We start from the raw sequence: 115,343 nt of genomic DNA, 5'->3' as shown, positions 1-115,343 counted from the left end.
TCACGGCCTGACCCATCGCGTAGGCGCTCCACGCGCCGCTTTCGCCATAGACCCATGGGCGCAGGTCGAGGCCGACGCCGTTAACGTCGCCGCCACCGGCGGTGCCCAGGTCACTGTCGTCTTCGGACTGGCCGGTAACTTTGACTTCGAGACCGAAGTTCTTGTCTTCGGTCAGGGCCGCCAGGGTCGGGCACGACCACAGCAGGGCGAATGTCAGGCCAATACCGGCCTGCACGAATGGATTGAGCTTCATAGGGATTCCTCGCCGTCTTCTTCTTGCAGGGCGTGCAGTTCCAGCGTGTCCGGACTCACGGTGCTACGAATGGCTTGCTCTTGTTTGAGCAGGCGTTGGGCCTCGGCCAGCCGCTCAGGCGGCAGTTGCGCTTCGAGTGTTTGCGCAAGCTCAGTGGCTTGCGGGGTGTCTTGAGCCTTGGCCAATTGGCTGAAGACGTAAGCGTTGACCGGGTCGGGCCGGGTGCCCTTGCCTTGGGAGAACAGTTGGGCGATGGCGAAATCGGCGCTGTTCTGGCCGTTGCGTGCAGCGGTCAGCAGGTGATCCAGGGCTTTCTGCGGATAGACCTTGCCCAGGTAACCGCGACGGTAAATCTGGCCGAGGTAGTAATCGGCGGCGACTTCCCGGCCGACGGCTTTCTTGAAGTGCTCTTCGGCGACCTTGGCGTCGGCGGGCACCATCTTGCCTTCGTAGTAGAGCTTGCCCAGCAATAGTTCGGCGCGCGGCTGGTCGGCGGCGCGGCCGTTGTCCAGGTACTTCATCATCGTGTCGACGTCGCCCAGTTCAGGGAAGTCGTAGAGCAATTGCGCCAGGCTGACCCAGGACGCCGGGTAGCCAGGGGCGATGCCTTCGAGCAGCGACTGAGCGGTTTTTTCGTCGGTCTTGCCCAGGCTCGCATCGCCCAGCACGCGGGCCACGCTGTCGATACGTTGCGCAGAGACGGCGCCACGGCTATGAGCGGCCTGCATCTGCTTGATCAACTCGGCCTGTTGTTCGGGCTGGCCGCGTTTCTGATAGACCGTGGCCAGTTCGACGTAGCAGATGTCGGTGGTGTTCAACGCCGCTTTGCAGATTTTTTCCACGTCATCCAGGTGCTGGTCGTAAGTGCCTTGGGTGCGATAGAGCAGCACCTGGGCCAGACCTGCTTCCGGTTTGCCTTCGGCGCGCCATTGGCTGATCTGCTGCTGTGCGTTGACGTTGGGGAAACTGTGCGGGAATTGCAGGTACAGCATCGCCAGCGGGATCAGGGTGTTGCCTTCGCCATTGGTCGCGGCTTTCTTCAACAGTGCTTCGGCTTCGTGGTGTTCGGCTTCAGTGGCGCCAGGTTTGGCCACCAGCAGGCGACCCAGGCGAGCCTGAGCCCGCGGCGAGACGCTGGCCGCGGCGCGGTAAGTCGCCTCGGCTTTTTTGATCTGCGCCGGGTCGCGGCTGTCGACCTGAATGTCGGCCAGCCCAACCTGGGCTTCGCTGTAACCCAGGTCGGCCAGTTGCTGATAGTTCTGCGCCGCCAGCGTGGTATCACCGCGCTTGAGGGCTTCATTGGCCAGGCGCTGGTCGGGCAGGCCGGCGCAACCGGCCAGGCTTACGGCCAGTGCAACTGCACACAGTGATCCTATGTGGGTGCGCGGTGTTCTGAGGATTTGTGGAGTCGTCACGGGCATGTCCTCTTTTTAAAGACCGGCGGCCATGGCTTTGTTGATCAGCCAGTTCAGGTTCGGGCCACGGGTGCTGTTCACTTCCACCGGGCGACCGGCGAGTGCGCTGTCCAGCGGCTCGTCAGGTTTGATCTGCACGCGGATATCGGATGACAGGTCTTCGCTTTTCAGGCTGGTGCTGCTGACGATCTTGCCGGTACGAGTCTGGTCTTCGCCGGCGATCTGGAAGCTGACCGAGGTACCTGGGCGCACGTCGCCGAACTGGCGATAGGAGAAGCGTGCTTCAACGTTGGCTTCGGTATTACGCGGCACCAGTTGGAAGATCACGTCACCTTTGTTGGCGTATTGACCGTTAGCCACCAGTTGCTGGGCCACGGTGCAATCGCACGGGGAGGTCAGGGTGCCGGTCATTTGCTTGCCGAACAGTTCTTCAACCTTGGACGGTTGCAGTTGGTTTTCGTCCAGATGGCCCTTGAGCACGTCGAGCATGCTGGTGCTGAAGGTCGCCAGCGGTGCGCCTTTGGCGGCAACGCCGTCGGCCTTGATCAGGCTCTGCACGGTACCGTCGCGCGGCATGGTGATGTTCATGCCTTGCACGCTGACCAGACCGGCCTGGGCGTGGCTGACGAAGTACATGCCGTACACCGATTTGAAAATGAAACCGAACGCCACCAGGCCGACCACGAAGATACCGGCGCTGAAGGTCACCGCTTTCAGGCGGCCGAAAGGCGTCATGCCGTGGCCGCCGTCCTTGACCTTGCGCGCCTTGGTGAAGTTGTCGCGCTGCAGGGTTGCCAACACTTCACCGATGCTGACGATGTCGCCGGCCAGGTGCGAGGTGATCAGGTGGCGCAGGGTGGAAATGTCCCGCGGTTCCAGGTTCTGGAACTGGCAACCGGTGCGACCGGTCTGGCGGTCGACGGAGCGGATCTGCAATTCCACGTCCATGGCCAGGCCAAGGTTATCGATGACGAATTGCAGACGGGCCTTGTGCACATCGCCGACCTTCAGCGGCAGCTGACCGGCGTTGAACGCCAGGCCGCCTGCGGAAAGGTCGATGACCCGGGCTTCGACCGGGGTCCGGTCAGGGCCGAAGAAACGCAGCTTGGCCGGAATTTTCACACGGGCGTGTTGGCGCTGGGCTTCGGATTCGTGCACTACGTTGCTGTTGACGGCGGTATTCATATGGGCGATTTCCTAGTTAATTCAGGCGAGTTCGGTCAGACCATCATCAGCAGCACGGCGACAAAGATGCTGCCGGCGGAGAAGGTCATGGTCCGAGACGACCAGGTGTTGAACCAACGTTGAAAGCTGGCGAGATCACGGGTCAGAGAAGTGGGCTGGCGAGTCCAGGATTGTTTGTCGAGGCGGAAGAACACGTAGATCTTCACCAGCGCGCCGACGATCTGGTTGTAATAGAGAATGGCCGGGTACGCCGGGCCGATCCGGTGACCGGAACAGGACAGCAGCAGGGTCAGGATCAGGCGCGTGATGCCGATCCACAGCAGGTAAACCAGGATGAACGCGGTGCCGTACTTGAAGGTGGCGATGAGCGCCACGGTCAGGCCCAGCAAGGACGTCCACATCGACACACGCTGATCGAACAGCACCACCGAAGTGAACAGACCGAGGCGTTTCATCCCCAGGCCCAGGGCGCGGGAGTTCTGCCGCAGGTTGTTGCCGTACCAGCGGAACATCAGTTTGCGACTGGCCTTGATGAAGCTCTTTTCCGGCGGGTGTTCCACGGTATGGATCGCGGCGTCGGGCACGTAGAACGTGTCGTAACCCAGGCGCATCAGGCTGAACCAGCTCGACTTGTCGTCACCGGTCAGGAACTTGAAGCGGCCCAGGCGCCAGTGTTGCAGCGAGTCGCTTTCCACATCGGCGATGAAGTCCGGGTTGGTGACCACGGTGGCGCGGAACACCGACATCCGGCCGGTCATGGTCAACACGCGCTTGGACAGGGCCATGGAGCACATGTTGATGTGACGCTGGGCGAATCGCAGTTTGTGCCATTCGCTCATGATGTAGCCGCCGCGCACTTCGCAGAACTCGTTGGTGGTCAGGCCGCCGACATTGCCGAACAGCTGGAACCACGGCACGGTCTTGAGCACGACGCCTTCGGCCAGCACGGTGTCGCCATCGATCACGGCAACCACGGCGCGGTCGTCCGGCAGGTGGCGGGAGATGGCGCGGAAACCGTAGGCCAGGCCATCGCGCTTGCCGGTGCCGGGAATGCGCACGAAGTCGAGCTTGACGCTCGCGGGTGGGTTCATGCGTTTCCAGAGGCTCTTGACCAGCAGCTCATCGGACATTTCGACGATGGAGCACACCACGGTGGTCGGCAGGCCGCAGTCGATGGCCTCGCGGATTACCGAGCTGTAGACCTGCGCGGTGGTCAGCGCGTCGATACGGAAGCTGGTGACCATCAGGAACACATGGGAGGGGTCTGCCGCTTTGCCCAGCTTGCGCACTTTGCGCCGCAGGTACGGGTAGACCACGTACAGAAACAGCATGCCGCGCAGAAAGTGCGTGGCACCCATCGAGTAGCGCCAGATACCGACGATACCGATCAGGAAAATGAAGTCCTTCGACTCGGAGTCGAACGTGGACACAGGCAACGCAATGGCGATGCCCATCAATAAACTTAGGTAAAACAGCCAACCGGCGGCCTGAAGTAGGCCGTGCTTTAGCCTGTGCATAATCTGCATCCGTCTCGATCTCGGGCGGAGCCCGATTGGGTTAAGGCAGGCGTAAAAGCCAAGGCGATCTCATCGGACCTGTAGGAGCGAGGCTTGCCCGCGAAGGTTGCGTACCTGACACACCGCGTTGTCAGGTTCGCCGGCAAGCCTGGCTCCTACAGGGGGTGGTGTGTTACCAGCAGATGCCTTCAGTCCGGCCACTCACGCTGGTGGCTTTGGACATGAAGCCGACCAGGTCGACCACTTGCTTGCCGTGCGGTGCTTCCAGCGCCAGGGCGCGGAATTTCTCGTCACGGTTACCGAGGATGATCACGTCGGAGTTGTTGATCACGTCGTCGAAGTTCGAGTTGAGCAAGGACGAGACGTGAGGGATCTTCGACTCGATGTAATCCTTGTTCGCACCGTGGACACGGGCGTACTCGACGTTGCTGTCGTAGATGCTCAGGTCGTAACCCTTGCCGATCAGCATTTCCGCCAGGTCGACCAGCGGGCTTTCGCGCAGGTCGTCGGTGCCGGCCTTGAAGCTCAGACCCAGCAGGGCGACTTTGCGTTTGTCGTGGCTGGAGACGATGTCGAAAGCGTTCTGCACCTGGGACTCGTTACTGCGCATCAGCGAGTTGAGCAGCGGAGCTTCCACGTCCAGGGAGCCGGCGCGGTAGGTCAGGGCGCGGACGTCTTTCGGCAGGCAGGAGCCGCCGAACGCGAAACCAGGACGCATGTAGTACTGGGACAGGTTCAGCGTCTTGTCCTGGCAGACCACTTCCATCACTTCACGACCATCGACGCCGACAGCCTTGGCAATGTTGCCGATCTCGTTGGCGAAAGTCACCTTGGTGGCGTGCCACACGTTGCAGGTGTACTTGATCATCTCGGCGACGGCGATGTCCTTGCGGATGATCGGTGCGTCGAGTTCTTCGTACAGCGATTGCAGAACGTCGCCCGAAGCCTTGTCGAATTCGCCGATGACGGTCATTGGCGGCTGGTCGTAGTCGGCGATCGCGGTGCTTTCACGCAGGAACTCAGGGTTCACGGCAACACCGAAGTCGACACCGGCTTTCTTGCCGGAGCAGTCTTCGAGAATCGGGATTACCACGTTTGCCACGGTGCCCGGCAACACGGTGCTGCGCACGACGATGGTGTGGCGGGTGGTTTTGTCACGCAGAACAAAACCGATCTCGCGGCACACGGCCTCGATGTAGTTCAGTTCCAGGTCGCCGTTCTTCTTGCTCGGCGTGCCGACGCAGATCATCGACAGGTCGGTGTCGCGAATCGCCTCGGCGAAGTTGGTCGTGCCGCGCAGACGGCCAGTCTCGATGCCCTGTTTCAGAAGTTCGCCCAGACCGGGTTCAACGATCGGCGAACGACCGGCGTTGATCATATCGATCTTGTCTTTGGCAACATCGACGCCAACGACGTCATGGCCCCGTGCAGACAGGCAACCGGCACAGACTGCACCGACGTAACCCAAACCAAATATGCTGATGCGCATCGCATTTACCTCTCAGTTAATCAAGACTGTGTTCAACAAGCCATTACATGGCCGGAGTTAATGGTGTTCAGCGGTCATAGTGCACTCGCAAGTGCGGCCTTAAAGGCGTCACAATGCCGGGTGCAGGCATACTAAGTTCCGAGTGTCTAAATAAGTGCACTCAAGATGTGCGCAACCAGGCCTTATTGTTATGACGTGCCCTGTTATGCAGCCGACCCTCTAATCAGAGGACGTTCGTGCAAAGGTCTTGCGCGCTCAATGCCAGGCCAGAAGCCCGTAAATCAAGCGGTTGGGTGCTCGGGTGAGCACGTTTATAGGGGCGCTGCCGTGGCCTTGTAGGGGATATTAATGGTGCGTTATCTCCTGTCCTTCATGTGTTGCCCAAATAAGTGATCCATAAGTTCAAGTTGATGTGACAACTTCGCTATCGGGACCGCTTGTCTGTGTAAGTTATCTCGTACGTTCGCCGAGAGAATCGTTACGGGTGGTATGAGCGGCGCATTTGGACATAGTTCCTGTCCGCCCATCGCGATTTCTGAAATTTCTTGAAATATTGAAAAAGATGGCACTGCTCTCATATTGATAGCACTTGCCGTTTCGCCCTTTATATATAGGGTGATTATTGCCTTGGATATTTTTTTGCCACTACCCACAAAAATTTTCAGTGCCACTACTGAAAAAAATCAGCAAAGTCGAGTGAAACAAAAGTTAGAAAATGGAGTGCTTGTTTTTTGGCGCCAATAAGCCGGCGAAAAGGTGGGGGATTGTTCGAGGATCGAAGGGATGGCGCACGACAAAGTTGTCCATGTCGTGCGCTGATTGAGTGCGGGTCTGGTTACTCCGGTGCGTGATCGCGCAGGAACACCAGATTGTCCGGTTTAGACTGTTCGCTGCTGTAGCGATAACCCTGAACATCGAACTGCTTGAGGGCGGCCGGGTCATTGATGCGTTCTTCGATGACGAAGCGGCTCATCATCCCGCGGGCCTTTTTCGCGTAGAAACTGATGATTTTGTACTGGCCGTTCTTCAAGTCCTTGAACTCGGTATTGATGATGCGCGCGTTCAAGGCGCTGCGTTTGACCGCCGAGAAGTATTCGTTGGAGGCCAGGTTCAGCAGCACATCGTCGCCTTGATCGGCCAGCGCTTCGTTCAGCCATTCGCTGATCCGCGTGCCCCAGAAGGCATACAGGTCCTTGCCGCGGGCATTGGCCAGCTTGGTGCCCATCTCCAGCCGATAGGGCTGCATCAGGTCCAGAGGGCGCAGCAAGCCGTACAGGCCGGAGAGCATGCGCAAGTGCTGCTGGGCGTAATCGAAGTCGGCTTCGCTGAAGGTTTGTGCATTCAGGCCGGTGTACACGTCGCCCTTGAACGCCAGCAGGGCCTGCTTGGCGTTTGCAGGGGTGAAGGCCGGGGTCCAGCTACCGAATCGCGCGGCATTGAGGCCGCCAATCTTGTCGGAGACGTGCATCAGCTCGCTGATCTGCGCCGGCGTAAGGTCGCGCAGTTGCAGGATCAGTTCCTGGGAGTGGTCGAGGTATTGCGGCTGAGTGAAGCGCTGGGTCGCCGGCGGTGTTTCGTAATCGAGGGTCTTGGCGGGGGAAATCACCATCAGCATGAAGTCGGCTCCTTTAATCGTGGGGGCGATTCTAGGGGGTTGTCTGTGTTGACTCCAGCTATGGGTGTCATAGGTGATCGGTGGTGTAGCCAGGTTTTGTGGCAGAAGGAGATCCTGTGGCGAGGGAGCTTGCTCCCGCTCGAGCGCGAAGCGGTCGCAATACAGGCGCATGGTTTTATCCGCAGAATATATTTGTCGGTTTGGGGGCTGCTTCGCAGCCCAACGGGAGCAAGCTCCCTCGCCACAATGAGTTCGGCGCAGCTGCGGGAATTTGAACGTGATCGGCTATAGTGCCGCGCGGGTTTTGTTATGGAGACATCCCATTGCGTATCGTTTTTCTATTCTTCGCCTCGCTGTTGAGCTTCGGCGCCCAGGCGGCGCCGGGCGATGTGGCGACGCTGGATCGCAGCACCTGGCCTGAGCAGCTCGGCAACCCGACCCTGTTCGACGTTGCCTCCCGGGCCGAAATCCTCATGTTCGCCCGCGTCCTGTTGGCCAGCGAATCGCTGGATGAGGCGAGCCTGGCTCAACGCCTGGGCCTGCGCACCGTCAATCTGGAATCGGTCAACCACCTGCGCCAGCGCATGTGGCAGCGGTTGCTGAGCAACTATAACTTCGCCCAGCAGAGTTGCGATCAGGATGCCTCTTTCTGTTTCCTGGTCGAGGACATGGATACCCTGCGTGAGCAAGCAGCCAAGTTTCAGATCAGCGACGACAGCTACTACATCAAGTGGGCCGAGCCGAGCCGGCTGTTCCACGCCCAGTACCTGGACGAGCAATTGCGCAAGGCCGCGCTGTTCCCGCAGACCAGCAGCGAAGTCGATCGTTTTGGCGACTATGAGCGCAATGGCGATGCCATGCATGACCGCCTGTTCCTGCTGACTTTCGACAGCGCCGCCAATGCCGCGCCGGATAACACTGCCTGGATCACCGAGTACCTGCGCAAATCGAACATGAGCGCTACGTTCTTCGTCCTCGGCAAGGACATCCAGGCCCGTCTGGCTGAACGTTCGGTGACCAGCCTGCAAGGGACCTATTCGCAGCAATGCGTTGGAGTGCAGGGTTGGGAGTTCCGTTCCCACAGCTACTGGCAAGACTGGCAGGACTCGGTACGGCGCAGCGCCGAGCTGGTCAAGGGCAAGCTGCCGGAGAATTACGTGCCGCTGTTTCGCCCGCCCGATGGCCAGCGTCGGTCCGATGCTGAAGGCTTCTTCAGGTCTCAGGGTTTGCAGGTGGCATTGTGGGACATCGATGCCCAGGACGGCGCCGGCAAGCTCAAGGGCAACCAGAGTGCGCAACGGGTGCTGACCCTGATGCTGCTGTGGCGGCACGGGGTGATCAACTTCAATGTGAAGCAGGATTCGCTGAAAACCGCGATGCCGTGGCTCATCACGCAAACGGCGCGAAGCGGGATCGGTTGGGAAAACTGTCAGGACGCGTTTCGCTGAAACGGGGAAAGCCCGTAAACATTGGGGCAGGGACGTTTTTGGAGGAGATTTCGATGCAGGCGGACTTCCGACTTTAGCGGGGTGCTGGCAGTCCGCCAAGTGCTATTGGTCATTCTGAAAAATAAACTTCAAAAAAACGTCAAAGTGCTTTTTTCTGTCATGTGTTTTGGAGTATTACGAAGACAGACCGCCGAAACCTGCAACACAGGTGGCGTCTTCCAAGACTCCGTTTGGGTTGCAATCACTTGAGTCTGAGCAGGTGATTTCGGTGGCCACTTCGAGGCGCAGCACTGTCATGGTATTGCGTCGACTGGCTCCCACAAAGGTGACCGAGTATGGATGATCACGGACGTAGCCCTTCCAACCAGCCAATCCTTTATGTACTCGATACCAACGTATTGATTCACGATCCAAACGCCCTGCTTAACTTCGAAGAACACCACGTCGCGATCCCGATGACCGTGCTTGAAGAGCTGGACAAGCTCAAGAGCGGGCCTCACAGCGTTGCAGCGGAATGCCGTCAGGCCATTCGGCTGATCGACAAGACCCTGGGCGATGCCAGCCCCGAAGACGTCGAACTCGGCGTTCCGATCCAGCGCGGCAAGAGTGGGCCCAAGGGCTTGCTGTCAATTCTGATGAGCAAGCGTGCCGAGCCGAACATCATTCTGCCCGAGCACCTGAACGACAACATCATCATCAACCAGCTGATTGACCTGCGCGCGCGTGATGCAAAACTGCCCGTGGTGCTGGTCACAAAAGACATCAACATGCGCCTCAAGGCCCGGGCTTGTGGGATCGCGGCCGAGGACTACAGCACCGACCAACTGGTCGACGACGTTTCGTTGCTGCCCAACGGTTATCACAACATGACCGGCTCCTTCTGGGACCGGGTGAGCAAGGTCGAAACCCGGCAGGATCATGGTCGCACCTGGCATCAGGTGCAGCTGATCGACAACCTGCCTGCCGTGCACGTCAACGAGTTCATCATCGACGAACAGGGCTTTGTCGGCTGGATCAAGGAAATCCAGGTCGACAAGCTGTTGATCCTCGACCTGCATCAGGAGCCTCTGTTGCACCAGGAAGCCTGGGGCCTGAAACCGCGTGACATCTATCAAAGCCTGGCGCTGTACGCCTTGCTCGATCCGGACATTCACCTGGTCAACCTGTCCGGCGCGGCTGGTTCCGGTAAAACCATCCTGGCCCTGGCGGCGGCCATCGAGCAGACCATGGTCAGCAAACGCTACCGGCGCATCATTGCCACCCGCAGCGTGCAGGGGCTCGACCAGGAAATCGGTTTCCTGCCCGGCACCGAAGCGGAAAAGATGGAGCCTTGGCTGGGCGCCATCACCGACAACCTCGAAGCCTTGCACATGGATGACGAAAACACCCATGGCAGCGTCGACTACATCCTCAGCAAAGTGCCGTTGCAGTTCAAATCCCTCAACTACATTCGAGGCCGTAGCTTCCAGCAGAGTCTGATCCTGATCGATGAATGCCAGAACCTCACGCCGCACCAGATGAAAACCATCATCACCCGTGCTGGCGCCGGTTCCAAAGTGGTGTGCCTGGGCAACCTGGCGCAGATCGACACCCCTTACCTGTCCGCGACCAGCTCCGGGCTGACGTACCTGACCGAACGCTTCAAAGACTTCCCCAACGGTGTACATATCACCCTGCAAGGGGTGCCACGTTCGATTCTGGCCGAATACGCCGAATCGCATCTGTAACCCTCACCACAGAACCGGGCGACCTCAAAGTCGCCCGGTTTTTTTATGGGCAACACTTTCCCCTGTGGTGATCGGATAATCGTGCGTGCGGAAAATTGACCCGCAGGTTTACAATCGATGCTCCTGATCAGGAGTAACGCTGTGCTGACTCATCTCGATTCTCAAGGTCGCGCCAATATGGTCGACGTCACCGAAAAAGCCGTGACGTTCCGCGAAGCGACGGCCCAAGCGCTGGTGCGCATGCTGCCCGAAACCCTGCAGTTGATCGTCAGCGGCGGTCATCCCAAGGGTGATGTGTTCGCCGTGGCGCGGATCGCCGGCATCCAGGCGGCGAAGAAAACCAGCGATCTGATTCCTCTGTGCCATCCGTTGATGCTCACCGGCGTCAAGGTCGAGCTCAGTGCCGAAGGTGACGACACCGTGCGCATCGTGGCGCGCTGCAAGTTGTCCGGGCAAACCGGCGTCGAGATGGAAGCGCTGACCGCCGCCAGCGTTGCGGCACTGACTATTTATGACATGTGCAAAGCCGTGGACCGTGGCATGACCATCGAGAGCGTGCGGCTGCTGGAAAAGCTCGGCGGCAAGAGCGGCCATTTTCAGGCGGATCAACCATGAACGTGACCGTGAAGTTTTTTGCCCGTTACCGTGAGGCGCTCGGCGTGGATTCGGTAAAGGTAGAAGGTGATTTCGCCACGGTCGACGATGTGCGTGCGCTGCTGGCCCAACGTGAAGGCGCCGAGGTGTTGAGCGAGCAGAACCTGATGTGCGCCCGCAACGAAGACCTCTGCCAGCTCGATGAACCGGTCTGCGATGGCGATGAAGTGGCTTTCTTTCCAACCGTGACCGGGGGCTGAGCCATGGCGATTCGTGTGCAGCCCACGCCGTTCGACCCGGGCGTTGAAGTCAACGCCATGCACGCGGCCGATGTGGGCGTCGGTGCGGTGGTGAGTTTTGTCGGCTACGTACGCGACTTCAATGACGGCCTCGACGTTGCCGGAATGTTTCTGGAGCACTACCCGGGCATGACCGAAAAAGCCCTGGGCAAGATTGCCGCGGAGGCCGAGCAGCGCTGGCCTCTGTTGAAGCTGGAAGTGTTGCACCGCATCGGCGCGCTGGAGCCGGGCGAGCCGATCGTCTTCGTCGGTGCCGCCAGCGCCCACCGTCAGGCAGCGTTCGATGCCTGCGCCTTTGTCATGGACTACCTGAAAACCCGCGCGCCGTTCTGGAAGAAAGAAAACACCAGTGATGGCGCGCGCTGGGTTGAAGGGCGCGACAGCGATCATGCGGCGGCGGATCGCTGGAAGTAATAGTCGTCCTTTTGATCTTTCTTTTGATCTTTCCTGCCCCGAAAAAGCACCTGCGATGAACGGCCGGAAGAACTGTGCGCGTCCGATTGACGGTTAATACATAAAAGTCCAGTATGGATTTATAAGTACAAAAAAGGCGCTCCCTGTTTCAGCTTTTTCTTCTGTCTTGCCAAACCAACAACAACCCGCGAGAGAACGAACATGAAGAAATTCCCCCTCATCACCGGTCTGGCCCTGAGCCTGTTGGCGTGCAGTAGCGTGTTCGCTGCCGAGAAAAGCCTGCGCATCGGTATTGAAGCGGCCTATCCGCCGTTCGCGTCCAAAACCGACAAAGGTGAAATCATCGGTTTCGACTACGACATCGGCAACGCCCTGTGCGCGCAGATGAAGGTCAAGTGTGTGTGGGTCGAAGGCGAATTCGACGGTCTGATTCCTTCCCTGAAAGTGAAGAAAATCGACATGGCGCTGTCGTCCATGACCATCAATGAAGACCGTAAGAAGTCGGTGGATTTCACCCACAAATACTACTTCACCTCATCGCGACTGGTGATGAAGGAAGGCGCGGCGGTCGATGACCAGTACGCCAGCCTCAAGGGCAAGACCGTCGGCGTACAACGCGCAACCACTACCGACCGTTACGCCACCGAGGTTTTCGAACCGAAGGGCATCAACGTCAAGCGTTACGGCAACAACGAAGAAATCTACATGGACCTGGCTGCGGGTCGCCTTGATGCCATTTTTGCCGACACCATTCCATTGAATGACTTCCTGTCGATGCCGCGTGGCAAGGGTTATGCCTTTGTCGGGCCAGAGCTCAAGGATCCGAAATACGTGGGGGAGGGCGCCGGGATTGCCGTGCGCAAGGGCAACACCGAGTTGGTCAGTGAGCTCAATGCGGCCATCGACGGCATTCGTGCCAGTGGTGAGTACCAGAAGATTTCGGAGAAGTACTTCAAGTCCGACATCTACGGCGATTGATCGGAAAAAGATCGCAGCCTTCGGCAGCTCCTACAGAGGACCGCATTTCCCTGTAGGCGCTGGCGCAGCCTGCGATCTTTTGATTTTCAGCCTTTCAATTCCTTCAAATGCTTGTACACCGTCGCCCGGCCCATGTTCAGCACATTGGCCACATAGTTGGAGGCGCTTTTGCCTTTGAAGGCGCCTTCAGCGTGCAGCGCCAGCACCAGTTCGCGTTTGTGGTCACGGGTCAGCACATTCAGGCTCAACTGACGCTCGCGCAGCCAAGCGTGTAGAAAGGTGTTGATCCGCTCCTGCCAGTCATCGCGAAACAGTGAGTCCGGTTGCGGAATCAGCTTGGTCGGCGACAGGAACAAGTCCAGCGCCGCTTTCGCATTCTCGAACAACGAGATATTCAGGTTGATGCACAGCACGGCCAGCGGTTGCCCTTCGCTGTCACGCAGCACGCTGCTGAGGCTGCGAATTTTCTGGCCGTCCCAGTTGAGCTTTTCGTACGGCCCGATGTTTCGTTCACTGACCTCTTCGCTGAGCATGTCCTCCAGCGACGAGTCGTCACCGATTTCCCGTTTGGACAGGTTATTGGCGATGTAATCGACCTTTTGCGTGCGCAGGTCGTGCAGCACCACCTCGGCGTGAGGGAAGAACAACGTGGCGATGGCATCGGCAATCGCGCGGAAGTTGTCCATGGACGCATTGTCCAGGGCCGAGTTTTTTTCAGGTGCGTTCATACAGTGGAACTCCAGGCAGCGTCAGCGCCCCGTTAAAAAAGGGGCGCTGGAAGTTTGCCGCAATCGTGTGGGCACGTCACCTGAGGATCAGGATCAACCCAGGCGGGCGGGGGAGAGCATCGCGGCGTCCAGGCCGAAACGGGTGAGCTGTTCGGGCAAGGCTTCGCCGCGTACCAGTGCAGCACTGGCCTGGCCCATGGCCGGTGAAGTCTGGATACCATAGCCGCCTTGTCCCGCCACCCAGAACAGGCCCGGTACGTGCTGATCGAAACCGGACAGCAAATCCCCGTCGTGCACGAAACTGCGCAAGCCGGCCCAGGTGCGGGTTGGGCGGCGGATGGTCAGGGTGGTGGCCTCTTCGATCTGGTAGATGCCCATGGCGATGTCCAGCTCTTCGGGCTGTACGTCGTGCGGTTCCACCGGGTCGGCATTGGCCGGTGAGCCGAGGAACATGCCGGCGTCGGGTTTCATGTAGAAGGATTCATCGAGGCTGACCAGCATTGGCCAGTCATGGCTATCCAGGCCCTCGGGGCCGGCGAAGATAAAGGCTGCCCGGCGCTTGGGTTGCAGGCCCAGAGGCCGTGCACCGGCCAGCTCGCCAACCTTGTCGGCCCAGGCGCCGGCGGCGTTGATGATGATCGGGGCGCTGAAGGTCTGAGTGTTGGTTTGAACCTGCCACAGCCCTTCGGCATCCCGGGTCAGGCTCAGCACTTCGCTGTCGGTATGAACCTCGCCTTTATTGCGCCGGATACCGCGCAGATAGCCCTGATGCAGGGCATCGGTATCGATGTCGCTGGCGGTCGGGTCGTAGATCGCGCCGTGGACTTTTTCCCGACGCAGGATCGGCAGACGCGCAAAGGCTTCGTCGGCGCTGAGCAGTTGCATCTGCGGCACGGTGGCTTTGGCGCTCAGGTATTGATTGTTCAGCTCGGCCGGATCGCCAGTGAAGTCGACGGTCATCTCACCGCGCGGGGTCAGCAGCGGGTGTTCGCAGAAACCGGGCGGTGGTGCATCGAAGAAGTCGCGGCTGGCCTGGGTCAATGCCCGAACCTGTGGTGTGCCGTAAGCGGCGCTGTACAGCGCCGCCGAGCGTCCGGTGGAGTGATAGGCCGGATGGGATTCGCGTTCGAGCACAATCACCCGTCCGTGCTGCGACAGCCAGAAACCGGTGGAAGCGCCGGCAATCCCGCCGCCGATGATGATGAAGTCTGCCTGGCTCATGAACGTCTCCTGTGGGGCGCAAATGCCAATGTTATCGATGGCCCGGAGGGCGTGGTGTTAGTGCTGTAGACGGTAAATGGCATTGGCCAGTGCGATGTCTTCCAGGCCCAGGCCGATGGAGCGGAAAAACACAGATCGGTCGTAGTCCGGGCGCTGCACTTTTTCGCTGAGCAAGTCGGGCAGGTCGCCGACTATCGAGCTGTTGTCCCAGCCATGCTGTTCACCGGCGATCAGCATTTCGCCGGCCGAACCCGGGGTGGTCTGACGATAGTCGCAGAACACCTGCATGTCATTGAGGCTCTGCGGCGGCACTTCATGGGCACGCGGAGCATTGGTGCTGATGGAAGTGATCAGCGCCGGTTTGCTCAAAATGGACGGGTCGATCACCGGTCCGGCGGACGAAGTGCAGAGCATGATCACATCGGCGTCTTGAATTGCGGTTTCGCAGCTTTCGGCGAGGGTCAGCCGTGGATCGAGGCTTCTAAGTTGCGTCAGCGCTTCGGCGTTCTTGCCGCGCAGGCTCGGCGAATACAGGCTGATGCTTTGCCAGTCTCGCAGGTTCTTCACGTAGTGCAGGTGCGCCTGAGCCACCTTGCCGCTGCCGATGATCGCCAGGCGTTGGGCCTTCAACGGCGCGAGGGCATCGACCGCCACCGCCGTCGTCGCTGCGGTGCGTGCCGTGGTCAGTTCACCGGCATCGCAGAGCAGCAGCGGCTGGCCGGTCTGCATCGACATCAATAGCGTCCAGGCGGTCACCAATGGGCCTTGCTCACGCACGATGTAGGGCGACGTCTTGACGCCATACACGCCGTCTTCGGCCAACACACCCAGATAATTGATGAAATCCCCGGCACCTTTCGGGAACTCCACTAACTGCTGCGCCGGTTGCACGGCTTGCCCGGCGGCCAGGTCGCGGAACAGCTTGCGCAGGATCTGCGGCACGTCGACTTGCGCCAGCAGTTCGCGGGCCTGGGGTTGGGTAATCACGTAAGGCGTGCTGAGCATGGTCGGCTCCGGGAGCTAGATGTAAACTAATTTGTCCATTATGGACTTTTAGTTGTCTCGAGCAAGCTCCTGTTGAAAAAAACCGGACGAAAAAAAAGCGCAGTCCGTTTCCGGCTGCGCTTTTTATTCTGCGGTCCGCGTTACGGGCGCTTGCGCTCAACCGCCCGCAGCAGATGCGTCGGTGGCGTTTCACAACTGATCTTGCGACCCAGCAGCGCCTCGATGGACGGAAGCTGGTAGGAGTCGTCTTCACCGGCAAAGCTGATGGACACGCCATCGGCGCCAGCACGACCGGTACGACCGATCCGGTGCACGTAGTCGTCCGGGACTTCCGGCAGGGTGAAGTTGATCACGTGGCTGATGCCGTCGATGTGAATGCCGCGACCGGCCACATCGGTGGCGACCAGAACCCGGATCTTGCCTTCGCGGAAACCTTCCAGGGTCTTGATGCGCTTGTGCTGCGGCACATCGCCGGACAGTTGCGCGGCGTTGACGCCATCGCGCACCAGGCGTTCTTCGATGAGCCGCACTTCGTCCTTGCGGTTGGCGAAGACCATCACCCGTTCCCAGCCGTTATCGTTGACCAGGTTATAGAGCAGTTTGTATTTGTCGGCGCCGGCCACCGCGTAGATGTGTTGCTCGACGTTTTCGCTGGCCACGTTCTGCGCTTCGATCTCGACGATCGACGGGTCGGTGGTCCATTGCTTGGCCAGGTTCATCACGTCGTCGGTGAAGGTCGCGGAGAACAGCAGCGTCTGACGCTCGTTCTTCGGTGGAGTCTGGCGAATGATCTGACGCACTTGTGGGATGAAACCCATGTCGAGCATCCGGTCGGCTTCGTCCAGCACCATGACTTCGACCATGTCCAGGTGCACGTCGCCGCGCTGGTTGAAGTCGAGCAAGCGGCCCGGAGTGGCCACGAGGATGTCGCAGTGACGGGCTTCGAGGTGCTTGAGCTGCTTGTCGAAGTCCATGCCGCCGACAAATGTCATGACGTTGAGGCCGGTGTACTTGGTCAGGTCGGCTGCGTCCTTGGCGATCTGCACCACCAGTTCCCGGGTCGGGGCGATGATCAGCGCCCGCGGTTCGCCCATGTAGCGTTCTTTGGGTGGCGGGGTTTGCAGCAGCTGCGTGATGATCGAAATCAGGAACGCGGCGGTTTTGCCGGTACCGGTCTGGGCACGACCGATGGCGTCTTTGCCCGCGAGGGTGAAGCCAAGCACCTGCGCCTGGATCGGCGTGCAATAAGGAAAGCCCAGGTCCTGAATGGCGTGCATCAGCTCGGGGGCGAGTTTGAAATCGTGGAAGCGGGTTTTGCCTTCCTGGGGTTCGACGACGAAGTCTTCGAGTTTCCAGGGAATGACCGGCGCCTTTGGTTTCGGTTCGCGGCGTGGTTTGGCCGGTTTCGGGGCTTCGCTGCGCGGCTGTTCAGAGGCAATGGCCGGAGCAGAGGGGGCGGTCGGTATGGTCACCGGCTCGTGTTTCGGTGCCGCTACGGTTGCGGTCCGGCCAGGCTGATTACCGTCGGTACGGTGGCTGGGGGTATGAGAAGGAGCGCTGGAGCCGGGCGCGAGCTGCTCAGCCTCGCTTTTACCGAACATTTTCTTGAGTGCTTTGAGCACGGTCATCTCATCAATTGGTTAAGGAATGTACGCCGGCCAGTGTAATGCAAGAATCGGGCGCGGCGTAGTGCGATGGATCAAAGGGTAGCTTTTAGCGCAAACGCTCGGCGAGCCAGACGCCGATGTCGCGAATTTCTTCGGGTAACACTTCGTGGCCCATTGGGTATTCCTGCCATGTCACGGTGACACCATGCTGCTTTAAATACTCGTAGGCGGTCCGGCCCATGGAGTTTTGCACGACGTCATCATACTGACCATGCAGCGACAGCACGGGAATACGCTGCTGGCTGGCGGAAAGTTCCAGTTCATCGCTGAATGTCGGGGCATAAGTCGAGAGCGCAAGCACGCCGCCCAGCGGTCCCTGCCATTTCAGGAAGGCTGTGTGCAAAACCACGGCGCCGCCCTGGGAAAAACCGGCGAGAAAGATCCGCGAGGCGTCTATTCCGCTGGCCTTCTGCACTTCAATCAATTCCACGACCCGTTGCGCGGACTCCTCCAGCTGCTCGCGGCTGATGGCGCGTGCCGGGCTCATGGCCAATATGTCGTACCAGCTTGGCATCTCGTAGCCACCATTAATGGTGACAGCGCGGGTCGGAGCCTGGGGCAAAACGAAACGGGTAGTGAGCAGGTTTTCCTGTAGCGCTTCAGCTACCGGCAAAAAATCGTAGCGGTCGGCACCCAGCCCGTGCAGCCAGATTACGCAGGCGTCTGCGGGCTTGACGGGTTGAAGAATCAGGGGCTCGGTCATGTCTGCTCCATTGTTGTGCGTGCGCTCTCATTGTGTGCGAGGTTCGAGTGCGCAACCGGTTTATCAGTTAAGAAGATGTCGCAAGGTTGAAAGTTTTGCTATTGACCTGTCGCTGAATCGCTTTAGCGAGCGGTCTGGTACGGGCTTTGCTATGGGGAACCCTGTGCAACCAATCTCATGCCTGGCGGTAACACTATCAGTGTATGGCTAGTCGTGGGATAGCAAAGAATCCGGTGATGGATGTTCGCCAGTGGCCGCTACGGGCTTCGCGAACGTGAAAGGGCTACAGCCCGTTCGGCCGATTGGTGAGAAGTGAGTTGTCCATAATGTGGATTTTCTCCTACTAGACTCATAGCGACGGTCCTTACGTCGGTTGACCCTAAAAAAAGCCAACAAGGGTCAGCAACGCCTCAAAAGGGTGCGACAGGGCTCAAGCTCCGACACAACAAGAGCAAAACTGGAGGTTTGAATGAAGATGTTGAAATCCACCCTGGCCATCGTGACTGCAGCTGCAGTGCTCGGTGTCAGTGGGTTCGCTCAGGCGGGTGCAACCCTGGATGCAGTGCAGAAGAAAGGTTTTGTACAGTGCGGTGTGAGCGATGGTTTGCCGGGTTTCTCGGTTCCGGACTCTACCGGCAAGATCGTTGGCATCGATGCTGACTTCTGCCGTGCTGTCGCTGCTGCAGTGTTTGGTGATGCGACCAAGGTCAAATTCAGCCAGTTGAATGCCAAGGAGCGTTTCACTGCTCTGCAATCCGGCGAAATCGACATGCTGTCGCGCAACTCCACCATGACCAGTTCCCGTGACGCGGGCATGGGCCTGAAGTTTCCTGGCTTCATCACCTATTACGACGGCGTAGGCTTCCTGGCCAACAGCAAGCTGGGCGTGAAAAGTGCCAAGGAACTGGATGGCGCGACCATCTGTATTCAAGCCGGTACCACCACCGAGCTGAACGTGTCCGACTACTTCCGCGCCAACGGCCTGAAGTACACCCCGATCACCTTCGACACTTCCGATGAAAGCGCCAAGTCGCTGGAATCCGGTCGTTGCGACGTGCTGACCTCCGACAAGTCCCAGTTGTATGCACAGCGCAGCAAACTGGCCTCGCCGAAAGATTACATCGTGCTGCCTGAAACCATCTCCAAAGAGCCTTTGGGGCCGGTCGTGCGTAACGGCGACGATGAGTGGCTGGCAATCGTTCGTTGGGTTGGCTACGCGATGCTCAACGCCGAAGAGGCCGGTATCTCTTCGAAAAACGTCGAGGCAGAAGCCAAGTCGACCAAGAACCCGGACGTTGCTCGTCTGCTGGGCGCCGACGGTGAGTACGGCAAGGATCTGAAGCTGCCGAAAGACTGGGTGGTGAAAATCGTCAAGCAAGTCGGTAACTACGGCGAAGTCTTCGAGAAAAACCTCGGCAAGGGCACTCCGCTGGAAATCGACCGTGGCTTGAACGCCCTGTGGACCAACGGCGGCATTCAATACGCACCACCAGTGCGCTGATGGTTCTATCACCCGGTGGGCCAACCACCGGGTGATGTTCTGTTCCATTATTTCCGGGGCACTTCATGCAAAATTCAATCGGCGCACCAAAGCAGAGGTTCAGCCTCAGCGATCCGCGAGTGCGTGCGTGGCTGTTTCAGATCATTACGGTTATCGCCGTGGTCGGAATGGGTTGGTACCTGTTCGACAACACTCAAACCAACCTGCAACACCGGGGCATTACCTCCGGTTTTAGTTTTCTTGAGCGCAGCGCCGGTTTCGGCATCGCTCAGCACCTGATCGACTACACCGAATCGGACAGCTATGCCCGGGTGTTTGTCATCGGCCTGCTCAACACCTTGCTGGTGACGTTCATCGGCGTGATCCTGGCGACGATCCTCGGTTTCATCGTTGGTGTGGCACGGCTGTCGAAGAACTGGATCATTGCCAAGATGGCGACGGTTTATGTCGAGGTCTTCCGTAACATTCCGCCTTTGCTGCAAATCCTGTTCTGGTACTTCGCGGTGTTCCTCACCATGCCAGGGCCGCGCAATAGCCATAACTTCGGCGACACCTTCTTCGTCAGCAGCCGCGGCCTGAACATGCCGGCAGCGTTGACAGCGAACGGTTTCTGGCCGTTTGTGGCGAGTATCGTCGTGGCCATTGTCGCGATCGTGCTGATGTGCCGCTGGGCCAACAAGCGTTTCGAAGAGACCGGCGTACCGTTCCACAAGTTCTGGGTAGGCCTGGCGATGTTCCTGGTGATCCCTGCGTTGTGCGCATTGATCTTCGGCGCGCCGCTGCATTGGGAAATGCCACAGCTGCAAGGTTTCAACTTTGTAGGCGGCTGGGTGCTGATTCCTGAACTGCTTGCACTGACCCTGGCCCTGACGGTGTACACCGCCGCGTTCATCGCCGAAATCGTGCGTTCGGGTATCAAGTCGGTCAGCCACGGCCAGACCGAAGCGGCTCACTCGCTGGGGCTGCGCAACGGTCCGACCCTGCGCAAGGTGATCATCCCGCAAGCCCTGCGCGTGATCATTCCGCCGCTGACCAGCCAATACCTGAACCTGGCGAAAAACTCCTCGCTGGCAGCCGGTATCGGTTATCCGGAGATGGTGTCGTTGTTTGCCGGTACGGTGCTGAACCAGACCGGACAGGCGATCGAAGTCATTGCCATCACCATGAGCGTGTACCTGGCGATCAGTATCAGCATTTCCCTGCTGATGAACTGGTACAACAAGCGCATTGCGCTGATCGAGCGGTAAGGAAGAGCGCATGACGACTCATACTTTCAAACCCGACATGCCTCCACCGAGCAGTAGCATCGGTGTTGTGGCGTGGATGCGGGCGCACATGTTTTCCAGCTGGATCAACACCCTGCTGACGCTGTTCGCGTTCTATCTGATTTACCTGATAGTTCCGCCTCTGGTGAGCTGGGCGATCCTCGACGCCAATTGGGTCGGCACCACCCGCGCCGATTGCACCAAGGCCGGCGCCTGCTGGGTATTCATTGAGCAGCGCTTCGGCCAGTTCATGTATGGCTACTACCCGATGGAATTGCGCTGGCGCGTGGACCTGACCGTGTGGCTGGCGGTGATTGGCGTGGCGCCGTTGTTCATCGCACGTGTTCCGCACAAGGCAATCTACGGTCTGAGCTTTCTGGTGCTCTATCCAATCATTGCCTACCTCTTGCTGCACGGTGGCGTATTCGGTCTGAGTCAGGTGGCGACCAGCCAGTGGGGCGGCCTGATGCTGACCCTGGTGATCGCTACCGTCGGCATCGTCGGCGCACTGCCGCTGGGTATCCTGCTTGCCCTGGGCCGTCGTTCGAACCTGCCGGCGATTCGCGTGGTCTGCGTGACCTTCATCGAGTTCTGGCGCGGTGTGCCGTTGATCACGGTGCTGTTCATGTCGTCGGTGATGTTGCCGTTGTTCCTGCCCGAAGGCATGAACTTCGACAAATTGCTGCGGGCGTTGATCGGCGTGATCCTGTTCCAGTCGGCGTACATCGCCGAGGTGGTGCGTGGCGGTCTGCAAGCGATCCCTAAAGGTCAGTACGAAGCAGCTGCGGCGATGGGCCTCGGTTACTGGCGCAGCATGGGCCTGGTGATTTTGCCGCAAGCCCTGAAGCTGGTAATCCCTGGCATCGTCAACACCTTCATTGCGCTGTTCAAGGACACGAGCCTGGTGATCATCATCGGCCTGTTCGACTTGCTCAACAGCGTCAAGCAAGCCGCCGCCGACCCGAAATGGCTGGGCATGGCCACTGAAGGCTATGTGTTCGCGGCCCTGGTGTTCTGGATTTTCTGTTTTGGTATGTCCCGCTATTCCATGCATTTGGAACGCAAGCTGGACACTGGCCACAAGCGTTAGGAGCGTAGTTTATGAGTGAAGCGATCAAACAGCCTGTGAGTCCTCAAGGCATTATTCAGATGCAGGGCGTGAACAAGTGGTACGGCCAGTTCCACGTGTTGAAAGACATCAACCTGAACGTCAAGCAGGGCGAGCGTATCGTGCTGTGCGGTCCGTCGGGTTCCGGCAAATCCACCACCATCCGTTGCCTCAATCGCCTGGAAGAACACCAGCAGGGCCGCATCGTGGTCGATGGCGTGGAACTGACCAACGACCTCAAGCAGATCGAAGCGATCCGCCGTGAAGTCGGCATGGTGTTCCAGCACTTCAACCTGTTCCCGCACCTGACCATCCTGCAGAACTGCACCCTGGCACCGATGTGGGTGCGCAAGATGCCCAAGCGCAAGGCCGAAGAAATCGCCATGCATTACCTGGAACGCGTACGCATTCCGGAGCAGGCGCATAAATACCCGGGGCAATTGTCCGGTGGTCAGCAACAGCGTGTGGCGATTGCCCGTGCCCTGTGCATGAAACCGAAAATCATGCTGTTCGACGAACCGACTTCGGCACTCGACCCGGAGATGGTGAAAGAGGTTCTGGACACCATGATCGGCCTGGCCGAAGACGGCATGACCATGCTCTGCGTGACCCACGAAATGGGCTTCGCCCGTACCGTGGCCAACCGCGTGATCTTCATGGACAAGGGTGAAATCGTCGAACAGGCCGCGCCGAACGACTTCTTCGACAACCCGCAGAACGAACGGACGAAGCTGTTCCTGAGTCAGATTCTGCATTGATCGACGCCAGGCAGTGAAATAAACCCGGACATGGTTCCGGGTTTATTTTTGCCCTCGATTTGTCCCCGCCTCTGTAGAAGGGTTGTCGCCCCGGACGAAGCTGACTAACATGTCAGAAAATTCATCCTATGATTGGATGAAAGGGCGAATCCTATGTCAGATATTTCTCCATTAATTAAACGATCCTTGGTCGATCAGGCCCTGGACCAGTTACGCCTGCGCATCAATCAAGGTGTCTGGACGGTCGGCCAGCGCTTGCCCACCGAGCCGGAACTGGCGACCGAGTTGGGTATCAGCCGCAACACCGTGCGCGAAGCCATGCGCGTGTTGGCGTTTTCCGGATTGATCGAGATTCGCCAAGGCGACGGCAGCTATCTGCGGGCAGTGGTCGATCCGCTGGACACCCTGAAGGCGTTGTCCCGTTGTTCGCAGGAACAGGCTCGGGAAACCCGGCACATTCTTGAAGTAGAAGCCATCGGTCTGGCTGCATTACGTCGCACCGATGAAGACCTGGTGGCGTTGCGCGAAGCGCTGGGCGTCAGTGGCAGTCACTACCACGGCGACCTCGACACCTACATCGCCTGCGACCTGGTGTTTCACCGTCGTCTGGTAGACGCGGCGCACAACCCGACCCTCAGTGAGCTGTATCGCTACTTCTCCAGCATCGTCGGCGCACAGTTGCGTCAGACCCTGAACATCACCCCCCGACGCCAGGCGGTGTTCGACCTGCATATCGAACTGCTCGATGCCGTCGAACAACGCGATCCGGAGCGGGCCAAAGCCCTGACGAGACAGTTGATCAATGAACCTTGAAACCGAGAACCCGATGTCCAGTCAGCAGGCCAGCCACAGCCGCATCACTGAGCTCAAGCGTACGGCGGAGCTCGAAGAGCTGTTGATCGACGCCGAGGCCGATGATGCAGAGGTTCAGCAAAGTCACCCACTCCTGCGGCGACCGTGGCTGTTGCTGCTGGGCCTGATTCTGGTGGCGCTGAACCTGCGTCCGGCGCTGTCGAGCATGGCGCCGATGCTCAGCGAGGTCTCGAAAACACTGGGGCTATCGGCTGCCCAGGCCGGTTTGCTGACCACCTTGCCGGTACTTTGCCTCGGTCTGTTCGCGCCGTTGGCGCCGGTGCTGGCGCGACGTTTTGGTGCCGAGCGGGTGGTATTGGGGATTCTCCTGATGCTGGCTGGCGGGATCATTTTGCGCAGCTCGTTCGGCGAGGTCGGCCTGTTCGCCGGCAGCGTGCTGGCCGGCGCCAGCATCGGGGTGATCGGCGTGCTGCTGCCCGGCATCGTCAAGCGCGACTTCCCGAAACAGGCCGGCACCATGACCGGCGTCTACACCATGGCGCTGTGCCTGGGCGCGGCCATGGCGGCCGGCGCGACCGTGCCGTTGAGCGAACATTTCGACAAGAGTTGGGCGCTGGGCCTCGGCTTCTGGGTGGTTCCGGCCTTGGTCGCGGCCATGTTCTGGCTGCCGCAAGTCGGTCAGAAACACGGCGCACATAACGTTGCCTATCGGGTCCGAGGCCTGTTGCGCGATCCGCTGGCCTGGCAAGTGACCTTGTACATGGGCCTGCAATCGTCTCTGGCCTATATCGTATTCGGTTGGCTACCGTCGATTCTGATCGGTCGCGGTCTGACGCCAACCCAGGCCGGTCTGGTGCTGTCGGGTTCGGTGATTGTCCAGTTGATCAGCTCGCTGGCGGCACCGTGGCTGGCGACCCGTGGCAAGGATCAGCGGCTGGCGATCGTGATCGTCATGGCAATGACCCTCGGCGGCTTGTTCGGTTGCCTCTATGCACCAATCGACGGTCTGTGGGGCTGGGCGATTCTGCTGGGACTGGGGCAGGGCGCTACGTTCAGCCTGGCATTGACCCTGATCGTGCTGCGCTCGCGGGATGCTCATGTCGCAGCCAACCTGTCGAGCATGGCCCAGGGCTTCGGCTACACCCTGGCCTCCATGGGCCCGTTCGCGGTCGGTGTGGTGCATGACTGGACTGGCGGCTGGACCGCGCTGGGCTGGATCTTCGGTGTAATCGGCCTCGGCGCGATCATCGCTGGCCTCGGTGCCGGGCGTTCGCTGTACGTGCAGGTCGAAAGCGAAAAGATCTGATTCGCGCACACTGTCGGTATTCGGAGTGCGAATGCTGATGGTGTTTCGTCCGTTTGCAGATTATCGTGCTGGCAATCTGCCTATTCTCCGGAGACTGTCCATGAGTGATGCCCACGACGCCTTGATCACCCGGTTCTATCAAGCCTTCCAGCGACTTGATGCCGAGGCCATGAGCGCTTGCTACACCGACGACGTGGTGTTCAGTGATCCGGCGTTCGGCGAACTGCGCGGGCGCGATGCCGGCGATATGTGGCGCATGCTCACCACCCGCGCCAAGGACTTCTCCCTGACCTTCGATAACGTACGCAGCGATGAGCGCACCGGCGGCGCCCATTGGGTGGCGACGTACCTGTTCAGTCAGACTGGCAATATCGTGGTCAATGACATTCAGGCGCGTTTCGTGTTTCGCGACGGCAAGATCTGCGAGCACCACGACAGTTTTGATCTGTGGCGCTGGTCGCGTCAGGCGCTGGGTTTCAAAGGGCTGTTGTTGGGCTGGACCCCGGTGGTAAGAAACGCCGTGCGTGCTCAGGCCTTGAAGGGCCTGAAGGCATTCCAGGCCAGTCGCTGATAAGATCGCGGCTTGTTTCCTATCAAGCCTTGATCGTCACGTGAGCACTTCGAGCGAATCTTCCGTCATTGCCGCCGAACCGTCGGTACCCGTCAGCAAACCCTGGTTCGTCTACCTCGTTCGCGCGGCCAATGGTTCGCTCTACTGCGGGATCAGCGACGATCCCGTTCGCCGCTTCGCCACTCACCAAAGTGGCAAAGGTGCGCGCTTCTTCCTGTCCAGCCCGGCCGTGGCGCTGGTCTATACCGAAGCTTGCCGTGACAAAAGCGAAGCGCTGCGCCAGGAACGCTTGATCAAAAAACTCAAGAAAAGCGCCAAGGAATGTCTGGTGGCGAGCGCTACGTCATCGGTGTAGGTCATTTGTCTTCGGGGTTGTCAGCTCTTTCTGAAAATGCCCATTAAGCTACTGATCAGCGATTGTTGTCTGTAGAGTGCACGTCGTGGCACACCGCCACTTACGTCATTAAGGACAGTCGATGTATCACTACAAAATGGTTCAGGTGCCACCTAACATTCAGGTTCAAGCCAGCAAGGAAAAGGGTAACGAAGCTGCTGTTTACCTGCAGAGCATTGCCAACGAGCAGGCCGATGAAGGGTGGGAGTTTTATCGGATCGACACCATTGGTGTTCAAGTGAACGCAGGTTGTCTTGATGCGTTGAGGGGCAAGAAGGCCAGTCTCGCCAATTACTACGTCATCACCTTCCGTAAGCCTCGGTGATTACACTTCTTTTAAAGGCTCTAATCCGTCTCTACCAGAAAACTGCCCCTCAGCGATTACGGGGAGCTTGTCGTTTCCACCCATCTTGTTCTCACTACGCGCAGTTGGCGATTGACAAGCATGGCCCGTGGAAAGGTGTAGCAATGGCGCTCAAGCGGATTGGCCGTTGCCGCATACCCAATGGTGGAGAAGACTATCCTTGAACGCTTGGTGGATTGTCACCGCGCGGACCAGACACGCAGGGATCGTAAAAGTTGATCCACTTGCGGGAGGCTTTGGCAAGCACGCTACTGTGAGCGGATGAGGTAGCAAATGAGTTGACATGCCTGTCATCTTTATCAAGAATGAGAACAAGAGCGCGAAATCTGCTGCCTTGCAGGGCTTTAGCAGACGTAGGTACCTCAGCGATGCTGCAACATCGGTGTAAGGTGAGACCTCTTCATCCCATTTCCTGAGGATGCCAATATCAGGATTCAAATTCAAAGGGCAGCCTCACAGCTGCCCTTTTTCTTTGTCTTCGAGAACGTAACGCTTGTAGAGAAGCTCTCCTTGTCGATGCTTGTTCATGGCTCGCGCTGGGGCATGCATAAAATTCCACATGACGTGCCCATCTCTGACATCCACAACGACAAGCATGTCATTTTTGGCCTCGTAGGCATTGATGAACGCCAGGCGGTATGCACCGTTATCATAAAGTACTCTCCATACTTCGAACGGTCCCGTCAGTGTATCCAGTGCATGTCGAACGTAACGTTCACGAGAGTCGGGACGTTTTTCGACAATGTGAGCCAGTTTGTCTCTCATGATCGCCACATTTCCTATCGGGGTCATAATCGTGACTGCCAGCAGAGTTTCGTCAATAAATCCGAAGTGAGCCAAGAGGATTTTTAGGGCTCCCTCTTTATCATCAGCCCTCTTCACCTCTTCGATCGGGGCTGAGCGAAGTTCCCTCGCCAGCGTCCTCAGGTCGGGCAATGCAAGATCGATCCAAGTCTGTTGGCCTGTTGCTTCTTTTATCAATGGCGCAACATTCACGAGCATGCGCAGCGATCCTTCGTTGTTTTCATTTTTTGTCGCAATGTTACCTTGTGATCATGGAGGGCTCAGACCGAAGAAAACGTTTTTCCATGTCGAAAGGTAACGACGTTGCGAGATTGGAGCGCTAGCTACCACTTCAGCCCGAGGGGCCTGGTTGAAGTAATCCGATAGCCGAAGTGTATGGACACTTGATGGATTGAAAGAAGATCAAGTGGAAATGAATGACTTAGAAAACGCTGCGGCCTGAGTATTTAAAGGGTTGTAGCCATAATTAAGAATGAGGCTTACGTAATGTCCGAGTTGATTCTGCATCATTACCCGACGTCCCCTTTCGCCGAAAAGGCCCGCTTGTTGCTGGGCTTCAAGGGGCTGTCCTGGCGCTCTGTGATGATCTCGCCGGTGATGCCCAAACCCGATCTGACGGCCCTGACCGGCGGCTACCGCAAGACGCCGGTGTTGCAGATTGGTGCTGATATCTATTGCGACACCGGGTTGATCGCTCGTCGTCTGGAACAGGAAAAAGCTTCACCGGCGTTTTTTCCGGAAGGCCAGGAAATGGTCACGGCGACCTTTGCGGCGTGGGCCGATTCGGTGGTGTTCCAGCATGCGGTCAGCCTGGTGTTCCAGCCAGAATCGGTGGCGGTGCGCTTCGGCAAATTGTCGCCGGAAGCGATCAAGGCATTCCTGGCCGATCGCGCCGGTTTGTTCAGCGGTGGCAGCGCCACACGGTTGTCGGCCGAGCAGGCCCGGCATCAGTGGCCAACGATCATGGCGCGTCTGGAGCAGCAGCTTCAGCGCGAGCAGGGGGATTTCCTGTTCGGCGAACCGTCGATTGCCGACTTTGCCCTGGCTCACCCGTTGTGGTTCCTCAAAGCGACGCACGTGACGTCACCGTTGGTGGATGCTTATCCGGCCGTTTCGGCGTGGTTTGGTCGTGTGATGGGTTTTGGTCATGGCGCGTTCAGCGAGATGACGGCCGAGCAAGCGCTGGAGATTGCCCGCAATGCCATACCGGCCGCATTGCCGGATGAGCAGTTCGATGAGCCGAACCGCTTCGAGGTCGGCCAGCAGGTGGTGATTGCAGCGACCGATTACGGGGTTGATCCGGTGGCGGGGGAATTGCTGTTTGCGGGCAGCGAGGAATTGATTCTGCGCCGTGAAGACGAGCGGGCCGGTGTGGTGCATGTGCACTTTCCACGGTTCGGGTTTCGTATCGAAGCGCAGTAACCTGACATTACGGATGATGGGGTTGGTGACAACGACCTGTGGCGAGGGAGCTTGCTCCCGCTTGACCGGGCTGGCGCTCCAGTGCGAAGCGCTCACAAGATGGTTGGGCCTGCTACGCAGTCCAGCGGGAGCAAGCTACCTCGCCACAAGGATTGTGTGAAGCTGATGGTTACTTCAACGCCGCAAGCACCTGGTCCGGGTCATACCCGCGAATCAGCGTCCCGTTCACATCGATCAGCGGAATCCCGCGCCCCCCCAGCGCCTCGTAGGCTTTGCGCGCCACGGCATCCTTCTCGATATCGAATTCCTTGTACGGAATGCCTTTCTGATCGAGGAAGCGCCGGGTCAGCTTGCAGTAACCGCACCAGTCAGTGGCGTAGAGCACGACGTTGGCTTTGGCCTGGGTCTGTTCGGACACCACCTGCGAGGGGTGAAGTACCCGCTCGATCTTGCCCCAGTTCTGGTAAACCACAACCACCAGCAGGATCAGCAGGAATTTTTTCAACACGCCGCCGAGCATCAGTTGCGTCGCTTGAGCTGGTCGGTCAGTTGGGTCGGCAGGCCCTTGATGATCAGCGTGCCGGCTTCTTCGTCGTATTCGATCTTCGAGCCCAGCAGGTGCGCTTCGAAGCTGATCGACAGGCCTTCGGCGCGGCCGGTGAAGCGGCGGAACTGGTTCAGGGTACGCTTGTCCGCCGGGATCTCCGGGGACAGGCCGTAGTCCTTGTTGCGGATGTGATCGTAGAAGGCTTTCGGGCGATCTTCATCGATCAGTTCGGACAACTCTTCCAGGCCCATGGGCTCGCCCATTTTGGCCTGGCTGCTGGCGTAATCCACCAGGGTCTTGGTCTTCTCGCGCGCGGACTCTTCCGGCAGGTCTTCGCTTTCGACGAAGTCACTGAACGCCTTGAGCAGGGTGCGGGTTTCGCCGGGGCCGTCGACGCCTTCCTGACAGCCGATGAAGTCGCGGAAGTACTCCGAAACCTTTTTGCCGTTCTTGCCTTTGATGAACGAGATGTACTGCTTGGACTGCTTGTTGTTCTGCCACTCGGAGACGTTGATCCGCGCTGCGAGGTGCAACTGGCCAAGGTCCAGATGTCGTGAAGGGGTCACGTCCAGCTGATCGGTCACCGCCACGCCTTCACTGTGGTGCAGCAGGGCGATGGCCAGGTAATCGGTCATGCCTTGCTGGTAATGCGCGAACAGCACATGGCCACCGACCGAGAGGTTGGATTCTTCCATCAGCTTTTGCAGATGCTCGACCGCCACCCGGCTGAAGGCTGTGAAATCACGACCACCGTCGAGGTATTCCTTCAGCCAGCCGCTGAATGGAAACGCGCCGGACTCCGGATGGAACAGCCCCCAGGCTTTGCCCTGTTTGGCGTTATAGCTTTCGTTCAGGTCGGCGAGCATGTTTTCGATGGCCGCGGACTCAGCCAGTTCAGAGTCGCGGGCGTGAAGAACTGCGGGTGTGCCGTCGGGTTTTTTGTCGATCAGGTGGACGATGCAATGACGGATCGGCATAGGCTTCTCGGCTGATTGAAGAGAGGAGGGCGTGCTCCCCCGAAAAAGCGCCCAGTGTACCGCAACCACTGGTTTTGGCGTGGTCCGAAGGGCAATTCGAAGCTGTCCGACGGACCTTATGCAGTTTTTTCCTGTTTTAGAGCAATAAAGCTGACCAAATGGGTAGCTAGAGGCGGATATTTCCCCGTCTCTGTGCTAGTTTTGCCCGGTCTTACGCGAAGTCACTGCGTTAAGCGTGCATTCAGCATTTGTCAGGTCGAACCAAACCCTGATTTCGGTATCTATAACCCCGACTCGTCGTGGTTATGGCCGAGGGTGCCAGATCCAGAAGATCGGGCTCGATGGCTGACACTGCACTCTGCAATCCATATGAATTTGATAGGGAAGGAACACTACAATGGCTCTTACTAAAGACCAACTGATCGCCGACATCGCTGAAGCTATCGACGCGCCAAAAACCACCGCGCGTAACGCTCTGGACCAACTGGGCCAAATCGTTGCCGATCAGCTGGAAAACGGCGGCGAAATCACTCTGCCAGGTATCGGCAAGCTGAAAGTGACTGAGCGTCCTGCCCGTACCGGCCGCAACCCTTCGACTGGCGCTGCCATCGAAATCGCTGCCAAGAAAGTGATCAAGCTGGTTGTGGCCAAAGGCCTGACTGACGCTGTCAACAAGTAAGACTTGTTAAAAAAACCGTGCTCCGGAGCAATCCGGGCACGGTTTTTTTGTGCCTGCGATTCAGCGATTGATCAGGCTCGATCGCTGTCTCGGTTGCTACTCAGCTTTTGCGGGCCCAGCGCTCGCGCCAGACCTGCTGCTCGGATTTGGTCTGGAAGGTCCAGGCGACGAAACGGCTTTGCTTCTGCCCTTGGGACATTTCCACGACCTGGCTTTCCAATACGCCGGCCTTTTTCAGCGCCGTCTGGATCGCCGGCAAGTTTGAGGCTTTCGAGACCAGGGTGCTGAACCAAAGCACTTTGTGTTGAAAGTGCGCGCTCTCGGCGATCAGTTGCGTCACAAACCGTGCCTCCCCACCTTCACACCACAGTTCGGCCGATTGCCCGCCAAAGTTCAGCACCGGCAGTTTGCGTTTTGGGTCGGCGCGGCCCAGCGCGCGCCATTTACGCACACTGCCCTTGGTCGCCTCGTCCATCGAGGCGTGGAACGGCGGGTTGCACATCGTCAGGTCAAAGCGTTCGCCGGGCTCAAGCAGGCCCAGCAGAATGTGCTTGGGATTAGTTTGCTGGCGCAGCTGGATGGCTTTGTTCAGCCCGTTGGACTGCACGATGGCTTTGGCGGAGGCTACGGCCGTCGGGTCGATTTCCGAGCCCAGGAAGTGCCAGCGGTAGTCGCTGTAGCCGATCAGCGGATAGACGCAGTTGGCGCCCATGCCGATATCGAGCACCTTGACCGGCGCGCCGCGAGGAATCTCACCGTCGTTGACGCTGGCCAGCAGGTCGGCCAAAAAGTGCACATAGTCGGCACGGCCCGGAACCGGCGGGCACAGGTAGTCGGCCGGGATGTCCCAATGGGCGATGCCGTAGAACGCCTTGAGCAGCGCCCGGTTGAACACCCGCACCGCGTCCGGGCTGGCGAAGTCGATGCTCTCCTTGCCGTACGGATTGATGATCACGAACTTCGCCAGCTCCGGCGTGGTCTTGATCAGCGACGGGAAGTCGTAACGGCCCTGGTGGCGGTTGCGCGGGTGCAGGCTGGCCTTCTCGCGCGGCTCGACGGCTTTGGCCGGGGTCGCGGAGTCAGGCTTCTTGCGCGCAGGTTTGGGTATGCGGGGGGCGTTCATGGGCGTTGTCGATTCGGGTATGGCTAAAAGTGGCGGGTATTGTCCCACATCCGCTCGTTGAGCACCCAATTGCGAAGATTACGTATATCCCGTAGGGATTTTTGGTGTTTGGGAGAAAGTGGCGGGCACAAAAAAGGGAGACCACACGGGCCTCCCTGTTTCATTGCGACGTGCCGTTACAAACTGGCAATCCGTGCATGCTGCTCGGCCAATTTGCCCAAAGCCTGTTCAGCTTCGGCCAGTTTGGCGCGTTCCTTGTCGATGACTTCGGCCGGAGCCTTGTCGACGAAACCGGCGTTGGACAGCTTGCCGCCCACCCGCTGAACTTCACCCTGCAGACGCAGGATTTCCTTGTCCAGACGCGCCAGTTCGGCGTCCTTGTCGATCAGGCCGGCCATCGGCACCAGCACTTCCATCTCGCCAACCAGTGCGGTGGCGGACAGCGGTGCTTCTTCGCCAGCCTTCAGAACAGTGATCGATTCCAGGCGAGCCAGCTTCTTCAGCAGGGCTTCGTTCTCGGTGAGACGGCGCTGGTCTTCGGCGCTGACGTTTTTCAGGAACAGGTTCAGCGGCTTGCCTGGACCGATGTTCATTTCACCGCGGATGTTGCGGGTGCCGAGCATCAGGCCCTTGAGCCATTCGATATCGTCTTCGGCAGCCTGGTCGATGCGTGCCTCAACGGCCACTGGCCAAGGTTGCAGCATGATCGTCTTGCCTTCGATACCGGCCAGCGGCGCAACGCGCTGCCAGATTTCTTCGGTGATGAATGGCATGAACGGGTGAGCCAGGCGCAAAGCGACTTCCAGCACTCGAACCAGAGTGCGACGGGTGCCGCGCTGACGTTCGACCGGTGCGTTTTCGTCCCACAGCACAGGCTTGGACAGTTCCAGGTACCAGTCGCAATACTGGTTCCAGATGAACTCGTACAAGGCTTGTGCCGCCAGGTCGAAACGGAACTGATCGAGCTGACGGGTCACTTCGGCTTCAGTGCGTTGCAACTGCGAGATGATCCAGCGATCCGCCAGCGAGAGCTCGTAGGCTTCGCCGTTCTGGCCGCAGTCTTCGCCCTTGTCCAGCACGTAGCGCGCGGCGTTCCAGATCTTGTTGCAGAAGTTGCGGTAGCCTTCGACGCGGCCCATGTCGAACTTGATGTCGCGACCGGTGGACGCCAGCGAGCAGAACGTGAAGCGCAGGGCGTCGGTGCCGTAGCTGGCGATGCCGTCGGCGAACTCGTCGCGGGTCTGCTTCTCGATCTTCTTCGCCAGTTTCGGCTGCATCATGCCGGAGGTGCGTTTCTGCACCAGATCTTCCAGTTCGATACCGTCAATGATGTCCAGCGGGTCCAGGACGTTGCCCTTGGACTTGGACATCTTCTGGCCCTGGCCATCACGTACCAGACCGTGCACATAAACGGTCTTGAACGGAACCTGCGGCGTGCCGTCTTCATTTTTCACCAAGTGCATGGTGAGCATGATCATCCGGGCAACCCAGAAGAAAATGATGTCGAAACCGGTCACCAGCACATCGGTGGAGTGGAATTTCTTCAGGAATTCGGTCTGCTCCGGCCAGCCCAGGGTGGAGAAGGTCCACAGGCCCGAACTGAACCAGGTATCCAGAACGTCGTTGTCCTGTTGCAGCGCAACGTCGGCGCCCAAGTTGTGCTTGGCACGCACTTCGGCTTCGTCGCGACCGACGTAGACCTTGCCCGACTCGTCGTACCAGGCCGGAATCCGGTGACCCCACCACAGCTGACGGCTGATGCACCAATCCTGGATGTCGCGCATCCACGAGAAGTACATGTTTTCGTACTGCTTGGGCACGAACTGAATGCGGCCGTCTTCAACCGCAGCAATGGCCGGCTCGGCCAATGGCTTGGTGGACACGTACCACTGATCGGTCAGCCATGGCTCGATGATGGTGCCGGAGCGGTCGCCTTTCGGCACTTTCAGGGCGTGGTCGTCGACGCTGATCAGCAGGCCGGCGGCTTCGAACGCTGCCACGATTTCCTTGCGGGCCTGCTCGCGGTTGAGGCCGACGAAATCGGCGGGCAGTGTGCCGTCGATTTGCTCGTTAACGCTGCCATCGAGGTTGAACACTTGGGCTGCTGGCAGCACGTCGGCATTCTTGTCGAAGATGTTCAGCAGCGGCAGGTTGTGGCGCTTGCCGACTTCGTAGTCGTTGAAGTCGTGGGCCGGAGTGATTTTCACGCAACCGGTGCCGAATTCAGGGTCGCAGTAATCGTCGGCGATGATCGGGATGCGGCGGCCGACCAGCGGCAGCTCGACAAATTTGCCGATCAGGGCTTTGTAGCGTTCATCGTTCGGGTTAACTGCCACGGCGGCGTCGCCGAGCATGGTTTCCGGACGCGTGGTCGCGACGATCAGGTAGTCGTTGCCTTCAGCGGTTTTGGCGCCATCGGCCAGCGGGTACTTCAGGTTCCACAGGAAACCTTTCTCGTCGTGGTTTTCCACTTCAAGGTCGGAAATCGCCGTGTGCAGCTTGGTGTCCCAGTTGACCAGACGCTTGCCGCGGTAGATCAGGCCGTCTTCGTGCAGGCGCACGAAGGCTTCTTTCACCGCTTCCGAGAGGCCGTCGTCCATGGTGAAGCGCTCGCGGCTCCAGTCCACGGATGAGCCGAGGCGGCGGATCTGACGGCTGATGTTGCCGCCGGACTCATCCTTCCATTCCCAGACTTTCTCGAGGAATTTCTCGCGGCCCAGATCGTGGCGATTCTGGCCCTGGGCTTCGAGTTGACGCTCCACCAGCATTTGCGTGGCGATACCGGCGTGGTCGGTGCCCGGCTGCCACAGGGTGTCACGACCCTGCATGCGGCGGAAACGGATCAGGGCGTCCATGATCGCGTTGTTGAAGCCGTGACCCATGTGCAGGCTGCCGGTGACGTTCGGCGGCGGGATCATGATGGTGTAGGACTCGCCCGCGCCTTGCGGGGCGAAGTAATTCTCAGACTCCCAGGTGTTGTACCAGGAAGTTTCAATGGCGTGCGGCTGGTAGGTCTTATCCATGCGCGGCGGGACCCTATTGGCATTTATTCAGGAAAAGCCGGGAAGTATAGCGGGGCACGGGGCGTAGGGCGAGCAGGGGCGGACTGTGGCGAGGGGGTTTACCCCCGTTCGGCTGCGAAGCAGTCGTAAAACCGATGTGTGGGTGCGCCAGATGCACCACGATGGCAGATATTGGGGCCGCTTCGCGACCCAACGGGGGTAAACCCCCTCGCCACAGAAGCCCGCTCGGCTCAGGGTTACTCGTACTGGCTGAGCAACCGTTCCATCCGCGCATCAAGGCGGCGTTTGATTTCGGTTTCGATGTGCGGGGCGAAGTCGTCGATCACGTCTTGCATGATCAATTGCGCGGCGGCGCGCAGCTCGCTATCCAGGTGCAACAGGGCATCGGGGCCCTTGTTGGCGGCAGGAGCCGGCTGGGCGGCCGGGGCGGGTGGTGGCGGTTCGACCTGCGGCGCATGGCCGACGGTGTCGAACAGCATGGGAATCTGTTCCTGGTCGCCTTCAATGACGGCGTCGGTCAGCAATGGCGGTTGCAGGTTGTCATCGCCGAGCAGTTGGCGGATCGACTCAAGGTCTTCCAGCAGGTGCACGGACTTTTGCGGCGGTTTTGGAGTGTCCATCGGAATGCTCAGAGTCGCTGTAAACGGTGATCTTGCAGAGGATAGCCCTGTTCGCGGTAGAAACGAAAACTCTCCCGCGCAGCTGTACGAATCGTCGGGTCTTCCACCACCACTTCCGCCACGCGGGCGAACTGTTTGGCAAAGGCCGGGACTTTCAGGTCGAGATTGACAAGCAGATCCTGATGCTGACCGCAGTCATCGCCAAGACCCAGCACAATCAAACCGTCCGGCTCGCTTTCGGCAGGGCCGTGGGGCACGAAGCTTTCGCCCTTGAACGCCCACAACCGCGCATCGAGCGCATCACGCTGGGCGGCATCGCTGCAATGCAGGTAAATGCGGTGGCCCATGCGCCAGGCTTTTTCGGTGAGCTTGCAGGCGAAATCCAGCCGCGCCGAAGGATCGGCGCTGGGCAGGATATAGAAATCGACTTTGGTCATTGCGGTTCCTGAGTTGCAAGCGGCGTCACCCGAAAGTGACGCAGCTGCAAGTCATCGGTTTCAGGTTTTGGCGCGGTCCAGCAGGTATTGGGTCAGCAGGGGGACCGGACGACCAGTGGCGCCCTTGTCTTTGCCGCCGCTGGTCCAGGCCGTGCCGGCGATGTCCAGGTGCGCCCAGTTCAGGTTCTTGGTGAAGCGCGACAGGAAGCAGGCGGCGGTGATGGTGCCGGCTTTCGGGCCGCCGATGTTGGCGATGTCGGCGAACGGGCTGTCCAGCTGCTCTTGATATTCATCGAACAGCGGCAGTTGCCAGGCGCGGTCGTCGGCGGATTGGCCGGCGCTCAGCAGTTGGCCGATCAGCTCGTCGTTGTTGCCCAGCAGGCCCGAGGTGTGGGCGCCCAGTGCGACGACACAAGCACCGGTCAGGGTGGCGATGTCGATCACCGCTTGCGGCTTGAAGCGTTCGGAGTAGGTCAGGGCATCGCACAGCACCAGACGGCCTTCGGCGTCGGTGTTGAGGATTTCCACGGTCTGGCCGCTCATGGTGGTGACGATGTCGCCCGGACGCGAAGCGTTACCGCTCGGCATGTTCTCGGCGCAGGCCAGGATGCACACCAGGTTGATCGGCAGTTTCAGCTCAAGCACGGCACGCAGCGTACCGAATACGCTGGCGGCGCCGCCCATGTCGTACTTCATCTCATCCATGCCGGCGCCCGGCTTGAGGCTGATGCCGCCGGTGTCGAAGGTGATGCCTTTGCCGACCAGCGCGTACGGCTTCTCGGATTTCTTGCCGCCGTTGTATTGCATGACGATCAGGCGCGGTGGCTGGGCGCTGCCCTGGCCGACGGCGTAGAACGAACCCATGCCCAGGTCCTTGATCTTCTTCTCATCGAGGACTTCGACTTTCAGACTTTTGAACTCTTTGCCCAGGTTCTTGGCTTGTTCGCCAAGGAACGTCGGGTGGCAGATGTTCGGCGGCAGGTTGCCCAGGTCGCGGGTGAAGGCCATGCCGTTGGCGATCGCGGTGGCGTGGGCCACGGCGCGTTCGACTTCAGCCTGTGCCGCCTTGATGGTCACCAGAGTGACTTTTTTCAGGGAGCGAGGGTCGGCTTTCTGGCTCTTGAACTGGTCGAAGGTGTACTCGCCGTCCACCAGGGTTTCGGCCAGCAGGCGGGTCTTGCCATAGCTGTCACGGCCCTTGACCACCACTTCGTCCAGGGCCAGCACTGCATCGCTGCCGCCCAGGCCTTTAAGGGTGTTGAGGATGCCAGCGATGATTTTGCGGAACGGGCGATCGCCCAGTTCTTCATCCTTGCCCACGCCTACCAGCAGCACGCGTTCGGCCTTGAGGTTGGGCAGACTGTGCAGCAACAGGCTTTGGCCGACTTTGCCGGCCAGGTCGCCGCGCTTCAGCACCGCGCTGATGGCGCCGCCGCTCAGTTCGTCGAGTTGTTTGGCTACGGAGCCGAGTTTGCGGCCTTCGCGGACGGAGACCACCAGTGTGGCGGTCTTCAACGTTTCCGGGCTAACGCTTTTTACAACCAGTTCCATGTCCGGGTCCCTGAATTAATGGTCAAACTGCGCGACGCGCAGAGGCTTGCTTATAAGTAGAAAGACGCTGGTGTATTGCCAGCGACAAAGGCCGCAGTTTGAACCTCGCTGCCTGCGCCTGACAACCCTCGGTTATGCGAACTTCAGCGGTTCAGGCGCCTGCTTGAGCATGTGCAGTGACAGGCGCACTCAATCACAGGATAATGCGCATCTTTTTCGGCGGCTCTGCCCTGCGGGCCGGCTGATATGTTTGCTTGTTTGGCCGCTTAGCCTGACAACCCTGGAGTGTCTGGTTTGATTGTCTTCCGTTATCTATCCCGCGAAGTCCTGTTGACCTTGAGCGCCGTCAGCGCCGTGCTGCTGGTCATCATCATGAGCGGACGCTTCATCAAATACCTCGCCCAGGCGGCCTCCGGGCTCCTGGACCCGGGCTCGCTGTTCCTGATCATGGGCTTTCGTCTGCCGGGTTTCCTGCAGCTGATCCTGCCTTTGGGGCTGTTTCTCGGGATCCTGCTGGCCTACGGTCGTCTGTACCTCGAAAGCGAAATGACCGTGTTGTCTGCCACTGGCATGAGTCAGCAGCGTCTGTTTGCCATGACTCTTTTTCCGGCCACTCTGGTTGCCCTGGTCGTGGCGTGGCTGAGCCTGAGCCTGGCGCCACAAGGTGCCAACCAGTTCCAGCTGCTGCTGAACAAACAGGACGCACTGACCGAGTTCGACACCCTCGAGCCGGGTCGTTTCCAGGCCTTGCGCGACGGCACTCGGGTGACCTACACCGAGCAACTGTCGGATGACCGCATCAATCTGGGCGGCGTGTTCATTTCGCAAAAGAATGTCAGTTCCGATAACAAGGATCGGGGGATTTCTGTGTTGGTGGCCGAGAAGGGCCGTCAGGAAATCAGGCCTGATGGCAACCGTTACCTGATCCTCGACAACGGCTACCGCTACGACGGTAATCCGGGGCTGGCCGACTACCGCGCCATCAAGTACGACGAGTACGGCGTATTACTGCCAAAACCGGACGTCAGCGACGAAGTGACTGACCGTGATGCGATGACCACCAGTTCCTTGCTGGCCAGCGACGACATCCGCTCGCGTACCGAACTGCAATGGCGCCTGTCCCTGCCGTTGCTGGTCTTCATCGTGACCCTGATGGCGGTGCCGCTGTCGCGGGTCAACCCGCGCCAGGGCCGTTTCCTCAAGCTGCTGCCGGCGATTCTTCTTTATATGGCTTACCTGACCATCCTGATTGCCGCTCGCGGCGCCCTTGAGAAGGGCAAGATCCCGCCGGCATTGGGTTTGTGGTGGGTGCATGCAATCTTCCTGGCCATCGGTCTGGGCTTGCTGTACTGGGAGTCGCTGAGCTTGAAGATGGCGAGTCGCCGCAGCGCGCTGGAGGTGGCCCGTGGATAAGCTCGATCGCTACATTGGTAGTAGCGTGTTCATCGCGATCCTGGCAGTGCTGGGGATCATTCTGGGCTTGGCAACGCTGTTCGCCTTCATCGATGAGATGAGCGAAGTCAGCGATACCTACACGCTGATGGATGTCCTGAGTTACGTGTTGCTGACCGCGCCGCGCCGCCTGTACGACATGTTGCCGATGGCGGCGCTGATCGGTTGCCTGATTGGCCTCGGCAGTCTGGCCAGTCACAGCGAGCTGACCATCATGCGTGCCGCCGGTGTGTCCATCGGTCGGATCGTCTGGGCCGTGATGAAGCCGATGCTGATCCTGATGGTGGTAGGGTTGGTGATCGGCGAGTACGTCGCGCCGGCCACGGAAATCACCGCTCAAGCCAACCGCTCGCTGGCCCAGGGCAGTGGCGACGCGCAAAGCGCCAAGCACGGTTTGTGGCACCGTCAGGGTGATGAGTTCATTCACGTCAACTCCGTGCAACCCAACGGTCTGCTGTACGGCGTGACCCGTTATCGTTTTGACGATCAGCGCCACATGCTGTCTTCGAGCTTCGCCAAACGTGCGGAATTCGATACCGATCATTGGCAACTGACCGATGTCACGACCACGCTGTTCCATGACAAAAGTACCGAGGTGGTGACTGCTCCGGTGGAGCGCTGGGAAATTGCCCTGAGCCCGCAGCTGCTGAGTACCGTGGTGATGGCGCCCGAGTCGTTGTCGATCAGCGGTCTGTGGAATTACATCCACTACCTGGCTGACCAGGGCCTGAGTAACGGACGTTACTGGCTGGCGTTTTGGGTCAAGGTGTTGCAGCCGCTGGTGACCGCCGCATTGGTGTTGATGGCGATTTCCTTCATCTTCGGTCCGTTGCGTTCGGTGACCCTCGGTCAGCGGGTCTTCACTGGCGTACTGGTGGGCTTCACCTTCCGTATCGTCCAGGATTTGCTCGGGCCTTCGAGCCTGGTGTTCGGTTTCTCGCCGCTGTTTGCGGTGCTGGTGCCGGCCGGTGTCTGCGCCCTGGCCGGGGTCTGGTTGCTGCGCCGGGCCGGTTGATCGCGGGTTTTTCCGGTCTTGCTTGTCACTCAAAACGCCCCTGTCGCAAGACCGGGGCGTTTTTGTAGGCGCCGTCTGACCTGCAAACGTGACGCTTGTGCCGTGGATCAGGTACAATTCCCGGCTATTTTTCGGCGGGCTATGCCTGCAGCCTTTTTGAGTGTTGATCCGTGAGTGATTTGAGTCATATCCGCAATTTCTCCATCATCGCCCACATTGACCATGGCAAGTCGACGCTGGCCGATCGCTTCATCCAGATGTGCGGCGGCCTTGCCGAGCGCGAAATGGAAGCCCAGGTGCTGGACTCCATGGACCTGGAACGTGAACGCGGGATCACCATCAAGGCCCACAGCGTCACCCTGTATTACAAAGCCCGCGATGGCATTAACTACCAGCTGAACTTCATTGATACCCCGGGCCACGTCGACTTCACCTATGAAGTCAGCCGGTCGCTGGCGGCCTGTGAAGGTGCGTTGCTGGTGGTCGATGCCGGTCAGGGCGTCGAGGCGCAATCGGTTGCCAACTGCTACACGGCGATCGAGCAGGGCCTGGAAGTCATGCCGGTCCTGAACAAGATCGACCTGCCACAGGCCGATCCGGAGCGCGTCAAGGAAGAAATCGAAAAAATCATCGGCATCGATGCCACCGACGCGGTCGAGTGCAGTGCCAAGACCGGCCTGGGCGTCGATGAAGTGCTCGAGCGCCTGGTTCACACCATTCCCGCGCCGACCGGCAACATCGAAGATCCGCTGCAAGCGTTGATCATCGACTCCTGGTTCGACAACTACCTGGGCGTTGTTTCCCTGGTTCGTGTGCGCCACGGTCGGGTGAAAAAGGGTGACAAGATCCTGGTCAAGTCCACCGGCAAGATCCACCTGGTGGACAGCGTCGGTGTATTCAACCCCAAGCACACCCCTACCGTCGACCTGAAGGCCGGTGAAGTGGGCTTCATCATCGCCAGCATCAAAGACATTCACGGTGCGCCAGTGGGCGATACCCTGACCTTGAGCTCGACGCCGGACGTCGATGTGCTGCCAGGCTTCAAACGCATTCAGCCGCAGGTGTACGCGGGCTTGTTCCCGGTCAGCTCCGACGACTTCGAAGATTTCCGTGAAGCCCTGCAAAAGCTCACGCTGAACGACTCGTCCTTGCAGTACACCCCGGAAAGCTCCGACGCCTTGGGCTTCGGCTTCCGTTGCGGCTTCCTCGGCATGCTGCACATGGAAATCATCCAGGAGCGCCTGGAGCGCGAATACAACCTGGACCTGATCACCACGGCGCCGACGGTAATCTTCGAGCTGCTGCTCAAGACCGGTGAGACGATCTACGTCGATAACCCGTCCAAGCTGCCGGACCTGTCTGCCATCGAAGATATGCGCGAGCCAATCGTGCGCGCCAATATTCTTGTGCCGCAAGAACACCTGGGTAACGTCATTACCCTGTGTATCGAAAAACGTGGTGTACAGGTCGATATGCTGTTCCTCGGCTCCCAGGTACAAGTGACCTACGACCTGCCGATGAACGAAGTGGTGCTGGACTTCTTTGATCGTCTGAAATCCACCAGTCGCGGCTATGCTTCTCTGGACTACCATTTCGATCGTTACCAGTCGGCTAGCCTGGTGAAACTGGACGTGCTGATCAACGGCGACAAGGTCGACGCCCTGGCGCTGATCGTGCACCGTGACAACTCGCACTACAAAGGTCGCCAGTTGACCGAGAAGATGAAAGACCTGATTCCGCGGCAGATGTTCGACGTGGCAATCCAGGCCGCCATTGGCGGTCAGATTGTGGCGCGTACAACCGTCAAGGCACTCAGAAAGAACGTATTGGCCAAATGCTACGGTGGTGACGTCAGCCGTAAGAAAAAGCTGCTGGAAAAGCAAAAGGCCGGTAAAAAACGCATGAAGCAGGTCGGTAACGTGGAAATTCCACAAGAAGCCTTCCTTGCCGTGCTCAGGTTGGATAGTTAGGTCCTATGTCACTAAATTTCCCGCTGTTGCTGGTCATCGCCGTGTTCGTCTGCGGCCTGTTGGCGTTGCTCGATTTGCTGTTCCTGGCGCCACGGCGCCGGTCTGCCATCAACTCCTATCAGGGGAGCGTCAGCCAGGCTGACATGGTAGTGGTCGAGAAACTGAACAAAGAGCCGCTGCTGGTCGAATACGGCAAGTCGTTCTTCCCGGTGTTGTTCATCGTGCTGGTGCTGCGTTCGTTCCTGGTGGAACCGTTCCAGATTCCTTCCGGCTCGATGAAACCGACCCTGGACGTCGGCGACTTCATTCTGGTGAACAAGTTTTCTTACGGGATCCGCCTGCCGGTGATCGACAAGAAAGTCATCGAAGTCGGTGATCCGCAGCGCGGCGATGTGATGGTGTTCCGCTACCCGAGCGACCCGAACGTCAACTACATCAAGCGTGTGGTGGGCCTGCCGGGCGATCAGATTCGCTACACCGCCGACAAGCGCCTGTTCGTCAACGGTGAGTCGATTGCCGAACAACTGGTCGGCTCCGAGCCGGGCACGTTGGGCAGCGCCGAGCTCTACAAGGAAAAACTCGGCGTCGCCGAGCACCTGATCCGCAAGGAAATGAGCCGCTACCGTGCAACGCCGGACCATACGTGGACCGTGCCTGCCGGGCACTACTTCATGATGGGCGACAACCGCGACAACTCGAACGACAGTCGCTACTGGGATGACCCGAGTATTCCCAAGGATCTGCTGGGCATGGTTCCCGACAAGAATATCGTCGGCAAGGCCTTCGCAGTCTGGATGAGCTGGCCGGAACCCAAACTCAGTCACCTGCCGAATTTCTCGCGGGTTGGCCTGATCAAGTAATCACACACGGCGCTGTTGAACACAGCGCCGAATGCATTTCTGGAGTCGGCACAATCGGCGACAGAAGCATGAAAACAACGATATTCAGGACGTTATTTTTGAACACAGCGTTAATTGTCCCAAGCCTGCGCCGCATCAAGGCCCTGGCGGTGGAATCCAACCACGAACTCAGCGTGGGTAAACCGTGAGCGTCTCCTTAAGCCGTCTCGAGCGTCAGCTCGGTTACACCTTCAAGGATCAGGAACTGATGGTCCTGGCCCTGACTCACCGCAGTTTTGCCGGGCGCAACAACGAACGCCTGGAATTCCTCGGCGATGCCATCCTCAACTTCGTCGCCGGCGAGGCGCTGTTCGATCGCTTCCCGCTGGCCCGCGAAGGCCAGTTGTCGCGTTTGCGCGCACGCCTGGTGAAAGGTGAGACCCTGGCCGTACTGGCCCGTGGTTTCGACCTGGGTGAGTACCTGCGCCTGGGCTCCGGCGAATTGAAAAGCGGCGGCTTCCGTCGCGAGTCGATTCTGGCCGATGCCCTCGAAGCGTTGATCGGTGCGATCTACCTGGACGCGGGCATGGAGGTGGCGCGCGAACGCGTGCTGGCCTGGCTGGCCGGAGAGTTCGAAGGCCTGACGCTGGTCGACACCAACAAAGATCCGAAAACCCGCCTGCAGGAATTCCTGCAGTCCCGTGGTTGTGAGCTGCCGCGTTACGAAGTGGTGGATATCCAGGGTGAGCCGCATTGCCGGACGTTCTTCGTCGAATGTGAAATCATCTTACTGAATGAAAAAAGCCGAGGTCAGGGTGTGAGTCGTCGTATTGCCGAACAGGTAGCGGCCGCCGCAGCACTGATTGCCCTGGGTGTGGAGAATGGCAATGACTGATTCAACCGCAACTCGCTGTGGCTATGTTGCCATCGTCGGCCGTCCCAACGTGGGCAAGTCCACGCTACTGAACCACATTCTGGGGCAGAAACTGGCGATCACCTCGCGCAAGCCGCAGACCACCCGCCACAACATGCTCGGCATCAAGACCGAAGGCGACGTTCAGGCGATCTACGTCGACACCCCGGGCATGCACAAGGGTGGCGAAAAGGCCCTGAACCGCTACATGAACAAGACCGCTTCGGCGGCGTTGAAAGACGTCGACGTGGTGATCTTCGTGGTTGACCGTACCAAGTGGACCGACGAAGACCAGATGGTCCTCGAGCGCGTTCAGTACGTGACCGGTCCGCTGATCGTGGCGCTGAACAAGACCGACCGCATCGAAGACAAATCCGAGCTGATGCCGCACCTGACCTGGTTGCAGGAACAGCTGCCGAACGCGCAGATCATGCCGATCTCGGCCCAGCACGGGCACAACCTCGACACGCTGGAGCGAGTGATCGCCGAGCACCTGCCGGAAAACGATCACTTCTTCCCGGAAGATCAGATCACCGACCGCAGCAGCCGCTTCCTTGCCGCTGAACTGGTACGCGAAAAAATCATGCGCCAGTTGGGGGCCGAGCTGCCGTACCAGATCACCGTGGAAATCGAAGAGTTCAAGCAGCAAGGCAAAACTCTGCACATTCATGCCTTGATCCTCGTCGAACGTGACGGTCAGAAGAAAATCATCATTGGCGACAAGGGCGAGCGCATCAAGCGCATTGGCACCGAGGCGCGCAAGGACATGGAGCTGCTGTTCGACTCCAAGATCATGCTAAACCTGTGGGTCAAGGTGAAAGGCGGCTGGTCCGACGACGAACGCGCCTTGCGTTCGCTGGGTTACGGCGACCTGTAAATCGTCCAGCAGCACATCGATTCAATTGTAGGAGCGAGCTTTTGTGGCGAGGGAGCTTGCTCCCGTTCGGCCGATCCGCGCCCGGGCGAAGCAGTCGTAAATCCTGGCATCGCGGTTTTACCTGAAACACTGAGGTGCATGGTTTTGGGGCCGCTTCGCAGCCCAGCGGGACGGTGCGGCGTTCCGACAAGCTCCCTCGCCACAGTGGATCTCCAGAGATTCGGAAACTGATGTCATTCAGCCCGCCAATCGGCCAACCCGCCTACGTCCTGCACTCCCGCGCCTACCGCGAAAGCAGTGCGCTGGTGGATTTCCTCACGCCGCAAGGTCGGCTGCGGGCGGTATTGCGCAGTGCGCGGGGCAAAGCCGGAACGTTGGCACGGCCGTTCGTACCGCTGGAAGTCGAGTTCCGTGGCCGGGGCGAGCTGAAAAATGTCGGCCGCATGGAAAGTGCCGGTGTTTCCACCTGGCTCAACGGTGAGGCGCTGTTCAGTGGTCTCTACCTCAATGAGTTGCTGATTCGCCTGCTGCCCGCCGAAGACCCTCATCCCGCGGTCTTCGATCACTACGCCGCCACCTTGCTTGCCCTGGCCGAAGGCCGACCGCTGGAACCGTTGCTGCGTTCCTTCGAGTGGCGTTTGCTCGACGATCTCGGATATGGCTTCGCGCTGAATACCGACATCCATGGCGATCCCATCGCGCCGGACGGTCTCTACCGCTTGCAGGTGGATGCGGGTCTGGAGCGGGTTTACCTGTTGCAACCCGGCCTGTTCAACGGTACCGAACTGTTGGCCATGGCCGATGCCGACTGGACCGCACCCGGTGCGTTGTCCGCCGCCAAGCGCTTGATGCGTCAGGCGTTGGCCGTTCACTTGGGTGGGCGTCCATTGGTTAGTCGTGAGTTGTTTCGAAAGCCATAGGGTATGCTGTGCACCGAACTTTCCCTCTTTCAGGAGCGCTTCCGTGACCACCAGCAATCGCATTCTTCTTGGCGTGAACATCGACCACGTTGCCACCCTGCGTCAGGCCCGGGGTACTCGTTACCCGGATCCGGTCAAGGCAGCGCTGGACGCGGAAGAGGCGGGCGCTGACGGCATCACTGTGCACCTGCGTGAAGACCGCCGGCACATTCAGGAGCGCGACGTATTGCTGCTCAAGGATGTGCTGCAAACCCGCATGAACTTCGAAATGGGCGTCACCGAAGAAATGATGGCGTTCGCCGAGCGTATCCGCCCGGCGCACGTTTGCCTGGTGCCGGAAACCCGTCAGGAACTGACCACTGAAGGTGGCCTGGACGTAGCGGGGCAGGAAGCGCGGATCAAGGCGGCGGTGGATCGCCTGGCGAAGATCGGCTGTGAAGTGTCGCTGTTCATCGACGCTGACGAGCGGCAGATCGAAGCGTCCCGCCGCGTCGGTGCGCCGGCCATTGAATTGCACACCGGGCGTTATGCCGACGCCGAGACGCCCACCGAAGTCGCTGAAGAGCTCAAGCGCGTGGCTGATGGCGTGGCATTCGGTCTGGCCCAAGGCCTGATCGTCAACGCCGGCCACGGTTTGCACTATCACAACGTCGAGGCTGTTGCGGCGATCAAGGGCATCAACGAACTGAACATCGGCCATGCGCTGGTGGCTCATGCGTTGTTCGTCGGGTTCAAGTCGGCGGTGTCGGAGATGAAGGCGTTGATTCTGGCGGCTGCGTTGAAAGGCTAGATCGGCGGCGCTGCCTTCGCGGGCAAGCCTCGCTCCTACAGGTCCGGGTTGAACGATAATTGTGTGTTCGACGCTGACCTGTAGGAGCGAGGCTCGCCCGCGAAGGCGTCCTCAAAAGCAACACAGATTTAAAGCGGCGGGGTTTCCTGGCTCGGCTTGGTCTTGTCGACCCCCGGCACGTGCAGGTTGCCCTCGGCGACCTGGGTGCCTTCAAGCTGCGGCTGCGTGACCCACGTCAGGATGTCGTAGTAGCGACGGATGTTCGCCACGAAATGCACCGGCTCGCCGCCACGGGCGTAGCCGTAACGGGTTTTGCTGAACCACTTTTTCTCGGACAGGCGCGGCAGGATTTTCTTCACGTCCAGCCACTTGTCCGGGTTCAACCCTTCCTTGGCCGCCAGTTTGCGCGCGTCATCCAGGTGACCGCTGCCAACGTTGTAGGCTGCCAGCGCGAACCACGTACGATCCGGCTCCTGGATCGACTCGTCCAGTTGATCCTTCATGTAGGCCAGGTACTTCGCGCCGCCCATGATGCTCTGCTTGGGGTCGAGGCGATTGGACACGCCCATGGCTTGCGCCGTGTTCTGGGTCAGCATCATCAATCCGCGCACACCGGTCTTGGACGTGACCGCCGCTTGCCACAACGACTCCTGATAACCGATCGCCGCCAGCAGGCGCCAGTCGACCTTTTCTTCCTTGGCGTACGTCTTGAAGTGCTTCTCGTACTTGGGCAACCGCTGCTGCAAATGCTGGGCGAAGGTGTAGGCGCCCATGTAGCCGAGTACGTCGACATGCCCGTAGTAGCGGTCTTTGAGGCGTTGCAGGGTGCCGTTCTGCTTCACCTTGTCGAGGTAGGCATTGATCTCGTTGAGCAGGCTGTTGTCTTCACCGGGGGCTACGGCCCAGCTCTGGTTGCTGGCATCACCGAGGTCGAAGGCGACTCGCACGTTGGGGAAGTAGACCTGGTTCATCGCTACTTCGTTGGAATCGACCAGGGTCAGGTCGATCTGGCCTTCGTCGACCATACGCAGCAGGTCGACGACTTCAACCGCGTCGGATTCTTCGTATTCAATGCCCGGGTATTTCTTTTTCAACTCTGCCAATTGCTCGGCGTGGGTGCTGCCCTTGAGCACCATGATTTTCTTGCCGACCAGATCGCCTGCGTCGGTCGGCCGCGACTGGCCGTTGCGATAAATGATCTGCGGGGTGACTTCGAGATAGGAATGGGAAAACCGCACCTGCTTTTTGCGGTCCTCGCTGCTGACCAGGCCGGCAGCAGCCAGCACCGGGCCATTGGGCTTGCCCACCTGATTGAACAGGTCGTCGAGGTTGTCGGCGGTTTCGATCTTGAGCTCGACCCCCAGATCGTCGGCGAAGCGCTTCACCAGCTCGTATTCGAAGCCGGTTTCACCGTTGCGATCCTGAAAGTAGGTGGCGGGGCTGTTACGGGTAACCACCCGCAGCACGCCATCCTCCTTTACGCGCTCCAGCGTGTTGGGTTTATCAACACAGCCACTGAGCACCAGGAAGAGTCCGGTTGCGATCAGCCATTTGGCGTACCGCGGACGCAAAGCCGTTGGGGAAAACATCTGCGCAGTATACGCAAAGGACCACGAGCGCCATATCTCGACAGCGAAGGGCTTGTCTGCTAGGGCGTCAAAAACCCGCTTGGAGCCCGCAGTAATGGGCCCGAACAGCATTTTGTGACAGAAAAAATAACCCCCGGCGCGCACCTGTTTACGGCCCGAATGCCCGGCCCGACGTTCGGGTGCAACCGCGCGCACCGTTTCGGGTGATGTCGCGGGCGGTTTAGGCTAGAATGCACGGCCTCAAAGCACACCCCTTCCCGAGGCTGTCCCGAAGATGTTGATCCTGCGCGGCGCTCCTGCCCTTTCTGCCTTTCGCCACAGCAAACTCCTTGAGCAACTGAGCCAGAAGGTTCCAGCTGTCAGCGGCTTGTATGCTGAATTCGCTCACTTCGCCGAAGTTACCGGCGTCCTGACCGGCGACGAACAGCAGGTGCTCGCGCGCCTTCTGAAGTACGGCCCTAGCGTTCCGGTACAAGAGCCCACTGGTCGTCTGTTCCTGGTGTTGCCGCGTTTCGGCACCATTTCGCCGTGGTCCAGTAAAGCCAGCGATATCGCTCGCAACTGCGGCCTGACCAAGATCCAGCGCCTGGAGCGCGGCATCGCGTTCTACGTCGCCGGCCAGTTCAGCGACGCTGACGCGCAGCTGATCGCAGACGCGCTGCACGACCGCATGACCCAGATCGTGCTGGGCAACCTCGAACAAGCCTCCGGCCTGTTCAGCCACGCCGAGCCAAAACCGCTGACCGCGATCGATGTGCTGGGTGGCGGCCGCGCCGCGCTGGAAAAAGCCAACACCGAGCTGGGCCTGGCCCTGGCCGAAGACGAAATCGACTACCTGGTCAACGCCTTCCTTGGTTTGAAGCGCAACCCGCACGACATCGAACTGATGATGTTCGCCCAGGCGAACTCCGAGCACTGCCGTCACAAGATCTTCAACGCCAGTTGGGACATCGACGGTCAGAGCCAGGAAAAAAGCCTGTTCGGCATGATCAAGAACACCTACCAGATGCACAGCGAAGGTGTTCTGTCGGCTTATAAGGACAACGCGTCGGTCATCGTCGGCTCCGTGGCCGGCCGTTTCTTCCCGGACCCTGAAACCCGCCAGTACGGCGCGGTGCAGGAACCGGTGCACATCCTGATGAAAGTCGAAACTCACAACCACCCGACTGCGATTGCCCCGTTCCCGGGCGCATCCACCGGTAGCGGCGGCGAGATTCGCGACGAAGGCGCCACCGGTCGCGGCGCCAAGCCAAAGGCTGGCCTGACCGGTTTCACCGTGTCGAACCTGCAGATCCCGGGCTTCGAACAGCCGTGGGAAGTGCCGTACGGTAAACCCGAGCGCATCGTTACCGCGCTGGACATCATGATCGAAGGCCCGTTGGGCGGCGCTGCATTCAACAATGAATTCGGCCGTCCGGCACTGACCGGTTACTTCCGTACCTTCGAACAGTCGATCACCACCCCTCATGGTGACGAAGTTCGCGGTTACCACAAGCCGATCATGCTGGCTGGCGGCATGGGCAACATCCGTGAAGAACACGTCAAGAAAGGCGAAATCGTCGTTGGTTCCAAGCTGATCGTGCTTGGCGGCCCGGCAATGCTGATCGGTCTGGGCGGCGGCGCGGCTTCCTCCATGGCCACCGGCACCAGCTCGGCGGACCTGGACTTCGCTTCCGTACAACGTGAAAACCCTGAGATGGAGCGTCGTTGCCAGGAAGTCATCGACCGTTGCTGGCAGCTGGGCGACAAAAACCCGATCAGCTTCATCCACGACGTCGGCGCGGGCGGTCTGTCCAACGCCTTCCCGGAACTGGTCAACGATGGCGACCGCGGTGGCCGTTTCGAACTGCGCAACATTCCAAACGACGAGCCGGGCATGGCCCCGCACGAAATCTGGAGTAACGAATCCCAGGAACGCTACGTTCTGGCGGTCGGCCCGGCGGACTTCGAACGCTTCCAGGCGATCTGCGAGCGTGAGCGTTGCCCATTCGCGGTAGTCGGCGAAGCCACTGCCGAGCCGCAACTGACCGTGACCGACAGCCACTTCGGCAACAGTCCGGTGGACATGCCGCTCGAAGTGCTGCTGGGCAAAGCCCCGCGCATGCACCGTTCGGTGGTTCGTGAAAACGAGCTGGGCGACGATTTCGATCCGTCGACCCTCGACATCGCCAACTGCGTCGAGCGCGTCCTGCATCACCCGGCCGTGGCCAGCAAAAGCTTCCTGATCACCATCGGCGACCGCACCATCACCGGCCTCGTGGCCCGTGATCAGATGGTCGGCCCGTGGCAGGTTCCGGTGGCCGACGTTGCCGTTACCGCCACCAGCTTCGACGTTTATACCGGTGAAGCCATGGCCATGGGCGAGCGCACTCCGCTGGCACTGCTGGACGCTCCGGCGTCGGGCCGCATGGCCATCGGCGAAACCCTGACCAACATCGCCGCCTCGCGCATCGCCAAGATCTCCGACATCAAGCTGTCGGCGAACTGGATGTCCGCTGCCGGTCACCCGGGTGAAGACGCACGTCTGTACGACACCGTGAAAGCGGTCGGCATGGAGCTGTGCCCTGAGCTGGGCATCACCATTCCGGTGGGCAAGGACTCGATGTCCATGGCCACCCGCTGGAACGACGAAGGCGTCGATAAGGCAGTAACTTCGCCGATGTCGCTGATCGTGACCGGTTTCGCACCAGTGGCTGACATCCGTCAGACCCTGACCCCGCAACTGCGCATGGACAAGGGCACCACCGACCTGATCCTGATCGACCTCGGTCGCGGTCAGAACCGCATGGGCGCCTCGATCCTCGCTCAGGTTCACGGCAAGCTCGGCAAACAGGCACCGGACGTCGATGACGCCGAAGACCTGAAAGCCTTCTTCGCGGTGATCCAGGGCCTCAACGCCGACGGTCACCTGCTGGCTTACCACGACCGTTCCGACGGTGGTCTGCTGACCAGCGTGGTGGAAATGGCGTTTGCCGGCCATTGCGGTCTGAGCCTGAACCTCGACGGTCTGGCAGAAACTTCCGCCGATATCGCCGCGATCCTGTTCAACGAAGAACTGGGCGCTGTGATCCAGGTTCGCCAGGATTCCACCGCGGACATCCTCGCGCAGTTCAGCGCCGCTGGCCTGGGCGATTGCGTGTCGGTGATCGGTCAGCCGATGAACAACGGCGAGATCAGCATCACGTTCAATGGCGATACCGTATTCGAAGGTCAGCGTCGTCTGCTGCAACGTCAGTGGGCTGAAACCAGCTACCAGATCCAGCGTCTGCGTGATAACGCCGATTGCGCCGAACAAGAGTTCGACGTGCTGCTGGAAGAAGACAACCCGGGCCTGAGCGTCAAGCTCAGCTACGACGTCAACCAGGACGTCGCCGCGCCTTACATCAAGAAAGGCATTCGCCCACAGGTTGCCGTGCTGCGTGAGCAGGGCGTCAACGGTCAGGTGGAAATGGCGGCAGCGTTCGACCGTGCCGGTTTCAACGCGATCGACGTGCACATGAGCGACATTCTGGCCGGCCGCGTCGACCTGAACGACTTCAAGGGCATGGTCGCTTGCGGCGGTTTCTCCTACGGCGACGTACTGGGTGCCGGTGAGGGCTGGGCCAAGTCCGCGCTGTTCAACAGCCGCGCTCGCGATGCCTTCCAGGGCTTCTTCGAACGTACCGACAGCTTCACCCTCGGCGTGTGCAACGGTTGCCAGATGATGTCCAACCTGCACGAGCTGATCCCGGGCAGCGATGTCTGGCCGCACTTCGTGCGTAACCGTTCCGAGCAGTTCGAAGCCCGCGTGGCAATGGTGCAGATCCAGGAGTCGAACTCGATCTTCCTGCAGGGCATGGCCGGTTCGCGCATGCCGATCGCTATCGCCCACGGCGAAGGCCATGCCGAATTCGCCAGCGAAGAAGCCTTGCTGCAAGCCGATCTGTCGGGTTGCGTGGCGATGCGTTTCGTCGACAACCACGGCAAGGTCACCGAGAAATACCCGGCCAACCCGAACGGCTCGCCGCGCGGTATCACCGGTTTGACCAGCCGCGACGGTCGCGTGACCATCATGATGCCGCACCCGGAGCGTGTGTTCCGTGCAGTGCAGAACTCGTGGCGTTCGGAAGACTGGAACGAAGACGCACCTTGGATGCGTATGTTCCGTAACGCTCGCGTCTGGGTGAACTAAGAGCGGGGAGCTGATTGCCGTGTACAAGCTCTGCTTTTTTGTTCCGGCCAGTCATGTCGAAGTGGTCAAAAGCGCTGTATTCGCCGCCGGTGGCGGGCGGGTCGGGGCTTATGACCACTGTGCATGGCAAGTGTTTGGCTTGGGTCAGTTTCGTCCACTGGATGGCAGTCAGCCATTTATTGGCGAAGCTGGGCAGGTCGAGCAGGTTGAGGAATGGAAGGTTGAGCTGGTGGTCAGCGATGAGTTGATTCGGGCGGTGGTGGTGGCTCTGAAAGAGAGTCATCCCTATGAGACGCCGGCTTATGAGGTATGGCGGTTGGAGGATTTCTGATCTTCCTGGCCGCTGAAATGAGAAACCCGCTGAAGTGATTTCAGCGGGTTTTTTATTGGCTGCGATTTAGGGCGTGGCGGCCTTAGGGCCGACCAGGTTCTTGTTGATTGAGTACATATCCATTGCTGCGGTAACGGCTGCTTATGGTTTCGCCCTTACGGCGACTCCCTTTGGCAAACGCCCCAAAGGAAGCAAAGGTCTTCGCCCCGAGCGTCCGGCCCCTCGCTAAGGCTCGGGGTTCCTTCGCTCCGGTATCCATCTGGGGGCATCGCCCTACGGTTGGCTTCGCTTCAACCTACATGCGATGTGTTCGACTGCGTCGAACGGCGCTGCGCGCCAATCCCCAGATGAACACCTCCGCTCAGCCTCCCGAAGGGGCGGGTGAATCAAGATCAAAAGCGGCAGGCGAGCTAACGCTCGGCCTGTTGAGTGGTGAGGGGCGGGTGTATGCCGCTCCATTGTGGGAGAGGGCTTGCCCGCGAAGGCGGCCTGACAGCCGACCAATATCTTGCAGACATACGCCGCTCCATTGTGGGAGCGAGCCTGCTCGCGATGAGTGACTATCAGGCGCCAATAATCTAAACCCTGGCACTCACCTCATTGCGATTGACCAATACCTCCAACGCATTACTCAAACTCGCTGCCTTCTCACCAATCAACAGATGCCAAACGCCGCCCTCAAGTTGGCTGACACCTTGGCAACCAAGCGTTTTCAACTGGCCTTCCGACACCCCCGTGCTATCCGCCAGCTGCAACCGAATCCGGGTCATGGCGATGCAATCCATCTGCAGCACATTCTCGCCGCCGCCCAGTGCCTTCAACCATTGTTGGGCTTCAGTGTTCGTCACCGCCACAGGTTTTGGCTCATCGATATCAGCGGTAGGGGAGGCGATAACCGCGCGGCCCAAAGCCGGCATCGCCAATCGAATCTCATCGGCAATGCTGTCCGCCATCGGCCCGACCACCACCTGCAAGCTGCCGCCCTTGCCTGGACGCACTACCGCCATTGCACCCAACGCTTTCAAGTCCGCGTCCGAGGCTTTGTTGCGATCGACCATGTCCAGCCGCAACCGTGTAGTGCAAGCGCCGACCGTGATCAGGTTTTCGGCACCACCGAGTGCTTTGATGTAAGCCCCGGCGCGCTCATTCTCGGCGACCACAACTTTGTCGCCAGCCGGAACATCCTCACGCCCCGGCGTCTTGAGGTTGAAGCGGCGGATACAGAAGTCAAACACCACGTAGTAGATCACCGCATACGCCAACCCCACGGGAAGCACGCGCCAGCCGTTGGTGGATTCGCCCCAGCCCAGAATCATGTCGATGAAACCGCCGGAAAAGGTAAACCCCAGGTGAATGTTCAGCAGGTTGGTGACGGCCATCGACAGCCCCGTCAGCAACGCGTGCAGCAAAAACAGCAGCGGTGCGAGGAACATGAAGGCGAATTCGATCGGTTCGGTGACGCCGGTCAAAAACGAGGTCAGGGCCATGGACAGGAAAATCCCGCCCATGACTTTGCGCCGTTCTGGCAGGGCGTTGCGGTACATCGCCAGGCACGCGGCGGGCAGGCCGAAGATCATCATCGGGAACATGCCGGTCATGAACTGGCCGCCTTTCGGGTCGCCGGCAAAGTAGCGTGACAGGTCGCCGGTCACCAGTGCGCCCGTGGTCGGGTCGGTGAAGTTGCCGAACACGAACCACGCCATGTTGTTGAGGATGTGGTGTAGGCCGGTGACGATCAGCAAACGGTTGAACACGCCGAAGATGAACGCACCGAAGCTGCCGCTCTCCATCATCAACGTGCCGAAGCCGTTGATGCCATGCTGGATCGGCGGCCAGATGAAACCGAAGACGACGCCCAGGCCGACGGCGGCGAACCCGGTAACAATCGGCACGAAACGCCGTCCGCCGAAGAACGCCAGGTATTCCGGCAGCTTGATGTCTTTGAAGCGGTTGTACAGCGCTCCCGCCATCAGGCCGCTGACGATCCCGGCCAGCATGCCCATGTTGATGCTCGAATCGAGCACCTTGAGGGTGGAGATCATCACCAGATAACCAATGACCCCGGCCAGCCCAGCGGTGCCGTTGTTGTCCTTGGCAAAGCCGACCGCGATGCCGATGGCGAAGATCAGCGCCAGGTTGGCGAAAATTACTTGGCCGGCGTCGTGGATGATCGCGATGTTCAGCAGGTCAGTGTCGCCCAGACGCAGCAGTAACCCGGCAATCGGCAAGATCGCGATCGGCAGCATCAGTGCGCGACCGAGGCGCTGCAGGCCTTCGATGAAGTATTGGTACATGGCGGATCTCCCTGGATTCTTATCGTTGTTGTTCAGCTCAGAGGCCATTGCTGGTGACAGGCGTGACGCACCGCGCAGGCGCTGCTCAGCTTGAGCAGGTCCTGGCTGATGCGTCGGCATTCGGTGGCGTCGAGGTGGCGCACGCGGTCCTTGATTTCACCGATTTGCACCGGGCTGACCGACAACTCGCTGACCCCCAGGCCAATCAATACCGGTGTGACCAACGGATCGGAAGCGAGGGCGCCGCAGACCCCGACCCAACGGTTATGCACCGCTGCACCGGCGCAGGTCTGGGCGATCAGCCGCAGCAGCGCCGGGTGCATCGCATCGACGCGGGCGGCGAGACCGGCGTGGTCGCGGTCCATGGCCAGGGTGTATTGCGACAAATCGTTGGTGCCGATGGACAGGAAGTCCGCGTGCTCGGCCAATTGTTCGGCCAGCAATGCGGCGGCCGGCACTTCGATCATCACGCCCAGTTCCGGGCGCGCACTCACACCGAGTTCAATGCACAACGCGTCGAGGCGCTGGCGGATGTGCAGCAACTCATCGACCTCGGTGACCATCGGCAACAGGATCCTGCAACGCGACAGCGGGCTGACCTGCAGCAGGGCGCGCAGTTGCTGGTCCAGCAGTTCCGGGCGCACCTGGGCCAGACGAATGCCGCGCAAACCGAGCACCGGATTCGCTTCTATAGGGAGCGGTAAATAATCGAGTTGCTTGTCGCCGCCGACATCGATGGTGCGGATGATCACCGACTTGTCGCCCATGGCATCGAGCACGGCTTGATAGGCGGCGCGCTGCTCCTGTTCGTCCGGTGCGGTGTGTCGGTCGACGAAGAGAAATTCGGTGCGCAGCAGGCCGATGCCATCGGCACCGTTTGTCAGCGCATCAGCCGCCTCGGAACTGGAGGCGACATTGGCGGCGACTTCGATTTGCAAACCATCAAGTGTCAGAGCCGGGATATGCGCCTGAGACTGTTGAAGCGCGCGGCGTTGCTGATGATCGAGTTGTGCCTGATGCACCTCGGCCAGGCGCTCGGCAGTCGGCGTCAATTCGAGGCGACCGCCGTCGGCATCCAGCACCACCGCTTGACCTTGCTCCTGATCGAGCAGCGTCGAGCCCAACGCAACCATGCATGGCAAGCCTTTGCCGCGAGCGAGGATCGCCACATGCGAAGTCGCCCCACCTTCGGCCATGCACAACCCCGCCACCCCTTGCTGGCTCAGTTGCAGTAAATCGGACGGCGTCAGTTCATGGGCCGCGACGATGGCGCCGGCCGGCACGTCGTAATGCCAGGCTTCGCCGAGCAGGGCACGCAGCACCCGTTGCTTGAGGTCGCGCAGGTCGTTGGCGCGTTCAGCCAGCAATGGGCTGCCGAGTTGCTGCAGCACATCGCACTGCACGTTGATGGATTGACTCCATGCGTGAGTCGCGGCAATGCCCTGGTCGATGGATTGATGAGCCGCATCGAGCAGCGCGGGGTCTTCGAGCAACGCCAGGTGCGCGGCGAAGATCGCTTCTTCATCGGTGTTCTTGTGCTTCTTCGCTTGAGCCAGCGTGCCGTCAATTTCACTGCGTACTTGAGTCAGCGCAGTGTCCAGCGCGTGCCGTTGTTGCTTCGGCTCATGATTACCAGCATCTACTGGAAGACTGATCGAGTTCAGACGAAACAACGGCCCACCCGACAGACCGGGCGCCGCGCACACGCCGTGCAGCACGCCCGCTTCGGCGGGGCGATTGCGTTGGGCTATTGGTGTTGGTGCGGTAGCGTGGTTGTCTTCGACCAGAGCTGTGGATAACGCGGCCAACAAAGCTTGCAGCGCAGCTTCGGCGTCCGGCCCCTGGCAACTGACAAGGATTTCATCCCGCTCACCGACGGCCAGCGCCATCAGGCCGATCAAACTGTCGCAGGCCGCCGATTTGCCGGCGAAGTGCAGCCAGGATTTGCTCTTGAACTGTTGGGCGGTCTGGCGGATCAGCGCCGCAGGCCGGGCGTGCAGGCCACCGCGATGGGCGACATGAACATGCCCTTGAACCTCGATGCCAACGACCTCAATGTCGATCTGCACACCGTTGGTTACTTTCGGCACGATGTGCAGCAGCGGGTCGCCCACCTTCACCGATTTCAGCGTGATCGGTCGCGCCTGAAAGTCCTGGCTGTTGGTCAGGATCATCAGGCTGACCAGGCTTTTGCACTGCTGGGCGACCTGGTCCAGGTCATAGCGCAGCAGCGGCTGGCCATTGCTGACCCGCGCACCTTCCTTGACCAGCATCGAGAAACCGACACCCTGCAACTCGACCGTATCGAGGCCCAGGTGCAGCAGCAATTCGGCGCCGTTATCGGCGCGCAAGGTGATGGCGTGACCGGTGCGGGCGACGTGGATCACCACCGCTTCACAGGGCGAGTACAGGGTGTCGTTCAATGGATCGATGGCGATTCCGTCGCCCATGGCGCCACTGGCGAACACCGGGTCCGGGACTTTCGCGAGTGTGAGCACCGGGCCGCTGAGCGGGGCGCTGAGGGTCAGCTCTTTATTGTTGTTGTGCATGGCTCGGTCTCATCAATAAAACTACGGTTCGGATCAACTCGCCCTCTGTAGGAGCTGTCGAGTGAAACGAGGCTGCGATCTGTTCAACGCAGGATCAAAAGATCGCAGCCTCGCTCCGCTCGACAGCTCCTACGGCGGATTCGCCCGCCATCAATGCGTGCGCGTCACTTTGCTCAAATGGCGCGGTTGGTCCGGGTTCATGTCGCGGGCGACGGCCAGGCCGGCGGCCATGACGTAGAAACTCTGGATCGCCAGAATCGGGTCCAGGGCCGGGTGTTCGGCGCGGGTCAGGGTCAGGTCGCGTTCGGCGACGTCATCCGGCGCGGCCAGCAGCACGCGCGCGCCGCGTTGACGCATGTCGGCGGCCAGGCTCAACAAACCGGCCTGCTCGGCACCGCGTGGGGCGAAGATCAGCAGGGGATAGTTTTCGTCGATCAACGCCATCGGGCCGTGTCGCACTTCGGCGCTGCTGAAGGCTTCGGCCTGGATTGCCGAGGTTTCCTTGAACTTGAGTGCCGCTTCCTGGGCGATGGCGAAACCGGCGCCACGGCCGATCACCATCAAGCGCTGGCAATTGCGCAACGCATCGATAGCCAGGCTCCAGTCCTGTTGCGCCGCCTCGCGCAGACCTTCCGGCAGGGCAAGGCCGGCTTCCAGTAACTCCAGGTCTTCCTTCCAATGGGCGATCAGACGGGCACTGGCGGTGAGGGTGGCGATAAAACTCTTGGTCGCGGCGACGCTGCTTTCGGTGCCGGCGCACAGCGGCAGGCTGAATTCGCAGGCCGCTTCCAAAGGCGAGTTTTCGGCATTGACCATGGAAATGCTCAGGGCGCCGCGCTTGCGCAGCAGACGCAGGCTGTTCACCAGATCCGGGCTCTGCCCCGACTGCGAGAAGGCGAACGCGACCTGGCCGCTGACCTTCAATGGCGCTTGTTGCATGGTCACCACCGACATTGGCAGCGACGCCACCGGAATGCCCAGTTGCTGCATGGTCAGGTAGGCGAAGTAGCTCGCCGCATGGTCGGAGCTGCCACGAGCCACGGTCATCACCACTTGCGGTGGCTGACGGCGCAGGCGTCCGGCGATCTCGATCATCTGCGGGTCGAGTTGTTGCAATTGGGCTTGCACGGCCTCGAACGAGGACAGCGCCTCTTCAAGCATTTTTGAAGTCAATGTCTTCTCCTTCGACCATGACGGCGGTCAGTGTGAGTGAGCGATCCAGCCGCACGCAGTCGGCCCAGGCGCCGGGTTGCAGGCGCCCGCGTTCTTGAAGGCCAAGGTAGTCGGCGGGGAATTGCGAAAGACGTTGCGAGGCTTCGCTGATCGGCAGACCGATCTTCACCAGATTGCGCAGAGCCTGATCCATGGTCAGAGTGCTGCCGGCCAGCGTGCCGTCGGGCAGGCGCACGCCGCCCAGGCATTTGGTCACGGTGTGGCTGCCGAGCTTGTATTCGCCGTCGGGCATGCCGGCGGCGGCGGTGGAATCGGTGACGCAATACAGGCACGGGATCGAACGCAGGGCCACGCGGATCGCACCGGGGTGTACGTGCAGCAGGTCCGGAATCAGCTCGGCGTATTTGGCGTGGGCCAGCGCCGCGCCGACGATGCCGGGCTCGCGGTGATGCAGCGGGCTCATGGCGTTGTAGAGGTGGGTGAAACTGCTGGCGCCGGCGGCCAGCGCGGCGACGCCTTCCTCGTAACTGCCCAGCGTGTGGCCGATTTGCATGCGCACGCCGCGAGCGCTGAGGGCGCGGATCAAACCGTCGTGGCCGGCGATTTCCGGGGCGATGGTGATCACCCGGATCGGCGCCAGTGCCAGGTATTCCTCGACTTCGGTCATCAACGCGGTGTGGGCGAAATTCGGTTGGGCGCCGAGTTTGCCGGGGTTGATGTAGGGGCCCTCCAGATGCACGCCGAGTACCCGGGCGCTGCCTTTGGGCCGCTGCTCGCAGAACTCGCCGACGGCTTTGAGCACGCTGGAAATCTCTTCGCTCGGCGCGGTCATGGTGGTCGCCAGCAGCGAGGTGGTGCCGAAGCGCACGTGGGTTCTGGTGATGGTTTCGAAGGCTGGCGCGCCTTCCATGATGTCTTTGCCACCGCCGCCGTGAACGTGCAGGTCGATGAAACCCGGCAGCAGGTAAGGCAGGTCGTTGTCCGCCGGATCGCACGGCTGGCCTTCGATGGACACGACCTTGCCGTGCTCATGGATCAGCCGGCCACGAACCCAGCCGTGGGCGGTGAGGATGTTGTCTTCGGACATGGGCAGCTCTCTGGTTTAACGGCGCCGTGACTTAACGACGAAGCTGTTTGATTAGCGGCGAAGCTCTGCGACGAAGTCGTAGTAGTCGTTGCGGCAATAGGTGTCGGTGACTTCGATCGGCGTGTTGTCTTCCAGGTAGCCGACCCGGGTCATCAGCAACATGGCGGTGCCGGGGGCGATGCCCACCAGCGCGGCGAATTCGTCGGAAGCGTTGATTGCCTGAATGTGTTGCAGGGCGCGGACCACCGGTTTGCCGATGCCGTCGAGGTATTCGTAGAGGGAATCGCCCACCGCTTGCGGCTTGGGAATGATCGACGCGGGCAGGGTGCTCATCTCGATTGCCATCACTGTGTCGTCGGCTTTGCGCAAGCGTTTGAGCCGCGCGACCTTGTCGTTGGGCGAGAGGCCGAGGCGGATCAGTTCTTCGTGGGTCGGCGGGGTGATTTCCCGTTCCAGCCATTGCGAGCCGGGGACGAAACCCTTGAGGCGGAGCATTTCGCTGAAGCCCGAGAGGCGCGACAGCGGTTGTTCCAGGCGTGGCGTGATGAACGTGCCGGAACCTTGGTTGCGGCGGATCAGGCCTTGCTCGAACAGCACTTCCAGCGCTTTGCGTGCGGTGACGCGGGAGATGCCCAGCATTTCGCTGAGGTTGCGTTCCGACGGCATCGCCTGCTCGGCTTTCCACTGGCCGGCGTGGATCGCCGCTTCCAGATTGCGCGCCAGTTGCAGGTACAGCGGCGTGGGCTGGGTGTCGTCAGGGCGTAGGGCCCGTAGGTCGTTCATGTCGGTTTGGTCCGATGCGGATGAAGGATTGTTGTCGCCCGGTTGTGGGGCGAAAATTAATACCACTTAAATACCATGTCAATGCCGGTACTTTGCTCTAGGCGCAGCAAAACAGACTCTTCTGGATAGTCTTAAGCGGCCGTGGTTTTAAGTGGTATTAGAGGTGGGGATTTTGAAAGCAAAGATCGCAGCCTGCGGCAGCGCCTACAGGGAGCATTGGTATCTACCCGGTAGGCGCTGCCGAAGGCTGCGATCTTTTGATTTATTTTTTTGAAGCCGACCGAAGGTAGCGGCTAGAGCACCTTTGATCGTTCCCACGCTCTGCGTGGGAATGCCTCAACGGACGCTCTGCGTTCGGCTCTGGAGGGGACGCGGAGCGTCCCGGGCTGCATTCCTTTGCTGCGCGTGGGAATGATCATTACGGGAGGAGGTTACGGGCGGATTTCGATCATCGTGCCGTCCGGTACCAGGTTCCAGACTTCACGCATATCGATGTTGCGCATGGCGATGCAGCCGTCGGTCCAGTCCAGGGTATGGAACAGGTTTTCCGGGTTGTCTTCGGAATCCGGCGTGCCGTGGATCATGATCATTCCACCCGGGTCGACGCCTTCACGGCGCGAGCGGGCCGAGTCGCTGATATTCGGGTAGGAGATGTGCATCGACAGATTGAATTTGTCGCTGATCTTGCGCCAGTCGATCCAATAAAAGCCTTCCGGGGTGCGTTTGTCGCCCTCCATCAGCTTCGGGCCTTTTTTCGCTCCCCGACCCAGGGAAATGCGATAGGTCTTGAGCGGTTGGCCGTCGTTGATCAATTGTAATTGGTGGGCGGACTTGAGAACCAGAACCTTCTCGATGACTTTGCCGTTCAGGGTTTCCACAGCCGAAGCCTGGGAGACTGCAACGAACGACAGACAAAACAGTGCAAGCAACCAGCGCATTGAAACAATTCCCCAGGAATGAAGCAGATACATTATTTATAGATGTTATACAGGCGCTGTCGCGGGCTGCGCTCGCTGGTTATCGGCCGGCTGGCGTTGAAATCAAGTAATGACAGTCTGAACAAGTGGCGGGATCGATTCGGACCGCACGGGGTAGACCTCGGCCCGCCGGTCAGCGAAGAAGCATTCTAATGTACGGCCCACCGTGCGGAAAGCCAGTTCGCCCCAAGGGATGTCGGCCTCTTCGAACAGCTGCACTTCCAGGCTTTCCGGGCCTGCGGAAAAATCCAGATCCACAAGCTCAGCGCGAAAGAACACATGCACCTGACTGATGTGCGGCACATCGATCAGCGTATAGATGCTCAGGTTGCGCACCCGGGCGCAAGCTTCTTCGGCGGTTTCGCGAATGGCGGCCTGTTCGATGGTCTCACCGTTCTCCATGAAACCGGCGGGCAGGGTCCAGTAACCGAGCCGTGGCTCGATGGCGCGACGGCACAGCAACACCTTTGAACCCCAGGTTGGCACGCAACCGGCGACGATATTGGGGTTCTGGTAATGAATGGTGTGGCAGCTGTCGCAGACAAAACGCAGGCGCGAATCGCCTTCGGGAATGCGCTGGGTCACCGGGTTGCCGCATTGACTGCAAAATTTCATGCTTGGGTTCCTGAATGCTGCGCCTATCTTGGCGTGCAGCGGTGTCGGTCGGCAAGTTGTCGTTTCGCGACATGAGGCTGTTCGGGGGTTGGGCGGCCGTTGCGATTGGTGCATGATGCAGGGTAAGGCACAGATCGAGAAGACTCATGCTGGACGAGCTACTGCACCGGGTAAGTAATCACACGCCGCGTACGCTGGAAACCGACCGACGTTTCCCCGAAGCCGCGGTATTGGTGCCTATCACGCGCAGTGACGAACCGGAACTGGTCCTGACCCTTCGCGCCAGCGGGCTCTCGACCCACGGCGGCGAAGTAGCCTTCCCTGGTGGTCGACGCGACCCTGAAGACCCGGATCTGATATTTACTGCCCTGCGCGAAGCCGAAGAAGAAATCGGCCTGCCGCCGGGGCTGGTCGAGGTGATCGGCCCGCTGAGCCCGCTGATCTCCCTGCACGGCATCAAGGTCACGCCCTATGTCGGCGTGATTCCGGATTTCGTCGAATACCAGGCCAACGATGCCGAGATCGCCGCAGTGTTCAGCGTGCCTCTGGAATTCTTCCGCAAGGACCCGCGCGAGCACACCCACCGCATCGACTACCAGGGCCACAGTTGGTACGTGCCGAGCTATCGTTATGGCGAGTACAAGATCTGGGGGCTGACAGCGATCATGATTGTCGAGTTGATCAACCTGCTCTATGACGCGAAAATCAGCCTGCATCAACCGCCCAAGAGTTTTATCAACACCTGAAGCCATCGCTCGTATGGCGTGAATCCTGCTTTTCGCTAGTGAGCCGGCCTGGCCTTGAGGACAACAAGATGAAATACCGCCTGGGCGACGCCCGCGTCGAGACCCATCCGCAGAGCTGGGTCGCACCCAATGCCGTGCTGGTGGGCAAGGTCAAACTGGAAGAGGGTGCCAACGTCTGGTTCAACGCCGTGTTGCGCGGCGATAACGAATTGATCCTGATCGGCAAGAACAGCAACGTGCAGGACGGCACCGTGATGCACACCGACATGGGCTACCCGCTGACCATCGGCACCGGCGTGACCATCGGCCACAACGCCATGCTCCACGGCTGCACGGTGGGCGATTACAGCCTGATCGGCATCAACGCGGTGATCCTCAACGGCGCGAAAATCGGCAAGAACTGCATCATCGGCGCCAACTCGCTGATCGGTGAGGGCAAGGAAATTCCGGACGGTTCGCTGGTCATGGGCTCGCCGGGCAAGGTGGTGCGCGAGCTGACCGAGCCGCAGAAGAAGATGCTCGAAGCCAGCGCCGCGCACTATGTGCACAACTCGCAGCGTTATGCCCGTGATCTGGTTGAGCAGGAACAATGAGCGCCAATGAACGACCGGTCCCGTCGCCGTGCGTGAGCATTTGTGCGCTGGATGAGGATGACATTTGCACCGGGTGTCAGCGCACAGTGGAAGAAATCACCCGCTGGAGCCGGATGGACAACGAGGAACGGCGCAAGGTGCTGGGGTTGTGTCATGAACGGGCGAAATCGAGTGGGCTGATCTGGATGTTGCCTTCCAAATCCGATTCCTGAATCGTTTGGTGCATTGTGGCGAGGGAGCTTGCTCCCGCTGGGCTGCGAAGCAGCCTCAAAATTGACCAATACATTCCATCTGACAGGCCACCCCACCCCAGATTTCAGGGCCGCTTCGCGCCCCAGCGGGAGCAAGCTCCCTCGCCACAGGTTATCTGTGCGCTGAAGATGAAGTACCCTGTGCACAAAACTGACAGGTATCTCCCGTCCATGCTCTTCCTGATCGCCTACATCGGCAGCGTCGTGCTGATCAATTACGCCTTTTCCACCGCCCCGCACCTGGACATCATCTGGTCGGCCTGGGGTGGACTGGTGTTCGTGCTGCGCGACATGGTGCAAACACGCTTCGGCCATGGCGCGATCGCGGCGATGCTGGTGGCGCTGGTGCTGTCCTATGTCACTTCCGACCCGTCCATTGCCTTGGCCAGCGCTACGGCGTTCGCCGTGTCCGAGTGCATCGACTGGCTGGTGTTCAGCCTCACCAAGCGCCCGTTGCACGATCGCCTGTGGATAAGTTCGGCCCTGAGCATCCCGCTGGACACCTTCATCTTCTTCGGCATGATCGATGCACTCACACCGGGCGTGATCCTCACTGCGCTGGGTTCGAAGTTCGCGGGCGTCACCGTCGTCTGGTTGGCCATGGCCTGGCGCCTGCGCAAACAGGCCGTCGTCAGCTGAAGCCAAACCCTCAGGTTCATGTAAAATGCCGCGCTTTCTCCCCATGGGAAGCGCGCTTCCCTCGATGATCCGCTCCTTTGAGGACCTGAGATGACCCGTATCGGAACTCCATTGTCGCCAACCGCGACCCGCGTATTGCTGTGTGGCTGTGGTGAGTTGGGCAAGGAAGTGGTGATCGAGCTGCAACGCCTGGGCGTTGAAGTGATTGCCGTGGATCGCTACGCCAATGCGCCGGCCATGCAAGTCGCCCATCGCAGCCATGTGATCAACATGCTCGACGGCGCCGCCCTGCGTGCGGTGATCGAAGCCGAGAAGCCGCACTTCATCGTGCCGGAAATCGAAGCCATCGCCACCGCGACCCTGGTGGAGCTGGAATCCGAAGGTTTCACCGTGATCCCGACCGCTCGCGCCGCGCAGCTGACCATGAACCGCGAAGGCATCCGCCGCCTGGCCGCTGAAGAGCTGGACCTGCCGACATCGCCGTACCACTTCGCCGACACCTTCGAGGATTACCGCAAGGCAGTCGAAGACCTGGGCTTCCCGTGCGTGGTCAAGCCGGTCATGAGTTCCTCGGGTAAAGGCCAGAGCCTGCTGCGCAGCGTCGATGACGTGCAGAAAGCCTGGGATTACGCTCAAGAGGGTGGCCGCGCCGGTAAAGGTCGCGTGATCGTCGAAGGCTTCATCGACTTCGACTACGAAATCACTCTGCTGACCGTGCGTCACGTCGGCGGCACTACGTTCTGTGCGCCTGTCGGTCACCGTCAGGAGAAGGGCGACTACCAGGAATCCTGGCAGCCACAAGCCATGAGCCCGGTTGCCTTGGCGGAATCCGAGCGCGTTGCCAAAGCGGTCACCGAAGCCTTGGGCGGTCGTGGCCTGTTTGGCGTCGAGTTGTTCATCAAGGGTGATCAGGTGTGGTTCAGCGAAGTCTCGCCGCGCCCGCATGACACCGGTCTGGTGACCCTGATTTCCCAGGACCTGTCGCAGTTCGCGCTGCACGCACGGGCGATCCTGGGCCTGCCGATTCCATTGATCCGTCAGTTCGGCCCATCGGCGTCGGCGGTGATTCTGGTGGAAGGGCAGTCGACTCAGACTGCTTTCGCCAACCTGGGTGCAGCGTTGAGCGAGCCGGATACCGCATTGCGTCTGTTCGGCAAGCCTGAGGTCAATGGTCAGCGGCGGATGGGTGTGGCGTTGGCGCGCGATGAGTCGATCGAGGCCGCTCGTGCCAAGGCGACCCGCGCGTCCCAAGCTGTCGTTGTAGAGCTGTAACCGAGGCGGGGCCATCGCGGGCAAGCCCGCGATGGCGGTCTATCAGGCAACCCGATTCAAATCGTTATTGCGCGTCTCCTTCAGGCAGAGCACCGCTATCAAGCTCAGCACCGCCGCCCCCGACACATACCCGCCGACATAACTCAAACCACCCATCGCCACCAGTTTCTGCGCAAAGAACGGTGCCGCCGAGGCGCCGACAATGCCGCCCAGATTGTAGGCAGCCGATGCGCCGGTATAGCGCACGTGGGTCGGAAACAGCTCCGGCAGCAGCGCGCCCATGGGTGCAAACGTCACGCCCATCAGAAACAGTTCGATGCACAGGAACAGCGCCACGCCCCAGGTCGAGCCATGGGTCAGCAGCGGTTCCATCAAGAATCCGGACAGAATCGCCAGCACGCCGCCGATGATCAGCACCGGCTTGCGCCCGAAACGATCACTGGCCCAGGCCGACAGCGGTGTCGCGGCGGCCATGAACAGCACCGCGAAACACAGCAGGGCGAGGAAGGTTTCCCGGGTGTAGCCGAGCGTCGACACGCCGTAACTTAGCGAAAACACCGTCGAGATGTAGAACAGCGCATAGCACACCACCATTGACCCGGCGCCCAGCAGCATTGGCGCCCAGTATTGGCTGAGCAGCTCGACCAGCGGGATCTTCACCCGTTCCTGGCGAGCCACGGCGTTGGCGAACACCGGGGTTTCGTGGAGCTTGAGGCGTACGTACAGGCCCACCATCACCAGCGCGGCACTGAGCAGGAACGGAATCCGCCAGCCCCACGAACGGAACTGCTCGTCGTTCAGGCTCATGGCCAGGGTCAGGAACAGGCCGTTGGCCGCCAGAAACCCGATCGATGGGCCGAGCTGCGGAAACATGCCGAACCAGGCTCGCTTGCCTTTGGGCGCGTTCTCCGTGGCCAGCAATGCGGCGCCGCCCCATTCACCGCCCAGCCCCAGGCCTTGGCCGAAACGCAGCACGCAAAGCAGGATCGGCGCCCAGGCGCCAATGCTGTCGTAACCCGGCAGCACACCAATCAGCGTGGTGCACACACCCATCAGCAGCAGCGAGGCAACCAGTGTCGATTTGCGTCCGATGCGGTCACCGAAATGGCCGAACAGCGCCGAACCCAATGGTCGTGCAAGGAAGGCGATACCGAAGGTAAGGAACGCCGACAGCATCTGGGCGGTGCCGGAGGTTTGCGGAAAGAACACCGGGCCGATCACTAGCGCCGCGGCAGTGGCGTAGACGTAGAAGTCATAGAACTCGATAGCCGTGCCAATGAAACTCGCGGTAGCCACGCGGGTGGCGGAGTTCGTCGGTTGGGCTGGCGTGGTGTCGCTGAACGTTGTGCTGGTCGTCATGCAGTTATCCCTGACAGTCATGTGCCCCAGTGGAGCGAATTATTATGGTCGAATACCCAGGGATGTGGGTTTAACGCAGAGTGCGGGTAGCACGGGGTGTGGCGGGGCTTGGTAAGCGGCTTGATTATAGGAAGGCAGCTAATGATTCAACAAGCGGCTTGGAGGATGCGATGGCTATTGTGGCGAGGGAGCTTGCTCCCGCTCGGGCGCGTAGCGGCCGCAAACGGCTGAATGCATTCTTTCAGAGTGATCGCGCTGTCTGTGATCGGGCCTGCTTCGCAGTCCAGCGGGAGCAAGCTCCCTCGCCACAAAGGAGCGTGTCAGATTTTGGAAAGGGCAGGCACTGAGCTTGTATGCCAGATCAACACCCGGCTGACGCGGTTTTCTTCCGTCTCCAGAATTTCCAGCCGATATCGCCCAATCTTCAGGCACACCGCACTGTCCGGAATCGTCTCCAGCGCCTCGGTCACCAGACCGTTGAGGGTTTTCGGACCATCGCTGGGCAAATGCCAGCCGAGGCTCTTGTTCAACTCGCGGATGGACGCTGCGCCATCAATCACCAGTCGGCCATCGGCCTGCGGGTGAATATGCGGGTTATCCAGGGTGTGCTGGCTTTCGAACTCGCCGACGATTTCTTCGAGAATGTCTTCCAGGGTCACAATGCCCAGCACTTCCCCGTACTCGTCGACCACCATGCCCAAGCGCCTCTGCTGCTTGTGGAAGTTCAGCAATTGCAGCTGCAACGGCGTGCTTTCCGGCACGAAGTACGGTTCGTGACTGGCCGCCAGCAGCGCTTCCACGGTCAGGCTTGAATCCGGCAGCAAATGACGGATCTGCCGGGTGTTGAGCACCGCTTCAACCTGGTTGATGTCGCTGTGGAATACCGGCAGGCGGGTGCGCTTGTTGTGGCGCAGTTGCTCGATGATTTCTTCGAGGGGGTCGTCCAGGTTGATCCCGTCGACGTCGCTGCGTGGCACCAGAATATCGTTGACCGTGATGTTATCCAGCGCGTGGATACCTGACAGTGGGCGATAGGCTGCGTGTTCGTGATCGTCGTGCCGATCCGCCGGCGCCTCGTCTTCGCTTTGCTGCACCACGTTGATTTTGCGGGCGAATGGCCGCATCAGCAGTTGGCTGATGCCATTGAGTAGCCATGCGGCGGGATAGACGATTTTCAACGGGATGCCGAGCAGTGTGTTGCCCAAGGCCAGGACGGCATCCGGATAACGGGCGGCGAGGGCGCGTGGCAGGTAGTCGGCGAACACCAGCAACACTGCGCCGGCACCGAGGCAGGCAATCCAGGGGCCGTTTTGTGCCCAGGTGAAAATCGCCAGCAAGGTGCTGATGACCACCACCAGCGCGCGGCACAAGGTGTTGCAGAGGATCAGGCTATTGAGCGGGAAACTCAGCTTGGCCACGGGTTTGTCGCTGGAGCGCGAGGCTGTGCGCTGGGCCAGCAACTGCTGTTGTGCAACTTCGATGGCGGTAAACAGCCCCGACCATAAAATCAGCAGGGCCAGCACCGCGAGCATCGGCCCTATGGGCAAGTCGTCCATTAATGCCGCCCGTCAGATGTGCAGAATGTATTCGCGGACCAGCTTGCTGCCGAAATACGCCAGCATCAGCAGGCAGAAACCGGCAAGGGTCCAGCGGATGGCTTTGTGTCCGCGCCAGCCGAGACGGTTGCGCCCCCAGAGCAGCACGCTGAACACGATCCAGGCCAGGCACGCCAGCAGGGTTTTATGCACCAGGTGCTGAGCGAACAGGTTCTCGACGAACAGCCAGCCGGAAATCAGCGACAACGACAGCAGGCTCCAGCCGGCCCAGAGGAAGCCGAACAGCAGGCTTTCCATGGTTTGCAGCGGCGGGAAGTTCTTGATCAGCCCGGACGGATGCTTGTGCTTGAGCTGATGGTCCTGAACCAGCAGCAGCAAGGCCTGGAACACTGCGATGGTGAACATGCCGTAAGCGAGAATCGACAAGAGAATGTGGGCGAGAATGCCTGGCTCTTCGTCAATGATTTGCACCGTGCCGGCGGGGGCGAACTGTGCCAGCAGCGCAGTAGCGGCGCCCAGCGGGAACAGCAATATAAGCAGGTTTTCCACCGGAATCCGTGAGCAGGCCAGCAGGGTCAGGGCAATGACCGCTGCGGCAATCAGGCTGGCGGCGCTGAAAAAGTCCAGGGCCAGGCCGACCGGAGTCAGCAGATAGCTGATCAGGCTGGCGCTGTGGGCCAGCACGGCCAGTACGCCGAGCGTGACCAGCAGGCGTTTGTTCGCCTTGGCGCCGGAGGCCAGACGAGTGCCTTGATAGAAGGTCGCAGCGGCATATAAGCAGGCGGCGGCGAGAGTGGTAAGCAAGCTGGGTGACAAGGGGAGCATAAATCCTGTTAGGCAGGCCCGAAAGGCGTTGAGTTTGGCATAGAACCCATACGGCACGAAAGACCATGCAAGCTGACGGCGAGGTGTCCGCCAGACGCAGTCTTCGCTATAATCCGCGACCTGCCCACGCCGCAGGCTCGCCGAGCACATGTTGATTCCGGTCTGGGCCGCCATTATCCCGGTCTACACAGGGCCTGAAAGGATCGCGCAATGTTTGAAAACTTAACCGACCGTCTCTCGCAGACGCTGCGCCATGTCACCGGCAAGGCCAAGCTGACCGAAGACAACATCAAAGACACCCTGCGTGAAGTGCGCATGGCGTTGCTCGAGGCCGACGTCGCCTTGCCGGTGGTCAAAGACTTCGTCAATTCGGTCAAGGAGCGCGCTGTCGGCACCGAGGTGTCGCGCAGCCTGACGCCAGGCCAGGCCTTCGTGAAGATCGTCCAGGCCGAACTCGAAAGCCTGATGGGCGCGGCCAACGAAGACCTGAACCTGAGCGCCGTTCCACCGGCCGTGGTTCTGATGGCTGGTTTGCAGGGTGCGGGTAAAACCACCACCGCCGGCAAACTGGCGCGTTTCCTTAAGGAGCGCAAGAAGAAGTCGGTCATGGTCGTGTCCGCGGACGTTTACCGTCCGGCGGCGATCAAGCAGCTGGAAACCCTGGCCAACGACATCGGCGTGACGTTCTTCCCGTCCGACCTGAGCCAGAAGCCGGTCGACATCGCGCAAGCGGCTATTAAAGAAGCCAAGCTGAAATTCATCGACGTGGTTATCGTCGATACCGCCGGTCGTCTGCATATCGACGAAGAGATGATGGGCGAGATCAAGGCGCTGCACGCCGCGATCAATCCGGTCGAAACCCTGTTCGTGGTCGATGCCATGACCGGCCAGGACGCCGCCAACACGGCCAAGGCCTTCGGTGATGCATTGCCGCTGACCGGTGTGATCCTGACCAAGGTCGACGGCGATGCCCGTGGCGGTGCCGCGCTGTCGGTACGAGCCATCACCGGCAAGCCGATCAAGTTCATCGGTATGGGTGAGAAGAGCGAAGCGCTCGAACCGTTCCACCCAGAGCGTATCGCCTCGCGCATCCTCGGCATGGGCGACGTGCTCAGTCTGATCGAACAGGCCGAAGCGACCCTCGACAAGGACAAGGCCGACAAACTGGCCAAGAAGCTGAAGAAGGGCAAGGGCTTCGACCTCGAAGACTTCCGCGATCAGTTGCAACAGATGAAGAACATGGGCGGCCTCGGCGGTCTCATGGACAAACTGCCGAATATCGGTGGTGTGAACCTGGCGCAGATGGGCAATGCCCAGGGCGCGGCAGAGAAACAGTTCAAACAGATGGAAGCCATCATCAATTCCATGACCCCGGCCGAGCGCCGCGACCCTGAGCTGATCAGTGGTTCGCGCAAGCGCCGGATCGCCATGGGTTCCGGCACCCAGGTGCAGGACATCGGTCGCTTGATCAAGCAGCACAAGCAGATGCAGAAGATGATGAAGAAATTCTCCGCCAAAGGCGGAATGGCCAAAATGATGCGCGGCATGGGCGGTATGTTGCCCGGCGGCGGTATGCCAAAAATATAGTGTCCAGTCACGCCAACACTGCTCAGTTTTGGCGGCGCCTGTTAACCTCATGCTGCGTTGCCGCTCCTCGCCATAGCCAGCTATGGCTCGTCGCGGCGCCTTGCCTGAGGTTAACAGTCACTCGCCAAAATTGAGCAGTGTTGGCGAGACTGGGCACGAAGAACTCGCGCCGGCAGTCATGTCGGCGCAGCCCCACACGGACGTGGGATCTCCAGCAAACCCGCACTTGGCGGGAGCTGACTGGCCATCTTCAACGATGGCTCTATAGCAAATCTGGATGGCACGCCGATAGGCGCCGGAAAAAGACATTTGCAAAAGTCCGGATATTCCTTAGAATATGCGGCCTTTCGGGCACCTATGCCCGCTGTGCATTTAGATTTGCAGCACCGACTACAGGAACGATGTTCACATGCTAACAATCCGTCTTGCCCTTGGCGGCTCCAAAAAGCGCCCGTTTTACCACTTGACCGTAACCGACAGCCGCAACCCGCGTGACGGTTCGCACAAGGAACAGGTTGGTTTCTTCAACCCTGTTGCTCGTGGTCAAGAAGTTCGTCTGTCCGTGAACCAAGAGCGCGTAGCCTACTGGCTGAGCGTTGGTGCACAGCCTTCTGAGCGCGTTGCTCAGTTGTTGAAGGAATCTGCTAAGGCTGCGGCCTGAGCAATATGAGCGCGACGCCAGCTGTTGCTGATGATTTGATCGTTATCGGCAAGATTTATTCTGTTCACGGCGTTCGCGGCGAAGTGAAGGTGTATTCCTTTACTGATCCGATTAAAAACCTGTTGGACTACAAAACCTGGACGCTCAAGCGCGAAGGCAACGTAAAACAGGTCGAGCTGGTCAGTGGACGCGGGAACGACAAGTTCCTGGTCGCAAAGCTCAAGGGGCTTGATGATCGTGAAGAAGCTCGTCTTCTGGCTGGTTATGAGATCTGCGTGCCGCGCAACCTGTTCCCTGAATTGACCGACGGCGAGTACTACTGGTACCAGCTGGAAGGTCTGAAGGTCATCGATACTCACGGGCAACTGTTCGGGAAAATCGATCATCTTCTGGAAACCGGCGCCAATGATGTAATGGTGGTCAAGCCTTGCGCTGGCAGCCTGGATGATCGTGAACGCCTGTTGCCGTATACCGGGCAATGCGTGTTGGCCGTCGACCTTGCCGCGGGCGAGATGAAGGTGGAATGGGATGCGGACTTCTAAACGTGGCTAACCTGCGCGTAGAAGTGATCAGTTTGTTTCCCGAGATGTTTTCCGCCATCAGCGAGTACGGCATCACCAGTCGGGCGGTGAAGCAGGGGCTGTTGCAGCTTACCTGTTGGAATCCGCGAGACTACACGACGGATCGACATCACACTGTGGATGATCGCCCATTTGGCGGTGGTCCGGGCATGGTGATGAAGATCAAGCCCCTGGAAGATGCTCTGGTTCAGGTCAAGGCAGCAGCCGGGGAGGCGGCGAAGGTAATTTACCTGTCCCCCCAAGGCCGTCAACTGACCCAGTCGGCGGTACGCGAGTTGGCGAATCTAGATGCATTGATCCTGATTGCCGGCCGCTATGAAGGCATTGACGAGCGTTTTATTGATGCTCATGTCGATGAAGAGTGGTCGATTGGCGACTATGTACTGTCTGGCGGCGAGCTGCCGGCGATGGTCCTGATCGATGCGGTTACACGACTGCTGCCTGGAGCTTTAGGGCATGCGGACTCCGCCGAGGAAGATTCCTTTACGGATGGTTTGCTGGATTGCCCGCACTACACCCGACCGGAGGTGTATGCGGATCAGCGTGTTCCCGACGTATTGCTAAGTGGCAATCACGCGCACATCCGGCGTTGGCGTTTACAGCAGTCCCTTGGTCGGACCTATGAACGACGCGCCGATCTTCTGGAAAGCCGCTCGCTTTCTGGAGAAGAGAAGAAGCTGCTCGAGGAATACATCCGCGAGCGGGACGATAGTTAACAACGTATCGATGGTAGATCCGACGATTTACCTTAGGAGCACAGCATGACTAACAAAATCATCCTTGCACTCGAAGCAGAGCAGATGACTAAAGAGATCCCTACCTTTGCCCCGGGCGACACCATTGTCGTTCAGGTGAAAGTGAAGGAAGGCGATCGTTCGCGTCTGCAAGCGTTCGAAGGCGTAGTTATCGCCAAGCGTAACCGCGGCGTAAACAGTGCTTTCACCGTTCGTAAAATCTCCAACGGTGTTGGTGTAGAGCGTACTTTCCAGACCTACAGCCCGCAAATCGACAGCATGGCTGTCAAGCGTCGCGGTGATGTACGTAAGGCCAAGCTGTACTACCTGCGTGACCTGTCCGGTAAAGCAGCTCGCATCAAGGAAAAACTGGCTTAAGTCCAGCTTCCGATGCCGAAAAGCTGACCTGCTCAGGTTGGCTTTTCAAGAAAATGCCCCGTATCGAAAGATACGGGGCATTTTTCGTTATGGCTGCATATAAAAAACTGCGGCGCGCTTCCTGTAGCAGCAGGCTTCGACAGCTGCTACGGATCGCGTTACGGCTTAGCTTGGTGGCATTAGTTCGCACAAAAGCAAACGCCCCGAACCAGTCGGGGCGTTTGCTTTAGGTGTTGCGGCTTTTTGAGTCTGGGCGCTTAGCGCTTCAGCGACGCTGGCAGGTGTGGCTGGATCGCTGTCAGTACTGCCTTGAAGCACTTGGTGTTGCCGGCAACGACGTGACCTTTCTCCAGGAAGTCGTGACCGCCGGTGAAGTCGCTCACCAAGCCGCCGGCTTCCTGGATCAGCAGGGCGCCTGCAGCCATGTCCCACTCGGACAGGCCTGACTCCCAGAAGGCGTCGAAGCGACCGGCAGCCACGTAGGCCAGGTCGAGGCTTGCCGAGCCGGCGCGGCGGATGCCGGCGGTCTGGCCAACCAGGGCGCGGAACATGCCCAAGTAGTTATCGAGGTTGTCCATCTGATCGTCACGGAACGGGAAGCCGGTACCCAGCAGGGCGCCGTCCAGGCTGGTGCGGCCGCTAACGCGCAGGCGACGACCGTTCAGTTGAGCGCCGCGACCGCGGCTGGCGGTGAATTCTTCCTGGCGAACCGGGTCCAGAACAACAGCGTGTTCCAGGCGACCGCGGTATTTGCAGGCGATGCTGACGGCGAAGTGAGGAATGCCGCGCAGGAAGTTGGTGGTGCCGTCCAGTGGATCGATGATCCACAGGTATTCTTCGCCTTCGATGCCGGTGCCGGCGTGCATGCCGGTTTCTTCACCCATGATCGAGTGGTTCGGGTAGGCCTTGCGCAGTGCGTCGATGATTTTCTGTTCGGCGGCGCGATCCACCTCGGATACGTAATCCTTGGCGTCTTTTTCGTCGACCTTGATGGTATCCAGGCGCTCGATGGAGCGGAAGATCAATTCACTGGCGCTGCGGGCGGCGCGCAGCGCGATATTCAGCATGGGCTGCATGGATGTGTCACCTAAGGTTGTTAAAGAAAGCCGGGCATTCTATCAGAAAGTTTCTACAGGAGAAGGTCGGTGTTCGCTTTCATGGCTTAACGGTAGGAGGAGCTGTAAGATTCTGCTCCCGATAATGTGTTCGAGAGCGCCTCCCTTGCTGCAAAACATTCGTGTCGTCCTGGTCAATACCAGTCATCCCGGAAATATCGGCGGTGCTGCGCGTGCCATGAAGAACATGGGCCTGTCGCGACTGGTGCTGGTCGAGCCGCGATTGTTCCCGCACCACGAGGCCGATGCGCGTGCGTCCGGCGCCGGGGACATCCTTGAAAACGCGCAAGTCGTCGCCACCTTGGAAGATGCCTTGGTCGGCTGCAATCTGGTGCTGGGTACCAGCGCCCGTGATCGTCGTATTCCCTGGCCGTTGCTCGATCCCCGTGAGTGCGGTGTGAGGGTGGTCGAGGAAGCGGGGCAGGGTGCCGAGATCGCATTGGTGTTCGGTCGTGAAGATTCCGGCCTGACCAACGAAGAGCTGCAGCGATGTCATTATCACGTGCACATCCCATCAGACCCCGAGTTCAGTTCGCTGAACCTCGGGGCGGCGGTGCAGGTGTTGAGCTATGAAGTGCGCATGTCCTGGCTGGCGGCCCAAGGTCAGCCGAGCAAGGTCGAGAAGGAGGAAGTGGCGTCCACCAAGAGTGGTGAGTTGGCGACCATGGATGAGCTGGAGCGATTCTATGGGCACCTGGAGCAAACCCTGGTGGCCATCGAATTCCTCGACCCGGAAAAACCGCGGCACTTGATGGCGCGCCTGCGCCGGTTGTACGGACGCAGCTCGGTCAGCCGGGCGGAAATGAATATATTGCGTGGCATCCTCACGGAAACCCAGAAAGCGGCCCGTGGCGAGCTTCTAAAGCGGAAGGATTAATGATGTTTGAGCGTTTGCGTGAAGATATCCAGAGCGTATTCCATCGAGACCCGGCGGCGCGTAACGCTTTTGAAGTTCTGACGTGCTACCCGGGCATGCATGCCATCTGGATTCACCGTTTGTCGGCGGCCCTGTGGCGCGCGGACCTGAAATGGCTGGCGCGGCTGGTGTCGAACTTCGGTCGCTGGTTGACCGGAATCGAGATTCATCCGGGGGCCAAGGTCGGTCGTCGCTTCTTTATCGACCATGGCATGGGCATCGTTATTGGTGAGACCGCCGAGATCGGCAACGATGTCACCCTTTATCAAGGCGTGACCCTCGGTGGCACCAGCTGGAACAAGGGCAAGCGTCACCCGACCCTGGAAGATGGCGTGGTGGTTGGCGCGGGCGCCAAGGTGCTCGGCCCATTCACTGTCGGTGCCGGGGCCAAGGTGGGTTCCAACGCCGTGGTCACCAAGGCGGTTCCGCCGGGGGCAACGGTGGTGGGGATTCCGGGGCGGATTATCGTCAAGTCCGACGATGAGCAGGATGCCAAGCGCAAGGCCATGGCCGAGAAGATCGGTTTCGATGCCTACGGAGTCGGCGAAGATATGCCGGACCCGGTGGCCCGGGCGATCGGCCAACTGCTCGATCACTTGCAGGCGGTCGATGGTCGTCTGGAGGGTATGTGCGGTGCGCTGAAGGATCTGGGCAGTAATTACTGTGCCAAGGATCTGCCTGAACTGCGCGAAGAAGACTTTGCCTGTGTGAAGGGCAAGGACGAAAGCAAGGCCAGCTGATCCCGGCGTAGGAGCTGCCGCAGGCTGCGATCTTTTGATTTTGCTCTTTAAGGCGAAAAGATCGCAGTCTTCGGCAGCTCCTGCGGGTCGCATTCAGGCATATACACCGCGCTGAGTGGTGTGCCATTACGCCGTAGACCCTGCTATGATGCGCGCGCTCTTTTGCGGGTAAACCTGAGTAAAGCGCTAGGTCTTATAGTTGACTTAAATACTCGGGAATTGCATACTCGCCCCATTCCGAATTCCGTGGTAATTGTCCATGCGACTGACTACAAAAGGCCGATACGCCGTGACCGCCATGCTTGACCTGGCGTTGCACGCGCAGCACGGGCCGGTGTCCCTGGCCGATATCTCCGAGCGCCAAGGCATCTCCCTGTCCTACCTCGAGCAGCTTTTCGCCAAATTGCGCCGTAGCAATCTGGTGTCCAGCGTTCGCGGTCCGGGCGGTGGCTACCAACTGTCCCGCGACATGCAGGGCATCCAGGTCGCCCAGGTAATCGATGCGGTCAACGAATCGGTCGATGCAACCAAGTGCCAGGGGCAGGGCGATTGCCATTCCGGCGACACCTGTCTGACCCACCATTTGTGGTGCGATCTGAGCCTGCAGATTCACGAATTTCTGAGCGGTATCAGCTTGGCTGACCTTGTAACTCGCCGTGAGGTGCAAGAAGTAGCCCAGCGTCAGGACCAGCGTCGTTGCAACAGCAAGACGCCACGCCTGGACAAGATTGAAGCGTCCGCCGTCGAATGACAGCCAAAGAGCTAGCGGCACGCCAGCCAGCCTGATTTAGGAGATAGTCCATGAAATTGCCGATTTACCTTGATTACTCTGCGACCACCCCGGTTGATCCGCGTGTCGCGCAAAAGATGAGTGAATGCCTGCTGGTCGACGGAAACTTCGGTAACCCGGCGTCCCGTTCCCACGTGTTCGGCTGGAAAGCCGAAGAGTCTGTCGAGAACGCTCGTCGTCAGGTCGCTGACCTGGTTAACGCCGACCCGCGTGAAATCGTCTGGACCTCCGGTGCCACCGAGTCCGACAACCTGGCAATCAAGGGTGCGGCGCATTTCTACTCCACCAAAGGCAAACACCTGATCACCACCAAGATTGAGCACAAGGCTGTCCTCGACACCATGCGCCAACTGGAGCGTGAAGGTTTCGAAGTGACGTACCTCGATCCTCGTGAAGATGGCCTGGTCACTCCGGAAATGGTCGAAGCTGCCCTGCGTGACGACACCATTCTGGTATCGGTCATGCACGTGAACAACGAAATCGGCACCATCAACGACATCGCTGCCATCGGTGAGCTGACCCGCTCCCGCGGTATCCTGTTCCACGTCGACGCCGCTCAGTCCACCGGCAAGGTCGAGATCGACCTGTCGAAACTGAAAGTCGACCTGATGTCGTTCTCTGCCCACAAAACCTACGGCCCTAAAGGCATCGGCGCGCTGTACGTCAGCCGCAAGCCGCGTGTGCGCATCGAAGCGACCATGCATGGCGGCGGTCACGAGCGTGGCATGCGTTCCGGCACCCTGGCGACTCACCAGATCGTCGGCATGGGCGAAGCGTTCCGTGTGGCCAAGGAAGACATGGCTGCCGAGAATGCACGCATCAAAGCGCTGAGCGACCGTTTCTTCAAACAGGTTGAAGGCCTGGAAGAGTTGTACGTCAACGGCAGCATGACCGCCCGCGTACCGCACAACCTGAACCTGAGCTTCAACTACGTCGAAGGCGAGTCGCTGATCATGGCGCTCAAGGATCTGGCGGTTTCGTCGGGTTCGGCCTGCACCTCGGCATCGCTTGAGCCTTCGTACGTGCTGCGCGCTCTGGGCCGCAACGACGAACTGGCACACAGCTCGATTCGCTTCACCTTCGGCCGTTTCACCACCGAAGAAGAAATCGACTACGCCGCGCAGAAAGTCTGCGAGGCCGTCACCAAGCTGCGCACTCTGTCGCCGCTGTGGGACATGTACAAAGACGGCGTCGACATTTCGAAAATCGAGTGGGCGGCACACTGATATTCAAGTCGCCGCAACCGGGCCCTGCGAATCCACGATTGGCAGGGCTTCAAGAGCGACTCCTGATGAGTGAGGATTAAGAATCATGGCTTACAGCGAAAAGGTCATCGACCACTACGAGAACCCGCGCAACGTCGGCAAGATGGATGCAGAAGATCCTGATGTCGGCACCGGCATGGTCGGCGCTCCGGCGTGCGGCGACGTGATGCGTCTGCAGATCAAGGTCAACGAGCAAGGCATCATCGAAGACGCCAAGTTCAAGACTTACGGTTGCGGTTCGGCGATCGCCTCCAGCTCCCTGGCGACCGAGTGGATGAAAGGCAAGACTCTGGATGAAGCAGAGACCATCAAAAACACTCAGCTGGCCGAAGAACTGGCCCTGCCGCCAGTGAAAATTCACTGCTCCGTACTCGCTGAAGACGCTATCAAAGCGGCCGTTCGCGACTACAAGCAGAAGAAAGGCTTGATCTGACTTTCAAGATTTGGCGACGAGTAAGGAGTCACCGATGGCTATCAGCATGACAGAAGCGGCTGCTCAACACGTGCGACGCTCCCTCAACGGGCGCGGCAAGGGTGATGGGATTCGTCTGGGTGTTCGCACCACGGGCTGTTCCGGCCTTGCCTATGTGCTGGAGTTTGTCGACGAGGTAGGCGCGGACGATCAAGTGTTCGAAAGTCACGGCGAGAAAGTGATCATCGACCCGAAAAGCCTGGCGTACCTGGACGGCACCGAGCTTGATTTCGTCAAGGAAGGGTTGAACGAAGGCTTCAAGTTCAACAACCCCAACGTACGCGGTGAATGTGGCTGCGGCGAAAGCTTCAACATCTGAGGCTACTTGTGGGTACTCCTTGTCATTTCGCTTTATTTGAGCTGCAACCGAGTTTCAATCTGGACCTCGATCAGCTGGCTACGCGCTACCGTGAGTTGGCGCGCGGCGTTCATCCGGACCGCTTCGCCGACGCTTCCGAGCGCGAGCAGCGGCTGGCGCTCGAGCAATCCGCGAGCCTCAACGAGGCCTACCAGACGCTCAAAAGCCCCCCCAAGCGCGCGCGATACTTGCTCGCATTGAGTGGTGGCGAGTTGCCGCTGGAGGTCACGGTGCATGATCCGGAGTTTCTTCTGCAGCAGATGGAGTTGCGTGAAGAGCTTGAGGATCTGCAGGACAGCGCCGACATGGCGGGTATTGCCACGTTCAAGCGCCGCCTCAAGGCCGCTCAGGATGAACTGAACCAAAGCTTCGCAGCTTGCTGGAATGATGCAGCGCAACGTGAACGGGCTGAACGCCTGATGCGGCGCATGCAGTTCCTCGACAAGCTCACCTACGAAGTGCGCCAGTTAGAAGAGCGCCTCGACGATTAACCCAGTGCCGCTCCGGTCGCACGCCTGATATACAGATAAGTCCTGATCACGATGGCCCTACTGCAGATCGCCGAACCCGGCCAAAGTCCTCAACCGCACCAGCGTCGTCTGGCTGTGGGGATCGACTTGGGCACTACCAATTCGCTGGTCGCTGCATTGCGCAGTGGTCTTTCCGAGCCTCTGGCCGACGCGCAAGGGCAGGTTATCCTGCCGTCTGCCGTGCGCTATCACGCCGATCGCGTCGAAGTCGGCGAATCGGCCAAACTGGCTGCCGCTACCGATCCTCTGAACACTGTGCTGTCGGTCAAGCGCTTGATGGGACGTGGTTTGTCCGACGTCAAGCAATTGGGCGATCAGCTGCCGTACCGTTTTGTCGATGGCGAGTCGCACATGCCGTTCATCGACACGGTGCAAGGTCCGAAAAGCCCGGTCGAAGTCTCCGCCGATATCCTCAAGGTGCTACGCCAGCGCGCTGAAGCGACCTTGGGCGGCGAACTGGTCGGTGCAGTGATCACCGTTCCGGCTTATTTCGATGACGCTCAGCGTCAAGCCACCAAGGATGCGGCCAAACTGGCCGGCCTGAACGTGCTGCGCTTGCTCAATGAGCCGACCGCTGCTGCGGTGGCTTACGGTCTGGATCAACAGGCTGAAGGTCTGGTTGCCATTTATGACCTGGGCGGCGGCACCTTCGATATTTCGATTCTGCGCCTGACCGGCGGTGTGTTCGAAGTGCTGGCTACCGGCGGCGACAGCGCTTTGGGTGGCGATGACTTCGATCACGCCATTGCTGGCTGGATCATCGAGAGTGCCGGTCTGTCGGCCGACCTCGATCCGGGCGAGCAGCGCAATCTGCTGCAAACCGCGTGTGCGGCCAAAGAAACCCTGACCGACTCCTCGTCCGTCGAAGTCGCCTATGGCGACTGGAAGGCTGAGCTGACCCGTGAAGCGTTCAATGCGCTGATCGAGCCAATGGTTGCTCGCAGCCTGAAAGCCTGTCGCCGCGCGGTGCGTGATTCCGGCATTGAGCTGGAAGACGTTCACGCGGTGGTCATGGTCGGCGGCTCGACTCGTGTGCCGCGCGTTCGCGAAGCCGTTGCGCAAGCCTTCGGTCGCGAACCGCTGACCGAAATCGACCCGGATCAAGTCGTGGCCATCGGAGCCGCGATCCAGGCCGATACCCTGGCCGGCAACAAGCGTGACGGCGGTGAACTGCTGTTGCTCGACGTGATTCCGTTGTCCCTGGGGCTGGAAACCATGGGCGGCCTGATGGAGAAGGTGATTCCGCGCAACACCACCATCCCTGTCGCCCGGGCTCAGGACTTCACCACTTATAAAGACGGCCAGTCGGCCATGGCGATCCATGTATTGCAGGGCGAGCGTGAGTTGATCAGCGACTGCCGCTCCCTGGCCCGCTTCGAATTGCGCGGTATTCCGGCGATGGTCGCTGGTGCGGCGAAGATTCGCGTGACCTTCCAGGTCGACGCCGACGGTCTGCTCAGTGTCTCGGCCCGCGAATTGGGTTCGGGTGTCGAAGCCAGCATTCAGGTCAAACCGTCCTACGGCCTGACCGACGGCGAAATCGCCAAAATGCTCAAGGATTCGTTCCAGCACGCCAATGACGACAAGGTCGCCCGCGTATTGCGTGAGCAGCAGGTCGATGCCCAGCGCCTGATCGAGGCAGTGCAGGGCGCTCTGGATGTCGACGGCGAACGCCTGCTCGACGCCGAAGAGCGCATGGTCATCGAATTGCAGATGCAGGAACTGACCGAATTGATGAAAGGCACCGATGGTTACGCCATTGAGCAGCAGACCAAACGTCTGTCGCAAGTGACCGATGCCTTTGCTGCCCGCCGCCTGGACTCGACGGTGAAAGCCGCTCTGGCGGGGCGCAATCTGAATGAAATCGAGGAATAATTGATGCCGCAGGTCATTTTTCTGCCACACGAGAAGTTCTGCCCGGAAGGCATGGTTGTGGAGGCTGAGCCTGGCATATCCATTCTCGAACTGGCCCATGAACACCATATCGAGATGGAAAGCGCTTGTGGCGGCGTCTGTGCGTGCACCACTTGTCACTGCATCGTTCGTGAGGGTTTTGACTCGCTGGAAGAGGCTGATGAGCTGGAGGAAGACTATCTTGATAAGGCTTGGGGGCTGGAAGCCCAGTCACGCCTGGCCTGTCAGGCAAAAGTCGGGACTGAAGACCTGACCGTCGAAATTCCGAAATACTCGCTCAACCATGCAGCCGAAGCGCCGCACTGATTCAAGGAGCTTTCATGAGCCTGAAATGGGTTGATGTGCTGGAAATCGCGATCCAGCTGGCGGAGTCAAAGCCGGATGTGGACCCGCGTTACGTGAACTTCGTCGATCTGCACCAGTGGGTGCTGGCATTGCCGGAGTTCAGTGATGATCCGACCCGCGGTGGCGAGAAGGTGCTTGAAGCCATTCAGGCCGCCTGGATCGAAGAAGCAGACTGACTCTGCACCGTACGCAGTTAGGCAATACCAAAGAACCCGCGTATAATTCGCGGGTTTAATTTTTCGCAAATTACCGTTTCTGGAGTTACACCATGGCTGTTCAACGTACTTTCTCCATCATCAAGCCTGACGCTGTTGCTAAAAACGTCATCGGCGAGATCACCACTCGTTTCGAAAAAGCAGGCCTGCGCGTTGTAGCTTCGAAACTGAAGCAACTGTCCAAAGCCGAAGCTGAAGGCTTCTACGCTGAGCACAGCGCTCGTGGTTTCTTCAACGACCTGGTTGCTTTCATGATTTCCGGTCCGGTTGTCGTTCAGGTTCTGGAAGGCGAAAACGCTATCGCTCTGAACCGTGAGCTGATGGGCGCTACCAACCCTAAAGAAGCTGCTGCCGGCACCATCCGCGCTGACTTCGCTGATTCCATCGACGCCAACGCCGTACACGGTTCGGACTCCGAAGCCGCTGCTGCTCGCGAAATCTCGTACTTCTTCGCAGCTACTGAAGTAACCACTCGCTAAGCATTGGCTTAAGAGTGAAGGTGAATCCATGACTACATCGACTGTAAAAACCAACCTGCTGGGTCTGACTCAACAGGAAATGGAAAAATTCTTCGACTCGATCGGGGAGAAGCGTTTCCGTGCCGGTCAGGTAATGAAATGGATTCACCACTTTGGCGTCGATGATTTCGACGCCATGACGAACGTCAGCAAGGCCTTGCGCGAAAAGCTCAAGGCTGTTGCTGAAATTCGTGGTCCGGAAGTGGTCAGCGAGGACATCTCCAGCGACGGCACCCGTAAATGGGTGGTGCGCGTGGCGTCCGGCAGCTGCGTCGAGACCGTTTACATTCCCCAGGGCAAACGCGGCACCTTGTGCGTTTCGTCCCAGGCAGGCTGTGCCCTGGATTGCAGTTTCTGCTCCACCGGCAAGCAAGGTTTCAATAGCAACCTCACCGCCGCCGAAGTCATCGGCCAGGTGTGGATTGCCAACAAATCCTTTGGCAGCGTCCCGGCAACCGTCGACCGTGCCATCACCAACGTGGTGATGATGGGCATGGGTGAGCCGCTGCTGAACTTCGACAACGTCGTGGCCGCCATGCATCTGATGATGGATGACCTGGGCTATGGCATCTCCAAGCGTCGCGTAACCCTGTCGACTTCGGGTGTGGTGCCGATGATCGATGAGCTGTCCAAGCACATCGACGTTTCCCTGGCGTTGTCCCTGCACGCACCGAATGACGCATTGCGTAACCAATTGGTGCCGATCAACAAGAAGTATCCGCTTAAGATGCTGCTGGAGTCGTGCCAGCGCTACATGTCGTCCCTGGGCGAAAAGCGCGTGCTGACCATCGAGTACACCTTGCTCAAAGACATCAACGACAAGGTCGAACACGCGGTCGAAATGATCGAGTTGCTCAAGAACGTTCCGTGCAAGATCAACCTGATTCCGTTCAACCCGTTCCCGCACTCCGGTTACGAGCGTCCGAGCAACAATGCGATTCGTCGTTTCCAGGATCAGCTTCACCATGCAGGCTTCAACGTCACCGTGCGTACCACTCGTGGTGAAGACATCGATGCCGCGTGTGGCCAATTGGTAGGGCAGGTGCTGGATCGCACCCGTCGCAGCGAACGTTATATCGCCGTGCGTGAGTTGAGCGCCGACAACGATATGCCGCAAAACGCTGCGAACAATAATTAAGAGAGGATCTCTATGTCCCTGCGCTTCGCGCTGCTTGTGCTGTTGGCCAGCCTTTGTGCTGGTTGTGTCCTGTCGGGCGATTTCAACCCGATGAAGACCAGCAAGGGCCGTGATGAAGCGCGTGCCGCCTACGTGCAGCTGGGCCTGGGGTACTTGCAGCAGGGCATGACCGAGCGCGCCAAGGTCCCGCTGAAGAAGGCGTTGGAACTGGATGACTCGGATGCTGACGCCAACGCGGCCCTGGGGCTGGTGTTCCAGGCCGAGATGGAGCCGGAACTGGCCGATCAGTATTTTCGCAAGGCGCTGTCTTCCCGTCCCGCCGATGCGCGAATCCTGAATAACTACGGCAGTTTTCTGTTCGAAGAAAAACGTTACAAAGAGGCGTACGAGCGCTTTGAACAGGCCGCCGCCGATACCCTGTATCCTGAGCGTTCGCGGGTTTTCGAGAACCTCGGCATGACCGCTTCAAAGCTGGGCCAGCGTGACCTGGCTCGCCAGCAGCTGGAAAAAGCCCTGCGTTTGAACCGCCAACAGCCACGAGCCTTGCTGGAAATGGCTGAGTTGTCATTCGAAGACAGGCATTATGTGCCCGCGCGTGACTATTACGATCGTTTTAGCCTGCTCACCGAGCAAAATGCACGTAGTCTATTGCTCGGCGTTCGGCTGGCAAAAGTGTTTGACGATCGCGACAAGGCCGCCAGTTTTGGCCTGCAATTAAAACGACTCTATCCCGGTACGCCGGAATATCAGCAATACCTGTCGGAGCAATGATGAAAGCGGCGCATCCCGAAGTTGTAGCAGCGAATCGCGTTAACCCCGGTGAGACTTTGCGCCAGGCCCGCGAAAGCAATGGCTGGTCGCTGGCCGAAGTGGCCCTCAAGCTCAACCTCACCGTCAATTCCCTGAGCAATCTGGAGGCTGGCGCTTTTGACAAGCTGCCTGGCCACACTTTTGCTCGTGGCTATATTCGCGCGTACGCCAAATTGCTGGGCATGGACCAGGCTGTTCTGGTTCAGCAGTTCGACCAATCCACCGGCACCGACTCCCAAGGCAGCAACGTCCACAGTCTGGGGCGTATCGAAGAACCTGTTCGGGTCTCCCACACCATTTTGCGGATTGTCAGCCTGCTGTTGCTGATCGCGGTGATTGGCGGTGGTTTTGTCTGGTGGCAGGATCAAACCTCATTGCGCACCAAGGACCAGGTCAGCCTGGCTCCGGAACACGTTGAAGTCGAAGGCGCCGACGGCACCACCCAGATCCATCCGCTGGACGAGCCGGAAGACCAAGCGGTTGCGCAAGGTGAGGCTGAAGGTGAAACACCTCTAGCGTTGCCGCAGGCTGAAACGTCGGCTGAGGAGCGTGCCAGCGCCGAAGCAAGCGCGTCGGCGCCAATTCAAGCTCCAGCTCCAGCAGCCCCGGTAGCAACACCTGCGGCTCCGGCCCACAATACTGCTCCGGTTGTCGCAACACCGGCAGCGCCAGCCCCGGCTGTAGCTGCTGTACCGGCAGCGGTTGCGCCGACCGTTCCTGCTCCAGCTTCTGCACCGGCAGCAGCTCCGGTTGCGGGTCAGGGCCAGGTTCAACTGCAATTCACCGCCGATTGCTGGACGCAAGTGACCGACGGCACGGGTAAAGTGCTGTTGAGTGGTCTCAAGCGTAAAGGCGATAGTGTTTCCGTCAGCGGCAAGCCGCCCTTTGCCGTGCGTCTGGGCTTCGCCCGTGGCGCGCAGGTCAGCTACAACGGGCAGGTGGTTGATGTCGCTCCGTTCACCAGTGGCGAGACTGCTCGCCTGAAGTTAGGTCAATAAGTCATGCACGGCGAATCTCCAATCAAGCGTCGCGAATCCCGGAAAATCTGGGTCGGTAACGTGCCTGTTGGCGGCGATGCGCCCATCGCTGTGCAGAGCATGACCAACAGCGACACCAATGACGTGGCCGCCACCGTGGCCCAGATCAATCGTCTGGAAGCCGCTGGCGTCGATATCGTTCGGGTTTCGGTGCCGGACATGGACGCCGCCGAAGCCTTCGGCAAGATCAAGCAACTGGTCAAAGTGCCGTTGGTGGCCGACATCCACTTCGACTACAGGATCGCTCTGCGCGTAGCCGAACTGGGCGTTGATTGCCTGCGGATCAACCCGGGCAACATCGGTCGTGAAGACCGCGTACGTGCGGTGGTCGATGCCGCCCGTGATCGCGGGATTCCAATCCGTATCGGCGTGAACGCCGGTTCCCTGGAAAAAGACCTGCAAAAAAAATACGGTGAGCCGACTCCTGCTGCGCTGGTCGAGTCCGCCCTGCGTCACGTCGAACACCTTGAACGCCTGAATTTCCAGGACTTCAAGGTCAGCGTAAAAGCCTCCGACGTGTTCATGGCCGTTGAAGCCTACCGTTTGCTGGCCAAGGAAATCGTCCAACCGCTGCATTTGGGCATCACCGAAGCCGGTGGTTTGCGTTCAGGCACAGTGAAATCCGCCGTGGGCCTCGGTATGCTGCTCGCCGAAGGGATTGGCGATACTATTCGCATCTCGTTGGCGGCCGACCCGGTCGAGGAAGTGAAAGTCGGCTACGACATTCTCAAATCCCTGCACCTGCGTTCCCGTGGCATCAACTTCATCGCCTGCCCGAGCTGCTCGCGGCAGAACTTCGATGTGGTCAAAACCATGAACGAGCTGGAAGGGCGCCTCGAAGACCTGCTGGTGCCGCTGGATGTCGCGGTGATCGGTTGCGTGGTCAACGGGCCGGGCGAAGCCAAGGAAGCCCATATCGGCTTGACCGGCGGCACGCCAAACCTGATTTACATCGACGGCAAGCCGTCGCAGAAACTGACGAATGACAATCTTGTGGATGAGCTTGAACGCTTGATCCGCCAGAAAGCGGCCGAAAAGGTCGAAGCTGACGCGGTTGTAATCGCTCGCGGCTGACGCTGACTAAAGAGCCGAATGAATTTAAGGATTTAAAGTGAGCAAGTCTCTGCAAGCCATTCGTGGCATGAACGACATCCTGCCCGAACAGACTCCCCTGTGGCGTCATTTCGAGGGCACCGTTTCGCGTCTGCTGGATAACTACGGTTACAAGCAGATCCGCATGCCGATCGTCGAGTTCACCGAGCTGTTCAAGCGCTCCATCGGTGAAGTGACCGACATCGTCGAAAAAGAGATGTACACCTTCGAAGACCGCAACGGCGATTCCCTGACCCTGCGCCCTGAAGGCACAGCGGCCTGCGTGCGTGCGGTGCTCGAACACGGCATTACCGGCGGCGGCCAGGTGCAGAAACTCTGGTACATCGGCCCGATGTTCCGCCACGAACGTCCGCAGAAAGGCCGTTATCGCCAGTTCCACCAGATTGGTTGTGAAGTTTTCAACCTCGACGGTCCGGACATCGACGCCGAGCTGATCGTGCTGACCTGGCGTCTGTGGGGCGAGCTGGGCATCCGCGATGCGGTCAAGCTCGAGCTCAACAGCCTGGGCACTGCCGAATCCCGCAGTCGTTATCGTGAAGCACTGGTCGAATACCTGTCCGCTCGCCTGGATCAACTGGACGAAGACAGCCAGCGCCGTCTGAAGACCAACCCGCTGCGGGTCCTGGATACCAAGAACGCCGACACTCAAGCGGTGCTGGCCGACGCGCCGAAAATGGCCGACTACCTCGACGAAGAATCCCGCGTGCACTTCGAGGGCCTCAAGGCTCGTCTGGACGCCGCCGGCATTCCTTATGTGATCAACCCGAAGCTGGTTCGCGGGCTGGATTACTACAGCAAGACTGTATTCGAATGGGTCACCGACCAATTGGGCGCCCAGGGCACGGTATGTGCCGGTGGTCGTTACGACGGTCTGGTGGAGCAGATGGGCGGCAAGCCGACCCCGGGCGTTGGTTTCGCCATGGGCATCGAGCGTCTGGTGCTGCTGCTGGAAACCCTGGAGCAGATCCCCGAAGAGATCTCCCGTCAGGTCGACGTCTACCTCTGCGCCTTCGGTGAAGCCGCCGAGCTGGCCGGTCTGACCTTGAGCGAGCGTGTTCGTGATCAATTGCCCAACCTGCGCCTGCAAGTGAATGCCGGTGCTGGCAGCTTCAAAAGCCAGTTCAAGAAAGCCGACAAGAGCGGTGCGCTATACGCATTGATCCTCGGTGACGACGAAATGGCCCAGCAAGTGGTAGGTTTCAAACCCCTGCGTGGCCAGGGCGAACAACAAAGCATTGCCTGGGATGCGCTTGCTGCACACCTGGCCACCTGCGTCGTGCAGGGTTGAAGCTGTCAAACAGCCGATTTAGCGATTAAGGAGTATTGGGGTGTCGAGTACCGAAGACGAACATGTGGCGGAGTTGAAGGAGTGGTGGACACGCAACGGCAAGCCCCTGGTTACTGGCGGCCTGTTGGCGCTGGTCATCGTGTTCGGCTGGCAGGCCTTTCACAAGTATCAGAGCAATCAGTCGCAAGGCGCCTCGATTCTCTACCAGCAATTGCTGGAAACCACGCTGACGCCTGACGGCAAGCCTGATGCTGCACGTGTTTCGGAACTGGCCGGCAAGCTCAACAGCGAGTTCGGCGGCACCGCTTACGCGCAATACGGCAGCCTGTTCGTGGCGAAAGTCGCGGTCGACAGCGGCAAGCTGGACGACGCAGCCAGCGAGCTGAAAGCCATTGTCGACAAACCGGCCAACCCGGCACTGGGTGAAATCGCCCGTCAGCGCCTGGCGCAGGTGCTGGCCGCGCAGAACAAGGTCGATGAAGCCCTGAAACTGCTCGAAGGCGATGCCGACAAGGCCTTCCTGGCCACTCGCGAAGAACTCAAGGGTGACCTGCTGGTGCAACTGGGTCGTACCGACGAAGCGAACGCGGCGTATCAAAAAGCCAAGGCGGCACTGTCGGATGAAGCGGCGGTCGGTGGCCTACAAATCAAGCTGGACGACCTGGCCAAAGGGGATGCGTGACGTGATTCGTTGGAAACATGCAGCATTGCTGGCCCTGGCCATTCTGGCCGCGGGTTGCAGCAGCAACAGCAAAAAAGAGTTGCCACCGGCCGAGCTGACCGACTTCAAAGAAGAAGTGGTTCTGCACAAGCAGTGGAGTCGTTCGATCGGTAACGGTCAGGGCGAAACCTACAACATGCTGGTTCCGGCGATCGATGGCGATACCATCTATGCCGCCGACGTCACCGGTGTGGTGATGGCGATGGATCGCAGCAATGGCGACGTCAAGTGGAAGAAAGATCTCGAACTGCCTGTCTCCGGCGCCGTTGGCGTGGGTTACGGTCTGGTCATGATCGGCACGCTCAAGGGTGAAATCGTTGCCCTGGATGCCAGCAGCGGTGAAGAGAAATGGCGCGCTCGCGTGACCAGCGAAGTTCTCGCACCACCGGCCACCAACGGTGACGTTGTTGTGGTTCAGACCCAGGATGACCGTCTGATCGGTCTGGATGCCTCCACCGGCAACCAGCGCTGGTTGTATGACAGCACGCCAGCAGTCCTGACCCTGCGCGGCACCAGCGCACCGATCGTCACCAACCGCCTCGCGGTGGCTGGCCTGTCGACCGGTAAAGTGGTTGCTCTTGATGTGTCCAACGGCGTGCCGGTGTGGGAACAGCGTGTAGCGATTCCACAAGGTCGTTCGGAGCTGGAGCGTGTGGTCGATATCGACGGTGGCTTGCTGCTGTCCGGCGGTACACTGTATGTCGCCAGCTACCAGGGTCGCGTCGCGGCACTGGACTTGGAAAGCGGTCGTCAGCTCTGGCAGCGTGATGCTTCCAGCTATGCCGGCGTCGCCCAGGGTTTTGGCAGCGTCTACGTGAGCCTGTCTTCGGGCACTGTTGAAGGTGTCGACGAACGTTCCACCACTGCGTTGTGGAGCAACGATTCGCTGGCCCGCCGTCAACTGTCGGCTCCGGAAGTGTTCTCCAGCTACGTTGCAGTCGGTGACCTGGAAGGTTACCTGCACCTGCTGAGTCAGGTGGACGGTCGTTTCGTCGGCCGCGAGCGCATCGACAGCGACGGCCTGCGTGCCCGTCCGCTGGTGGTGGGTGACACGATTTATGTGTATGGCAACAGCGGCAAACTGGAAGCCCTGACCATCAAGTAAAGACTATGCTTGGGGTTTAACCCCCAAGCGGCCTTGTTCTGCAAGGCTCGCAGCGCTTCCAGGCGCTGCCCCGAGCACCAGCCGCTGCCTCGCAGCGGCTTTTGTATTTTCTGAAATAACGAAGTGGAGAGCCGCATGGTTCCCGTAATCGCCCTGGTGGGCCGACCGAACGTCGGCAAGTCCACCTTGTTCAACCGCCTGACCAGGACTCGCGACGCCATTGTCGGCGACTTGTCCGGTCTGACCCGTGATCGCCAATACGGTGAGGCCAAGTGGCAAGGGCGTTCCTACATTCTGGTCGACACTGGCGGTATCTCCGGTGACGAGCACGGTATGGACGAAAAAATGGCCGAGCAGTCGCTGCTGGCCATTGAAGAAGCGGATGTCGTTCTGTTCCTGGTAGATGCCAAGGCCGGTTTTACCGCCGCCGACCAGATGATCGCCGAGCACTTGCGCAAGCGTAACAAGCGTTCCTACGTGGTCGCCAACAAGGTCGACAACATCGACCCTGAAATGGCCCGCGCCGAATTCGCCCCGTTGGGCATGGGCCACGCGATCCCGATCGCCGGTGCCCATGGTCGTGGCATCACCCAGATGCTGGAGATCGCCCTGAGCGACTTCCCGAAAGACGAAGAAGAACCGCAAGAAGGCGAAGAGGAAGAGATCGTTGCCGAAGGTGAGGAAGCCAAGCGCATTCCTGGCCCAAGCGAAAAAGACGGTATCAAGATCGCCATCATCGGTCGTCCGAACGTCGGCAAGTCGACCCTGGTCAACCGCATGCTCGGTGAAGACCGGGTGATCGTGTATGACCAGCCCGGTACTACCCGCGACAGTATCTACATCCCGTTCGAGCGTAACGACGAGAAGTACACGCTGATCGACACCGCTGGTGTGCGCAAGCGCGGCAAGATTCACGAAGAAGTCGAAAAGTTCTCCGTGGTCAAAACCCTGCAGGCGATCAAAGACGCCAACGTGGTGATCTTCGTGATGGACGCCCGCGAAGGCGTGGTGGACCACGACCTCAACCTGCTGGGCTTTGCCCTTGAAGCCGGTCGTGCGCTGGTTATCGCGATCAACAAGTGGGACGGCATGACGCCGAGCGAGCGCGACTTCGTGAAGGTTGAGCTGCAACGTCGACTGTTCTTCGTCGACTTCGCCGACATCCACTTCATCTCGGCCCTGCACGGCACTGGCGTAGGCAACCTCTACGCGTCGGTACAGAACTCGTTCAAGTCCGCGGTCACCCGCTGGCCGACCAACCGCCTGACCCAGATTCTGGAAGATGCGGTCGGCGAGCACGCGCCACCGATGGTCAACAACCGCCGGATCAAGCTGCGTTATGCCCACTTGGGTGGTGCGAACCCGCCGATCATCGTGATCCACGGTAACCAGATCGAGAAGGTGCCGAAGTCTTACGTCCGTTACCTGGAAAACACTTACCGTCGTGTGCTCAAGCTGGTCGGTACGCCGATCCGCATCGAGTTCAAGGGCGGCGAGAACCCGTACGAAGGCAACAAGAACTCGCTCACCGACCGTCAGGTCAACAAGAAGCGTCGTTTGATGTCGCACCACAAGAAAGCCGACAAGAAGCGCCGCGACAAGCGCTGATTCAAGGCCTCACTCTTTTTGTGAAGGCTTGTTGTGGCGAGGGAGCTTGCTCCCGCTGGACGGCGAAGCGGTCCCAATATCTGCAACCGAGATCGTTCAGTTAGAACGCATCGGCTGATTTGCGACTGCTGCGCAGTCGAGCGGGAGCAAGCTCCCTCGCCACAAGTTATGCGGTGAACATTAGAAGAAGGGTGCCGGTTGGCGCCCTTTTTTTATGGGCGTCGTATGGGCTATCCTCGGGCTCTCCCGTGCCGCCGTTAGAGCCGGGTGTAGAGCAGGGAATCACCGATGATCACCAGTAAGCTGCCGAATGTCGGCATCACTATCTTCACGCAGATGTCTCAGCTCGCGGCGCAAACCGGGGCGATCAATCTGTCCCAGGGTTTTCCCGATTTCGACGGCCCGCAGGCCCTGCGCGATGCGGTCGGTCGGCATATCGCCAGTGGCCACAATCAATATTCGCCGATGACCGGTTTGCCGGCGTTGCGTCAGCAGATCGCGGCGAAGATCGCTCGCAGCTACGGCGCCCATGTCGATGCCGACAGCGAAGTGACGGTCACCCCTGGCGCGACCCAGGCGATCTTCTGCGCGATTCAGGCGGTAATCCACAGCGGCGATGAAGTGATCGTGTTCGATCCGTGCTACGACAGCTACGAGCCCTCGGTCGAGCTGGCCGGTGGTCGCTGTGTGCATGTGCAACTCGGCCTGAAGGACTTCGCCATCGACTTCCAGAAGCTCGCCGAAGCCCTGAGCCCGCGCACGCGGATGATCATCCTCAATACCCCGCACAACCCAAGCGGTGCGCTGATCAGCCGCGCCGAGCTGGATCAGTTGGCGGCATTGATTCGCGACCGCGACATCTATGTGATCAGCGACGAAGTCTACGAACACCTGGTGTTCGACGGTGTGCCTCACGCCAGCGTATTGGCCCATGAAGAGCTGTATCAGCGCGCTTTCGTGGTCAGTTCGTTCGGCAAGACGTATCACGTCACCGGTTGGAAAACCGGCTATGTCGTGGCGCCGCCGGCCCTTAGCGCGGAGCTGCGCAAGGTGCACCAGTACGTCAGTTTCTGCGGCGTGACGCCGTTGCAGTACGCGTTGGCCGATTACATGGCCGAGCACCCGGAACACGTCGAAGAGCTGCCGGGCTTCTATCAGGCCAAGCGCGATCTGTTCTGCGATCTGCTGACGCCGTCGCGCTTCAGTTTTACCCGCGTGGCCGGTACTTATTTCCAGTTGGTCGATTACTCGCAGATTCGCCCGGACCTCAATGACGTCGAGATGGCGCTGTGGATGACCCGCGAGCATGGCGTCGCGAGCATTCCGATCTCGGTGTTCTACCAGACTCCACCTGAAGGCCAGCGCCTCGTGCGTCTGTGCTTTGCCAAGCGCGAGGAGACCCTGCGTGAAGCAGCGGCAAAACTATGCGTGATCTGAGTACTCTGCCCAATCTGAATCTTGCGCTGATCCAGACCACCCTGGCCTGGCACGATCGTCAGGCCAATCTGGAGCATTTCGAGCCGTTGCTGGAACAGGCTCGCGGCGCGGACCTGATCATCCTGCCGGAGATGTTCACCACCGGTTTCTCCATGGAATCGGAAACCCTCGCCGAGCCGGAAAATGGCCCCACCAGTAAATGGATGCGGGCTCAGGCGGCGAAGCTGGGCGCGGTGGTGACCGGCAGCATCATCGTCCAGGCGGCTGACGGCAGCCATCGCAACCGTCTGCTGTGGGCACGGCCGGACGGGGAGGTGTGGCACTACGACAAACGTCATCTGTTCCGCATGGCGGGCGAGAACAACCACTACACCCCGGGCGAGCGTCAGGTGCAGTTCGAATTGAAGGGCTGGCGAGTGCGGCCGCTGATTTGCTACGACCTGCGCTTCCCGGTCTGGAGTCGCGATGCGCAAGACACTGATTTGCTGCTGTACACCGCCAACTGGCCGGGAGCACGGCGTCAGCACTGGAACCGTTTGCTGCCGGCACGGGCGATCGAAAACCTCTGCTATGTGGCGGCGGTGAACCGCATCGGTACCGATGGCAAAGGCTTTGCGTATACCGGTGACAGTCAGGTCCTGGATTTTCAGGGTGAGACGTTGCTCAGCGCAGGCGATGCCGATGGCGTGTTCAAGGTCGTGCTGGACGCGGCGGAACTGGCGGCTTATCGCACACGGTTCCCGGCGAATCTGGATGCGGATACCTTCGAGTTCACCTGACTGATCGTTCCCACGCTCTGCGTGGGAATGCAGCCCGTGACGCTCCGCGTCACTGGACGCGGAGCGTCCCTTGAGGCATTCCCACGCGGAGCGTGGGAACGATCAATAGCACAAAAAAAGGCCCCAAGGTTCTCACCCCGGGGCCTTTTGCATTGCAGTGAAGCTTATGCCGCTTTCGCTTCCGGCTGGCTCAGGGAACGGTTCAGTGCGCTGAACAGGGCCTTGAAGCTGGCGGTGGTGATGTTTTCGTCGATGCCGACGCCATGCACCGCACGCTCACCATTCACCCGCAGTTCAATGTAGGCCGCGGCCTTGGCATTGGTGCCCGCGCCGATGGCGTGTTCGTTGTAGTCCATGATTTCCACCGGGATCGGCAGACCGGCCACCAGTGCTTCCAGCGCACCGTTGCCCTTGCCACGCCAGTGCAGGTTGGTTTCGCCCTGACCTTTGCTGGAAACTTCGACTTCCACGGCGCTGTGACCGTTTTCTTCCTGTAAGCGATGGCTGACCAGCGCGTACGGGGTGTTGGCCTGCAAGTACTCGCTGTGCAGCAGTGCGTGGATCTGCTGGGCTGTCATCTCCAGGCCCAGGCGATCGGTTTCACGCTGCACGACCTGGCTGAACTCGATCTGCATGCGACGCGGCAAGCTGATGCCGTATTCCTGTTCCAGCAGGTAAGCGATACCGCCCTTGCCCGACTGGCTGTTGACGCGAATCACCGCCTCGTAGCTGCGGCCGATGTCGGCCGGGTCGATCGGCAGGTACGGCACTTCCCACAGGGCGTCCGGTTGCTGCTGGGCGAAGCCCTTGCGGATCGCATCCTGGTGCGAGCCGGAGAACGCGGTGTGAACCAGGTCGCCGACGTACGGGTGACGTGGGTGCACCGCAATCTGGTTGCACTCTTCGACGACTTTGCGCACGCCGTCGATGTCGGAGAAGTCCAGCTCAGGATCGACGCCCTGGGTGTAGAGGTTCAATGCCACGGTGACGAGATCGACGTTACCGGTACGCTCGCCGTTGCCGAACAGGCAGCCTTCTACACGGTCGGCGCCGGCCATCAGGCCCAGCTCGGTGGCGGCCACGCCGGTGCCACGGTCGTTGTGGGTGTGCAGGCTGATGATCACGCTGTCACGACGGTTGATGTGACGGCCGAACCATTCGATCTGATCGGCATAGATGTTCGGGGTGGCGCATTCGACGGTAGCAGGCAGGTTGAGGATCACCTTGTGCTCAGGCGTCGGGTTCCACACCTCGATCACCGCGTCGCAGACTTCCTTGGCGAATTCCAGTTCGGTGGCGCTGAAGGTTTCTGGCGAGTATTCGAAAGTCCACTCGGTGTCCGGCTGCTGGGCGGCATATTTGACGAACAGCTTGGCGGCGTTTACGGCGATGGCCTTGATCCCGTCCTTGTCCTGGTTGAAGACAATGCGGCGGAAGGAAGGGGAGGTCGCGTTGTACAGGTGAACGATGGCCTTCTTGGCACCGCGCAGGGATTCGAAGGTGCGCGCGATCAGGTCTTCACGGCCCTGGGTCAGCACCTGAATGGTGGTGTCGTCCGGGATGTGGCCGTCTTCGATCAGGGTACGCACGAAGTCGAAGTCGGTTTGCGAAGCGGCCGGGAACGAGGCTTCGATTTCTTTCACGCCAACGGATACCAAGGTCTTCCAGAAACGCAGCTTCTTGACCGCGTCCATTGGCTCGATCAGCGACTGGTTGCCGTCACGAAGGTCCGAGCTGCACCAGATCGGCGCGACGTCGATGGTCTTCGATGGCCAGGTGCGGTCCGGCAGGTTGATGGTCGGGAACGCGCGGTATTTCGAAGACGGGTCTTTGAGCATGCTCATTGGAAAATCCTTATTGTGTGGGCCGAAAAAAGGCGGCCTGCCGGTGGTTCAAATGTTCTGGTAAAGCGTCAGACGAGGCACCGCGATTCAGCCTGGCAGTCGTGCACTGACGAGGCACAGGCTGCGGTGCTGGCGGAGCTGAATGAGGGTGTGAGAGGTTTTCATGCCTTCAACCCTAACCGCGGGGGGAAAGGATGGCAAGCAGTCGAAAAACTTTGAGAGGAATAGTCGAAAAATACAGTTTGTCGCGATTTTATTGCTTGGAATGGCAGCGATTGTTTTTATGTTTGCGTGAGGTTTGAGCGATGCGCAATTAGAGGTTGACGGGCTGAGCGGAGTATCGAGGACCTGGAAGCTGAGTAGTTGCCTTGAAAGGATCGCAGCCTGCGGCAGCTCCTACAGGATATGCATACACCGCAATGTCGCGGGTGTACTCGGTCGATGTAGGAGTTGCCGCAGGCTGCGATCTTTTGATTTTAATCAGGGCTGAAACGCACCAATAAAAATCGCCGGATCTACCCGCGCATCGTTCAGGCTGACGTTCCAGTGCATATGCGGCCCGGTCGCGCGGCCAGTTGAGCCGACTTTCCCGACCACGTCACCACGCGCCAGTTGCTGGCCGACTTTCACGTCGATCTTCGACATGTGGCAGAACATGCTGATAAAGCCCTGGCCGTGGTCGACGAACACTGTATTGCCGTTGAAGAAGTAATTCCCGGTCAGGATCACCTTGCCGGCGGCCGGGGTTTTGATCGGCGTGCCGGCGGGCACTGCAAAGTCGAGGCCCGCGTGGGGATTGCGCTCTTCGCCATTGAAAAAGCGGCGCACGCCGAACTTGCTCGACAGCGGTCCGTTGACCGGTTTGTCCAGCAGCAGGTTGCTCGGGGTATTCGGGCTGAAGCTGCGGTAGGCACGGATCTGCTCGGCCAACTCGCCTTCGATGCGCTTGAGATTTTCCGGGTTCGGATTGACCTGTTGCGTATTCTTCAGGGTGATGTGCTGTTCCGGGTATTTCTTGTTGCCGACGGTGAAGCTCAGGTTGCGGCCACCGCTGCTAAGCGACTGGCTGCCCGGTTTGACCGTCAGCGGCACGCCAACGATGGCCAGCCAATTGTTCTGTTCCTTGACCACCAATACGGGCTTGCCTTGATAACTGGCTTTCGGCGCCTGGGCGGAGCTGCCCAGATCCACCACTGCCACGCCACCCGGCACCGGTTTGTTCAACAGGCGGGTGATGTAACTGTCGGCGTGGGCGTTGAAGGTCAGGCACAGCAATAGCAGCGGAGCGAAAAAACGCGGCATGGATCAATCCAGTAAAGAAAGGGTGACAGGCGTCAGGTGATTGTCTTCGACTCGCACCTGCAGTTCGCCGTCGCCGAGTTTGGCTTTCAGGCGCTGGCCGGTATGGGTTTGCGCGGCGCTGCGGATCGCGTTGCCGCGCTCGTCCAGCAGAATGCTGTAGCCACGAGCGAGGGTCGCCAACGGGCTGACCACATGCAGCGTCTGCATCTGACTTTGCAGTTGCAGACGACGGGATTTAAGCCCTTCGCGCATGGCCCGGGGCAGGCGCTCGGCGAGGCTATCGAGACGCTGGCGAAGCATCGCCAACTGCCGCCCGGGATGTTGCCCGGCGAGGCGGGTTTCCAGACGGATCAAGCGTTCGCGACGGGTGTTGAGGCTGCGTTCGAAGGCGCGGCGCAGACGCATGTCCAGATCATCCAGGCGTTGCGCTTGCTGACGCAGGCGTTCGCCGGGATGGCGCAAGCGGCGAGAGATGCCTTCCAGACGCAGCCGATCGCGCATCAAGCGGTCACGCATGCGCATCACCAGTCGTCGATGCAGGCTTTCGACCCGACGCACCAGATCGCTGGAGTCAGGCGCCAGCAGTTCGGCGGCGGCGGACGGAGTCGGGGCACGAACGTCGGCGACGAAGTCACTGATCGACACGTCGGTTTCATGGCCGACGGCGCTGACGATCGGTGTCACGCAGGCGTCCACGGCGCGGGCCACGGCTTCTTCGTTGAAACACCAAAGGTCTTCCAGCGAGCCGCCGCCACGGGCCAGGATCAACGCATCGAAACCACGGGCATCCGCCAGTTTCAGCGCGCGGACAATCTGCGCGGTGGCTTCGCGGCCTTGTACGGCGGTGGGGATCAGTGTCAGTTGCACCTGCGGCGCGCGGCGGCGGAATACGCTGATGATGTCGCGAATCACTGCGCCGGTGGGTGAACTGATGATGCCGATGCGTTGCGGGTGTGCTGGCAATGGCACTTTGCGCTCAGCACTGAACAGGCCTTCGGCGCTGAGTTTTTCCTTCAAAGCATCGAAAGCCAGACGCAGGGCACCGTCACCGGCCGGCTCCACGGTGTCGAGAATCAGTTGGTAGTCACCACGGCCTTCAAACAGTGAAACCTTGCCGCGAACCTTGACCGCCAGGCCATCCTTCAGCGCCTGGCGAACCCGTGCCGCGTTCTGCCGGAACAGTGCGCAACGCACCTGGGCGCCGCTGTCCTTGAGGGTGAAATACACATGGCCGGACGCCGGGCGGGCGAGGTTGGAGATTTCGCCTTCGACCCAGATGTTGCTGAACACGTCTTCTAGCAACACCCGCGCGCGGCCGTTGAGCTGGCTGACAGTCAGGACTTCCCGGTCCAGGCCGAGTCTTGCAAAGGGATCTTTAATCATGGGGCGCATGATAAAGGCAATCTCCTGCGCAATGCACGATCCCCCTGTTGACCGAGTACATCGGTGATCGAGCGGATGCACGCAAGTCCCGTAGGAGCTGGCGCAGCCTGCGATCTTTTGATCTTCAGCAATTCCAGTTCCGCCGCAAATCAAGATCAAAAGATCGCAGCCTTCGGCAGCTCCTACGCCGATCGGGTGAAGTGTTCAATGAATTGCTGAACCAGCGTCGTGGGACTCTGCCGACAGGCGAGGGCGACGGTGCTGTGGCAATCCGGATCGGCCAAGGGGAGAAAGTGGATATCAGGCGGCGCGATGTCCTGCATCGACTCCGGTAACAGCGCGATGCCGAACCCGGCCTGGATCAATTGCAGTTGCGTGGTTTTGCGCGACACCACCCGAGCCGCCTTGGGAAAGAACCCTTGGCGCATGCACAACTCGGCAGATAGATAGCTCAGGCCGCCACGCTGTGGATGAGGGATGGAAATAAACGCTTCATCCTTCAACTGTGCCAGATCGATGCCGTGCGTGGACTTATCCATAGCCAGCCGATGATTCGGCGGCACCGCCAGCAACAGACGCTCGCTGTACAGCGGAACAATCTGCACCCCTTCACGCTGACGCAGCACCGGCAGGCGCAACAGACCCACATCCAGGCGACCTTCGGCCAATTCTTCCAGTTGCGCTTCGGAGGACAGCTTGACGATGTCCATCGACACGCCAACGTGCTGATCCAGATAAACGCTGATGCCGCGCAGCAGTCGACCACTCATGGGCACGGTGCTTGAGTGGCTCAGGCGCAAGACGCCCAGTTGACCGGTGCCCACTTGAGTGGCCATTTCGCTGGCCTTGGTCAGTTCGTTCAGCAGGTTTCTGGCCCGAGGCAAAAAGGCTTCACCCGCTGCCGTCAGGCGGGGCTGGCGGGCAGTGCGTTCGAACAGCGGCGTTTGCAGGCGGGTTTCCATGTCCTTGATCTGCCGGCTCAAGGCTGACTGAGCAATAAACAGTCGTTCGGCCGCTGCGCTGAAGCTGCCGCTCTCGGCGATTTCCACGAAGTAACGCAATTGGCGGGTTGAAAACACCAGGTATGCCTTTTTGAGATGGGTGGTCGATTTTGAAGATATTAGTCGCAACGCCCGGCGCTGGCTAAAGTCATCACAGGAATAAAAGGAAGCCGTGTCGATGAATGTGCTGGAGTTGTTGAGCCAATGGCCGTGGGGTGTGGTGGATTGGTTGGTGATCGGATTGGGCGTTGCCCTGGCCTATATCGTGTTCGGCATTGCCGGTTTTGGTACCGCGCTGGTGGCGGGGCCGATTCTGATTCTGTTCATGCCGCTGTCGAAAATCGTGCCGCTGCTGGTGCTGCTGGATTTCGTCGCCGCGTTCGGCAACCTGCTGCCCTCGCGCCGGAATGTAGCGCGCCCCGAGTTGCTGCGACTGTTGCCGTGCATGGCGGTGGGTTGCACGTTGGGGGTGATTTTTCTGCTGAACCTGAAATCCGATGTGTTGCTGCTGTTGATGGGGCTGTTTATCAGTGCCTATGCGATTTACAGCCTGTGGATTAAAACCCGTCCGAGGCAATTGTCCGCAGGTTGGGCGGTGCCGATGGGCACGGTGGGCGGGATGTTCGGGGCGCTGTTTGGCAGTGGCGGTTTTTTATATGCGATCTATTTGAACAGTCGGTTGCCCAAGGACGAGGCCCGGGCCACCCAGAGTGCGCTGATCAGTTGCAGCACCGTGGTGCGTTTGAGCCTGTTTGCCGTCGCCGGGGTGTATGCCGAGCTACCCTTGTTGGTATTGGCGCTGTGTTTGTTGCCGGCGATGGCGCTGGGGCTGTGGATCGGCCGGCGCCTGACCATGAAATTGTCCCGCGAGGCTTTCGTGCGGCTGGTGACCTGGCTGGTGCTGGCCAGTGGGATTGCGTTGATCGGGCGTTATTTGAGTACTTGACCGGATTTCGTCAGGGATTAAGCTGCCGGCCGCCCTGACAATCGGCGCACCGCAGGAACATCCATTTGACGCAGTAGGCTTGCACCATGAATTCGCAAAGCATCATCGTCCCGAAAATCTCCACACTGCCGGTACACGAACCCCGGGCCCGGGCGGTCGTGCGGTGGCTGGTGCGCAAGAACATCATTAAAGAAGAGCTGACCACCTGTGGCCGCACCGGCAATCACATGGCCCACGCCATCGCCGACGGCGCCCGCTCCGTGGTCCTGCACCCTGAAGCGCTGCCGTTTGGCGAGCCGATCAATGGCCTGGAGATCATCACCAAGCGTTGCATCTATACGCCGGCCAAGGGCTTCCTCGAAGAAGCCGGCTGCGCCGAGTGCCGCAAGGAAATCGGCGAAGCGCTGTTCGAAAGCCTGGAAGACTGGATGCCGGGGCGCACCGATAACTTCACGTGCCCTGAATGCGGGCATGAAGACGACATCAACGGCTTTCTGTTTTTGCAGGAATGCGGCTTTTCCAGCCTGGGGTTCATCTTCAACAATTGGCTCGAGGCCGGGTTCAAGCAGGACTTCATCGATGAGTTTGCCGATTGGCTGGATCAGCCCGTGAGTTGGGTCAAAGTCGAACTCTAAATGCCGGCGTCGGTCCCGTACGGGGGATAATGTTTCTCCGTATGTCAGTAATGCCAATAATAGGCAGAGTTTTACATTGAACCCGAGGGGGTGTCTGACTATAATGGCGCGCTTCCATTTTCCCGCTCGGGAGCCCCCGCGATGCTGCGTATCAGCCAAGAAGCTCTGACATTCGACGACATTCTCCTAGTGCCCGGTTATTCCGAGGTGCTTCCTAACGAAGTCAGTCTCAAGACCCGCCTTACCCGTGGCATCGAGCTGAATATTCCACTGGTTTCCGCCGCTATGGACACCGTTACTGAAGCCCGTCTGGCAATCGCCATGGCTCAGGAAGGTGGCATCGGCATCATCCACAAGAACATGACCATCGAGCAGCAAGCTGCCGAAGTGCGCAAGGTCAAGAAGTTCGAAGCCGGCGTCGTCAAGGACCCGATCACCATCGAGGCTGATGCCACGGTTCGTGATCTGTTCGAACTGACCCGCCTGCACAACATCTCCGGCGTTCCGGTACTGCACGATGGCGACCTGGTCGGCATCGTCACTTCCCGTGACGTGCGCTTCGAAAACCGTCTGGACATCAGTGTCCGTGAAGTGATGACGCCCAAAGAGCGTCTGGTCACGGTCAAGGAAGGCGCCAACAAGAACGATGTGCGTGAATTGCTGCACAAGCACCGCATCGAGCGCGTGCTGATCGTCGACGACAAATTCGCCCTCAAAGGCATGATGACCGTCAACGACATCGAAAAAGCCAAGGCTTACCCGCTGGCCAGCAAGGACGATCAAGGTCGTCTGCGCGTTGGCGCTGCAGTCGGTACCGGTAAAGACACCGGTGACCGCGTAGCCGCCCTGGTCAACGCCGGCGTGGACGTGGTGGTGGTCGACACTGCCCACGGTCACTCCAAAGGCGTGATCGACCGCGTTCGCTGGGTTAAACAGAACTTCCCTGAAGTGCAGGTCATCGGCGGCAACATCGCCACCGGCGCTGCCGCCAAGGCCCTGGCCGAAGCTGGCGCAGACGCAGTCAAGGTCGGTATCGGCCCAGGCTCGATCTGCACCACCCGTATCGTCGCCGGTGTCGGCGTCCCGCAAATCAGTGCCATCGCCAACGTCGCCGCCGCCCTTGAAGGCACTGGCGTTCCGTTGATCGCCGACGGCGGCATCCGTTTCTCCGGTGACCTGTCCAAGGCCATCGTAGCCGGTGCCTCCTGCGTGATGATGGGCTCGATGTTCGCCGGTACTGAAGAAGCGCCGGGCGAGATCGAACTGTTCCAGGGCCGTTCGTACAAGGCTTACCGTGGCATGGGTTCGCTGGGCGCCATGTCCCAGGCTCAAGGTTCCTCCGACCGTTACTTCCAGGACTCCTCCGCGGGTGCCGAGAAGCTGGTTCCGGAAGGCATCGAAGGGCGTGTTCCTTACAAGGGCACCCTGAGCGCCATCATCCATCAACTGATGGGCGGCCTGCGTTCCTCGATGGGTTACACCGGCAGCGCCGACATCGAAGAAATGCGCACCAAGCCTGAGTTCGTGCGGATCACCGGCGCTGGCATGGCCGAGTCCCACGTTCACGACGTACAGATCACCAAAGAAGCGCCAAACTACCGCGTAGGTTGAGGCTTCAAGCAAATCGTTAAGCAACCGGGGCTGTTCTATTCAGCCCCGAGTTGTTTCTGAATCACGACTGTTTCTGAATTACTTAGACGAGACTGAATCATGGCCCTCGACATTCACGCTCACCGCATCCTGATCCTCGATTTCGGTTCCCAGTACACCCAACTGATCGCCCGCCGCGTGCGTGAAATCGGCGTTTACTGCGAACTGCATCCGTTCGACATGGACGAGGAAGCCATTCGCGAATTCGCTCCAAAAGGCGTGATCCTCGCCGGCGGCCCCGAGTCCGTACACGAAGCTAACAGCCCTCGCTGCCCGCAAGCAGTGTTTGACCTGGGCGTGCCAGTCTTCGGTATTTGCTACGGCATGCAGGCCATGGCCGAGCAACTGGGCGGCAAGGTTGAAGGTTCCGACCTGCGTGAGTTCGGTTACGCCCGTGTCGATGTGGTCGGCAAGAGCCGCCTGCTCGACGGCATCGAAGACCACATCGACGCCGATGGCCTGTTCGGCCTTGACGTCTGGATGAGCCACGGTGACAAGGTCACCAAGATGCCGGAAGACTTCCACATCCTGGCCAGCACCCCGAGCTGCCCGATCGCCGGTATGTTCAGCGATGAGCGTCGTTATTACGGCGTGCAGTTCCACCCGGAAGTGACCCACACCAAGCAAGGCGGTCGCATCCTGTCGCGCTTCATCCTCGATATCTGCGAGTGTGAAGCGCTGTGGACACCGTCGAAAATCGCTGAAGACGCCATCGCCCAGGTCCGCGCTCAGGTCGGCACCGACAACGTACTGCTCGGCCTGTCCGGCGGCGTGGACTCCTCGGTGGTTGCCGCGCTGCTGCACAAAGCCATTGGCGACCAACTGACCTGCGTCTTCGTCGACAACGGCCTGCTGCGTCTGCACGAAGGCGAGCAAGTGATGGCCATGTTCGCCGAGAACATGGGCGTCAAAGTGATCCGCGCCAACGCCGAAGAACAGTTCCTCGGTAACCTGGCGGGCGAGTCGGACCCGGAGAAGAAGCGCAAGATCATCGGCCGTACCTTCATCGACGTGTTCGATGCCGAATCCTGCAAGCTGGACAACATCAAGTACCTGGCCCAGGGCACCATCTACCCGGACGTGATCGAGTCGGCTGGCGCGAAAAGTGGCAAGGCACACGTGATCAAGTCGCACCACAACGTGGGCGGCCTGCCGGAAGAAATGAACCTCAAGCTGGTTGAACCGCTGCGCGAGCTGTTCAAAGACGAAGTCCGTCGTCTGGGCCTGGAACTGGGCCTGCCGTACGACATGGTCTACCGTCACCCGTTCCCGGGGCCGGGCCTGGGCGTGCGGATCCTCGGTGAAGTGAAGAAGGAATACGCCGACCTGCTGCGTCGTGCCGACCACATCTTCATCGAAGAACTGCGCAAGGCCGACTGGTACCACAAGGTCAGCCAGGCGTTCGTAGTGTTCCAGCCTGTGAAATCGGTTGGCGTTGTCGGCGATGGCCGTCGTTACGCCTGGGTCGTTGCCCTGCGTGCCGTGGAAACCATCGACTTCATGACCGCGCGTTGGGCGCACCTGCCTTACGAACTGCTGGAAACCGTCAGCGGCCGCATCATCAATGAAATCGAAGGCATCTCTCGCGTTACCTACGACGTGTCGAGCAAGCCGCCGGCGACGATTGAGTGGGAGTGATCCCGGTCTGACTGATCGTCTATAACACCTGAAAGGCCCCGTGAATGTGAGTTCACGGGGCCTTTTGCGTATCAGACAGCAAAAGTCGGCAGGCGTCCTTCCAGCGTCATGCCCATACGGCTGAGCGCGAGTGTGAGGCTGACAAGATTCGGGTAGTCGACCTGATGCACATCGGTCCAGGCCGGACGGTCGATCTTGAAGCCGCCAGTCCTCGACCGATTGATCACCGTTCGCACAAGAGCTCCGTTCCTGCTGCGATGAATCAACGTCAAGGTATCGCCCCATTTATCAATGGTAAACATGCCTTGACGGAACAGCAGCCGGTTGAGTTCAGCGGTGGTTTTTTGAGCAGCAGGCACAGGGGTCGGCATTTTCAGGCTGATGTCGGCATACAAGGTGTCAAAGTCACCGCGCATGAGTGGTTGTGCGGGCCCAACATTGCGGCCAACGTCGATACCATGGTCTATCTCCATCTGCAGGCTTTGGTCGGGAGCTACTTCTTCGATGCGCAGGCCGATCCCGCCCTCCATTTCGCTAATGCCGGCAATGTTCCTGAACGTATTGGTGTTCTCCTGGCCTGTCAGCACCACCCATTTTCCGGGGCCGCCGTAGGCTTCATTGGCCTGGATAATGGTGTGTGTGAGGTAGTTCTTGATGGATTGTTGCAATGTAGCGCCATAGGTACCTTCGTACCGATAGCTTGCCAGGCAGTCGGTCGCCTGGATTCGAATGCCGTACTGGCGCGCCGTTCTGACGACTTCAAGCGGGGTGAACTGCCCGGCAGGATCGCTTTGCAGCCGGGTTAGATACTCTTCCAGCATTGCGTCCATCGTTCCTGTTTCAGCGAAGTTGTTCAGGTCTACTTGACTGAAATCGTTGAGCAGACGCTGCATATAGATCGTCTTGACACCTTGTCGGGCCAGAGTCTCCATGTTCTCGATCAGGAATCGCATGCTGGCGATGCGGTCCTGACTTTCACCGATCACCAGGCCGGGCGCTGCCTCGAATATTTTCTCGATGAGCTCCGGGACGGTCGTGGTTGGCGTAATGACAGGCTGCACCGTACGCGCGGGCAATGTGGCAAAAAAGTCATTTGCAGAATGGAATTCACGCGCGTCTTTCACCAGTGCCGTGCGACGCTGGGCGACAAATTCTTCATAGGGAGAAACTCCCTTTATCGTCCCATCGGGAAGGTTGACGATTTTCACATGCGTTTCTTTTTTGCCCAGTGCCAGGTATCTCAGTGAGCGCCCATTGGGGGTATCGTATTTCGTCAGGTGGCTGAAAAATCTAGCAGGTGATCGGGCATGAGTGGGCACACGGGACGGTCCGGGAGCAGCCTTGCTCAGGCCTTTGCCGCCACCCTTCAAGCCGGCTTTGGGTGCCAGTTCCCATTCACCTTCGGCATTCAGGCGTACTGGAATTGACCCTGTCGAGGCGTGAGGATTTTCCGGGTCGATGATGGCCCACGTACCGCCGCCGTTGACGTCGGCTTCGTAGCGCACGTAGTAAGCCTGGTCATTCATCAGGATGGCATTGGAAGGGTTGGATTCCAGCGAGTAGATGCCCTGGTACTTGCCGCTTGTGGCGAGAGGGGTATGGCTTTCAAGGATCTCATTGCTTTGCCAGTGATCCGGTACTTCAACGGTCTGGTCGGGTTCCTTTGCCAGGGGCGTGAGCTCGTCAATAAGAGGGGTTGCTCTCTGTGAACTGTCAGACGCTTGAGGCGCCTGTTCGCCCACCGGTTCATCCGGATCAACCGTCTTCTTCAGATCTGCCATCTCGGCCGCTTCCGCGGCATCGACCGACGCCCCCGCTTCCTCCAATACACTGACTTCCTTGAGCAGCGGGATGTTGAACAATGCATTGATGCCATCGAGTACCGCACCGATGATGCCAGCCTTGCGTTCCGCTGTGGTTTTGCCATTCACCGCTTTGTCGATGTTCAAGCCCATCGCCGCGATGCTGGCCCCGATCACTGGCAATGCGATCGGCCAGCCGAGGATCGCCAATGGGCCGAATACATGCAGGCCGACGGTTAAGTAACCTAGCCATAGCTGTTTGCGCATCTGGCCGTTACTGATCAGTGTCAGATCGGCCTCTTCCAGCATCGCACTTTGTACGGCCCGGCTCTGCCAGATGAACGCATCGCCGCTGATAGTGATGTTTTTCTGATTGATCAAGTGGTGATCGTATTTACCCCAGGTGCCGACCAACTGATTCATCAGCAGGGTGATGTTGTCGTGGACTTCCTTGCGTACCGACAGCGGGAAATGGGTCATGAATTCGCTGCGGGCTTGCTCTTCGTTCATTTGAAGCAGCATCCACCAGTGCATATCTGTCGGTGTCGGGTGCACGTGAAAGGCTTGCGGCGCGCCGGGAACATAGGTGATCTGCCTACCGTTGCCGGCAACAATGCGCAAAATATCGGTGGCGACATGTCCAGCTACATCCAGGGCGCACATGGTGATACCTGTAGGGGCGGCGGATTCGGCCTGCAGCGTTGCCAAGGTGATCGGCCAGACTGGTTCACTGACGACGGCCCTGACGACAGTCTGAAAATCTTCTTCTTCCAGTTGGCCGTTTTGCCGAGCCTCGACGGCTTTGGTGAGGTAATTGCATTTGGCCAAGGTCCGGAAGTCATCGAAATGAGAGGTCCAGAAGGCATTCAGTTTGTTCAGATAGTGGTCACTGAGGCTCATCTCCCACAGGTCCGCGAGGACCTTGCTGGGGTACATCCGCACTTCATTGGTTTCGTTGAAAATGCTGGCGTTTGCATCTTCGGAGTAAAAGCCGCCATTACCGTTCAGCTCGAGGGCGTCGTCTTGATCGGTAACGCGGTATCGGTGAATGACCAGCTGCGTCAAGGTCAATGACTCAATGGGTTTTGGGTAGTGTTCCCACCCTAGGAATGTCTGGTCGTTACTGACCGAGGTATTGTCAAAACGATGCCACCAGACCTGATCCGGGTCTCTGTCGGTGATGCCATGTTTTTTCAGTATTTCGCTGGCCACCGCATGGGCTTCTTCTTGCAAGCCCGGGCAGGCAGCGACGATGACGGGGGCAATCGTTTTAAGCTGTTCCTTGTCGGCAGCATTGGGTAACGCTTCAGTACTCTGATCAACAGGCATGCTCTCGCTCCTTGAGAAATGGGCCGTGAGGATTACCCATTTAGTCAAAGCAAGTGCACTACATAGTTATGCCCAAACGTGATTGATAAGAAGGTAGGGTCAGCGCCGGGCCACGTCCGAAAAGTAGAACTTGTCGAGGGTATGCCGCGATTCGGTGTATTCGAATTGACGACCGTCCTGCAGGAAGGTCTGGTTGCTGACCACAATCACATGGCTCTGGCCGTCGAGGTCCAGGTGTTGCTGGTCGTCCTTGCTGCGGGGCACCGCTTCGATGGTGCGCTGGGCGTAGGCGATTTGCAGTTGCAGGGTTTGCTCGATGAAGGCGTAGATCGAGTGCTCGGCGATGTCGCGGGACAAGCCGGGAATCACGTCGCTGACGAAATGGTTGATGTCCAGGATCACGCGTTTGCCGTCGATCCGCCGCACGCGTTTGATCCGGGTGATCAGGCTACCCTCTTCGGCCTTGATGTGTTCGAGCAGCGGGCCTTCGAGGGGAATCTGGGTGAACTCGACCACTTCGGTGCTGACGTCGTTGCCCAGTCGCGGGTAGGTTTCCTGGAAGCTGACGATGCCGCCGAGCTGAAACTCGATCGGGTTGGTGGACAGCACGAAGGTGCCTTTGCCGTGGACTTTCTGGGCGAAACCGCGCTCCTGCAATTGCTCGATGGCCTTGCGCACGGTGCCGCGGCTGGCCTGATAGCTGTCCATCAGTTCAGTTTCGGAAGGCAATCGGGCGCCGCGTTCCAGACGTTCGGTGGTGATGCTGGCAAGCAGATCGCTGTAGATCTGGTTGTATTTACTCATGGGGATGGCTCTGTGCCGCGTTGTGCTCAAGGTTTTGAACCTTAAGGGCAGGGTAGGGGTTTGTCCATGCGGCTTTGGGTTTCTTTGACTTCGGAGGTAGGAAATATCGCCGCCTGTCGGGTTCAGGATAAACAAAATCAAACTCGTCTGTACGAGTTGTTGCTTTAACTCGTACAGACGAGTATTTTTCGCATCGGCGTGCTGCCAATAACAAAAAACTACAGCGGAAGAACAAGCATGAGCCATGACTATCCGAACATCGTCACCGAGCTGCTGCACAGCCTCGGTGGCAGCGACAACCTCGAGCAGGCCGCGCATTGCGTCACACGGCTGCGCCTGGCCCTCAAGGACTCGAGCCTGGTCAACAGTGCCACGCTGAACCAGATCGATCTGGTCAAGGGTTCGTTCTATACCGGTGGCCTGTTCCAGGTGGTGATCGGTCCCGGCGAGGTGGAAAAGGTCTACGCCGAGCTGCGCCGGCAAACCGGTCTCGCCGTCTCGACCATCGCTGACGTCAAACAGAAAAGCGCCGACAAGATCAACGCCATGCAGCGACTGGTGCGGGTGTTTTCCGACGTGTTCATGCCGATTCTCCCGGCGCTGATCATTGCCGGCCTGCTGATGGGCATCAACAACCTGATCGGCGCCAAGGGCATGTTCATCGAGGGCAAGACCCTGCTGGACGCTTATCCCAAGCTTGACGGGCTCTGGAGCCTGATCAACCTGATGGCCAACACATCCTTCGTGTTCCTCCCGGCGCTGGTGGGCTGGTCGGCGGCCAAGCGCTTTGGCGGCAGCGAAATCCTCGGCATTGTGCTCGGCCTGATGCTGGTGCACCCGGACCTGCTCAACGCCTGGAACTACGGCAAAGCGGTGGCCGGGCTTGAGGGTCAGAGCTTGCCGTACTTCGACATCCTCGGTGTGTTCCAGATCGAGAAAGTCGGTTATCAGGGGCAAATCCTGCCGATCCTGCTGGCAGCCTATGTGATGAGCGTCATCGAAAAATGGCTGCGGGCACGGGTGCCTAATGCGGTGCAGTTGCTGGTGGTGCCGATCACCACCATCGTCGTCACCGGTGTGCTGGCGCTGGCGGTAATTGGTCCGGTGACTCGCCATCTGGGAATTCTCATCACTGAAGGCGTAGTCACCCTGTTCGACCTGGCGCCGATGGTTGGCGGGGCGATTTTCGGTCTGCTCTACGCACCGCTGGTGATCACCGGCATGCACCACATGTTTCTGGCGGTCGACCTGCAACTGATCTCCACCCAGGGCGGCACGTTCATCTGGCCGATGATCGTCATGTCCAACCTCGCCCAGGGCAGCGCGGCACTGGGAGTGTTCTACATGACCCGTAATGTGCGGGACAAAAGCATGGCCTCGACCTCGGCAATTTCTGCCTACTTCGGCATCACCGAACCGGCCATGTTCGGGGTCAACCTGCGCTACAAGTTTCCGTTCTATGCGGCCCTGATCGGCTCGGCCCTAGGCTGCATCTTCCTGTCGCTGAACAAGGTCCAGGCCTCGGCGATCGGCGTCGGCGGCTTGCCCGGTTTCATCTCGATCATCCCGCAGTTCATCCCGATGTTCGTGGTCGGGATGGTGATTGCCATGGTCGTGCCGTTTGTCCTGACCTGCGGGTTGAGCATGAAGATTGTCCGGCCTGGGTATCGGGTCGCCTGATAGATCGCATTCGCCAGTACATATTCAAAAAGGAACCCGCCATGCAAGACTGGCAACGTTCGGTGATCTACCAGATCTACCCGAAGAGTTTTCACAGCCACGCCGGCAACCCCACGGGGGATTTGCTCGGCGTCGTGGCCAAGCTCGATTACCTGCACTGGTTGGGTGTCGATTGCCTGTGGATCACGCCGTTCCTGCGTTCACCCCAGCGCGACAACGGTTACGACATCAGCGATTACTACGCCATCGACCCGAGCTACGGGACCATGGCCGACTGCGAATTGCTGATCGCCGAAGCCGCCAAGCGCGGGATCAAGCTGATGCTCGACATCGTGGTCAACCACACCTCGATCGAACACACCTGGTTCCAGCAGGCCCGCAGCTGCCTCGATAACCCTTACCGTGACTTCTACATCTGGCGCGATGAGCCGAATAACTGGGAATCCAAGTTCGGCGGTTCGGCCTGGGAGTACGAAGCCCAGACCGGTCAGTACTACCTGCACCTGTTCGACCATACGCAGGCCGACCTGAACTGGGACAACCCCAAGGTGCGTGCCGAAGTCTTCAAGATGATGCGTTTCTGGCGCGACAAGGGCGTGGGCGGTTTCCGTCTGGACGTGATCAACCTGATTTCCAAACCGGCGGATTTCCCCGAGGACAACACCGACGGTCGACGCTTTTACACCGACGGCCCGAACGTCCACGAGTACTTGCAGCAGATGCACCGCGAAGTGTTCGAAGGTCATGACCTGATCAACGTCGGCGAGATGTCGTCCACCAGCCTGGAACACTGCATTCGCTACTCGCGACCGGAGTCGAAAGAGCTGTCGATGACCTTCAACTTTCATCACTTGAAGGTTGATTACCCGAACCTGCAAAAGTGGATTCGTGCCGATTTCGATTTCCTTGAACTCAAGCGCATCCTCTCCGACTGGCAGACCGGCATGCAGGCCGGCGGTGGCTGGAATGCGCTGTTCTGGTGTAACCACGACCAGCCGCGGGTGGTCTCGCGGTTTGGTGATGACGGCGAGCATCGGGTGGTGTCAGCGAAGATGCTCGGCACGGCGCTGCATTTCCTCCAGGGCACGCCATTTGTGTATCAAGGTGAAGAGCTGGGCATGACCAATCCGGGCTTCGATCACATCGATCAGTACCGCGATGTCGAGACCCTGAACATCTTCCGGCTCAAGCGCGAGGCCGGTGCGAGTGACGCCGACAACATGGCGGCGATCATGCAGAAGTCCCGGGACAACAGTCGCACGCCGATGCACTGGAGCGCCGAGCCGAACGCCGGTTTCAGCGCTGTCGAACCGTGGATCGGGGTGCCGGCCAATGCCGCGCAAATCAACGTCGCCCACCAACTCGACGATCCTGATTCGGTGCTGCATCACTACCGTCAGCTGATTGCCCTGCGCCGCAGTGAAGCGCTGATGTCCGACGGTGTGTACCGGCAGTTGTTGCCTGAACACAGACAAATCTGGGCGTACGTGCGGGAAGGCAATGGCGAGCGTTTGCTGGTGCTGAACAACTTTTATGGCACGCCGTGCGAGGTCGAACTGCCGCCAGAGGTGATCAGCGAAGCGATGGCGCAGCGTCTGGTGATCAGCAATTACCCGGACTGTCCGCCACGACATCGGCAGGTCTTTTTACGGCCCTATGAGTCGTTCGTTCTGCACCTGACCAACAACTAAAAACAACGTTTAAAAACACACGCAGAACGTTGCGCGGGGGAGTTTTGCGCGCCGGTTTTGCTGCATCACACAATAAAAATAATGAGGTGGTTCTTGAAGATAACAATAAATCGCAGCCTTGCAGTCGCGGGTGTGTGCCTGGGGTTACCGTTGTCGGCTCAGGCGCTGGACTTCGCCGGCTATTTGCGTAGCGGTGTCGGCACCTCGGTCAACAGCAGTTCGCAGTCGTGCTTTCAATTGCCGGGCGCACAATCGAAATACCGCCTGGGCAACGAATGCGAACAGTATGCGGAGCTGGAATTGCGTCAGGATCTGTTCACGCTGGACGATGGTTCGGTGCTCAGTGTCGACGGCATGGCTTCGCTGTATAACCAGTACGACCGCAGCCTGACGTTCAACGGCGACAACGGCTCGGTGCGCATGCCGCAGCTGTATGCGCAATGGTCGAACATGCCCAGCCTCAATGGTGGTTCGCTGTGGGCCGGCCGGCGTTACTACAAACGGAACGACATCCATATTTCCGACTTCTACTACTGGAACCAGAGCGCTACCGGCGGCGGTATCGAAGACGTGCTGATCGGCGATCTGAAGTACAGCTACGCCTTCTCGCGCAAGGACAACCTGTACCAGAAGGACTACATCAACCGTCACGATTTCAACGTCGCCGGCTTCAACACCAACCCCGGCGGCGAGTTGGAATTCGGCTTGAGCTACATCGACAAACCCGACAGCCGTGACGCTCACCGTGGCTGGGCGATCACCACCCAGCATGTGCAGAAGGGCTTTCTGGGCGGCAAGAACAAACTGGCCTTCCAGTACGGCGAAGGCCCGGGCACCGGGTTGGGCTATACCGGTAACGTGAAACTGGACGACAGCAGTAAAAGCTATCGCGTGGTGGAGTTCTTCGACTGGCAAGTGACGCCGCGCTTCGGCGGGCAGGTCGAGGCGGTTTATCAGAAGGACATTCGCCCTGACGGCGCCGACCAGAACTGGATTTCCCTCGGAATTCGCCCGGCCTATGCGATCACCGAGCAAATCAAACTGGTGACCGAACTGGGCCACGATCAGGTCGAGGCCACCGGCGGCACGCGCAAACTGAGCAAGTTCACCATCGCCCCGACCTGGTCGCCCAAGGGCCCGGATTTCTGGGCGCGCCCGGAAGTGCGTCTGTATTACACCTATGCCAGCTGGAACGAGGCGGCCAAACGGGCGGCCAATGAACTGGCGGCAGGTTCGGCGTTATCCGACACCGGCGCCTTCGGCACGGCACGGCATGGTTCGAACGTCGGATTGCAGGTCGAGTATTGGTGGAAATAAGCGATGCTGTCGGGGCCTCGCGCTCCATCGGCACTTCAAAGAACAAAACAGCAGGTGACGTCATGGCCACACCCCAACAATTGCAACTGCTGGCACCCTTGTCCGGCGTGCTGATGCCGCTGGACCAGGTGCCCGATCAGGTGTTTTCCAGTCGCGTGATCGGCGACGGTCTGTGCATTGATCCGACCTCGCAAACCTTGTGCGCTCCGCTGGCCGGAGTGATCAGCAATGTGCAGGCCAGCGGGCATGCCGTCAGCATCACCGACGACAACGGTGTGCAGGTGTTGATGCACATCGGCCTCGACACCGTGAACCTGGCCGGCAAGGGCTTCACCCGGTTGGTGGAGGAAGGTCAGCGGGTTGAGGTGGGACAGGCGCTGATTGAGTTCGATGCCGATTACATCGCCTTGAACGCCCGCAGTTTGTTGACCTTGATGTTGGTGGTCAGCGCAGAGCCGTTCACCTGGCTGGCGCCGGAAACGGGTGTAGTGCAAAGCGGTCAGCCACTGCTGAGTCTGAATCCATCCGAAGAGGGGGCCGATGAGCGAGTGCCGGAGGAGGGCGAGGCACTGTTCTCCAAACCGCTGACGCTGCCCAATCTCAATGGTTTGCACGCCCGCCCTGCGGCGGTGTTTGCCCAGGCAGCGAAAGGTTTTTCGGCGAGTATTTGCCTGCATAAACAGCAGGACAGCGCGAACGCCAAATCCCTGGTGGCGATCATGGCGTTGCAGACCGCTCACGGCGACATCGTGCAAGTCAGCGCGGCGGGCGCGGATGCCGAAGTGGCGATCAAGACCCTGGCCGAGTTGCTGGCCGCCGGTTGCGGAGAAGCCGTGACGGTGATGGCAGAGGTTGAGCCGGTTGTGGCTGATGCGTCATCGCTGAAGGTGCTGCGCGGCGTCTGTGCATCGGCGGGGTCGGCGTTTGGTCAGGTGGTGCAGATCGCGCAGCAGACCCTTGAAGTCATTGAATCCGGTCGGGGCGCGCAAGTTGAGCGCGAGCACCTGTACCGTGCCTTGGCGGCGGCGGTCCTGGACCTGCAGCAGTTGCGTGACCAGGCCACGGGTGACGCCCAGGCAGATATCTTCAAGGCGCATCAGGAACTGCTCGAAGACCCAAGCCTGCTGGATCAGGCCCTGGCACTGATCGACGCCGGCAAAAGCGCCGGTTTCGCCTGGCGGGCGGCCACCGAGTCGACAGCCGCCTTGTTCAAAAAACTGGGCAATGCCTTGCTGGCCGAACGGGCCGCGGATTTGGCCGACGTCGGTCAACGGGTACTCAAGTTGATTCTCGGTGTAGAGGATCATGCGTTGGAGTTGCCGGAAGGGGCGATTCTGATTGCCGAGCAACTGACCCCTTCGCAGACGGCAGGCCTGGACACGCGCAAGGTGCTGGGGTTCGCGACGGTCGGCGGTGGTGCCACCAGCCACGTGGCGATTCTCGCCCGGGCCTTCGGCTTGCCGGCGATCTGCGGTTTGTCGGTTCAGGTGCTGGCACTGGCCAATGGCACCCGGGTTTTGCTCGATGCCGACAAAGGCGAGTTGCAGCTGGATCCCGAGCTGGTTGCCATTGAGCAGTTGCAAGCCAATCGTCAGCGACAAAAGAAACGCCAGCAATACGAGCTGGAAAATGCCGCACGGGCTGCCTGTACCCGCGATGGTCATCACTTTGAAATCACCGCCAACATCGCTTCGCTTGCCGAAGCCGAACAGGCCATGACGCTGGGCGGCGAGGGCGTCGGTCTGTTGCGTTCGGAGTTTCTGTATCTGGATCGCAATCATGCGCCGAGCCATGACGAGCAAGCGTCCACTTACAGCGCTATCGCCCGAGCATTGGGGCCAACGCGCAATCTGGTGGTGCGGACCCTGGATGTCGGCGGTGACAAACCATTGGCCTACGTGCCGATGGACCGCGAAACCAACCCGTTTTTGGGTATGCGCGGCATTCGTTTGTGCCTGGAGCGTCCGCAGCTGCTGCGCGATCAGTTCAAGGCGATCCTGAGCAGCGCCGGGCTGGCTCGCTTGCACATCATGTTGCCGATGGTCACGCAGTTGTCGGAGTTGCGGCTGGCCCGTCAGCTGCTTGAAGAGGAGGCGCTGGCAGCAGGGCTCACGGAACTGCCGAAACTGGGGATCATGATCGAAGTACCGGCAGCGGCGCTGATGGCTGATCTGTTTGCGCCCGAGGTGGATTTCTTCTCCATCGGCACCAACGACCTGACCCAGTACACCCTGGCCATGGACCGCGATCACCCGCGGCTGTCCAGCCAGGCTGACAGCTTTCATCCGTCGGTGCTGCGCTTGATCGCCGGTACCGTGAAAGCCGCCCATGCCCATGGCAAATGGGTCGGTGTGTGTGGCGCCCTGGCTTCGGAACATCTGGCGGTGCCGTTGTTGCTGGGGCTTGGCGTGGATGAGTTGTCGGTGAGCGTACCGCTGATTCCGGCGATCAAGGCGGCGGTTCGCGAAGTGGACCTGCTGGACTGCCAGGCCATCGCCCAGCAAGTGCTGGGGCTGGAAAGTGCCGAGCAGGTGCGCGAGGCATTGCGGCTGCACCACGAGGCGACGGTAGATACTTCACTGGTTCTGGAGAACTGAGCATGTTCGAGAAAATGCAGCGGGCGTTCTGGAAAGCATTGACCCCGGACCTGGTGGTGGATGAGCCGAAAGCGGTGGCTCAAGCCGTTTCTGGTCTGGCGCCGAAAGTCGTGGCCGCCCTGGGCGGTGTGGATAACCTCAAGTCGCATCAGCCCGTGGCGCTGACCCGGATGCGGGTGGAGTTGCGGGATGTGGCGCGGATGGACCGGCAGGCGTTGACGGCGGCTGGAGTGCCAGGCGTCATGATGCTGGACGGTGGAGTGGTGCATCTGCTCACCGGCCTTCAGTGATCGTTCCCACGCTCTGCGTGGGAATGCCGCCACGGACGCTCCGCGTCCGCTCTAAGTGACGCGGAGCGTCATGAGGTGCATTCCCACGCGGAGCATCACTAGTGTCCGGTAAAACCTTTTCAGAGCTGAAGGCTGCCTTGGGCAGCCTTCAGCTCTGTTCGCTTTTGCCTTC

Annotated in this window: 105 protein-coding genes (1 of these 105 running past the window's edge); 68 read left to right on the top strand and 37 right to left on the bottom strand. The window is 59.6% G+C overall.

Annotated elements, in window-relative coordinates; genetic code table 11:
- From AC1RO5_RS19935 to yaaA, 6 genes are all read right to left on the bottom strand, one after another.
- A protein-coding gene (locus AC1RO5_RS19935) for an alginate export family protein (RefSeq protein ID WP_493177129.1) crosses the window boundary here: on the bottom strand, positions 1-253 show its 5' end (the start). 1,235 nt of this gene lie to the left of the window's left edge; only the first 253 of its 1,488 coding nucleotides appear in the window; it begins with the start codon at positions 251-253; its stop codon lies beyond the left edge, outside the window.
- On the bottom strand, positions 250-1,674 hold the full coding sequence (gene algK, locus AC1RO5_RS19930) for an alginate biosynthesis TPR repeat lipoprotein AlgK (protein WP_493177128.1): 1,425 nt from the start codon (positions 1,672-1,674) through the stop codon (positions 250-252). The genes AC1RO5_RS19935 and algK overlap by 4 nt, the downstream gene beginning before the upstream one ends.
- 9 nt (positions 1,675-1,683) lie before the next feature.
- A complete protein-coding gene (locus AC1RO5_RS19925) occupies positions 1,684-2,853 on the bottom strand; it encodes a PilZ domain-containing protein (RefSeq protein ID WP_493177126.1) in 1,170 nt (389 codons plus the stop codon).
- Between the two features lie 35 nt (positions 2,854-2,888).
- Complete coding sequence (alg8, locus tag AC1RO5_RS19920) at positions 2,889-4,370, bottom strand: mannuronan synthase (RefSeq protein WP_493177124.1); 1,482 nt, start codon at positions 4,368-4,370, stop codon at positions 2,889-2,891.
- A gap of 172 nt (positions 4,371-4,542) precedes the next feature.
- Positions 4,543-5,859, bottom strand: coding sequence for a nucleotide sugar dehydrogenase (locus AC1RO5_RS19915; RefSeq protein WP_493177123.1), 1,317 nt, complete (start codon positions 5,857-5,859; stop codon positions 4,543-4,545).
- Positions 5,860-6,694: 835 nt separating this feature from the next.
- Positions 6,695-7,474: a peroxide stress protein YaaA gene (yaaA, locus tag AC1RO5_RS19910; protein WP_007936296.1), complete on the bottom strand. Its 780-nt coding sequence runs from the start codon at positions 7,472-7,474 to the stop codon at positions 6,695-6,697.
- Between the two features lie 323 nt (positions 7,475-7,797).
- Here yaaA and AC1RO5_RS19905 point away from each other — a divergent pair, with 323 nt between their 5' ends.
- The 6 genes from AC1RO5_RS19905 to AC1RO5_RS19880 all read left to right on the top strand — a co-directional run bounded on the left by AC1RO5_RS19905 (position 7,798) and on the right by AC1RO5_RS19880 (position 12,934).
- On the top strand, positions 7,798-8,922 hold the full coding sequence (locus tag AC1RO5_RS19905) for a polysaccharide deacetylase family protein (RefSeq protein WP_493177121.1): 1,125 nt from the start codon (positions 7,798-7,800) through the stop codon (positions 8,920-8,922).
- A 335-nt stretch (positions 8,923-9,257) separates the two neighbouring features.
- Entirely contained in the window at positions 9,258-10,649 is a 1,392-nt protein-coding gene (locus tag AC1RO5_RS19900; protein ID WP_253418941.1) for a PhoH family protein, read from the top strand.
- A gap of 141 nt (positions 10,650-10,790) precedes the next feature.
- Positions 10,791-11,264, top strand: coding sequence for a cyclic pyranopterin monophosphate synthase MoaC (gene moaC / locus AC1RO5_RS19895; protein WP_007936290.1), 474 nt, complete (start codon positions 10,791-10,793; stop codon positions 11,262-11,264).
- The gene (locus AC1RO5_RS19890; RefSeq protein WP_493177119.1) at positions 11,261-11,503 is read left to right on the top strand and encodes a MoaD/ThiS family protein; all 243 of its coding nucleotides are present in this window, start codon (positions 11,261-11,263) and stop codon (positions 11,501-11,503) included. Before moaC ends, AC1RO5_RS19890 begins: the two co-directional genes overlap by 4 nt.
- 3 nt (positions 11,504-11,506) lie before the next feature.
- Entirely contained in the window at positions 11,507-11,956 is a 450-nt protein-coding gene (gene moaE / locus AC1RO5_RS19885) for a molybdopterin synthase catalytic subunit MoaE (protein WP_493177117.1), read from the top strand.
- 201 nt (positions 11,957-12,157) lie between these two features.
- Positions 12,158-12,934, top strand: coding sequence for an ABC transporter substrate-binding protein (locus AC1RO5_RS19880; protein WP_493177116.1), 777 nt, complete (start codon positions 12,158-12,160; stop codon positions 12,932-12,934).
- An 86-nt stretch (positions 12,935-13,020) separates the two neighbouring features.
- Here the strand turns inward: AC1RO5_RS19880 and AC1RO5_RS19875 are convergent, their stop codons facing one another.
- From AC1RO5_RS19875 to AC1RO5_RS19855, 5 genes are all read right to left on the bottom strand, one after another.
- Positions 13,021-13,662 carry a helix-turn-helix transcriptional regulator gene (locus AC1RO5_RS19875; RefSeq protein WP_007936282.1) on the bottom strand — a complete coding sequence of 214 codons (642 nt, stop codon included), beginning with the start codon at positions 13,660-13,662 and terminating at the stop codon, positions 13,021-13,023.
- A 93-nt stretch (positions 13,663-13,755) separates the two neighbouring features.
- Positions 13,756-14,883, bottom strand: a complete 1,128-nt coding sequence (locus AC1RO5_RS19870; protein WP_493177114.1) for an NAD(P)/FAD-dependent oxidoreductase — start codon at positions 14,881-14,883, stop codon at positions 13,756-13,758.
- 57 nt (positions 14,884-14,940) lie between these two features.
- On the bottom strand, positions 14,941-15,888 hold the full coding sequence (locus tag AC1RO5_RS19865; protein WP_493177112.1) for an ornithine cyclodeaminase family protein: 948 nt from the start codon (positions 15,886-15,888) through the stop codon (positions 14,941-14,943).
- Between the two features lie 140 nt (positions 15,889-16,028).
- On the bottom strand, positions 16,029-17,516 hold the full coding sequence (rhlB, locus tag AC1RO5_RS19860) for an ATP-dependent RNA helicase RhlB (protein WP_493177111.1): 1,488 nt from the start codon (positions 17,514-17,516) through the stop codon (positions 16,029-16,031).
- Between the two features lie 85 nt (positions 17,517-17,601).
- Positions 17,602-18,258 carry an alpha/beta hydrolase gene (locus AC1RO5_RS19855; protein WP_413696895.1) on the bottom strand — a complete coding sequence of 219 codons (657 nt, stop codon included), beginning with the start codon at positions 18,256-18,258 and terminating at the stop codon, positions 17,602-17,604.
- A 469-nt stretch (positions 18,259-18,727) separates the two neighbouring features.
- Between AC1RO5_RS19855 and AC1RO5_RS19850 the strand changes: the two genes are divergently transcribed.
- The 10 genes from AC1RO5_RS19850 to yidD all read left to right on the top strand — a co-directional run bounded on the left by AC1RO5_RS19850 (position 18,728) and on the right by yidD (position 26,502).
- Positions 18,728-19,759 (top strand): amino acid ABC transporter substrate-binding protein, encoded by a 1,032-nt coding sequence (locus tag AC1RO5_RS19850; RefSeq protein ID WP_019647733.1) that lies wholly within the window; start codon positions 18,728-18,730, stop codon positions 19,757-19,759.
- 65 nt (positions 19,760-19,824) lie between these two features.
- On the top strand, positions 19,825-21,006 hold the full coding sequence (locus AC1RO5_RS19845) for an amino acid ABC transporter permease (protein ID WP_493177108.1): 1,182 nt from the start codon (positions 19,825-19,827) through the stop codon (positions 21,004-21,006).
- A gap of 10 nt (positions 21,007-21,016) precedes the next feature.
- Positions 21,017-22,114: an amino acid ABC transporter permease gene (locus AC1RO5_RS19840; protein WP_493177107.1), complete on the top strand. Its 1,098-nt coding sequence runs from the start codon at positions 21,017-21,019 to the stop codon at positions 22,112-22,114.
- A gap of 11 nt (positions 22,115-22,125) precedes the next feature.
- Positions 22,126-22,890, top strand: a complete 765-nt coding sequence (locus AC1RO5_RS19835; protein WP_007936266.1) for an amino acid ABC transporter ATP-binding protein — start codon at positions 22,126-22,128, stop codon at positions 22,888-22,890.
- Positions 22,891-23,043: 153 nt separating this feature from the next.
- Positions 23,044-23,703 carry a FadR/GntR family transcriptional regulator gene (locus AC1RO5_RS19830; RefSeq protein ID WP_493177106.1) on the top strand — a complete coding sequence of 220 codons (660 nt, stop codon included), beginning with the start codon at positions 23,044-23,046 and terminating at the stop codon, positions 23,701-23,703.
- On the top strand, positions 23,693-25,009 hold the full coding sequence (locus AC1RO5_RS19825) for a CynX/NimT family MFS transporter (protein WP_413696897.1): 1,317 nt from the start codon (positions 23,693-23,695) through the stop codon (positions 25,007-25,009). Before AC1RO5_RS19830 ends, AC1RO5_RS19825 begins: the two co-directional genes overlap by 11 nt.
- Positions 25,010-25,109: 100 nt before the next feature.
- Entirely contained in the window at positions 25,110-25,580 is a 471-nt protein-coding gene (locus AC1RO5_RS19820; RefSeq protein ID WP_086944862.1) for a nuclear transport factor 2 family protein, read from the top strand.
- A 40-nt stretch (positions 25,581-25,620) separates the two neighbouring features.
- Positions 25,621-25,935, top strand: coding sequence for a GIY-YIG nuclease family protein (locus tag AC1RO5_RS19815; protein WP_493177103.1), 315 nt, complete (start codon positions 25,621-25,623; stop codon positions 25,933-25,935).
- A gap of 121 nt (positions 25,936-26,056) precedes the next feature.
- Positions 26,057-26,299 carry a DUF4177 domain-containing protein gene (locus AC1RO5_RS19810; RefSeq protein ID WP_493177102.1) on the top strand — a complete coding sequence of 81 codons (243 nt, stop codon included), beginning with the start codon at positions 26,057-26,059 and terminating at the stop codon, positions 26,297-26,299.
- Positions 26,296-26,502: a membrane protein insertion efficiency factor YidD gene (gene yidD / locus AC1RO5_RS19805; protein WP_493177100.1), complete on the top strand. Its 207-nt coding sequence runs from the start codon at positions 26,296-26,298 to the stop codon at positions 26,500-26,502. The genes AC1RO5_RS19810 and yidD overlap by 4 nt, the downstream gene beginning before the upstream one ends.
- A gap of 289 nt (positions 26,503-26,791) precedes the next feature.
- On the opposite strand, the gene AC1RO5_RS19800 is transcribed toward yidD, so the two are convergent.
- Entirely contained in the window at positions 26,792-27,340 is a 549-nt protein-coding gene (locus AC1RO5_RS19800; RefSeq protein ID WP_493177099.1) for a PBECR2 nuclease fold domain-containing protein, read from the bottom strand.
- Positions 27,341-27,628: 288 nt separating this feature from the next.
- Here AC1RO5_RS19800 and AC1RO5_RS19795 point away from each other — a divergent pair, with 288 nt between their 5' ends.
- Positions 27,629-28,564, top strand: a complete 936-nt coding sequence (locus AC1RO5_RS19795) for a glutathione S-transferase family protein (RefSeq protein WP_493177097.1) — start codon at positions 27,629-27,631, stop codon at positions 28,562-28,564.
- A 169-nt stretch (positions 28,565-28,733) separates the two neighbouring features.
- On the opposite strand, the gene AC1RO5_RS19790 is transcribed toward AC1RO5_RS19795, so the two are convergent.
- Together AC1RO5_RS19790 and yejK are read right to left on the bottom strand one after the other, a co-directional pair.
- The gene (locus AC1RO5_RS19790) at positions 28,734-29,084 is read right to left on the bottom strand and encodes a glutaredoxin family protein (RefSeq protein WP_019647748.1); all 351 of its coding nucleotides are present in this window, start codon (positions 29,082-29,084) and stop codon (positions 28,734-28,736) included.
- The gene (yejK, locus tag AC1RO5_RS19785; RefSeq protein ID WP_018927100.1) at positions 29,084-30,088 is read right to left on the bottom strand and encodes a nucleoid-associated protein YejK; all 1,005 of its coding nucleotides are present in this window, start codon (positions 30,086-30,088) and stop codon (positions 29,084-29,086) included. Before yejK ends, AC1RO5_RS19790 begins: the two co-directional genes overlap by 1 nt.
- Before the next feature lie 397 nt (positions 30,089-30,485).
- Here yejK and AC1RO5_RS19780 point away from each other — a divergent pair, with 397 nt between their 5' ends.
- Positions 30,486-30,767 (top strand): HU family DNA-binding protein, encoded by a 282-nt coding sequence (locus tag AC1RO5_RS19780; RefSeq protein WP_007905514.1) that lies wholly within the window; start codon positions 30,486-30,488, stop codon positions 30,765-30,767.
- Between the two features lie 100 nt (positions 30,768-30,867).
- Here AC1RO5_RS19780 and rlmF read toward each other — a convergent pair whose 3' ends face one another.
- The 5 genes from rlmF to AC1RO5_RS19755 all read right to left on the bottom strand — a co-directional run bounded on the left by rlmF (position 30,868) and on the right by AC1RO5_RS19755 (position 37,521).
- Positions 30,868-31,890 (bottom strand): 23S rRNA (adenine(1618)-N(6))-methyltransferase RlmF, encoded by a 1,023-nt coding sequence (rlmF, locus tag AC1RO5_RS19775; protein WP_493177094.1) that lies wholly within the window; start codon positions 31,888-31,890, stop codon positions 30,868-30,870.
- Positions 31,891-32,066: 176 nt separating this feature from the next.
- Complete coding sequence (locus AC1RO5_RS19770) at positions 32,067-34,913, bottom strand: valine--tRNA ligase (RefSeq protein ID WP_493177093.1); 2,847 nt, start codon at positions 34,911-34,913, stop codon at positions 32,067-32,069.
- Positions 34,914-35,149: 236 nt separating this feature from the next.
- Complete coding sequence (locus AC1RO5_RS19765; protein WP_018927097.1) at positions 35,150-35,533, bottom strand: hypothetical protein; 384 nt, start codon at positions 35,531-35,533, stop codon at positions 35,150-35,152.
- 8 nt (positions 35,534-35,541) lie between these two features.
- Positions 35,542-35,970, bottom strand: coding sequence for a DNA polymerase III subunit chi (locus AC1RO5_RS19760; protein WP_493177092.1), 429 nt, complete (start codon positions 35,968-35,970; stop codon positions 35,542-35,544).
- A gap of 60 nt (positions 35,971-36,030) precedes the next feature.
- Entirely contained in the window at positions 36,031-37,521 is a 1,491-nt protein-coding gene (locus AC1RO5_RS19755; protein WP_493177090.1) for a leucyl aminopeptidase, read from the bottom strand.
- Positions 37,522-37,815: 294 nt separating this feature from the next.
- Between AC1RO5_RS19755 and lptF the strand changes: the two genes are divergently transcribed.
- The 8 genes from lptF (at position 37,816) to pdxJ (ending at position 46,297) form a co-directional block, all read left to right on the top strand.
- Positions 37,816-38,934, top strand: coding sequence for an LPS export ABC transporter permease LptF (gene lptF / locus AC1RO5_RS19750; protein ID WP_493177089.1), 1,119 nt, complete (start codon positions 37,816-37,818; stop codon positions 38,932-38,934).
- Positions 38,927-39,988, top strand: coding sequence for an LPS export ABC transporter permease LptG (gene lptG, locus AC1RO5_RS19745; RefSeq protein WP_018927093.1), 1,062 nt, complete (start codon positions 38,927-38,929; stop codon positions 39,986-39,988). The genes lptF and lptG overlap by 8 nt, the downstream gene beginning before the upstream one ends.
- Positions 39,989-40,158: 170 nt before the next feature.
- The gene (lepA, locus tag AC1RO5_RS19740; protein ID WP_018927092.1) at positions 40,159-41,958 is read left to right on the top strand and encodes a translation elongation factor 4; all 1,800 of its coding nucleotides are present in this window, start codon (positions 40,159-40,161) and stop codon (positions 41,956-41,958) included.
- Between the two features lie 5 nt (positions 41,959-41,963).
- On the top strand, positions 41,964-42,818 hold the full coding sequence (lepB, locus tag AC1RO5_RS19735) for a signal peptidase I (protein ID WP_258671092.1): 855 nt from the start codon (positions 41,964-41,966) through the stop codon (positions 42,816-42,818).
- 184 nt (positions 42,819-43,002) lie between these two features.
- Positions 43,003-43,692: a ribonuclease III gene (gene rnc / locus AC1RO5_RS19730; protein ID WP_018927089.1), complete on the top strand. Its 690-nt coding sequence runs from the start codon at positions 43,003-43,005 to the stop codon at positions 43,690-43,692.
- Positions 43,685-44,587, top strand: coding sequence for a GTPase Era (era, locus tag AC1RO5_RS19725; protein ID WP_007936226.1), 903 nt, complete (start codon positions 43,685-43,687; stop codon positions 44,585-44,587). The genes rnc and era overlap by 8 nt, the downstream gene beginning before the upstream one ends.
- Before the next feature lie 230 nt (positions 44,588-44,817).
- Positions 44,818-45,507: a DNA repair protein RecO gene (gene recO, locus AC1RO5_RS19720; protein ID WP_493177086.1), complete on the top strand. Its 690-nt coding sequence runs from the start codon at positions 44,818-44,820 to the stop codon at positions 45,505-45,507.
- A 43-nt stretch (positions 45,508-45,550) separates the two neighbouring features.
- Entirely contained in the window at positions 45,551-46,297 is a 747-nt protein-coding gene (gene pdxJ / locus AC1RO5_RS19715) for a pyridoxine 5'-phosphate synthase (RefSeq protein WP_007936221.1), read from the top strand.
- A gap of 128 nt (positions 46,298-46,425) precedes the next feature.
- Here the strand turns inward: pdxJ and mltF are convergent, their stop codons facing one another.
- Positions 46,426-47,886, bottom strand: a complete 1,461-nt coding sequence (gene mltF, locus AC1RO5_RS19710) for a membrane-bound lytic murein transglycosylase MltF (protein WP_493177084.1) — start codon at positions 47,884-47,886, stop codon at positions 46,426-46,428.
- A gap of 274 nt (positions 47,887-48,160) precedes the next feature.
- On the opposite strand from mltF, the gene purL reads away from it, so the two are divergent.
- Complete coding sequence (gene purL, locus AC1RO5_RS19705; RefSeq protein ID WP_493177083.1) at positions 48,161-52,057, top strand: phosphoribosylformylglycinamidine synthase; 3,897 nt, start codon at positions 48,161-48,163, stop codon at positions 52,055-52,057.
- Positions 52,058-52,076: 19 nt separating this feature from the next.
- On the top strand, positions 52,077-52,388 hold the full coding sequence (locus AC1RO5_RS19700) for an NGG1p interacting factor NIF3 (RefSeq protein ID WP_493177082.1): 312 nt from the start codon (positions 52,077-52,079) through the stop codon (positions 52,386-52,388).
- Between the two features lie 578 nt (positions 52,389-52,966).
- On the opposite strand, the gene nagE is transcribed toward AC1RO5_RS19700, so the two are convergent.
- The 7 genes from nagE to AC1RO5_RS19665 all read right to left on the bottom strand — a co-directional run bounded on the left by nagE (position 52,967) and on the right by AC1RO5_RS19665 (position 61,866).
- Positions 52,967-54,682: an N-acetylglucosamine-specific PTS transporter subunit IIBC gene (gene nagE / locus AC1RO5_RS19695; protein WP_493177081.1), complete on the bottom strand. Its 1,716-nt coding sequence runs from the start codon at positions 54,680-54,682 to the stop codon at positions 52,967-52,969.
- Positions 54,683-54,714: 32 nt separating this feature from the next.
- Positions 54,715-57,231 (bottom strand): phosphoenolpyruvate--protein phosphotransferase, encoded by a 2,517-nt coding sequence (gene ptsP, locus AC1RO5_RS19690; protein ID WP_493177080.1) that lies wholly within the window; start codon positions 57,229-57,231, stop codon positions 54,715-54,717.
- Between the two features lie 150 nt (positions 57,232-57,381).
- Positions 57,382-58,404, bottom strand: a complete 1,023-nt coding sequence (locus tag AC1RO5_RS19685) for an SIS domain-containing protein (protein ID WP_493177079.1) — start codon at positions 58,402-58,404, stop codon at positions 57,382-57,384.
- Entirely contained in the window at positions 58,385-59,491 is a 1,107-nt protein-coding gene (gene nagA / locus AC1RO5_RS19680; RefSeq protein ID WP_413696833.1) for an N-acetylglucosamine-6-phosphate deacetylase, read from the bottom strand. Before nagA ends, AC1RO5_RS19685 begins: the two co-directional genes overlap by 20 nt.
- A gap of 51 nt (positions 59,492-59,542) precedes the next feature.
- The gene (locus AC1RO5_RS19675; RefSeq protein WP_258671084.1) at positions 59,543-60,274 is read right to left on the bottom strand and encodes a GntR family transcriptional regulator; all 732 of its coding nucleotides are present in this window, start codon (positions 60,272-60,274) and stop codon (positions 59,543-59,545) included.
- A 431-nt stretch (positions 60,275-60,705) separates the two neighbouring features.
- Entirely contained in the window at positions 60,706-61,212 is a 507-nt protein-coding gene (locus tag AC1RO5_RS19670) for a L,D-transpeptidase family protein (protein WP_493177074.1), read from the bottom strand.
- 102 nt (positions 61,213-61,314) lie between these two features.
- Positions 61,315-61,866, bottom strand: coding sequence for an NUDIX hydrolase (locus AC1RO5_RS19665; RefSeq protein WP_493177073.1), 552 nt, complete (start codon positions 61,864-61,866; stop codon positions 61,315-61,317).
- Between the two features lie 146 nt (positions 61,867-62,012).
- On the opposite strand from AC1RO5_RS19665, the gene AC1RO5_RS19660 reads away from it, so the two are divergent.
- The 5 genes from AC1RO5_RS19660 (at position 62,013) to purT (ending at position 65,367) form a co-directional block, all read left to right on the top strand.
- Entirely contained in the window at positions 62,013-62,612 is a 600-nt protein-coding gene (locus tag AC1RO5_RS19660) for a CoA pyrophosphatase (RefSeq protein ID WP_007897550.1), read from the top strand.
- Positions 62,613-62,680: 68 nt separating this feature from the next.
- Positions 62,681-63,205 (top strand): gamma carbonic anhydrase family protein, encoded by a 525-nt coding sequence (locus AC1RO5_RS19655; RefSeq protein WP_007936184.1) that lies wholly within the window; start codon positions 62,681-62,683, stop codon positions 63,203-63,205.
- Positions 63,202-63,417 (top strand): DUF1289 domain-containing protein, encoded by a 216-nt coding sequence (locus tag AC1RO5_RS19650; RefSeq protein ID WP_413696831.1) that lies wholly within the window; start codon positions 63,202-63,204, stop codon positions 63,415-63,417. Before AC1RO5_RS19655 ends, AC1RO5_RS19650 begins: the two co-directional genes overlap by 4 nt.
- A 210-nt stretch (positions 63,418-63,627) precedes the next feature.
- Positions 63,628-64,095, top strand: a complete 468-nt coding sequence (locus tag AC1RO5_RS19645) for a preQ0 transporter (RefSeq protein ID WP_493177071.1) — start codon at positions 63,628-63,630, stop codon at positions 64,093-64,095.
- 90 nt (positions 64,096-64,185) lie between these two features.
- Complete coding sequence (gene purT / locus AC1RO5_RS19640) at positions 64,186-65,367, top strand: formate-dependent phosphoribosylglycinamide formyltransferase (RefSeq protein WP_007941405.1); 1,182 nt, start codon at positions 64,186-64,188, stop codon at positions 65,365-65,367.
- A gap of 42 nt (positions 65,368-65,409) precedes the next feature.
- Here the strand turns inward: purT and AC1RO5_RS19635 are convergent, their stop codons facing one another.
- The 3 genes from AC1RO5_RS19635 to AC1RO5_RS19625 form a co-directional block, all read right to left on the bottom strand.
- Positions 65,410-66,726, bottom strand: a complete 1,317-nt coding sequence (locus AC1RO5_RS19635; protein WP_493177069.1) for an MFS transporter — start codon at positions 66,724-66,726, stop codon at positions 65,410-65,412.
- Between the two features lie 320 nt (positions 66,727-67,046).
- Positions 67,047-68,282 (bottom strand): transporter associated domain-containing protein, encoded by a 1,236-nt coding sequence (locus tag AC1RO5_RS19630; protein WP_493177067.1) that lies wholly within the window; start codon positions 68,280-68,282, stop codon positions 67,047-67,049.
- Between the two features lie 12 nt (positions 68,283-68,294).
- Complete coding sequence (locus tag AC1RO5_RS19625; protein ID WP_019647764.1) at positions 68,295-69,107, bottom strand: cytochrome C assembly family protein; 813 nt, start codon at positions 69,105-69,107, stop codon at positions 68,295-68,297.
- Between the two features lie 210 nt (positions 69,108-69,317).
- Between AC1RO5_RS19625 and ffh the strand changes: the two genes are divergently transcribed.
- The 5 genes from ffh to rplS all read left to right on the top strand — a co-directional run bounded on the left by ffh (position 69,318) and on the right by rplS (position 73,048).
- Positions 69,318-70,694 carry a signal recognition particle protein gene (gene ffh, locus AC1RO5_RS19620; RefSeq protein WP_493177066.1) on the top strand — a complete coding sequence of 459 codons (1,377 nt, stop codon included), beginning with the start codon at positions 69,318-69,320 and terminating at the stop codon, positions 70,692-70,694.
- A gap of 409 nt (positions 70,695-71,103) precedes the next feature.
- Positions 71,104-71,355, top strand: coding sequence for a 30S ribosomal protein S16 (gene rpsP, locus AC1RO5_RS19615; protein WP_003198088.1), 252 nt, complete (start codon positions 71,104-71,106; stop codon positions 71,353-71,355).
- 5 nt (positions 71,356-71,360) lie between these two features.
- Positions 71,361-71,897: a ribosome maturation factor RimM gene (gene rimM, locus AC1RO5_RS19610; protein ID WP_493177065.1), complete on the top strand. Its 537-nt coding sequence runs from the start codon at positions 71,361-71,363 to the stop codon at positions 71,895-71,897.
- The gene (gene trmD / locus AC1RO5_RS19605; protein WP_493177063.1) at positions 71,879-72,652 is read left to right on the top strand and encodes a tRNA (guanosine(37)-N1)-methyltransferase TrmD; all 774 of its coding nucleotides are present in this window, start codon (positions 71,879-71,881) and stop codon (positions 72,650-72,652) included. Before rimM ends, trmD begins: the two co-directional genes overlap by 19 nt.
- A gap of 45 nt (positions 72,653-72,697) precedes the next feature.
- Entirely contained in the window at positions 72,698-73,048 is a 351-nt protein-coding gene (gene rplS / locus AC1RO5_RS19600; RefSeq protein ID WP_003175895.1) for a 50S ribosomal protein L19, read from the top strand.
- Positions 73,049-73,305: 257 nt separating this feature from the next.
- Here rplS and suhB read toward each other — a convergent pair whose 3' ends face one another.
- Positions 73,306-74,124: a type III secretion system regulator SuhB gene (gene suhB, locus AC1RO5_RS19595; RefSeq protein WP_007982736.1), complete on the bottom strand. Its 819-nt coding sequence runs from the start codon at positions 74,122-74,124 to the stop codon at positions 73,306-73,308.
- 145 nt (positions 74,125-74,269) lie between these two features.
- On the opposite strand from suhB, the gene trmJ reads away from it, so the two are divergent.
- From trmJ to AC1RO5_RS19490, 21 genes are all read left to right on the top strand, one after another.
- The gene (gene trmJ, locus AC1RO5_RS19590; protein WP_493177062.1) at positions 74,270-75,040 is read left to right on the top strand and encodes a tRNA (cytosine(32)/uridine(32)-2'-O)-methyltransferase TrmJ; all 771 of its coding nucleotides are present in this window, start codon (positions 74,270-74,272) and stop codon (positions 75,038-75,040) included.
- Between the two features lie 2 nt (positions 75,041-75,042).
- Positions 75,043-75,819, top strand: coding sequence for a serine O-acetyltransferase (gene cysE / locus AC1RO5_RS19585; RefSeq protein ID WP_019647768.1), 777 nt, complete (start codon positions 75,043-75,045; stop codon positions 75,817-75,819).
- A gap of 259 nt (positions 75,820-76,078) precedes the next feature.
- Positions 76,079-76,570, top strand: coding sequence for a Fe-S cluster assembly transcriptional regulator IscR (gene iscR / locus AC1RO5_RS19580; protein ID WP_007941394.1), 492 nt, complete (start codon positions 76,079-76,081; stop codon positions 76,568-76,570).
- A gap of 50 nt (positions 76,571-76,620) precedes the next feature.
- Complete coding sequence (locus AC1RO5_RS19575; RefSeq protein ID WP_007941393.1) at positions 76,621-77,835, top strand: IscS subfamily cysteine desulfurase; 1,215 nt, start codon at positions 76,621-76,623, stop codon at positions 77,833-77,835.
- A gap of 85 nt (positions 77,836-77,920) precedes the next feature.
- Positions 77,921-78,307 (top strand): Fe-S cluster assembly scaffold IscU, encoded by a 387-nt coding sequence (iscU, locus tag AC1RO5_RS19570; RefSeq protein ID WP_003443374.1) that lies wholly within the window; start codon positions 77,921-77,923, stop codon positions 78,305-78,307.
- 34 nt (positions 78,308-78,341) lie between these two features.
- Positions 78,342-78,665, top strand: coding sequence for an iron-sulfur cluster assembly protein IscA (iscA, locus tag AC1RO5_RS19565; RefSeq protein WP_007941391.1), 324 nt, complete (start codon positions 78,342-78,344; stop codon positions 78,663-78,665).
- A gap of 8 nt (positions 78,666-78,673) precedes the next feature.
- A complete protein-coding gene (gene hscB / locus AC1RO5_RS19560) occupies positions 78,674-79,195 on the top strand; it encodes a co-chaperone HscB (protein WP_018927068.1) in 522 nt (173 codons plus the stop codon).
- A gap of 51 nt (positions 79,196-79,246) precedes the next feature.
- On the top strand, positions 79,247-81,109 hold the full coding sequence (gene hscA / locus AC1RO5_RS19555) for a Fe-S protein assembly chaperone HscA (protein WP_493177059.1): 1,863 nt from the start codon (positions 79,247-79,249) through the stop codon (positions 81,107-81,109).
- Positions 81,110-81,112: 3 nt separating this feature from the next.
- Positions 81,113-81,454: an ISC system 2Fe-2S type ferredoxin gene (gene fdx / locus AC1RO5_RS19550; RefSeq protein WP_007941387.1), complete on the top strand. Its 342-nt coding sequence runs from the start codon at positions 81,113-81,115 to the stop codon at positions 81,452-81,454.
- A 14-nt stretch (positions 81,455-81,468) separates the two neighbouring features.
- Positions 81,469-81,669 carry a Fe-S cluster assembly protein IscX gene (gene iscX, locus AC1RO5_RS19545; RefSeq protein ID WP_007941386.1) on the top strand — a complete coding sequence of 67 codons (201 nt, stop codon included), beginning with the start codon at positions 81,469-81,471 and terminating at the stop codon, positions 81,667-81,669.
- Between the two features lie 92 nt (positions 81,670-81,761).
- Positions 81,762-82,187, top strand: coding sequence for a nucleoside-diphosphate kinase (ndk, locus tag AC1RO5_RS19540; protein ID WP_007903599.1), 426 nt, complete (start codon positions 81,762-81,764; stop codon positions 82,185-82,187).
- Between the two features lie 28 nt (positions 82,188-82,215).
- Complete coding sequence (gene rlmN, locus AC1RO5_RS19535; protein WP_007941385.1) at positions 82,216-83,364, top strand: dual-specificity RNA methyltransferase RlmN; 1,149 nt, start codon at positions 82,216-82,218, stop codon at positions 83,362-83,364.
- 12 nt (positions 83,365-83,376) lie between these two features.
- Positions 83,377-84,135 carry a type IV pilus biogenesis/stability protein PilW gene (gene pilW, locus AC1RO5_RS19530; RefSeq protein ID WP_493177057.1) on the top strand — a complete coding sequence of 253 codons (759 nt, stop codon included), beginning with the start codon at positions 83,377-83,379 and terminating at the stop codon, positions 84,133-84,135.
- On the top strand, positions 84,135-85,172 hold the full coding sequence (locus tag AC1RO5_RS19525) for a RodZ domain-containing protein (RefSeq protein WP_493177055.1): 1,038 nt from the start codon (positions 84,135-84,137) through the stop codon (positions 85,170-85,172). Before pilW ends, AC1RO5_RS19525 begins: the two co-directional genes overlap by 1 nt.
- 3 nt (positions 85,173-85,175) lie before the next feature.
- Positions 85,176-86,285: a flavodoxin-dependent (E)-4-hydroxy-3-methylbut-2-enyl-diphosphate synthase gene (gene ispG / locus AC1RO5_RS19520; protein WP_493177053.1), complete on the top strand. Its 1,110-nt coding sequence runs from the start codon at positions 85,176-85,178 to the stop codon at positions 86,283-86,285.
- A 37-nt stretch (positions 86,286-86,322) separates the two neighbouring features.
- Positions 86,323-87,612, top strand: coding sequence for a histidine--tRNA ligase (hisS, locus tag AC1RO5_RS19515; RefSeq protein WP_493177051.1), 1,290 nt, complete (start codon positions 86,323-86,325; stop codon positions 87,610-87,612).
- Between the two features lie 40 nt (positions 87,613-87,652).
- Positions 87,653-88,294 carry a tetratricopeptide repeat protein gene (locus AC1RO5_RS19510; protein ID WP_019647771.1) on the top strand — a complete coding sequence of 214 codons (642 nt, stop codon included), beginning with the start codon at positions 87,653-87,655 and terminating at the stop codon, positions 88,292-88,294.
- Positions 88,287-89,438, top strand: coding sequence for an outer membrane protein assembly factor BamB (bamB, locus tag AC1RO5_RS19505; RefSeq protein ID WP_019581056.1), 1,152 nt, complete (start codon positions 88,287-88,289; stop codon positions 89,436-89,438). Before AC1RO5_RS19510 ends, bamB begins: the two co-directional genes overlap by 8 nt.
- A gap of 135 nt (positions 89,439-89,573) precedes the next feature.
- Entirely contained in the window at positions 89,574-91,046 is a 1,473-nt protein-coding gene (gene der / locus AC1RO5_RS19500) for a ribosome biogenesis GTPase Der (protein WP_018927059.1), read from the top strand.
- 288 nt (positions 91,047-91,334) lie between these two features.
- Complete coding sequence (locus AC1RO5_RS19495) at positions 91,335-92,483, top strand: pyridoxal phosphate-dependent aminotransferase (protein WP_413696822.1); 1,149 nt, start codon at positions 91,335-91,337, stop codon at positions 92,481-92,483.
- A complete protein-coding gene (locus tag AC1RO5_RS19490) occupies positions 92,471-93,262 on the top strand; it encodes an amidohydrolase (RefSeq protein ID WP_493177049.1) in 792 nt (263 codons plus the stop codon). Before AC1RO5_RS19495 ends, AC1RO5_RS19490 begins: the two co-directional genes overlap by 13 nt.
- 164 nt (positions 93,263-93,426) lie before the next feature.
- On the opposite strand, the gene leuA is transcribed toward AC1RO5_RS19490, so the two are convergent.
- From leuA to AC1RO5_RS19470, 4 genes are all read right to left on the bottom strand, one after another.
- Positions 93,427-95,106 carry a 2-isopropylmalate synthase gene (leuA, locus tag AC1RO5_RS19485; RefSeq protein WP_007940449.1) on the bottom strand — a complete coding sequence of 560 codons (1,680 nt, stop codon included), beginning with the start codon at positions 95,104-95,106 and terminating at the stop codon, positions 93,427-93,429.
- Positions 95,107-95,586: 480 nt separating this feature from the next.
- Positions 95,587-96,408 (bottom strand): peptidoglycan DD-metalloendopeptidase family protein, encoded by an 822-nt coding sequence (locus AC1RO5_RS19480; RefSeq protein WP_493177048.1) that lies wholly within the window; start codon positions 96,406-96,408, stop codon positions 95,587-95,589.
- Positions 96,409-96,411: 3 nt separating this feature from the next.
- The gene (gene xseA, locus AC1RO5_RS19475) at positions 96,412-97,791 is read right to left on the bottom strand and encodes an exodeoxyribonuclease VII large subunit (RefSeq protein ID WP_018927054.1); all 1,380 of its coding nucleotides are present in this window, start codon (positions 97,789-97,791) and stop codon (positions 96,412-96,414) included.
- A gap of 182 nt (positions 97,792-97,973) precedes the next feature.
- Positions 97,974-98,870, bottom strand: coding sequence for a LysR family transcriptional regulator (locus tag AC1RO5_RS19470; RefSeq protein WP_493177046.1), 897 nt, complete (start codon positions 98,868-98,870; stop codon positions 97,974-97,976).
- Positions 98,871-98,970: 100 nt separating this feature from the next.
- On the opposite strand from AC1RO5_RS19470, the gene AC1RO5_RS19465 reads away from it, so the two are divergent.
- The 4 genes from AC1RO5_RS19465 (at position 98,971) to guaA (ending at position 103,661) form a co-directional block, all read left to right on the top strand.
- Complete coding sequence (locus AC1RO5_RS19465) at positions 98,971-99,738, top strand: sulfite exporter TauE/SafE family protein (protein WP_493177044.1); 768 nt, start codon at positions 98,971-98,973, stop codon at positions 99,736-99,738.
- An 86-nt stretch (positions 99,739-99,824) separates the two neighbouring features.
- Positions 99,825-100,373, top strand: a complete 549-nt coding sequence (locus AC1RO5_RS19460; protein WP_493177042.1) for a sugar ABC transporter ATPase — start codon at positions 99,825-99,827, stop codon at positions 100,371-100,373.
- Positions 100,374-100,514: 141 nt separating this feature from the next.
- On the top strand, positions 100,515-101,984 hold the full coding sequence (guaB, locus tag AC1RO5_RS19455; RefSeq protein WP_007940455.1) for an IMP dehydrogenase: 1,470 nt from the start codon (positions 100,515-100,517) through the stop codon (positions 101,982-101,984).
- Between the two features lie 99 nt (positions 101,985-102,083).
- On the top strand, positions 102,084-103,661 hold the full coding sequence (gene guaA / locus AC1RO5_RS19450; RefSeq protein WP_493177039.1) for a glutamine-hydrolyzing GMP synthase: 1,578 nt from the start codon (positions 102,084-102,086) through the stop codon (positions 103,659-103,661).
- A gap of 71 nt (positions 103,662-103,732) precedes the next feature.
- Here the strand turns inward: guaA and AC1RO5_RS19445 are convergent, their stop codons facing one another.
- A complete protein-coding gene (locus AC1RO5_RS19445; protein WP_493177037.1) occupies positions 103,733-106,792 on the bottom strand; it encodes a membrane-targeted effector domain-containing toxin in 3,060 nt (1,019 codons plus the stop codon).
- Positions 106,793-106,891: 99 nt separating this feature from the next.
- The gene (treR, locus tag AC1RO5_RS19440; protein WP_019647781.1) at positions 106,892-107,596 is read right to left on the bottom strand and encodes a trehalose operon repressor; all 705 of its coding nucleotides are present in this window, start codon (positions 107,594-107,596) and stop codon (positions 106,892-106,894) included.
- Positions 107,597-107,833: 237 nt separating this feature from the next.
- Here treR and treP point away from each other — a divergent pair, with 237 nt between their 5' ends.
- The 5 genes from treP (at position 107,834) to AC1RO5_RS19415 (ending at position 115,171) form a co-directional block, all read left to right on the top strand.
- Positions 107,834-109,276 carry a PTS system trehalose-specific EIIBC component gene (gene treP / locus AC1RO5_RS19435; RefSeq protein ID WP_493177034.1) on the top strand — a complete coding sequence of 481 codons (1,443 nt, stop codon included), beginning with the start codon at positions 107,834-107,836 and terminating at the stop codon, positions 109,274-109,276.
- A 41-nt stretch (positions 109,277-109,317) separates the two neighbouring features.
- Entirely contained in the window at positions 109,318-110,967 is a 1,650-nt protein-coding gene (gene treC, locus AC1RO5_RS19430; protein WP_493177032.1) for an alpha,alpha-phosphotrehalase, read from the top strand.
- 93 nt (positions 110,968-111,060) lie between these two features.
- Entirely contained in the window at positions 111,061-112,284 is a 1,224-nt protein-coding gene (locus AC1RO5_RS19425; RefSeq protein ID WP_493177030.1) for a maltoporin, read from the top strand.
- A gap of 62 nt (positions 112,285-112,346) precedes the next feature.
- Complete coding sequence (gene ptsP, locus AC1RO5_RS19420; protein ID WP_493177028.1) at positions 112,347-114,881, top strand: phosphoenolpyruvate--protein phosphotransferase; 2,535 nt, start codon at positions 112,347-112,349, stop codon at positions 114,879-114,881.
- Positions 114,882-114,883: 2 nt separating this feature from the next.
- Entirely contained in the window at positions 114,884-115,171 is a 288-nt protein-coding gene (locus AC1RO5_RS19415) for a PTS sugar transporter subunit IIB (protein WP_493177026.1), read from the top strand.
- Positions 115,172-115,343 lie beyond the last annotated feature (172 nt).

The organism is Pseudomonas sp. GW822-FHT02G04, assembly GCF_058802085.1.
This window is presented reverse-complemented; position numbering and strand designations above follow the sequence as displayed.

Excerpts from the sequence above, each read along its gene's own strand:
- algK (WP_493177128.1), bottom strand. The coding sequence starts at position 1,674 with ATGCCCGTGACGACTCCACAAATCCTCAGAACACCGCGCACCCACATA.
- AC1RO5_RS19925 (WP_493177126.1), bottom strand. The coding sequence starts at position 2,853 with ATGAATACCGCCGTCAACAGCAACGTAGTGCACGAATCCGAAGCCCAG.
- alg8 (WP_493177124.1), bottom strand. The coding sequence starts at position 4,370 with ATGCACAGGCTAAAGCACGGCCTACTTCAGGCCGCCGGTTGGCTGTTT.
- AC1RO5_RS19915 (WP_493177123.1), bottom strand. The coding sequence starts at position 5,859 with ATGCGCATCAGCATATTTGGTTTGGGTTACGTCGGTGCAGTCTGTGCC.
- yaaA (WP_007936296.1), bottom strand. The coding sequence starts at position 7,474 with ATGCTGATGGTGATTTCCCCCGCCAAGACCCTCGATTACGAAACACCG.
- AC1RO5_RS19900 (WP_253418941.1), top strand. The coding sequence starts at position 9,258 with ATGGATGATCACGGACGTAGCCCTTCCAACCAGCCAATCCTTTATGTA.
- AC1RO5_RS19890 (WP_493177119.1), top strand. The coding sequence starts at position 11,261 with ATGAACGTGACCGTGAAGTTTTTTGCCCGTTACCGTGAGGCGCTCGGC.
- moaE (WP_493177117.1), top strand. The coding sequence starts at position 11,507 with ATGGCGATTCGTGTGCAGCCCACGCCGTTCGACCCGGGCGTTGAAGTC.
- AC1RO5_RS19880 (WP_493177116.1), top strand. The coding sequence starts at position 12,158 with ATGAAGAAATTCCCCCTCATCACCGGTCTGGCCCTGAGCCTGTTGGCG.
- AC1RO5_RS19875 (WP_007936282.1), bottom strand. The coding sequence starts at position 13,662 with ATGAACGCACCTGAAAAAAACTCGGCCCTGGACAATGCGTCCATGGAC.
- AC1RO5_RS19870 (WP_493177114.1), bottom strand. The coding sequence starts at position 14,883 with ATGAGCCAGGCAGACTTCATCATCATCGGCGGCGGGATTGCCGGCGCT.
- AC1RO5_RS19865 (WP_493177112.1), bottom strand. The coding sequence starts at position 15,888 with ATGCTCAGCACGCCTTACGTGATTACCCAACCCCAGGCCCGCGAACTG.
- rhlB (WP_493177111.1), bottom strand. The coding sequence starts at position 17,516 with ATGACCGTGCTCAAAGCACTCAAGAAAATGTTCGGTAAAAGCGAGGCT.
- AC1RO5_RS19855 (WP_413696895.1), bottom strand. The coding sequence starts at position 18,258 with ATGACCGAGCCCCTGATTCTTCAACCCGTCAAGCCCGCAGACGCCTGC.
- AC1RO5_RS19850 (WP_019647733.1), top strand. The coding sequence starts at position 18,728 with ATGAAGATGTTGAAATCCACCCTGGCCATCGTGACTGCAGCTGCAGTG.
- AC1RO5_RS19845 (WP_493177108.1), top strand. The coding sequence starts at position 19,825 with ATGCAAAATTCAATCGGCGCACCAAAGCAGAGGTTCAGCCTCAGCGAT.
- AC1RO5_RS19840 (WP_493177107.1), top strand. The coding sequence starts at position 21,017 with ATGACGACTCATACTTTCAAACCCGACATGCCTCCACCGAGCAGTAGC.
- AC1RO5_RS19835 (WP_007936266.1), top strand. The coding sequence starts at position 22,126 with ATGAGTGAAGCGATCAAACAGCCTGTGAGTCCTCAAGGCATTATTCAG.
- AC1RO5_RS19830 (WP_493177106.1), top strand. The coding sequence starts at position 23,044 with ATGTCAGATATTTCTCCATTAATTAAACGATCCTTGGTCGATCAGGCC.
- AC1RO5_RS19825 (WP_413696897.1), top strand. The coding sequence starts at position 23,693 with ATGAACCTTGAAACCGAGAACCCGATGTCCAGTCAGCAGGCCAGCCAC.
- AC1RO5_RS19820 (WP_086944862.1), top strand. The coding sequence starts at position 25,110 with ATGAGTGATGCCCACGACGCCTTGATCACCCGGTTCTATCAAGCCTTC.
- AC1RO5_RS19810 (WP_493177102.1), top strand. The coding sequence starts at position 26,057 with ATGTATCACTACAAAATGGTTCAGGTGCCACCTAACATTCAGGTTCAA.
- AC1RO5_RS19800 (WP_493177099.1), bottom strand. The coding sequence starts at position 27,340 with ATGCTCGTGAATGTTGCGCCATTGATAAAAGAAGCAACAGGCCAACAG.
- AC1RO5_RS19795 (WP_493177097.1), top strand. The coding sequence starts at position 27,629 with ATGTCCGAGTTGATTCTGCATCATTACCCGACGTCCCCTTTCGCCGAA.
- AC1RO5_RS19790 (WP_019647748.1), bottom strand. The coding sequence starts at position 29,084 with ATGCTCGGCGGCGTGTTGAAAAAATTCCTGCTGATCCTGCTGGTGGTT.
- yejK (WP_018927100.1), bottom strand. The coding sequence starts at position 30,088 with ATGCCGATCCGTCATTGCATCGTCCACCTGATCGACAAAAAACCCGAC.
- AC1RO5_RS19780 (WP_007905514.1), top strand. The coding sequence starts at position 30,486 with ATGGCTCTTACTAAAGACCAACTGATCGCCGACATCGCTGAAGCTATC.
- rlmF (WP_493177094.1), bottom strand. The coding sequence starts at position 31,890 with ATGAACGCCCCCCGCATACCCAAACCTGCGCGCAAGAAGCCTGACTCC.
- AC1RO5_RS19770 (WP_493177093.1), bottom strand. The coding sequence starts at position 34,913 with ATGGATAAGACCTACCAGCCGCACGCCATTGAAACTTCCTGGTACAAC.
- AC1RO5_RS19765 (WP_018927097.1), bottom strand. The coding sequence starts at position 35,533 with ATGGACACTCCAAAACCGCCGCAAAAGTCCGTGCACCTGCTGGAAGAC.
- AC1RO5_RS19760 (WP_493177092.1), bottom strand. The coding sequence starts at position 35,970 with ATGACCAAAGTCGATTTCTATATCCTGCCCAGCGCCGATCCTTCGGCG.
- AC1RO5_RS19755 (WP_493177090.1), bottom strand. The coding sequence starts at position 37,521 with ATGGAACTGGTTGTAAAAAGCGTTAGCCCGGAAACGTTGAAGACCGCC.
- lepB (WP_258671092.1), top strand. The coding sequence starts at position 41,964 with ATGTCACTAAATTTCCCGCTGTTGCTGGTCATCGCCGTGTTCGTCTGC.
- era (WP_007936226.1), top strand. The coding sequence starts at position 43,685 with ATGACTGATTCAACCGCAACTCGCTGTGGCTATGTTGCCATCGTCGGC.
- recO (WP_493177086.1), top strand. The coding sequence starts at position 44,818 with ATGTCATTCAGCCCGCCAATCGGCCAACCCGCCTACGTCCTGCACTCC.
- mltF (WP_493177084.1), bottom strand. The coding sequence starts at position 47,886 with ATGTTTTCCCCAACGGCTTTGCGTCCGCGGTACGCCAAATGGCTGATC.
- purL (WP_493177083.1), top strand. The coding sequence starts at position 48,161 with ATGTTGATCCTGCGCGGCGCTCCTGCCCTTTCTGCCTTTCGCCACAGC.
- nagE (WP_493177081.1), bottom strand. The coding sequence starts at position 54,682 with ATGTACCAATACTTCATCGAAGGCCTGCAGCGCCTCGGTCGCGCACTG.
- ptsP (WP_493177080.1), bottom strand. The coding sequence starts at position 57,231 with ATGCACAACAACAATAAAGAGCTGACCCTCAGCGCCCCGCTCAGCGGC.
- nagA (WP_413696833.1), bottom strand. The coding sequence starts at position 59,491 with ATGTCCGAAGACAACATCCTCACCGCCCACGGCTGGGTTCGTGGCCGG.
- AC1RO5_RS19675 (WP_258671084.1), bottom strand. The coding sequence starts at position 60,274 with ATGAACGACCTACGGGCCCTACGCCCTGACGACACCCAGCCCACGCCG.
- AC1RO5_RS19670 (WP_493177074.1), bottom strand. The coding sequence starts at position 61,212 with ATGCGCTGGTTGCTTGCACTGTTTTGTCTGTCGTTCGTTGCAGTCTCC.
- AC1RO5_RS19665 (WP_493177073.1), bottom strand. The coding sequence starts at position 61,866 with ATGAAATTTTGCAGTCAATGCGGCAACCCGGTGACCCAGCGCATTCCC.
- AC1RO5_RS19660 (WP_007897550.1), top strand. The coding sequence starts at position 62,013 with ATGCTGGACGAGCTACTGCACCGGGTAAGTAATCACACGCCGCGTACG.
- AC1RO5_RS19655 (WP_007936184.1), top strand. The coding sequence starts at position 62,681 with ATGAAATACCGCCTGGGCGACGCCCGCGTCGAGACCCATCCGCAGAGC.
- AC1RO5_RS19650 (WP_413696831.1), top strand. The coding sequence starts at position 63,202 with ATGAGCGCCAATGAACGACCGGTCCCGTCGCCGTGCGTGAGCATTTGT.
- AC1RO5_RS19645 (WP_493177071.1), top strand. The coding sequence starts at position 63,628 with ATGCTCTTCCTGATCGCCTACATCGGCAGCGTCGTGCTGATCAATTAC.
- purT (WP_007941405.1), top strand. The coding sequence starts at position 64,186 with ATGACCCGTATCGGAACTCCATTGTCGCCAACCGCGACCCGCGTATTG.
- AC1RO5_RS19635 (WP_493177069.1), bottom strand. The coding sequence starts at position 66,726 with ATGACGACCAGCACAACGTTCAGCGACACCACGCCAGCCCAACCGACG.
- AC1RO5_RS19630 (WP_493177067.1), bottom strand. The coding sequence starts at position 68,282 with ATGGACGACTTGCCCATAGGGCCGATGCTCGCGGTGCTGGCCCTGCTG.
- AC1RO5_RS19625 (WP_019647764.1), bottom strand. The coding sequence starts at position 69,107 with ATGCTCCCCTTGTCACCCAGCTTGCTTACCACTCTCGCCGCCGCCTGC.
- ffh (WP_493177066.1), top strand. The coding sequence starts at position 69,318 with ATGTTTGAAAACTTAACCGACCGTCTCTCGCAGACGCTGCGCCATGTC.
- rpsP (WP_003198088.1), top strand. The coding sequence starts at position 71,104 with ATGCTAACAATCCGTCTTGCCCTTGGCGGCTCCAAAAAGCGCCCGTTT.
- rimM (WP_493177065.1), top strand. The coding sequence starts at position 71,361 with ATGAGCGCGACGCCAGCTGTTGCTGATGATTTGATCGTTATCGGCAAG.
- trmD (WP_493177063.1), top strand. The coding sequence starts at position 71,879 with ATGGGATGCGGACTTCTAAACGTGGCTAACCTGCGCGTAGAAGTGATC.
- rplS (WP_003175895.1), top strand. The coding sequence starts at position 72,698 with ATGACTAACAAAATCATCCTTGCACTCGAAGCAGAGCAGATGACTAAA.
- suhB (WP_007982736.1), bottom strand. The coding sequence starts at position 74,124 with ATGCAGCCCATGCTGAATATCGCGCTGCGCGCCGCCCGCAGCGCCAGT.
- cysE (WP_019647768.1), top strand. The coding sequence starts at position 75,043 with ATGTTTGAGCGTTTGCGTGAAGATATCCAGAGCGTATTCCATCGAGAC.
- iscR (WP_007941394.1), top strand. The coding sequence starts at position 76,079 with ATGCGACTGACTACAAAAGGCCGATACGCCGTGACCGCCATGCTTGAC.
- AC1RO5_RS19575 (WP_007941393.1), top strand. The coding sequence starts at position 76,621 with ATGAAATTGCCGATTTACCTTGATTACTCTGCGACCACCCCGGTTGAT.
- iscU (WP_003443374.1), top strand. The coding sequence starts at position 77,921 with ATGGCTTACAGCGAAAAGGTCATCGACCACTACGAGAACCCGCGCAAC.
- iscA (WP_007941391.1), top strand. The coding sequence starts at position 78,342 with ATGGCTATCAGCATGACAGAAGCGGCTGCTCAACACGTGCGACGCTCC.
- hscA (WP_493177059.1), top strand. The coding sequence starts at position 79,247 with ATGGCCCTACTGCAGATCGCCGAACCCGGCCAAAGTCCTCAACCGCAC.
- fdx (WP_007941387.1), top strand. The coding sequence starts at position 81,113 with ATGCCGCAGGTCATTTTTCTGCCACACGAGAAGTTCTGCCCGGAAGGC.
- iscX (WP_007941386.1), top strand. The coding sequence starts at position 81,469 with ATGAGCCTGAAATGGGTTGATGTGCTGGAAATCGCGATCCAGCTGGCG.
- ndk (WP_007903599.1), top strand. The coding sequence starts at position 81,762 with ATGGCTGTTCAACGTACTTTCTCCATCATCAAGCCTGACGCTGTTGCT.
- rlmN (WP_007941385.1), top strand. The coding sequence starts at position 82,216 with ATGACTACATCGACTGTAAAAACCAACCTGCTGGGTCTGACTCAACAG.
- pilW (WP_493177057.1), top strand. The coding sequence starts at position 83,377 with ATGTCCCTGCGCTTCGCGCTGCTTGTGCTGTTGGCCAGCCTTTGTGCT.
- AC1RO5_RS19525 (WP_493177055.1), top strand. The coding sequence starts at position 84,135 with ATGAAAGCGGCGCATCCCGAAGTTGTAGCAGCGAATCGCGTTAACCCC.
- ispG (WP_493177053.1), top strand. The coding sequence starts at position 85,176 with ATGCACGGCGAATCTCCAATCAAGCGTCGCGAATCCCGGAAAATCTGG.
- bamB (WP_019581056.1), top strand. The coding sequence starts at position 88,287 with ATGCGTGACGTGATTCGTTGGAAACATGCAGCATTGCTGGCCCTGGCC.
- der (WP_018927059.1), top strand. The coding sequence starts at position 89,574 with ATGGTTCCCGTAATCGCCCTGGTGGGCCGACCGAACGTCGGCAAGTCC.
- AC1RO5_RS19495 (WP_413696822.1), top strand. The coding sequence starts at position 91,335 with ATGATCACCAGTAAGCTGCCGAATGTCGGCATCACTATCTTCACGCAG.
- AC1RO5_RS19490 (WP_493177049.1), top strand. The coding sequence starts at position 92,471 with ATGCGTGATCTGAGTACTCTGCCCAATCTGAATCTTGCGCTGATCCAG.
- leuA (WP_007940449.1), bottom strand. The coding sequence starts at position 95,106 with ATGAGCATGCTCAAAGACCCGTCTTCGAAATACCGCGCGTTCCCGACC.
- AC1RO5_RS19480 (WP_493177048.1), bottom strand. The coding sequence starts at position 96,408 with ATGCCGCGTTTTTTCGCTCCGCTGCTATTGCTGTGCCTGACCTTCAAC.
- xseA (WP_018927054.1), bottom strand. The coding sequence starts at position 97,791 with ATGATTAAAGATCCCTTTGCAAGACTCGGCCTGGACCGGGAAGTCCTG.
- AC1RO5_RS19465 (WP_493177044.1), top strand. The coding sequence starts at position 98,971 with ATGAATGTGCTGGAGTTGTTGAGCCAATGGCCGTGGGGTGTGGTGGAT.
- AC1RO5_RS19460 (WP_493177042.1), top strand. The coding sequence starts at position 99,825 with ATGAATTCGCAAAGCATCATCGTCCCGAAAATCTCCACACTGCCGGTA.
- guaB (WP_007940455.1), top strand. The coding sequence starts at position 100,515 with ATGCTGCGTATCAGCCAAGAAGCTCTGACATTCGACGACATTCTCCTA.
- guaA (WP_493177039.1), top strand. The coding sequence starts at position 102,084 with ATGGCCCTCGACATTCACGCTCACCGCATCCTGATCCTCGATTTCGGT.
- AC1RO5_RS19445 (WP_493177037.1), bottom strand. The coding sequence starts at position 106,792 with ATGCCTGTTGATCAGAGTACTGAAGCGTTACCCAATGCTGCCGACAAG.
- treR (WP_019647781.1), bottom strand. The coding sequence starts at position 107,596 with ATGAGTAAATACAACCAGATCTACAGCGATCTGCTTGCCAGCATCACC.
- treP (WP_493177034.1), top strand. The coding sequence starts at position 107,834 with ATGAGCCATGACTATCCGAACATCGTCACCGAGCTGCTGCACAGCCTC.
- treC (WP_493177032.1), top strand. The coding sequence starts at position 109,318 with ATGCAAGACTGGCAACGTTCGGTGATCTACCAGATCTACCCGAAGAGT.
- ptsP (WP_493177028.1), top strand. The coding sequence starts at position 112,347 with ATGGCCACACCCCAACAATTGCAACTGCTGGCACCCTTGTCCGGCGTG.
- AC1RO5_RS19415 (WP_493177026.1), top strand. The coding sequence starts at position 114,884 with ATGTTCGAGAAAATGCAGCGGGCGTTCTGGAAAGCATTGACCCCGGAC.